Genomic DNA, 114,191 nt, shown 5'->3' on the forward strand with positions numbered 1-114,191 from the left:
ATGTTCAGCCGGTTCCAGACATTGATGTTGGCGATGGCGATGACGAGTGCCGCAAGGCTCCTGCCGTCATAATGCCGGGTCGCTTCGTCCCAGATATCATCCGGCACAGGGTCGGCGCGGTCGCTGACGCGGGTCACCGCCTCGGTCAGCGCAAGGGCTGCCCGCTCGGCATCGCTGAAATAGGGCGAGTCGCGCCAGGCGCCGATGGCGAAGAGCCGTTCGTCGGTTTCACCGAGCTTCTTTGCGATGCGCGGATGCCCGTCGACACAGACGCTGCAGCCGTTGATCTGGCTGGCGCGCAGGTTGACGAGTTCGAGCAGCTTGGGCGAAAGGCCGGTTTCGGCCGGCACCTTGCTGAGAGCCGCCAGCGCCTGCATGGCTGCGGGAAGGACGAGGGCGGGATTTCCCATTCTCTCCTGCATGATAAGTCTCCTCTATAGGTTTACTGTTTGACGATCCGCCGGCGCTGTCACATCGGCCGGGGTTCATTCGTCATGGCCTTGACGGGATGCAGCGGAGGAATGTGACAAATGGACGAGAAAAAATGGCTGACTGAAGAATTCGAGGCGAACAGAGCGCATCTGAGGGCCGCAGCCTATCGCATGCTCGGCTCGCGCAGCGAAGCGGAGGATGCCGTTCAGGAGGCCTGGCTGCGGCTCAGCCGCACCGATACGACAGGGGTCGGCAATCTTGGCGGCTGGCTGACGACGGTGGTGGCCCGCATCTGCCTCGACATGCTGCGCGCCCGCAAGACCCGGCGCGAGGAGCCGCTGGAGGCGCCTGTCCATGCCGGGATCGCCGATCCCGCGAACGATCCCGAGCGCGAAGCCGCATTTGCCGATTCGGTTGGGCTGGCGCTGCTCGTCGTGCTGCAGACGCTGGCGCCCGCCGAACGTGTCGCCTTCGTGCTGCACGACATGTTCGACCTGCCCTTCGACGAGATCGCGCCGATCATCGGCCGTTCGTCCGCCGCCACCCGCCAGCTCGCAAGCCGCGCCCGCCGGCGGGTGCAGGGGGTGGACGAAGCGCCTGATGTCGATTTCGGCCGCAAGCGGACGATCGCCGAGGCCTTTCTGACGGCGTCGCGCAATGGCGATCTGGAGGGATTGATCGCGGTGCTTGCCCCTGATGTCGTCTTCCGGCCGGATGCGACGGCCGCCCGCTTCGGCACCATTGGCGAAATGCGCGGCGCGGCTCACGTGGCCGAAGCCTTCAAGGGTCGGGCGCAGGCGGCAGAAATCGCCAACGTCGGCGGTGAGCTTGGATTCGTCGTGGAGATCCAGGGCCAGCTCCGCGTCGTCGTGGCGCTGACGATCGTCGATGGCAGGATCGCCTCGATCGACGCCATCGCCGATCCGGATCACTTGGAACGGCTTGACTATTCTATTCTTCGAGATTGAAAAGAAACGCGAATTCGCCCGCTCTTCGAAACTAGGCGCGCCTCGGATGGAGCGCGCCGCTCACGTTTCTTCAGCGATGACGACCGCGTCATTTTTCTTGACAGCGGCGTCCTCGGCTTTATTCTATTATAAAGACTTATATAACATAACTATGGAATTGTGGCGATCCAGATGCCCTTGTGCATCTTTCGCTACCCATTGCTCTTCCATAATGACCCGCAGACGGATGACCGAGGAGCGATCCCGGTCCGAGACTTCGAAAGGAATGCATGTCATGTCCGGCGACCAGGCGAAGAAGCCGCTTCTCCTCACCAATGTCAAACCGATGGCTTTCGGTTCTGGCCCATCAGAGGGGGCAACCGACATTCTCGTCAATGCCGACGGCAGGATCGCCGAGATCGGTCCGTCGCTTTCCGTCTCGCAGGATGTGACGCGCATCGACGGCAAGGGCGCCTTCATCTCGCCGGGCTGGGTCGATCTGCACGTGCATATCTGGCACGGTGGCACCGATATTTCCATCCGTCCGTCCGAATGCGGCGTCGAGCGCGGCGTCACCACGCTGGTCGATGCCGGCTCGGCCGGTGAGGCGAATTTCCATGGCTTCCGGGAATATATCATCGAGCCCTCGCGCGAGCGCATCAAGGCCTTCCTCAATCTCGGCTCGATCGGCCTCGTCGCCTGCAACCGCGTCGCGGAATTACGGGATATCCGCGATATCGATCTCGACCGCATTCTCGAGGTCTATGCAGAAAACAGTGAGCACATCGTCGGCATCAAGGTGCGCGCCAGCCATGTCATCACCGGATCCTGGGGCGTTACGCCGGTCAAGCTCGGCAAGAAGATCGCCAAGATCTTGAAAGTGCCGATGATGGTGCATGTCGGCGAGCCGCCGGCGCTCTATGACGAGGTGCTTGAGATTCTCGGCCCCGGCGACGTCGTCACGCATTGCTTCAACGGCAAGGCCGGGTCGAGCATCATGGAAGACGAGGATCTCTTCAATCTCGCCGAGCGCTGCGCCTCCGAGGGCATCCGCCTAGACATCGGCCATGGCGGCGCCTCCTTCTCCTTCAAGGTCGCCGAGGCGGCGATCGCGCGCGGGCTTCTGCCGTTCTCGATCTCGACCGATCTGCACGGCCATTCGATGAACTTTCCGGTCTGGGATCTGGCGACGACGATGTCGAAACTGCTCAGCGTCGGCATGCCTTTCGACAAGGTGGTGGAAGCCGTTACCCATGCGCCGGCATCGGTCATCAAGCTGTCGATGGAGAACCGGCTTTCGGTCGGCTCGCAAGCGGAATTCACCATTTTCGATCTGGTCGATTCCGATCTCGAGGCGACGGATTCCAACGGCGACGTTTCGGTCCTGAGCAAGCTGTTCGAACCGCGCTACGCGGTGATGGGCACCGATGCCTTCACCGCCAGCCGCTATGTGCCGCGGGCGCGCAAGCTGGTGCGCCACAGCCACGGCTATTCCTACAGGTAGGATCCGCTGAGGCGCTATCCTCAGCGGTTGCGCCAGCCCATCAGCTTTTCGATCCGTTCCGCTGAACTGCGCACATGGGCCGTATAGTGGTTCTCGTCGGAAAACGCCTTCTGTTCCGGCAGCACGATGGAAATGGTAGCGACGCACTGGCCGTCGCGATCGCAGATCGGCGAGGCGATGCAGGCAACCGCATAATCCGATTCCCCAGCCTGGATCGACAGCCGCGACTCGAAGGCCTTGCCGGCGGCTTCCGACAGCGTGCCCGGATCGATCTCGGCGCGGCCGGTCGGTGATGAGCGGGCGCAGCGCTTGAACAGTTCGATGCGCTCCTCCTCGGCCAGGTGGCCGACGAGCAGGCGGCCGGAGGCCGTCCAGTTCAGCGGCACCCTTGTGCCGACGCGGGACGCCACCTGAAAATGGCTCGGGCCGTCGGCCATGGCCAGCACCAGCATATAGTCGCCGTCACGGCCGCAGACCTGCACGGTTTCGCCGGCCTGCCGGCAGAGATCGTGCATTTCGTGGGTAGCGATGCTCATGAAATCCAGCGACCTGGCATAGGCAAGGCCGTAATGGTAAAGCCTCGCGCCGAGCCAGATCGAGCCGTCGGTCTGGCGCGTCAGCATGTTCTTCTCGACGAGGTCGTCGACGATGACGTAAACGGTCGACAGCGGCGCCTTCACCGCCTTGGCGATGGCATAGACGCCGGCGGGCGATCCGGTCTCGTAAAGATGATCGATCACCTGAAGCGCCCGGTCGATGCCGCTGACGCGCGCGCGTCGCGCGCCCTTGCCACCGGTCTCGCCGGCAACACCCTCATCTTCGGAGTAAACTGCGGATGATGTCTTTCCGTCCAATTCCACGCACCTCATAAAACTGCGATCATGTTACATTACTATGGCATAGCTGTCGTAGAGGCAAATCGCAACAGAAGATAACCCTACGGCATCGTGTCGACGGCTGCGATGGTGGATTGATCTGCCGGTGGCATCATAATAGCTGGTGCTTTGCTCCGACGATGGTGCAAGCCTTCGCCAGCCCCTTGTCCAGTGTGACGAGCGCGGCATCGCTGCCGAGCGCGACAGCGAGATGGAGTGCATCGCCAGCGCGAAGACCGATGTCGAATTGATCGGTCATGCGTGCCGCTTCGATGAAATGCGCTCGCGATATCGGCAGGATCTCGAACGTCGTCGAACATAATTCTCTGAACATCGCCAATGCCTTGCCGCGATCGGCCGGGTCGATCTGTCCGGCTCTTGCCTTGAGCGCGACGGCGCTCGAAAATTCGGTGATCGTCCAACCGCTGACCGCGATCTCTTCGGATCGAAGCGTCGCCAGCCATTGCTGCACGTCGTCCGTGCGGGTTTCGATCGTCCAGGCGGCGATGAGGACTGACGTGTCGATATAAAGCATCAGTAACGGTCGGTGTCGCGCATGTCGCGGATGAAGGTCGCGGAATCGACCGGCTTGGCCGGCGGCTTCATCGAGGCGGTCAATGCCTTCAGCCGCTCGACATCGATCGGTTTTTTGCGCGTCTTGACGGGCACGAGCTGCGCCACCGGCTTGCCATGCCGCAAAATCTCGACGGTTTCGCCGGCTTCGACGCGATTGAGCAATTCGCTGAGATGGGCCTTGGCTTCCGCTAAATTGACACTCGCCATGACGCCCTCTTGATGACCAATTTTCTAGTCATTTTAGTCCGAAAACTAGACTGCCGCAAGACCGCGGCACGACAACCGGCGGCAAGCCGATCCTCTAAAGCGCGTCGCGATCTTTCAGATTCACTCCTTGCGCTTTAGTCTTTGTTTTTACGCATGCCGTTGCCGCAAAACCGCTGCACACTTTTGCGCGACATGCTTTAAAGCGACAAGGGCCGCCGTCTGGTCGAGACGGCAGCCCTTGACGGGGGCAGGGAGAGATCCCCAAGCTGTTTAGGTGGCTTGTTCAGCCGAAGCAGGGCATTGCCGGCAGATTGGCGCGGCTTGCGAGCGCTCCGATTATATTGCCCACCGAAGTCGAGCGCGGTTCGCGTTTGCGGGCGGCTGTCTCCAGGAGTTGCTTGAAGTCTTCAAGCTTTACGCCGTCGGCGCGCAACACCATGGCGATCAGGGGGTCGCGAAGGGCTTCGGATATCGTCAGGTCATCTCTGGTCTTTGTCATGGTTGTCCTCCTTTCGTGGGCAGTCGCCCGTGTTCCACTTTCCGCTGCCATGCCCTCGGCATTGACTTTCGCGTTTCGTGGTGTTACCGGTAAGTAACAATGCATTTGTTACCGATCGGTCACATTGATGTCAAGGACTACGTCCGCAAAAAAATCAGAAACTTCGAATGAAATCTCCGCAGCCGTTCCAGAAGATCGCATCCCGCCGCGGGAGCGTATCGTCTCGACCGCCTCGGAGCTTTTCCGCGAGCGCGGCATTCGCGGCATCGGCGTCGATGCCATTGCCGACGCGGCTCTGACCAACAAGATGACGCTCTACCGGCATTTCGGCTCGAAGGACGAGCTCGTCTGCGAAACGCTTCGCCGCGCCTCCGAAAAGGCGGGTGCCATCTGGCGCGATCTGGAAACGGCCTATCCCGGCAATCCGCGCGCCCAGCTGGACGCCTGGGTGGAGCTGCGGGCGCAATGTCTGAACGGCGAGCCCGCCGGCTGCGATCTCGCCAATGCCGCCATCGAGCTGAAGGGCGAGGGCCATCCAGCCCACGAAATGATCGAGCGGCACAAGGCCGAACAGCGTGATCGCCTGGCCGGGCTCTGTTCGGCGGCCGGCGCGCGCGAACCCCAGCTTCTTGCCGATACATTGACGCTGCTGCTCGAGGGCGCACGCGTCAGCCGTCAGGCCATGGGCGCTGCCGGCTGCTGCGGTCATTTCGCCAAGGCGTGCCACGCGGCGATCGCTTCTTTCGCCTGAGCACCGCAAGTGTGTGGGAGGGGAACCTTACCGCTTCCATGCCGTTTTCACACTAACCCGAGGGCGATGTGGAGGCAGGGAGATGAACTACGTCTATCTCAAACGCCTATATGCCAAGCGCGCCGAGCTCGAAGCCAAGCTGGAGCTCCATGATGCGCGCTATTGTTTCGGCGAGGAAGAGGTCGATGACGGCACCGACAGCGATCTGCGTCAGCGGTTGAGCGAAATTTCCGAGGAAATTGCTACGCTGGAGAGCAGGCCGGGCCGATAACTATTTAATTTTCAACAGCATTCAGATTTTAAGCCGACCGGCATAAAGTCAGTCTGTGCTGGCGCTAAGGATTTCCATCGTCCGTTCGTCGAATTTTCCCTGATAGAAATGCTCGATCACCTGGTGGAAGGGCGAACCGTGATCGCTGATCGCGGCAAACAAGGTCATCGACGAGCGCAGCTTGAAGTCGTCGGGTGAGCCCAGGATTTCGTGCGCCGATCGGCCGTTCACGGATAGGATCGCCTCGACGCAACGCAGCAGCCGGCTTGAGAGAATGGGATCGGCGAGATAGGCGGCGGCTTCCTCCGCCGAGCGGATCGCATATTTTTCGGCCATCGCCGACGTGCCGAGACCGGCGATCTGCGGGAAGATGAACCACATCCAGTGGGACGTTTTGCGCCCGGCCTTCAGCTCCAAGAGCGCCCGCTCATAGATCCCGTTCTGGGCGTCGATGAAGCGGTGAAGCTTGTAGTCGATGTCGCCGGCCATGGTCCTTTTCCCTTTTCCTGCTGTCGATGCAGCCTGGGCAAAGGTTTCCACGCCCGGCAATATGTTTTGCTATCAGCAAACCCTCTCAGCGTAGGGGCTGCTGTCGCGGCAATGGCCGTAGGCCGGATGCTGCGGCACGTTATCGCCGGCCGGGGCGGCAATGGCCGATGTCGTCATCGGGTCCGTATTGCCGGAAGAATATGCGGCAAAACCCGCAAAGCTCAAGAGAACCAGCGCTCCGACCACGACAATGCGCTCGAAGGCCGAAAGTTTCTGGGCGCTGACATGATCTACATAATCGCGCTCGCCTAAACCGGCGGTTTCGTCCTCTTTTACATGGAGGGTCACCATATCCTGGCGACGGCTTAAAGTTTCACAATCTGTCATTTTAATTACTCCTGCAACACATGCGGCGCCGGTCTCTTAAGAGCAAACTCTCACCCTCGTGCCGAACCGCTTCCGCATGCGAGCAGCATGTGTGTCTTCGATCGTGGCAATTGAAGGGGCGATCTTCAAACGCAGTGTTCAAAAAATCGTACCAATAAATGCAAAATATCGTGAAGCTCTGGTTCATCGGAATGATCCGCGGTAGTCCAGAGAGGAACATCTTTCTTCTGGATAGTCCCATGAGCAAATCCTTCGGCGCGATGTCGGTCGTGCAGCTTTCCGTCCTCATTCAAGGTGGCGCGGCCGATCCGGTCGAGGTCGCCGAGGCAGTTTTCGATTCCATCGCGAATTATGCCGACAAGGCGGTCTTCACCACATTGCTCGAAAGCCGGGGGATGGAGGAGGCGCGCGCCTCTTCGCGACGTCTGCGGGAAGGGCGCTCGCTTGGATTGCTGGACGCCATTCCGATTGCCTGGAAGGATCTTTTCGACATCGAAGGCCTACCGACGACGGCGGGCTCCGTTGTTCTGGCAAAGGACATGCCGGCCAAGCAAGATGCGGCCGTCGTCGCTTTGCTCAGGCAGGCGGGCATGGTCGCCGTCGGACGCACCAATATGAGCGAGTTCGCCTTTTCCGGCCTCGGCATCAATCCGCATTACGGCACGCCGGTAAATCCGCACGGCACCGATCTCCGGCGCATTCCGGGCGGCTCATCCTCCGGCGCCGGTGTCGCTGTCGCGGCCGGACTGGTGCCGGTCGCCATGGGCACCGATACCGGCGGCTCGGTGCGCATTCCCGCCGCCTTCAACGGCATCGTCGGCTACAAGGCGACACGCGGCCGCCACGCGATGGCAGGGGTCTATCCGCTGGCAAAGAGCCTGGATTCGCTGGGACCGCTCTGCCGCAGCGTCAGGGACGCGGTCTGGATCGACGCGGCGATGCGCGGCCTGACGGCGCCCGATGTCGTTGGGCTTCCCCTGCAAGGGCTGGAACTCATCGTGCCTGAAAACATCGTCTTCGATGGCGCTGAAGCCGGCGTCGTCGCCGCGTTCGAGGCAGCTCTGGGACGTCTTCAAAAGGCCGGCGCCAAGGTTGCCCGCACCGTCATCCCCGCCTTCAACGAGATATTCGATCTGATGACGAGATATGGTCCGCTGGTGACGGCGGAGGCTTTCGCACTTCACCGCGAACGCTTGGCAGGACCGGACGCGGACAGCATGGATCACCGTGTCGTCATGCGCACCCGTCTCGGAAGCAAGACGACGCTGCCCGATTACCTGGCGATCCTCGAGGCGCGCAGCCGCCTGATCGCCGATGTCGAGCGCCTCGTCGGCGACCGGCTGCTCGCCTTTCCCACTGTCGCCCATGTCGCGCCGCCGATCGGGCCGTTGGAGCAGGATGACGAGCTGTTCTTCGCGACGAACAACAAGACGTTGCGCAACACCGCGCTCGGCAATTTCCTCGACTGGTGCGGCGTTTCCATTCCCTGCGGTACGGGCGACGCTGGCATGCCTGTTGGACTGCTGCTTTCGGCCACCGCCCATCGCGATGAAGCGCTGCTGGGGATTGCCCTTGCGGCCGAGGCGGTCATCCGCGACGATTTTGCCTGAATTGGCAATTGAACCGCCGGGATTTAGTTGCCATTGATGGCATGAGGAGATCCGGGAGGAAAGCAAGTGCAGGTTTTGCAAAACGGACGTTTCGCGGTTTCGACATGGTCGCTGCATCGGCTGCTCGGCGCCGTTCATGCCTATAGTCCCGATCCCGACAAAAGCGCTGCTGCGAAAGAACCCTATGGCCCGGGTGCCGCGGCCCTGATCGATGTGCCGGCGGCGCTCTCGGCGCGCGGCGTCAACCGGCTGGAGATCTGTTCCTTCCATCTGCAAAGCCTCGACGCCACCTATATAAGCGAATTGCGCGACGCGATGGCGACCTCGAATGTGCTGTTCCAGACGCTGCTGGTCGAGGACGGCGATCCGAGCCATCCGGAGACGGCTGAACGCGACGTAAAATGGATGGCGGAGTGGATCGACATCGCGGCAACCCTTGGGGCTGAGAGGATGCGCGTCATTGCCGGCAAGCAGAAGCCGACGGAGGAAAACCTTGCCCGCGCCGCCCGCCATCTGAATTGGCTGGCCGGAAAGGCGGAAGGCAGCGGCGTGCGTGTCGTCGTCGAGAACTGGTTCGACCTGCTACCATCGCCAGTCGAAATGAACTGGCTGCTGGACCGGCTGGACGGCAAGGTCGGCCTCAATGGCGACCTCGGCAACTGGGCGGCGCCAGCCAAATATGAAGGCCTTGCCGACATCATGGGCCGGGCGGAAATCTGCCATGCCAAGGCCGACTATGGCACTGCCGGCCTCGATGCCGAGGATTACCGCACCTGCCTGGAGATGTGCGAGAGAGCCGGTTACGACGGTCCCTTCACGCTGATCTACGACTCGCCCTTCTTCCCTGATGAATGGGACGGCATCCTTCTGCAGAAGGCGTTCATCGAGGATTTTCTGCGCGAGGCGCCGGCGCGCAGAACGGCTTAAATCAGAAGCGCTTCTTGCTCATTCCTAGAGCATGATGCCGAAAAGTGTGAGCGGTTTTCGGACGACATCATGCTCTCACTATATAATGTAGAACAGGATTTAGATTTTAGGCCGACCCGGCCTAAAATCATCCTGTTCTAGCGCGGGAACCTCTGGTTTTCCTCCAGCACGTTCAGATCCATGTGGTTGCGCATATAGCGCTCCGAAGCTTTCTGCAGCGGCTGATAATCCCATGGATAATAGGCCCCATTGCGCAGCGCCGCATAGACCACCCAGCGGCGCGCCTGGCTTTCGCGCACGGCTTCGTCGAAATCGGAAAGGTTCCAGCGTCGGCCGGCCTGTTCGACAAGCCTTGCCAAGATCTCGGCATGCGCCGGGTCGGCCGCCAGATTGTCGAGCTCCTGCGGATCGACCTCGAGATTAAACAGCATCGGCGGGTCCTTCTCGCAGAGCGAGAGTTTGTATCGTCCGTCTCGGATACAGACGAGCGGCGCCTCGGAACCCTCTGCGGCATATTCCAACGGCACAGGGCCGCGGCTGCCGGCGCCTTCGGCAAGCGCTGCGAGATCCTCGCCCTCGGTCCATGGCTTCAATGAGGCGATATCGATCCCGGCAAGACCGGCGAGCGTCGGTGTCACGTCGAGTGTGGAGACAGGCTGGTCGATCCGTCTGGGCGTCCAGCCGGGTGCCGCGATCATCAGCGGAACGCGGGCCGATCCTTCGAAGAAGTTCATCTTGAACCAGAGGCCGCGATCGCCGAGCATGTCGCCATGGTCGGAGGCAAAGAGGATGATCGTGTTTTCAGCCATGCGGCTCCGTTCCAGGACGCCGAGAATGTCGCCGATCTTCTCGTCGACATAGGAGATATTGGCGAAATAGCCCCGCCTTGCCCGCCTGATCTGCTCATCGCTGATGTCGAAAGCGTCGTGATCGCAGGCTTTCATCAGACGCTGCGAGTGCGGGTCCTGCTGCTCGAAGGCAATCGGCGCAACCGTCGGGTCAAGTGCCGGGCAGTCCTCATAGAGGTCCCAGAATTTGCGGCGCGCGACATAGGGGTCGTGCGGATGGGTGAAGCTGACGGTCAGGCACCAGGGGCGCTCGTCATGGCCACGCGAGAGATCGAACAGCTTGCGGGCGGCGTGGTAGGCGACCTCGTCGTCATACTCCATCTGGTTGGTGATCTCGGCAACGCCGGCGCCGGTGACCGAGCCCAGATTGTGATACCACCAGTCTATGCGCTCGCCGGGCTTGCCATAATCGGGCGTCCAGCCGAAGTCGGCCGGGTAGATATCCGTCGTCAGGCGTTCCTCGAAGCCATGCAACTGGTCGGGGCCGACGAAATGCATCTTGCCGGAAAGTGCGGTCTGGTATCCGGCAGCGCGCAGATGATGCGCATAGGTCGGAATGTCAGAGGCAAATTCCGCCGCATTGTCATAGACGCGGGTTCGGCTCGGCAATTGTCCGGACATGAAGGAGGCTCGCGCCGGTGCGCAGAGCGGGCTTGCCGTATAGGCGTTGGTGAAACGTACGGAGCGCTCCGCCAATGATTTCAGATGCGGCGCACGCAGGAAATCGGCAGGGCCATCGGGAAAGAACGTTCCATTCAACTGATCGACCATCAGGATGAGGATATTCGGACGCGCCATGTGAAATTGTCTCCTGTGGTCTCAAAGGCCGGGACGGTCTTCCTGGAAGGGGACGTCCCTTGCTATTTGCAGATCTTATCAAAACCGCTATCATCATGCTTGTAAAGGCAGCTTTTTTTGATATTTGCCAAAAGGAATTTTTATGTCAGACCGCCTGCCTGAGCTGGGATGGATGCGCATCTTCGCGGAGGTCGCAAGGCTCGGCAGCTTTTCGGCTGCGGCGGCAGTTCTCGGCCTTACGCAGCCTGCCGTCAGTTATCAGATCCGGCGGCTGGAAGAGCAGTTCGGCGTCGCCCTGCTGCGCCGCCAGCACCGCGGCGTCGAGTTGACCGCGGAGGGCGAACGGCTTTTCCAGGTCACGGCCAAGTCGGTTGGTGACATCGATGCCCTGGCGCGCAGTTTCCGCACCGAGGCTCAAAGGCCGGTCGTCAGACTGAGAACCGACTATGCTTTTTCAGCGCTTTGGCTGATCCCGCGCATGCACGGCTTTCGCCTGCTTCACCCGGAAACGGATATACAGATCGTCGCGACCCAGAGGCTTGAGCCCGGCTTTGGTGACGACGCAGATGTGGTGGTGGTTTTCGGCACAAAGGCGGAATTCGGCACTATCGGATCGCTGCTGCTGCAGGAAAAGGTCGTGCCCGTCTGCACGCGAGGCTTTCTCGATCGCAACGGCCCGTTCGACGATCCGCAGCAGCTTGCCAAGGCGATCCTGATCCATCTCGACTCACCGACGCCATCGCCCTGGTTCGACTGGCGAAGTTATTTTGCCGAATTCTCCGTTACTCGCGACCTCCATGCCGGCCGCGGTGATGTCAGTTTCAACACTTACTCGCTGGTCGTCCAGGCCGCTCTCAGCGAGCAAGGCGTGGCGATCGGCTGGATGGGGCTGGTCGATACGCTTCTCTCCACACATATGCTGGTGGAAGCCGGGCCGCCGCTCGAGGCACCCGACCGCGGTTACTGGCTGATACCGCCGCGATCGGCAAATGTTGATAGCGAAAGGCTCAGCACCTGGCTGGTGGATGAAGTCGGCAGGACATGACATCCAGACCGAGGCCGGCGCGTCATTGCATCCGGAATATGTTCGCGCTCAGGAGAGAAGCCTTGTCATGACCGACGCCGATCGACATTGTGGCATCGATTCATAGGGAAGGGCCAAAGCATGTCGCGAACCGTCGGATACGTCGTTGGACTGCTCATGATCCTCCTGGGGCTGATTTGGATCGCCCAGGGAAGCGGTTATTTTCCCTATCCCGCGTCCAGTTTCATGATCAACCAAAGCATCTGGGTTCTCTGGGGAAGCATCATGGCTGCGGCGGGGATTGCCGTGACGGTTATTATTTCACGGCTGCGCCGGAGGGGATGAGGTGGCAATCCGTGCACGGCTTTGAGGGAATTCGACATTCAAGAGTTCCCCGAGGTGAAATATCTGGCCGCTGGCGGCCTGTCGAATTGAGGAGAATGGCATGAGCGCAGCTGAAATCGACGGCTTTGCGGACCGGATCAGGCACCACCGGGGCGGCATGATCTCCGCCTGGATCGGCATTCCCGACGCCACGCTTGCCAATCATCTGGCGCAGGAGGCCTTCGACACCGTCGTGCTGGATATGCAGCACGGCATGTGGGACATGCCCTCGGCAGCCAATGCCGTCGCCCAGGTGCGCCTTGCCGGCAAGCCGGCGCTGGCGCGCATACCGGTCGGCGATTTCGCCTCCGCCTCGCGCCTGCTCGATGCCGGCGCCTCCGGCATCATCGCGCCAATGATCAATTCGGCCGAAGACGCTCAAGCCTTCGTCAAGACCACCAAATACCCGCCCCTCGGCGAACGCAGCTGGGGACCGTCGCTGGCGCTCAACCATACAGGGCTGTCGGCCGATGATTATCTGAAGAACGCCAACGCGCTGACCGTCGCCATCGCCATGATCGAGACCCGGGCGGCACTCGAGGCGATCGACGACATCCTCGGCGTTGCCGGCATCGATGGCATTTTTATCGGTCCTTCCGACCTTTCGATCGCACTCTCGAACGGCGACCAGGTGGCGCCGAACGCCGCCGAGATCGACGGCGCCATGCAGCATGCGGTTTCGCGCTGCCGCGCCCATGGCAAATTCGCCTGCGCCTTCGCCGGTGACGGCGAACGGGCCGGCGAACTGCTGAAATTCGGCTTCGATCTGGTCATTGCCGGGGCCGAGACAGCGCAGCTGCGCTCCGGCGCCCGCCGCGCCATCAACGCCGCCCGCAGGATCGCTTCTGCTTGAGCGTCATTTCACCGGCTTGACGGCCAGCCAGATGACGTGGCGGGCGCCGCCGCGTTTGCCGTTGGCGCGCGTGCTGACTGCATCGACGGCAAAACCGCTGCCCTTAAGACGTCGCGTGAAATCGGGGTCCGGACCGGACGACCAGATGGCGAGCACGCCGCCGGGGCGCAGCGCGTCGCTGGCGGCGCGAAGGCCGGCGAAATCGTAGAGCCGGTCGTTGGATTTGCGGGTCAGGCCATCAGGGCCGTTGTCGACATCGAGCAGAATGGCGTCATAGGCAGCCTTGCCGGCGCGGATCGCTTCGCCGACATCGCCCTGATGGATGCCGACGCGCGGATCGTCGAGGCAGCCCTTGAAGACCTCGGCCATCGGCCCGCGGGCCCAGGTGATGACCGCAGGCACCAGTTCGGCGACGGTGACGCCGGCATCTTCGGGAAGGACGGCGAGAGCGGCGCGCAGGGTAAAACCCATGCCGAGCCCGCCGATCAAAATCCTTGGCTTCGGGTGCGACTTGATCCGATCCCAGGAAAGGGTCGCCAGCGCTTCTTCCGAGCCGCTGAGACGGCTGTTCATCAGCTCGTTGGCGCCAAGCATGATCGAAAATTCGCTGCCGCGCTGCTTCAGCCGCAATTCGCCGTTTTCACCGGGAATGGTCGCGGAATCGAGCTGGATCCAGGGCAGCATGACGGTTTCGCCTCATATGAAAGAGACCGTCCCCTAGCATAGGGCGCTAGATGAGGCCAGCAAGCCGGCCTCAGATCATCCGCATGAAATGATCCGGCTCGAATTCGACGATGTCGTCCTGCGGCACTGCCGAACGGCGGCGGATGTCCTCCACCTCGTCGGGCCTCAGCCGCGCCTTCGGGTCCTCGAACCGGACCTCGGGATCGGGCACGGCCGAGAGCAGCAGCCGGGTGTAGGGATGCAGAGGATTGTCGATCACCTTGGCGACGCTGCCCCATTCGACGATCTGGCCGGCATACATCACGGCGATGTCCTCGGCGACATAACGGGCGGTGGCGATATCATGGGTGATGTAAAGCAGGCCTAGATTCATCTCCTGCTTCATCTCGTTCAGCAGGTTCAGCACGCCGAGGCGCACCGAGACGTCGAGCATCGAGGTCGGCTCGTCGGCGACGATGACCTCCGGCTTGACGGCCAAGGCGCGAGCAATGTTGACGCGTTGGCGCTGGCCGCCGGAGAGCTCGTGCGGATATTTAGGCGCGACGAGATCGGGATCGAGCCTGACGCGCTGCAGCAATTCGCGGATCGCGGCGTCGATCTCGGCCCCCTTGATCTCCGGGCGGTGCAGTTTCAGTGGCCGCCGGAGATGATGGGCGATGGTGTGGGCCGGGTTGAGGGAAGCGAAGGGGTCCTGGAAGATCATCTGCACCGAACGGCGGTAGCGGGCGATCTCGGCGGATTTCGCCGCCTCGACAGGCCGGCCCTTGTAGAGAATCCGGCCGGATGTCGGCAGATATTCGCGCATCGCCATGCGGGCGCAGGTGGTTTTGCCGCTGCCGGATTCGCCGACAAGCGCCAGCGCCCGGCCGGCATGCAGCGAAAACGAGATGGCGCGCGCCGCATGCACCGCCCCGGAGCCATGGCCGAAAGTCTTGGTCACCTGGTCGAGTGCGAGAATGGCGTCTGTCATAACAGCACTCCTCCATGCAGCGAGGGGAAGGAGGCCCAGAGCTTCTTCGTGTAGTCGTGCTTTGGCGTCCTGTAGATCGCCTCGGCGGTGTTCTGCTCCACCAACTGGCCGGCGAGCATGATGCCGATGCGGTCACAAAACTGCACCATCAGCCCGAGATCATGGGTGATGAACAGCACGGAAAAGCCGAAGCTGCGGCGCAATTCGTTGATGCGCTGCAGGATTTCGCGCTGGACGACGACGTCGAGCGCCGTCGTCGGCTCGTCCATGACGACGAGCTTCGGATCGAGCGCCATGCAGATGGCGATGACGATGCGCTGGCGCATGCCGCCGGAAAACTGGTGCGGATAGTCGCGCATGCGATCCGGCGCGATGTCGACGAGCGTCAGCATCTCGGCGGTGCGCTCGCGGGCTGCAACACGGCTCATGCCCTTGTGAGCGCGCAGCATGTCGTAGAATTGCGTCTCGATGCGCAGCACCGGGTTCAGCGAATTCATGGCGCTCTGGAAAACCATGGCAACCTCGCGCCAGCGGAAGGCGCTGAGTGCCTGTTTGTCGAGGCCGAGCACGTCGCGACCGTCGAGCAGGATGCGGCTCTCCTTGCGGATTAGCGCCGGCGGCTTGTGCAGGCGGTTGATGGCAAAAGCGATGGTGCTCTTGCCGCAGCCGGATTCGCCGGCAAGGCCGAAGACCTCGCCGGGCGCGACATCGAAGCTGACATCGTCGACGGCGCGGAAATCCTTCTCCTCGCCGATATAGTCGATGGTGAGGTTCCTCACCGAGAGCAGCGGCTGCGTCACAGGCGGCCCTCCCCGGAGCGGACGAGCAGGGACCAGCGCTTCAGATGATTGCCGGTGCGCAGCCGCGGATTGGCGATCTCGTCGACGGCGAAGTTCAGCAATGACATGCCAATGCCGAGGAAGGCGAGTGCGAAGCAGGGGGTGAGAATATCCCACCAGGCGCCGACCGAAAGGGCCGAGGCTTTCTGCGCATTGTAGAGCATGGTGCCCCAGGAGATCGCTCTCGGGTCGCCGAGGCCGAGGAATTCGAGCGTCGCCTCGGTGATGATCGCGAAGATGACGCTGCCGATGAAATTGATGCCGACGATTGAAATCACGTTGGGAAAGATCTCGAATGTCATGATGCGCCATTGCGGCTCCCCCATCATCTCGGCCGATTTGACGAAATCCTTCTGCTTGACGGAGAGCGTTTCGGCACGAGTGACGCGCGCGCCCCAGGCCCAGGAGGTGGCGCCGAGGATGAGGGCGATGACGAGGGGGCTTGCCTGGCCGATGAAGGCGGCGAGCACGAGCAGCAGCGGCAGGTTCGGAACGACCAGCACCATGTTGGTGAAGAAGCTGATGATCTCGTCGGTCTTGCCGCCGCGATAGCCGGAGATGATGCCGAGTGCGGTGCCGACGAGTGTGATCAGCAGGCCGGCGCCGAAGCCGACGGCAAGCGAAGTACGGGCGCCGTAGATCAGCCGGGCAAAGACATCCTGGCCGATGCGGGTGGTGCCGAGGATATGGTCGAGTGATGGCGCTTGATGCGGCCGCCCGGTGCGGGCGGCGGGATCGTACTGCGTCAGCAACGGCGCTGCGATCGCGACGAGGACGATGAAGGCGATGATGACCAGGCCGATCAGCGCCTTACGGTTTCGAAGCAGGGTCTTCATCTCACGCTCCCTTCAGCCGCGGGTCGAGCAGCACATAGCTGACGTCGACGATAAAATTGGCGATCAGCATGGTCGCGGTCATGATGAGGAGCTGGCCCTGGATGACGGGGTAATCGCGGGCGAGGATCGCCTGGTAGAGAATGTTGCCGAGGCCGGGATAGTTATAGACGACCTCCGTCACCAGCGAACCGCCGAGGATGGTGCCGATGGCGATGGCAAGGCTGGAGACGGTCGGCAACAGGGCGTTGCGCGCTGCGTACCAGAGCATCACATGCCGGTCGGAAAGGCCCTTGGCGCGGGCCATGACGATATAGTCCTCGCCGAGCAGGTTGATCATGTTGTTGCGCATGGTGACGGTGAAGCCGCCGATCAGCACGGTGCAGAGCGTCACCATCGGCAGGATGCCGTGATAGGCGAGGCTGCCGATGTATTGCAGGCTGAAGGCCGGATCGAGCGATGGGTCGGCGGCATAACCGTTCGGAAACCAGCCGAGCGTGAAGCCGAAGATGAAGAGCACGATCAGCGAGGTGACGACGGCCGGCACCGAGGTGGCGAAGATCGCGCCGACGGAGACGATGACATCGAACTTGCTGCCGCGGCGCCAGGCGGCGACGATGCCGAGGAAGGTGCCGAGCGCAAAGCTCACGATCGTCGCCGTGCCCATCAGGCCGACGGTCCAGACGAGGGCATGGCCGAGCACCGAGGTGACCGGCAGCGGAAAATATTTGATCGAGCGGCCGAGATCGCCGGTGAAGATGCTACCGAGATAAGTGAGATACTGCTGCCAGAGCGGACCGTCGACGAAGCCGAAGGTGAGCTTGAGCGCCTGCAGGCTTTCCGGCGGCAATTCGGTGCCGGCACTCGAAAACATGATCTGCACGGGATCGCCCGGCATCAGACGAGGCAGGAAGAAATTGATTGTCGCTGCCGCGATGAAGGCTGCCATGTAGAAGACGAGGCGGCGAAGCAGGAAAGCCATGGGGACTCCGTCATGACAGGAGCGGCGCTTTACGCCGCTCCCGAGGATTGCGATGCTTACTTGACCGGCTCGAGAGCCAGGAGGTTCAGCAGGCGTGCCGGGTTGGTCCGCGAGATCGACGGATTGACGAAGGGGTTTTCCTTGGTCGACCAGCCGGTGAAGCGCTTGGTGTTGTACTGATACCAGTTCGGATTGTTGAACACCGGAATGACAGGCATGTTTTCAGCGACGATGCGCTGCGCCTTGTTCATCGCGTCCTTCTGCTTGGCAAGATCGGCGGTATGGGTGAACTCGGTGACGAGTTTTTCGACCTCCGGGTTGAACCAGCGCTGCGCGGTGAAGCGGGTCTTGCCCTTGTCCGAAGCGCTGAAGGCGCGCTTGTAGGGGTAATAGGGCGAAGCCGATGCCGGCAGGCTGTTGATCGCCGCATCGAAGGAGCCGTTGATGAGATTGCCGGTCCAGACGGCTTCCTCCGGCGTTTCGATCTTGGCGTCGATGCCGACCGCCTGCATGCCTTCGACGGCGAGGTTGACGGTGTCGATCCAGTCTGTCCAGGCGCTCGGGACGATGATCGAGAAGGAGATCTTGCTGCCGTCCGGATTGTCGCGGAAGCCGTCGCCATCCTTGTCCTTGTAGCCCGCTTCGTCGAGCAGGGCCTTGGCGGCATCGGCGTCATAGGTTGCGAACTTGCCGAAGTCGGCCTTGACGGACGGGTCCGCCCAGCTCTTGTAAAGTTCGCCCATCAGGCCGGGATCTTCGTTCAGCGTCGGATAGCCGTAGCCGGCGACGTCGATCATCGTCTTGCGGTCGAGCGCCATCGAGACAGCACGGCGGAATTTCAGGTCGTTGAAGGCCTTCTTGTTATTCTCGTTTGCGGTTTCCAGGTTAAACAGGAAGGCGACCATGCTGCTCGGCGAATACCAATAGTGAAAATGCGCCGGATCCTTGGAAACATAGACATTGTCGATATCGGGAATGAAGGAGACGCCCCAGTCGAGCGTGCCGTCGGCCGTTGCGGTCAGCATCTGGTTGTTGTCGGCAAGCTGCGGGAAGCGCATGCAATCGACCTTCAGGTGCGCGTTGTCCCAGTAGTTCGGGTTGCGGCACTGGTCGTAGGTCTGGCCGGTGAAGCGCGGCACCTCCGTCAGCGGGCCGCTGCCAACAGGGGTCTCGTTGGCGAAGGTGACGGGATCGGCGACATCCTTCCAGACATGTTCCGGAACGATCGGCAACTGCGAGATCTGCTCGGCGGCGAGCGAGCTCGGATTGGCGAGCGTGAAGCGCACCGTCTGGCCGTCAACGGCCTGCACGTCGGTGATGAAGGTCCAGATGCTGACGAAATCGAGCGCCGGAAACTTCTTCAGGTAATCATAGGTGAACTTGACGTCGGCTGCGGTCAGCGGCTTGCCGTCCGACCATTTCAGGTTCGGGCGCAGCTTGAAATCGATGCTCTTCAGGTCGTCGGAGAGTTTGAAGCTTTCGGCCAGGCGATAGACCGGCTTGTTGCTGTCGAAGCGGTTGAAGACGACCAGCGGCTCGTAGATGAAGTCGAGTGTCGACTGGCGCGACGAGGTCTGGTTGAACGGGTTGAAGTTGCGAACCCAAGTCGTCGCCGGTTCGATATTCACTGTGAGGACCGTCTGCGCCACGGCGGATCCCGAAAAAAGCGTTATTGCTGCGGCTGCAAGAAGATATTTTTTCATGGTTTATTCCCCTTTTCTTATGCGGTGAGAGATGAGGTGCCGGTCAGGAGACCAGCGCGCTTGCAAACATGTCTTCGACTTCAGCATGGGCGGCGCGGACATCGATCTTGAGATTGCCGAGGCGGGCCTTGCCGGCGGCGATCCGCTGCAGGGCGGCCTCAGTCAGCGGGCGGGCAGCCTTGGCGGCGGCTTCGCTTTCCGGGATGTCGCCGTGGCTGTGGAGCGCGATGTCGAAGCCTGCGTCGAGCACCTGCTTGACGCGCTCCGGCAGGGTGCCGGAGAGCGATTCCATGAAGATGCAGTCTGATATCAGTACGCCGTCATAACCCATGTCCTTGCGGATCACGTCGTGCATGATCGGCGAGACCGACGCCGGCAGCTCGGCGTCATAGGCCGAGTAGACGACATGGGCGACCATGGCCCAAGGCGTATCCTTCAGCGCGACGAAGGGTTTGAAATCGGTGGCTGTGAGCGTCTCGCGGCTGGCATTGACGACCGGACGCTCCTTGTGGGAGTCGAGCGTCGCGCGGCCATGGCCGGGAATATGTTTGATGACGGGCATGTTGCCGGTCTCGAGAAGGCCATCGACCACCTCGCGGCCGAGGGCAGCGATGAAATCGGGATCAGGGCCGAAGGAGCGGGCGCCGATGACCGCGCTCGTCGTCTCGAAGACGAGGTCGAGAACGGGCGAGCAGCCGCTCGAAAGGCCGAGTTCCGTCATCATCGCACCCATGGCCTGGGAGGAAAGGCGCAGTGCTTTTTTGCCGAGATCGAAATCGCGGCGTGCAAGTTCGGCAAACTGGCCGAAGCTGCGGAAGAGCGGCCAGGGGCCGGCATCGAGATGCTGCACGCGGCCGCCTTCCTGGTCGGTGAAGACAGGCGCGTCGTCGCGGCCGACGGCTTCGCGGAAGCGCTCGATCAGGCGCCTCGTCTGCTCCGGCTCGCGCTGATTGCGCCGGCCGACGAACAGGCCGAGCGGATTGGTTTCGCGAAAGAGGGCGAATTCATCATCCGAAATAGTGGGATTCGGAAGGCCGACGAAAAGGGCGAGCGGGGTCGAGGACAATTCTGTAACTCCGGGATCAGATGGTCATTTCGGCGCGCTTCGCAGCATGCCTTCGTAGATGCCCTTATCGGGGGCGGGGATGATGGTTGCGCCTGCGGTCCTGGCGTAGAAATCGACTGGCCCGGCATCGCCGATGAAGGCATAGGCGTGGCCGAGCGTCTTCATGGTCTGAAGGCAGGCGGAAAAGAGAGCGAGCCCAATGCCCTTGCCGCGTGCGTCGGGGTCGACGCCGGTCGGGCCGAAGAAGCCGCGCGCCGTCGTGTCATAGCAGGCAAAGCCCAGGAGCTTGCCGCCTTCAACGGCAATCAGGCAGGCAACCGGCTGGCGGGAGAAGGCGACTGTGACTTCGCTCGCCCAGTTCTCGCTGAACCGTTGGCGAACCCAGCCGACGATAAGATGCAGTTCCGGGGGGAGGGCCGCACGGATGGAGACGCCGACGTCGTCGGCTTTGCGTTTCAGGTCGGCGAGCTCAGTGGAATATAGGCTCACAAGCAGGTCTGGCACCCGTCACTCCTCCAGTTATTCCGTTATTACGGAACATATCCCCTTTTAGTGTCATAGACTTGGCCATCTGACCGGGCTTGTCAACAAGGTTTTTCAAACGGCCAAAGGCGCGAGCCGCCGCTGTCCCCAGGGTTTCAACGCAAAGTAGGTGCCGAACGCAAAAACGGCCCGGAAAGGCCGGGCTGTTTCGATTGGCGGAATATTGGTTGAGCGAGCGCCTATTCGCCCTCTTTCCAAAGCGCATGAAAATGCTGCACCGGGCCGTGGCCGGAGCCGACGGTGAGGTGTCCGGCTGCCGCGACCGCGCCGGCGAGGTAGTCCTTCGCGATAGCGACCGCCTCTTGCGCCGAGGCGCCCTTGGCGAGCTCGGCCGCCAGCGCGCTGGAGAGCGTGCAGCCGGTGCCATGGGTGTTCTTGGTCGGCACACGCCTGGCTTCGAACCAGTGAAGGCCGGCGGCCGTGGCAAGCACGTCAGGGCTCTGGTCGCTGTCGAGATGGCCGCCCTTGACCAGCACCGCGGCCGGGCCAAGCGCGAGCAGGCGCTCGGCCTGTTCCGCCATCTCAGCACGGTTTGTCGCCACCGGCTGGTGCAGCAGGGCTGCGGCTTCGGGCAGGTTCGGGGTCAGAAGCGTGGCCAGCGGCAGCAGCCGGCGGGTCAGCACGTCGACCGCTTCGGGCGCGAGCAGGGCGGCACCACCCTTGGCGATCATGACAGGGTCGATGACGATCGGAATGTCGCGGTGGTCAGTCAGCGCGCCGGCAACAGCGTCGGCGATGCCGGCATTGGCGATCATGCCGATCTTGACGGCATCGACGCGCACATCGGCAAAGACGGCATTGATCTGGTCGGCGACGAATTGCGGCGGCACCAGGTGCACGCCGCTGACACCTTGCGTGTTCTGCGCCGTCAGAGCGGTCAGCACCGCCATGCCGTAGACGCCGCGGGCGGAAAAGGCCTTGAGATCGGCCTGGATGCCGGCGCCGCCGGAGGGATCGGAGCCGGCGATCGAGAGAACGTTGCGGATCATGCGCGGGCCTTTCGAATTTCTGCAGCGATGCGGTGTGTGGCCGCTTCGGGATCGGGCGTGCCGCAGATTGCGGAGACGACGGCAAGCCCCCGGGCGCCCGCGGCAAACACTTGGGCGACATGATCCGCCTTGAGCCCGCCGATCGCGACAGATGGCACCGGTGAGGCCTTTACCAGCCTTGCAAGGCCGTCAAAGCCGATCGGCTGCTTGTGATCGGTCTTGGTCGGCGTCGCAAATACCGGTCCGACGCCGGTATAGTCGACAAAGCCAGGATCGACGGCGTTAGCAAGCGGCTCGCTCTCGACCGATAGGCCGAGGATCATCTCGGGGCCGATCATCGCCCGCGCTTTGCGCGCATCCATGTCCTGCTGGCCGATATGCAGGCCGTCGGCGCCGATGGCGACTGCCGCCTCGACGTCGTCGTTGACGATGAGGAGGGCGCCGGTCCCATCCAGCGCCTGTTTCAAGGCGCGGCCGGTCTCGATCATCCTGATGGTGCCGGCATGTTTGTCGCGCAACTGTACAATGGTCGCGCCGCCGGCAACGGCAAGGCGCGCGGTTTCGACCATGCCGATCCCGGCGCAGAGATCGGGGTCGAGGACGAGATAGAGCGAAAGATCGAAAGCCTTCATGCGGCTGATATCCTTGCCCTGGCGTCAAGCGTTTCGGCGTCGAGCGCGGACAGCGCATCGAGGAAGCGCCAGGAGAAGGACCCAGGCCCGGCCGCCCCAAGGGCGGCCTCCTCGCCGGCGATGGCGAAGGTTGAAAGTGCCGCGACCGTCGCGCCGAAGATATCCTCGGGTGCCGTCGCGGCAAAGGCGCCGACGAGGCAGGTGAGCGAGCAGCCGAGCGCGGTGACTTGAGGCATCAGAGCGGATCCGCCTTCGATGCGCACGGCCCGCTCGCCGTCGGTGACGAAATCCACGGCGCCGGTAACGGCAACCACCGCCCGCTGACGCTCAGCGAGCCATCGCGCCGAACCTTCCGCCTGCTCGACCGGATCGCGGCTGTCGACCCCCTGACCGCGGCTCTCCCCGCCGGCAAGCGCGATGATTTCGGAAGCGTTGCCGCGGATGATCGTGGGCTTGAGGGCCAGCAGTTCGGCGACCGCGTTGCGGCGGAAAGCCGTCGCATAGTGGGCGACCGGATCGAGCACCCAGGGCTTGCCGGCTGATGTCGCCGCCTTCGCAGCCGCCTGCATGCCGTCGATCCATTGCGTCGACAGCGTGCCGATATTAACGGTCACAGCACTGGCGATCGCGGCGAATTCGCCGGCTTCTTCCGCGGCATGCACCATGGCGGGCGAGGCACCAGCGGCGAGCAGAACATTTGCGGCGATATTCATGGCGACGTAATTGGTGATGCACTGAACGAGCGGCGGCTTCTCGCGCATCGCCTTCAGCATCGCTCCTGGTGTGGTTTTGGTCTGCATGTGGCCCCTTTCAGGCGGGGGCGGGCACGGGGCGGTTCGTGCGGGCGATGCCGCGACCCCGAGCGACTCCCTCCGCCGGCATTATCCGGTTCAGGTTCGAAGGGTGCTTCTCAGCCCGTCTGTCGACGAACGCCCCTGTCTCTCATCGCGCTCTTTTTCGCAGAGAACGGGACTGATGTCATCCTGAAAATGACAATTCCACGACTGACAGCGCCGCGCGTTTTTTTACGAAAGGCGATCAGCTGACGATCTTTGCCAACAGCCGTCCGACATCCTCGTTGTCGACATTGTTATGGGCATCCGACGCCGCCGTCTTGATGATGTACGTGTCCGCCAGGAAGGTGTTGACCTTGCCGGCCTGCGGCGCGAACACGGCATCCGTATCGTCCTCGACAGCCTGTCCCGCCTTCAGGTGTTGCGGACCGTTCGCCCCCATCGCCCCGAACTCGTCGTTGGCATCGCCGATGCTCTTGGCGATATCGCGCGACAGGCGCGACGCCAGCGCATAGGCGAGCGTGCAGGCGAGATCGTTGTGGGTGTGGGTGATGCAGATCGGGCCGGTCGGTTTGCCCACGACGTCGGGGAAGGCGCCGGCAAGGCCCGGCTTGATCTCTTTAGCGAAGCCATTGTGCGAGAAGGCGCCCTGCAGCAAAGTGAGCGAGAAGAATTCCAGCTTCGGGATCGGTGCGAGCCCGTTTGCCGCCGCCGCGACCAGCCGGGCGCCAAAACTGTGGCCGACGAGATGCAGGCGGATCGGCTGTTGCAGCACGAGCTTCGATAGCACGCTTTTCGTCAAAGCCTCGCCGACGATGCCGGCGCGTTTCTTCATTTCGTAATAGGTCAGCTGGTTCAAAAACCGCGCCACCGCCGCTCTCGGCCCGGAGATCAGGCCCGAGACGACGTCGCCGAGCCCTTGAGCCTTGCCGACGGAGCTTTCGAGGTTAAATGTCGGCGCCGCGATGAGAGCTTCCATCAGCATTTTGGCGCTGGTGGCATCGTCCGTGGCGAGCGCAATCGGCGCTGAATCCGCCTTGAGTTCGGAATCCGTTCCCGGAGAACCGAGTGCTTCGTTGCCGTTCTTGACGAGGAAAAACGATGTCGTTTCATCGAGCGTCTTCGCTGCAGCCCGCGCCGTTTGGGCCGTTGCGGCGCCATCCTGCCCGAAGAGATCCTTGAAATCCTTCAGCACGTTTTTGAAGGCTTCATCGTCAAGATCCTCAGGGTCCGCCGCCGTCCCGTCTGCCGCCAGCGTTCCGCCGCCGCCTGGCGTCACCAGTGTCTGTTCGTCGAAATCGGTGCGATAGGCCTTGGCGGGCCAGACGACGCCGGCGACGACGGTGTGGCTCGCCTTGTCGGGCGCAAGCTTCTTGCGGGCGTTCGCCCACAGCGTTCCGTAGAGCTTGCGGGCATCGTCCTTGGTATTCTTCCAGCCATGCGACATGACCACCAGATCGGTCGTTCCGGGCTGGTTGAGCAACGCCGCGAGACTTGTCGCCGTCGCGGGATCGATCGCGCCAGTCTTGTCGAATTCGAGCCATAGGAATGGCGAGGGTCCAAGCGTGTCCATATGTCCTCCTTACACAGCCTGTAGCGTTCGCATCAGATCGAGCAGGCCGGCGCCCTGAAACTCCGGCCGCCGCTTGAGATCGGTCGCGGCGCCGATGAAGATCTCTTTGACGCGTTCCGGCTGGCCGAGAAATTCACGCCGAACCGAGAGGAACGCGGCGATCGCGCCGGAGACATGCGGCGTCGCCATGCTCGTTCCGGTATCCTCCCGGAACGGCACTTCGCCTGACTTCGCACCGTTGTAGAGCGCGCATGAGATGATGCGCTCGCCGGGTGCGACGAGATCTGGCTTCATGCGCCCATCCGCGGTCGGTCCCTTGGAGGAAAAATAGGAGACGCCGTAGGTATGCGGCATATCGCGATGCGTCGAGCCGACAGTGATGGCGAGCGCTGCGTTGCCGGGATCCATGATCGTGCCGCTATGGGAGGCGCGCTCCGGCGCGCCTGAGAATTGCGTCACCGTACCGTAGCCGGCATTGCCGGCCGCGACCACGACGCAGACGCCCGAACGCACCAGCCTGTCGACCTCGACGCAGAGCGGGCTTTGCCCTGCCGCGAACCAGACCGGATCGAACGGATAGCCAAGGCTGAGATTGATGCCGTGGATCTTGATGTTGCGCCCGTAGTCGTTCGAGCGCTGGACATAGCCGATCGCAGCCAGCAGATTGCTGAGCTTGCCCTGCTTCTCATTGGCCAGCACTTTCAGGCTCAACAGCTTGCAGTGCGGTGCCATGCCGGTGATGACGCCGTCATGAGTATCCTTGACGGTTGATTTGGTCCCATTTTCGTTGCGCACCTCCGATTTCACGCAGATCTTCTTGACCGCGTCCGTTTTCGGTTCGTCCAGCACGGATGTGCGGCCGGCTATGATGCCGGCAACATGGGTTCCATGGCCGGCACTATCGATCAGCGCCGCAGCCGACGCCACGGTCGGGTCCGGATTGTCGGCCGTGAAATCCCGATGAAAGAGGCCGTCCGGCAGATCGAGCGTTCTCAGTGTTTTGAAATGCGGATGTGTCCCGTCAATGCCGGTATCGGCCACTGCCCAGACAACGCCTTTTCCGCTGGCTGCGAAGGATGCATGCGCCGCATCGCATTTGATTGTCCTGACGGATTCGTAGACGCAGCGTTTGATCTCGTGATCGCACCAGATCTTGTAGACGAGTGGTGTCTTCTTATTCTTGCTGCCGCTTTTGGTTTCACCCTTATTCTTGTCGTCATCCTTTTGGGGCATTGTCCAGCTCGAAAGCCGGTCAATGGCTTCCCGGGTCAGGGTCGCGAAGGCGTAGCTGTCGGTCCAGAGGGATTTGGCGGCGATCCTGCTGCCATTCGAAAACATCTGCGAGAGGTCCAGTTTGCTGTCCTCCGAGACCGCAGGCATGCCGAGCGGCGGGGACATGCCGAAACGCCACAGGTTGTTGCTCTCGTCAGTCGCCCCAATTCTGTTGAGGTACAACAGGAATGCTTCGAACAAGAGTTGCCGCGCCGCCGTGCCGCCGCCCGGAAAGTCGCGGTTGAATTCTATGATGACATCGAAGTGCTTCGCCTTGCCAATCCCCTTGGGGGGATCCGTCTTGCCCTTCATGAACGACGAGAGATCGCCCCCGATCCGCGTCTTGACGAGGTTTTCTTGAATATTGCCCTCGGATTTTCTCCGGGGCCGTGCTGGCTGCGGCCCTCTCGCCATGCGGTTCTCCTCCCATTTTGGAGAATAGCAGTGACAACCATAGGTGCAATATATTTCTGAAATGCAGCTCTATATTTACTAAATGTCCGAATGACTTTAAGATCGCCGATCTACACTCGCTTCGGCAATGCGCTCATACATGAACCCCTTTCACCCGATAGACCTCCGGATCGGGGATCGGAACTGCGGCGATCAGCGCGCGGGTGTAGTCATCCCTCGGGTTCTCGAAGATATCCCGCCGTGTGCCGGTTTCGATGATGTGGCCGGCGCGCATGACGGCGACGTTGTGGGACATGCGCTCGACGACGGCCATGTCATGGGAGATGAAGAGATAGGCGAGCCCCATCGTTTCCTGCAGTTCGAGAAGCAGGTCCAGCACCCGGGCGCGCACCGAGACGTCCAGGGCTGCGACGCTCTCGTCGGCGACGATCAGCTTTGGCTCTAGCGTGAGTGCCCGGGCGATGCAGATGCGCTGGCGCTGGCCGCCTGAAAATTCGTGCGGATAGCGCGTCGCCGCATCAGGCGTCAGGCCGACCCGGCGCAACAGTTCGGCGACGCGGTCCTGCCGTTCGCTATGGTTGCCGATACCGTGGATGATCATCGGTTCGCCGATCGCCTTGCCGACGGCCATGCGCGGGTCGAGCGAGGCATAGGGATCCTGGAAGATCATCTGCGCTGAGCGGCGCACGGGCCGCATCTCACGCTGGCTGAGGCCGGCGATGTTGCGGCCGTCGATCAGGACGTTGCCCTTGAAGGGGATGAGGCCGAGCACGGCCTTGCCCGTCGTCGATTTTCCGGAGCCGCTTTCGCCGACGAGGCCGAGCGTTTCACCCGGCAGGATATCGAAGGAAACGCCATCGACGGCCGCGACCGGCGGCTTGCCCTTGAAAAACCGGCTTGCGGCATTGCCGTAGGTGACGGTGAGGTCGCGCACGTTCAGAACCGGCGTGCGGTCCGGATGCAGCGTCTCGACGGCGCGCTGGGTGATGCGCGGCGGGCGGTCGGTGCCGGCAAGTGCGCCGAGCCTCGGGACGGCGGCAAGCAATTGCTGGGTATAGGCCTCCTTCGGCCGCTGGAAGACGGCGAGCGCTGTTCCCTGCTCGACGATCCGGCCATTCTGCATGATGACGACACGGTCGGCCATTTCGGCGACGACGCCCATGTCGTGGGTGATGAGGATGATCGAGGCGCCGAATTCGCGCTTCAACTCGCGCATCAGCCTGAGGATCTGCGCCTGTACGGTGACGTCGAGTGCCGTCGTCGGCTCGTCGGCAATCAGCACCTTCGGCCGGCAGGAGAGCGCCATGGCGATCATCACCCGCTGGCGCATGCCGCCGGAAAGCTCATGCGGATATTGCTTCAACCGCCGGGCCGGCTCGGTGATCTGCACGGCATCGAGCATCTTCAGCGCCACCGCCTCGGCATTGTCGCTGCCCTGGTGCGCGCGGATTGCTTCCGTCAGCTGGTTGCCGACCGACATGACCGGATTGAGCGAGGTCATCGGCTCCTGGAACACCATGGCGATATCGCCGCCGCGCACGCTGCGCATCGCCCGATCGGAAAGCCTGAGCAGGTCGCGCTCGCCAAGCAGCACGCTGCCGGAGGCGACCCGCAGCGAGGCTTTCGGCAGGAGCCCCATGATCGACAGCGAGGTGACCGACTTGCCGGAGCCGGATTCGCCGGCGATGCAGAGCGTTTCACCGCTTGCAAGCTCGAAGCTGACATCCTGGAGCACCGGCTTGCGGCCTTCGGGCGTGCGGGCATCGACGCTCAGCTTGCGAAGGCTGAGCACCGGTGCTGCGGCGGGCATGGCTTCGTTCACGCGAACACGATCCTCGGGAAGTAGAAGGAAACCACCCAGTTCGGCTGGTCGACGATCTCGCTGATCCGGAGATCGCCGCAGACCGAGCAGAGCAGATAGGCATCGACGGCGCTCATGCCGTGTTCGGCGCCGAGAAGATCGATCATGCGCATGACGCTTTCGCGCGCCCCGGTCATCAGATCGGGGCCGATGCCTGTCGTCACCTCGTAGCCGGCGCCGTCGAGATGGCGGGTCACCGGTTCGGTCGTGGTGAAGCGCGGTGTCTGCAGCTTGGCGTCCTTGACGAGCTCGATCGTCGCTTCGACGTTCATCTGGCTTTCGATCGCCGTGCCGCAGACTTCGCCATCGCCCTGGGCGGCATGGGTATCCCCGATCGAAAACAGCGCGCCGTCGACCTCGACGGGCAGGTAGAGCGTCACGCCGGCCGTTAGGTCGCGGATGTCCATGTTGCCGCCGACGCGGCGTGGGGGAACGACGGAATGGGTGCCGGGCTCGGCGGGTGCGACGCCGATCGTGCCGGCGAAGGGCTTCAGCGGCACGCGCCCGCCCCGGCCGTAAAGGGCAGGCACCATGCTGTTGGCGTCATAGGACCAGACGTGCAGCGCCGGATCCTTGAACTGGTCGGCAAGCAGGCCAAAGCCCGGAATATTGGCCGTCCAGCCGACGCCCGAGGGAATGAACTTGCGCAGCGTCACCTTCAGCGCATCGCCGGGTTTGGCGCCTTCGATATAGACCGGGCCGGAGACCGGGTTGATCTTGCCGAAATCGAGCGCGTTCAGCGTTTCCAGGGTCGCGTCGCGTCCGAGCTGGCCACCCGATGAATCCATGCATTCGAAGTGGATCGTCTCTCCGGGCTTGGCGACGACCGCGGGGGTGAAATCCTTGTTCCAGCCGAAATTGTGCTGGGCGCGGTGGATGGTGTGGGTGCAGGCGATGCACATTTCATGTCTCCCTCGACTTTATGACACCTTCCCGGCGTGGACCGGGAAGGCTTTGTTTCTTCGGGGCTTACTGCTTCACGTAGATCGCGTCGTAATTGATGACGCGGGTCGGATCGATGTAGATGTTGTCAGCACCGCCCATGCGCATCGACTTGGCGACGACGCGGCGTTCGTTGATGACAGGGATCCACGGCGCATCGGCCATGATGTCGGTGAAGATCTTGCCCCAGGCGGCGGTGCGCTCGGCTGCCTTTGCCGGATCGGACATCGAGTCGGCGGCAACGGCGCGCTTGTCGAGATTGGCGTTGCAGTACCATGACCAGTTCCAGCCGCCCGGAACCGCGCCGGCGCAACCGAGGATCGGGCCGTAGAAGTTGGACGGGTCCGGGAAGTCGGCGATCCAGGCCATGCCGCCCGACCAGATCATCGGGGCTTCGCCTTCCGTGCCGCCGGCCGAGATGACGTTTGCCTGGGCCAGTGCTCGGACTTCGGCCTTGACGCCGACAGCGGCCAGATCCTGCTGGATCGCCTGGGCGATGCGCGGCTGCGGGTCGGTGTTCGTCGAGTAGAGCACGGTCTCGAAGCCGTCGGGATAGCCGGCTTCGGCAAGCAGCGCCTTGGCTTTCGCCACGTCATAGGCATAGCCGGTGAAGGCCTTGTCGTAGCCCGGCATCAGCGGCGGCAGCGGCTGGTTGGCAGGCGTTGCGCGGCCGTTGAGGATGCGGGTGATACGCTCCTTGTTGATCGCCATGTTCAGCGCCTGGCGAACCTTGACGTTGTCGAAGGGCTTCACCTTGGTGTTGAGGGTGATGTAGCCGGTGTGCAGCTGTTCGCCGTCGACGATCATCTGCGCGCCATCGGCCGAATTCTTGATTTCGAGGAACTTCGCCGGCGGAATGCCGTCGCCGGCAATATCGACCTCGCCCTTTTGCAGGCGCAAGAGCGCCACCAGCGGTTCCTGGCCGACTTCGACCTTGAAGCTGTCGATATAGGGAACGCCCTTGACGAAATAATCCTTGTTGCGCTCGAAAACGAGCTGCTGGCCGATCGTCCAATCCTTCAGGATGAAGGTGCCGGAGCCGACCGGCTTCTTGCCGAAGTCGCCGGCGGCGGCCTCGACTGCTTCCTTCGGCACGACCGAGGCGAAGTTGATCGCAAGCACGTGCAGGAAGGTGGCGTCGGGGCGCGAGAGGTTGAAGATGACGGTGCTGTCGTCAGGCGTCTCGATGCCGGAGAGCGTCGTCGTCTTGCCGCCGGTTTCATCCTCGAAGCCCTTGATGGCGCCGAAGAAGCCGGCGCCGGGCCCCTGCGTCTTCGGGTCGACGGCGCGTTCGATCGAATATTTCACGTCGGAGGCGACGAGTTCGCGGCCGTTGGAGAACTTCACGCCCTTGTGCAGCTTGAAGGTATAGGTCAAGCCGTCGGGTGAAACGGTGAAGCTCTCGGCAAGCGAGGGAACCGGGTTCGGCGTGCCGGGCGCATAGTCCATCAGGCGGGAATAGAGGCTCTTGATCATCGACCAGTTGACCCAGTCGTAGCCGATCGCCGGGTCGAGCGTGGTGATGTCGTCCTTGTAGGTGACGACGATATCGCCACCCTGCTTGGGGGTTTCCTGCGCCATGACGGATAATGGGGCGAGCGCCACCATCGTTGCCATGGTCGTCTGTTGCAGCCAGCGTTTGAACATCTTGGTTCCCCTTCTTTGGTTGCTGTCAGCGTGTGCGGATGCGCGGATCGATGATCGGCGCGACGAGGTCGGCAAGCAGATTGCCGATGATGATGGCGAGCGCCGAGGTCAGCGTGACGCCCATGATGATCGGGATGTCGACCTGCTGGATCGCCTGCCATGCGAGCTGGCCGATGCCGGGCCAGCCATAGACCGCCTCGACGACGACCACGCCACCCATGAACTGGCCGATATCGATGCCGATCATGGCGATGATCGGCAGCACGGCGTTGGGCAGCGCATGCCGCAGGATGACGCGTTTCGAGGAAAGACCCTTGGCGCGCGCCGTGCGGACATAATCCTGGTTCAGCACGTCGATCATCGACGAGCGCACCATGCGGGCGTACCAGCCGGCGCCGCAGATGCCGAGTGTTACGGCCGGCAGGACGAGATGCGAGAAGCTGCCGTAGCCGCTCATCGGAAACCAGCCGAGCGTTGCCGCCAGCAGGTAGAGCAGCAGCAGGGCGACGAGAAATTGCGGTGCGGAGGTGCCGACAAAGGAGGCCATCATCACCATCCGGTCGACGAAGCCGCCGCGGCGCACGGCAGCGATGGTGCCGAGCGTCAGGCCGAGCACCACCTCGACGAAGATGCCGGCAAGCATCAGTGTCAGCGTCGCCGGCAGCCGCGCGGCAATCAGCGTCCAGACATCGGTTTTCTGCGCATAGGAGCGGCCGAGATTGCCATGCAGCAGATTGCCGAGATAGGTGCCGAACTGGACCAGCAGCGGCTGGTCGAGGCCGAGCTCATGGCGGATGTTGGCGACCGTCTGGGCGGTGGCGCTGCGGCCGGCGATCATGCGGGCCGGATCGGCCGGAAGGGCGTAGAGCAGCACGAAGGTGATCGCCGCGACGCCGAGCAGGATGAGCGCCGCCTGCGCCAGCCGGCGGAGCATGAGTGATGCCATCAGCCCCTCCCGCGCTGGGTCGGGTCGAGAATGTCGCGTAGCGCGTCGCCGACCAGATTGAAGGAAAGCGCCGTCAGAAGGATGATCGCGCCGGGAATGAAGACCAGCCAGGGGGCGGCCTGGAAATAGCTTTGACTCTCGAAGATGATGTTGCCCCAGGAGGGCTGCGGCGGCTGGACGCCGACGCCGAGAAAGGAAAGTGTCGCCTCGAGCAGCACGGTGGTGGCGATGCCGAGAGTTCCCCAGACGATTGCCGTCGGCATGAGGTGCGGCAGGATATGCATGAAGAGCACGCGCATGTGGCCGGCGCCGAGCGAGCGTTCGGCCATGATGAAATCCCGCTCCACCAGGCCGCGAGTTTCGGTATAGACGATGCGGGCGACCTGCACCCAGTTGACCAGCGCAATCACCATGGCGACGATCCAGAGGCTCGGCTTCAGCAATGCGGCGAGCACGATGGCGAGAAGCAATGCCGGAAATGCCATCATCAGATCGGTGAAGCGCATCAGGATGTTGCCCGCCAGCCCGCGGAGATAACCGGCGACGATGCCGACGAAGAGGCCGATCGTCACCGCGATGCCATTGGCGACAAGGCCGATGATCAGCGAGGTGCGGGCGCCGAAGAGCAGGCGCGAGAAGAGGTCGCGGCCGAGCGTGTCGGTGCCCAGCAGATAGGGACCGCCCGGCGGCAGCGGCGCGCCTTCGAGCGACAGGCCGTCAAACATCTGCTCGTCAGGACTGAACGGCGCGATCCACGGCGCTGCGATGGCGAGCCCGATGACGAGCGTGACGACGATGAGGCCGAAAAGGGCCGTCGGCTGGCGGATCATCTGTTTCAGCACATGCATCAGCCGGCCTCCGGCAGAGGTTCGGCACCCGCCAGGATGAAGGCTGATATCTGCTCCATCGGCAGGCGGCGGCGCATGGCGCAATTGCGCAGGATTGCGTAAGCGCTCTCCTCGTCGATGCCATGTGCGGCCTGCAGCTTTTCGACGGCGGCGTGAACGAGCGGCCGCAGCCGAACGCGCTCTTCGAGATATTGCAGTTTTTCCGCAGTCGCCTTGCGCTCCCGATGAATGGAGACGGCCATGACAAGCGCCGGATAAACGGCCGATGTGGCGATCGGCTTGGCGATGATCGCACCGGCACCCTGTCCAAGTGCCCAGGCGATGCGGCCGGGCGCTTCCGAACCAAGCAAGGCAACGACGGGGCAGGCAGGCGTTTCGCCGTGCCAGGGCAGCAGATCGTCCCAGCCCTGGTCGGCATCGACGATGACGAGATCGGGCAGTAGTGCCGCGGCCGAGAGCGGCGCCCATTGTAGCGTTGCGTGGATGCCGAGCAGGCGAAGCTGGCGGATCAGCTTTTCGGTGTTGCCGTCCTCGCGATGCAGGACCATCGCCTGCCAGCCGGTGAAATTGGGTGTCTCTCTCATGACACCACCCTTAGCCGTGGAAAGGCCAGGCGGTTGCGGCCGGTCAGATAGGGGTCGGCGGCGAGCGGCGGCCGCGAGGCGACGACATCGAAGCCGTTGTCGGCGTTGATCCGGCCGAGATGGAAGGGCAGGGCGGCATGATTGGTATCGCGGTCGATCGAAAGCGCGCCGAACAGGGTCGGCCAGGATCGATTGTGGAGCTCGCGCCGGACGGCGTCGGGCTCGTCACCGCCGGCGGCGACGATCGCGTCGACGCAGAGCCGGACGGCCGTATAGGCGCTGGCAAAGACGCTGGAGACACGCCGCTCGGCGCCGTGACGCTCGGTGACACGGGCCTTGAAGGCGGCATTTTCCGGGGTCGCGATACTATCGAAATAGGAAGCGGCGCAAAGCTGGCCGGCGGCAGCTCCGGCGGCGATATCGTCGAGTTCGCATTCCATCAGGTCGCAGCTGACTACCGGGCAATTTTCCGCGCGGAAGGCCGGATCGCGATCACCGAGGGCCTTGATCGCCTTCAGGAAGGCGTAGCTCGAGGGGCCGATCAGATTGTTGAGGATGAAGCTCGGGCGGCGCTGCGCGATCTCGGCGACGATGCGTTCGACGGCTGTCTCCTCGAGCGGAAGATAGCGTTCGCCAAGCACCTCGCCGCCGGCATTGGTAATGAGTTCGCGGGCGAGCCGGTTCATCTCCCAGCCCCAGACGTAGTTGGCGCCGACGAGGTAGGGCCTTGCGCCGTAACGCGGGATCAGGTGCTCGAAAAGCGGCAGCAGATGCTGGTTCGGGCAGCCGCCGACATAGATGACGTTCTCGTTGGCCTCGAAACCTTCATAGGGGCACATGTACCAGAGCAGGCCGTCATGTTTCTCGACGAGCGGGATGACTTCCTTGCGCGCCGCAGAGGTGATCGTACCGACGATATGGCGGCAGCCGGCGCGCAGAAGATGGCGCGCGCCATCGAGATAGGCGGCAAGATCGGCATGCGGATCGAAGAAGATGGGCTCAATCGCCACCCCTTCGACGCCGGTATATTCGGCCATCGCGAAATCGGCGCCGTCGCGCGCGTCGCGTCCCATCGAGCCGTAGGGCCCGGTGGTCGAAAAGAGGATGCCGATTTTCAGCGCGTCGTTCATGAAGTGACCACATCAAAAACCCCACGACGCTGATCCCATCGAGCGATGAGGCGTCATGGGGCGAAACTGCCCGGGGACTATCGAAGTCATGTAATGTGGAAGGCTCTTTGCCTAATCCGCAGGCTTGAGTAAAATACAGGCAGCTTATCTTTGTCAAGTGTGCTGCGCGGCACTCGCAGCGATTTGATCTTGTTCTTTCGGTAGAGCCGCCAAAGGTCGCTCTTCTAGCTCAAATCATGCAGATCGGTGGTAATCGCCGGGCCGATCGAGAATTCGGAAAAGCGGACCGTCAGTCCGCTGCGCTCCGGCGTGCAGGCCGTGGGTCCGACCTCGTAGTGATCGGCAGCCGGGAAGGGGGCGAGCCGCAGCAGCGGCCAGAAGCTGCCATCGCGCGAAGCCTGGATGCGCATCGCGCCGTTGGCGACGGTGACGCGGATGCGGAAATCTTCCAATTCCCTGAAGGGCTGAGCGACGGACCAGTCGGACTTGCCGTCGGTGACGACGGTGCTGAGGTAGGCTTCGCCGTCGGTGAACTCGACGCCTGTTTTCACCCAGCGTCTCTCGTCGATGCGCACCATCAGGCCGGCCTGGTCGTAGAGCGTGCGGAATTCGCCCCGGACGCGGATCTGTGCGGTGAAGCTGTCGGTGGTGGGAAAGGCGAGGAAGTGGCCGCTGTCACGGGTGAAGCCGTAATGGGTCTCCCGCCAGAAATCGGTCTTCTCATCGGTGGTCAGGGTGAGGCCGGTTTCGGTCGCCTGCCAGTGTGACGGCTCGTTCAGCCATTTGCCGTCGTTGAAATCGATGCTCATCCTGTTCTCCCGTTCCGTTGAAGCCTCACCGCAGTGCGATTGACTCACCTTGGCATAATGCGCGGTCTTGTTGCAGGCGGGGCGCAGCCAAAGATTGTGTGTTTTTCGGCGTCCCGGTATCCGCCGAGCGCATAATCCGTCGCTCCTGCTTGACAGGATCGATCCATCTCCTATTCTGTTACAAAAAGATGAATTACATAATTGTGGAACTAAACGGGAGCCTTCACATGAAAACACTGGTCGCATTCCTTCTCGGCACCGCGCTCGTCGCCCTGCCTTCGACGCTCCTTGCCCAGGAAAAGGGCGGCGTCATCAATGTCGCGACGATCGGCGAGCCGCCGACGCTCGATCCGATGTCGTCGACGGCCGATCTCGTCGGCATCGTCACGCAGCACATTTTCGAAACGCTCTACACCTTCGACAAGAGCTGGAACGTCACGCCGCTTCTCGCCGAGAGCCTGCCTGAGATCAGCGCCGACGGCAAAACCTATACGATCAAGCTCAGGACCGGCATCAAGTTCCACGACAATACCGACATGACCTCGGAAGATGTCGTTGCTTCGCTTGGCCGTTGGATGAAGATCGCCTCGCGCGGCAAGCAGGTGGCCGGCTTCATCGATAAGGTCACCGCCGCCGATCCGGCGACCGTGACGATCACGCTTAAGCAGCCCTATGCGCCGCTGACTTCGCTGCTCGCCTTCAACAATTCGGCTGCGATCATCATCCCGTCCGAAAAACAGGACGAGCCGATGAAAGACTTCATCGGCACCGGCCCCTATATGCTGAAGGAGCGCAAGGCCGACCAATACATCCAGCTCGTCCGCTTCGACGGCTACAAGTCACGTGAAGGCGACAGCAATGGCTATGGCGGCGCCCGCCACCAGTATCTCGATGAGATCCGCTTCGTGCCGGTGCCGGATCCGAACACCCGTGTCGAGGCCGCGGTTTCCGGCCAGTACGACTACGTCGACTCGATCCCGGTCGAATCCTACGACAAGCTGAAGGCCTCCACCGCCTCGCAGCCGATCATCCTGAAGCCCTTCGGCTATCCGGTGTTCGTCTTCAACACGAAGGAAGGTATTGCTGGGAATGTCGAGGTTCGCAAGGCGATCCGCCAGGCGCTCAGCATGGAAGACATGCTGGCGGCGGCTTTCGGCAGCAAGGATTTCTACGCGCTCGACGGCGCCATCTATCCCAAGACCTTTGCCTGGTCGACAGATGCTGGCGTCGAGGGCGCCTACAACGTCGCCGATCCGGAAGGGGCGGCGGCTGCCGCCAAGAAGGCCGGCTACAACGGCGAACCGATCCGTATCCTGACCAGCCGCCAGTATGAGTTCCACTACAAGATGGCGCAGGTCGCCGCCGAATATCTGAAGCTTGCCGGCTTCACCGTCGATATGCAGGTTGTGGACTGGGCGACGCTGACGCAGCGCCGCACCGATCCGAAGCTCTGGGATATCTACATCACCCATAGCCCCTTCCTGCCGGAGCCTGCCCTGATCGGCTCGCTCTCAACCAGCTCGCCGGGCTGGTGGGATACGCCGGCCCGCAAGGCCGCCGTCGATGCCTTCACCTCGGAAGTCGATCCGAAGAAGCGCGTGGCGCTCTGGGCCGATGTCCAGAAGGCGATCTATGTCGACGCCCCCTTCATGAAGATCGGTGACTTCAACGCCGTTTCGGCAGAGTCGACCAAGCTTGAAGGTGTCGATCCGGCTCCGTGGCCGTATTTCTGGAATGCTTCCATCAAGAAGTAGGCATCGCCACCGATACCGGCCATTCCTGGTCGGTATCGGTCTTCTTTTTTGCAGCATCTGCAAAGGTTTACCAGGCATTCATGATACGCTACATCCTCCAGCGCCTGTTCGGCATGATCGTCGTGATGTTTCTCGTCGTCACGATCGTCTTCGTCATCGTGCGCGTGACGCCGGGAGATCCCGCCGCAGTGATGCTCGGGCCGGATGCGACGCCGCAGGATATTGCCGATCTCAGATCCCGGCTCGGCCTCGATCAGTCGCTCGGCCTGCAATATGTCTATTATATCGGCCAGATGCTGAGAGGTGATCTAGGCCAGTCGATCTTCCTCAACATGCCTGTCACCTCGGCCTTGCTCGACCGGGCCGAGCCGACCTTCTTCCTGACTTTGTTTTCGCTCGCCATTGCCAGCATCATCGCCCTGCCGATCGGCATCTATGCCGCCTATCGGCGCGGCTCCTTCATTGACCAGGCGGCAACGACGCTCGCCATGTTTGCCGCCAGCATTCCGAGCTTCTGGCTCGGCCTGATCCTGATGCAGTTCTTCGCCGTCAGGCTCAACCTCTTCCCGGTCTCGGGTTATGGCGGTCCGGGCTCGACCTTTCTCGATCGGATGTATCATCTGACGCTGCCTGCCTTTGCGCTCGGCATCGTCTCCTCGGCGCTGATCCTGCGTTTCACCCGCGCGTCGATGCTCGATGTGCTTGGCGACGATTATATTCGCACGGCGCGCGCCAAGGGGCTGATCGAGCGCCGGGTCATTCTCAAGCACGCTCTGAAGAATGCGCTGATCCCGATCCTGACTGTGATCGGCCTGACGGCAGCGGTGCTGATTTCAGGCGCCGTCGTCACCGAGACCGTCTTCGGCCTGCCGGGTGTCGGCAATCTCGTCGTCTCCGCTGTTCTGCGCCGCGACTATCCCGTCATCCAGGGGGCGCTGCTCGTCATCGCCGCCCTCTACGTGCTGATCAATTTTGCGATCGACATGCTCTATCTGCTGATCGATCCGAGGGTGCGCTACTGATGGCCGATATCGCGATCAAATCCGCCGAAGGCGAGGGCAGCAAATTCGCCAGGCGCCTGCTTAAACGCAAGACGGTCGCCTTGGGCCTGCTGATCCTGACGATCTTCGTGCTTCTGGCGGTCTTCGCTCCTGTTGTCGCGCCCTATTCGCCGTCGAAGCTTTCCATCGTCAACCGGCTGAAACCGCCGAGCGGCACCTTTTTCTTTGGCACCGATGAGTTCGGCCGCGATGTTTTCTCACGTACGATCTTCGCCGGCCGCCTGTCGTTGCTCGTCGGTGTTGCGGTCGTGACTTTGTCAGCCGTGATCGGCGTGACGCTCGGCTTGCTTGCCGGCTTCTTCCAGAAGCTCGATACGCCGATCGCCCGATTGATCGATGCGATGATGGCCTTTCCGGATATTCTGCTGGCGATCGCGCTCGTTGCCGCCCTCGGCCCGTCGCTGACAACCGTCATCATCGCGCTGTCGATCGTCTATGCGCCACGCCTTGCCCGGATCGTGCGCGCATCGACGCTGGTCATTCGCGAATTGCCCTATGTCGAGGCGGCGAGGGCGCTTGGCATCTCAACCTTCCATATCATGACGCGGCATGTGCTGCGCAATCTGCTGTCGCCGATCCTGGTGCAGGCGACGTTCCTTTTCGCCAGCGCCATGCTCGCCGAAGCCGGCCTGTCTTTCCTCGGCCTCGGCGTCAGCCCCGAAATCCCGACCTGGGGAACGATGATCGCCGCCGGCCGGCAGTATATCGGCCAGGCCGACTGGATGACGCTGTTTCCGGGTGTCGCCATCATCCTCTCCGTACTGTCGCTACAGATGGTCGGTGATGGCCTCAGGGACATGCTCGATCCAAGACTGCGCAAGGATCTTTAATCCGCCGACCAAGCGTCGGCCCAATCGAAATTCGCCAAATCGAAAATTGCATGACAGGAGTTTGCGTGAATCAGTTTCCCACCGCCGCCGGCAAGGTCGAGAACTCGCCTTACGAACGGCTTGCCGCCCTCGGCATTGCGCTTCCGCCGCCGCCGCCGCCGATTGCCAATTTCGTCACGCACGTGATCGAAGGCAATATGCTCTATCTGTCCGGCCAGGGCCCGCGTGAGGCCGACGGCTTCATGCATGCCGGCAAGGTCGGCGGTGGGGTCAGTGTCGAGGAGGCCTACGGCCATGCGCGGCTGACCGGCATCAACCTGCTTGCCGTGATGCAGGATGCGCTCGGTGATCTCGCCCGCGTCAAGCGGGTGGTCAAGCTGCTCGGCATGGTCAATGCCGTGCCTGAGTTCGAAGATCATCCGAGCGTCATCAACGGTTGCTCGGATCTGCTAATAGAAGTCTTCGGGCCGGCCGGCGAACATGCCCGCTCGGCCGTTGGCTTCGGCTCGCTGCCCGGCAACATCACCGTCGAGATCGAGGCGATCGTCGCCTTGAATGGCTGACGGAAGCTCGACACACTTGATCGATCGCCCCATGTTTCGTTTTTCGACCCAGACTCCTGGAGATCTCCATGTCCACTGATATCCGCCCGTCGCTTGGCCTTCGCCCTGTCATCAACGTATCGGGCACGATGACCAGCCTCGGCGCCTCGATCGTCGTTCCCGAAGCGATCAGCGCGATGGCATCGATCCTGCCGCACTTCGCCGAGATCAACGACCTGCAGCGCAAGGCAAGCGCCGTCATCGCCCGGCTGACCGGTGGCGAGGCGGGCTTCGTCACCGCCTCCTGCTCGGCCGGCATTTCGCTGGCCGTCGCCGGCGCGATCACCGGCAATAACCTGCTGGCGATCGAGAAGCTGCCGGATGTGGTGTCGGAGAAGAACGAAGTGCTGGTGCAGATGGGCCATGTGGTGAGCTACGGTGCCCCGGTCGACCAGGCGATCCGGCTTGCCGGCGGCAAGGTCGTGCTTGTGGGGCAGGCGACCTCGACGCATCGCTTCCACATGGAAAACGCCATCACCGACAAGACCGCCGCTGCCGTCTATGTCGTCTCCCACCATGTCGTCGATTACGGCCTCTTGAACCTCAAAGAATTCGTCGAGATCGCCCATGCCAAGGGCGTGCCCGTCATCGTCGATGCGGCTTCGGAATATGACCTGCGCATCTTCGTGGAGCAGGGAGCCGATATCGCGCTCTACTCCGGCCACAAATTCCTCGGCGGCCCGACCTCGGGCATCGTTGCCGGCAGGAAGGAGCTGGTGCGCCATGCATTCCTGCAGAATATGGGCATCGGCCGCGGCATGAAGGTCGGCAAGGAGAGCATCTTCGGCGTCATGGCGGCACTCGAAGCCTGGGAAAGCCGCGACCACGCCGGCATCCGGGAACGCGAGACCGGCTATCTCAACCTGTGGAAGCGCACGCTCGACGGCCGCCCTGGCCTCACCGCGCTGATCGAGCCCGATCCGACCAACAATCCGCTCGATCGGCTGCGCCTGATCGTCGATCCCGAGCAGGCGCATATCACCGCCTGGGATCTGGCCGATGCGCTTGCCAAGGGCATCCCGCCGATCATCGTGCGCGATCATGAGGTGGAGCACCGCTATTTCTACCTCGACCCATGCAACCTGCACCCGGGTGAGGAGACGATCGTCGCGGAGCGCCTGGCGCAGGAACTCGACAAGGCGCGTGCCTCCAACGAGATCATCGCCACACCCCTGGAAAACCGCAGCAAGCACCGCTTCGACGGCGTGCTGCGCTGGCCGGATTGATATCTGCCGCGAGAGGAACCGCCATGGCCAGCGCCCAAACCCAACCGATCCAGACGACGACCGACGTTCTTTCCGTCGAAAGGCTGACGACCTCCTTCCTGGTGGACGGCGTCTGGAAACCGGTCGTGCGCGATGTTTCCTTTACGGTGGCGCCAGCGGAGACGGTGGCGATCGTCGGCGAATCCGGCTCGGGCAAGAGCGTCACCTCGCTCTCGATCATGCGGCTGCTGCAGGCGGATACGAGCCGTGTCGAGGGCCGGGTCATGCTCGGCGGACGCGACCTCCTGGCCTTGCCGGAAAATGCCATGCGGCAGGTGCGCGGCAACAAGGTGGCGATGATCTTCCAGGAGCCGATGACATCGCTCAATCCGCTTTTCACCATCGGCGACCAGATTTCCGAGGCGCTGCTCTGCCATTCCGATATGAGCAGGGCCGATGCCAAAGCCGAGACGATAAGGCTGCTGGAAAAGGTCCGCATCCCCTCGGCCGCCTCGCGCTTCGGCGAATATCCGCATCGCTTCTCCGGCGGCATGCGCCAGCGGGTGATGATCGCCATGGCGCTCGCCAGCCGGCCGAAACTGTTGATCGCCGACGAGCCGACGACGGCGCTCGACGTCACCATCCAGGGTCAGATCCTCGATCTCATCAAGATGCTGCAGGACGAAGAGGGAACCTCCGTCCTTTTCATCACCCATGACATGGGTGTCGTTGCCGAAATCGCCGACCGGACGGTGGTGATGTATCGCGGCGAACAGGTGGAAAGCGGCGCCACCGCCGATATTTTTCACCGCGGCAAACATCCCTATACGAGAGCACTACTATCAGCCGTGCCGGTGCTCGGCTCGATGCAGGGCAGGCAAAGGCCGCTGCGCTTCCCCGTGGTCAATACCGCAACGGGTGAATCGGACATTCCCGCTGAGGTCGCCGACACGGTGGCAGCGACGCCGGTGCTGCAGGTGAAGAACCTCACCAAGCGCTTCGACATTCATTCCGGCCTGTTCGGTCGGCTGACCAGCCGGGTGCATGCCGTCGAAAACGTCTCCTTCGATCTTCATGCCGGCGAGACGCTGTCGCTCGTCGGCGAATCCGGCTGCGGCAAATCGACGACCGGCCGCGCCATCATGCGGCTGATCGAGCCGCAGGCCGGTTCCGTTCTCGTCGAGGGCAGGGAGGTGCTCGGCCTCGACAGGAAGGATCTGCGCGAGATGCGCAAATCCGTGCAGATGATCTTCCAGGATCCCTTTGCTAGCCTCAATCCGCGCATGACGGTTGGTGCTGCGATCGCCGAACCCTATCTCGAACACAAGATGGGCAATTCAAAGCAGGCAAAAGACGTCGTCGCCGATCTGCTGGTGAAGGTCGGTCTGTCGGCGGATATGGCCGCGCGTTACCCGCATGAGTTTTCCGGCGGCCAGCGCCAGCGCATCTGCATCGCCCGCGCGCTCGCCTTGCAGCCGAAGGTCATCGTCGCCGATGAAAGCGTCTCGGCGCTCGACGTCTCGATCAAGGCGCAAGTCATCAACCTGATGCTCGACCTGCAACAGAGCCTCAACCTTGCCTTCCTGTTCATCTCGCACGACATGGCGGTGGTCGAGCGTGTCAGCCACCGTGTGGCGGTGATGTATCTCGGCGAGATCGTCGAGATCGGCCCGCGATCCGCAGTCTTCGAAAATCCGCAGCATCCCTATACGAAGAAACTCATCGCGGCAGTGCCCGTGCCCGATCCGGACCGTCGCCATGAAAAGCGGATGGTGGCGAATGACGAGATCAAGAGCCCGATGCGCCCGGTCGACTATCAAACGCCGAGCGCCTCTTACCGGGAGGTCGGGCCGGGGCATCTGGTGATGGCCGAGCGGTAGTCGAAGGCCGGATAGCCGGATCGGCCTAACGAGCAGAAGTTTCAAGGGTGAGGATTTGGGAATCCATGCCTTTCCGACAGGGCGGCCAGGATATTGTCCTTTTCGGAGATAAAGGCCCGCCCGCGGTACACGCCGGTTTGGTGGACGGACGTTGCTCCGTCTGCAAGCAAAAGTAGGGGCAGTGACTGATTTTCCTCTCCAACCAGTTCGATGACCGGCAATCTTGGGCGAGGCCATGCAATTCGCTCGATATCAAGTCCTTGCGCGAGGTCCGGAAAGGATGCCAGCACGCCTTCCATGAGCGCGCAATGCCAGCAGTAAAAACGTTGTCCTGGGTAGGCGGGATCTTCGAAGCCCGGGCGAAGTATAAAGAGCCTATCCCTGTTCATCGCACATTTCCCTTTCACATTGACGTGGCACGCCGATCGCTTCCGGATCTGACGGGCACTATTCCATCGCCAGGATCATGTTGCGCACGACGGGGTAGATTTCCCCCTCCCAGCGGCGGCCGCTGAAGACGCCGTAATGCCCGACATTGGCCTGAAGATGATGGCGCTTCAGATGCGGGCGCAACGCACGACAGAGATCGTGCGCGGCCGAGGTCTGGCCGAGCGCGCAGATGTCGTCGCGCCCGCCCTCGACGGTCAAAAGCGCCGTGTTGCGGATCTGGCCCGGGTCGACCTTGCGGCCATGGTGGGTGAGGTCGCCGGTCGCGAGTTCCGCCTTCTGGAAGACGCGTTCGATGGTTTCGATGTAGAATTCTTCGGTGAGGTCGAGCACGGCGAAATATTCGTCGTAGAACTTCTTGATCTTGCCGGCTTCGGCCGTCTCGCCCTTCGCCAAATGGTCGTAGAGCCTGCGATGGGCGTCCTGGTGGCGCTGCATGTTCATCGACATGAAAGCGACGAGCTGGAGGAAGCCGGGATAGACCCGCCGTCCCGCACCCCGATAACGCCAGGGAACGCCTGTGATCAGCGAATTCTCAAACCAGGCGAGCGATTTCGACACGGCAAGCTCGTTGACCTTCGTCGGGCTCTCGCGCGGATCGATCGGCCCGGCCATCAGCGTCATGGTGCGTGGGGTGGCGGGATGCCGCTCTTCCGACATCACGGCAACGGCGGCCAGCGCCTGCACGCAGGGTTGGCAGACGGCGAGGATATGAGCGCCCGGACCGATCTCCTCCAGGAAATGCATGATATAATCGACATAGTCGTCCATGCCGAAGCGTCCGGCCGACAGCGGCACGTCGCGGGCATTGGCCCAGTCGGTGATATAGACGTCATGATCGCGCAGCAGGGTCTGCACGGTGCCGCGCAGGAGTGTGGCGAAATGGCCGGACAGCGGTGCGACGACCAGCACCCGCGGCCGCTTTGCATCGGTGTCCGTTGCAAAACGAAGGAGCGTGCCGAAGGGCATGCCGAGCACGGTCTCGACGGTGACGGGCACCACGCGATTGCCGATCATGACTGAGTCTATGGCGAAATCCGGACGTTGGTGGGTGATCTCGAAGCGTGAGATCATCTCCAGCGCGGCGGCGAAGTGCCGTCCCATTTCGCTGCCGGATCCCCAGAGCGCTGTCGCGGAGAAGATCTGCAAGCGCCGCGCCAGATCGCGGAGCGGCGCGATAAGATCATCCTGGAACTGATAGGCCTGGTAGAGCATGGCCGAAATCTCCCGCACTGCCGCATCGATGCGGCGGTGCAAAAAATGCTAGTGGAATATGTCCTACCATGCGAGAAGATTATCGAGGAAGAAGCAACATTGTCCGACAAGGATACGAGCCCGATGTCGCAAGCTGCACTGACGATTTCCTCGAAGAACTACTCCTCATGGTCTCTGCGCGGCTGGCTGCTGTGCCGGATGGCGGGGCTGAACTTCGCCGAAGTCCTTGTGGAACTGGATGACGAGGCGCGCCAGGAACTGCTTCTGCTTTCACCGTCGGTTCTGGTGCCGAGGCTGACCCATAACGACGTGACGGTGTGGGACACGCTGGCGATTGCCGAATATCTCCATGAGGTCGTGCCGGATGCCGGGCTTTGGCCCACTGAGCGCGCAGCGCGCGCCCGCTGCCGGTCGGTCTCGGGCGAGATGCATTCGGGTTTCCATAACCTGCGCTCGGCATTGCCGATGAACCTCAAGGCGCGGCATGCGAGCTTCAAGATATTTTCGGGCGCGCGGCCCGATGTCGAGCGTGTCAGGGCGATCTGGACCGAATGCCTCGACGCGAGCGGCGGGCCGTGGCTGTTCGGGACCGCGCCGACCGTGGCCGATGCGATGTATGCGCCGGTCTGCACCCGCTTCCGCACCTATGCGGTGGAGCTCGAACCGCAGCTCGAAGCCTATGTGGAAACGGTGCTGTCCTGGCCGCTGATGGGCGAATGGACCGAAGGGGCGATGGCCGAGCCCGACGAGATCGTCGAGTTGGAAGTCGAGTTCTGAAGGGAACGCGGCCGGGCGGCTCCGCATCGACTTTCAGGAGCCGAATTAAGAGTTGCCTGGAGGATGAGCGGCGCATAAATCAGATGCAGTGCCACATGCCGCGAAATCTGGACCGATGAACAACAACGACTATTATTCCAAACTCGGCGGACTGCCGCCGCAGACCGAGCTGCTTTCCAGCAAGGCCGTCTTCACCACGGCCTACGCGGTCATCCCGCGCAGCGTCATGACCGACATCGTCACCAGCGTGCTTCCGCATTGGACGGGGACACGGGCATGGGTTCTCTCCCGGCCACTCTCCGGCTTCTCCGAGACGTTCTCGCAATATGTGATGGAGGTCCAGCCGGGTGGTGGAAGCGACCGGCCGGAGCCCGACAAGCGGGCCGAAGCGGTCCTGTTCGTCGTCGACGGCGAGGTGACGGTGGAACTCGATGGCGTCAGCCACGCGCTTCGCACCGGCTCCTTCGCTTATCTTCCGGCGGGTTCGGTCTGGCGCCTGAAAAACGGCGGCTCGACTGCGGCAAAATTCCACTGGATTCGAAAGGCCTTTCAGGAGGTCGAGGGGCTGGAACCGCCGCCGGCGATCTTCACGCATGAGGACCAGCACCCCATCTCGGCAATGCCCGATACCGATGGGCGCTGGGGGACGACCCGGTTCATCGATCCCGCCGATGTCCGCTACGACATGCACGTGAATATCGTGACGCTGGAGCCGGGTGCGACGATCCCCTTCATGGAAACCCATGTCATGGAGCATGGTCTCTACGTGTTGGAGGGCAAGGCGGTCTATCGGCTGAACCAGGATTGGGTCGAGGTCGAGGCCGGCGACTTCATGTGGTTGCGCTCCTTCTGCCCGCAGGCATGTTACGCCGGCGGCCCGGGCCGGTTCCGCTACCTGCTCTACAAGGACGTCAACCGTCACATGACGCTCTGGTAGGATCTATCGCAGAGGCACGATGAAGCTCGAAAGCGAACGGCTGATTTTGAGACCCTGGCGACCGCAAGATCGCAAGCCCTTCGCTGCGATCAATGCCGAGCCCGACGTTGTCAGATATCTCAATCCTCTGACTGACGAACAGTCGAATGCGATGCTCGACCGTATCGACCGGCACTTCGAGGATCATGGCTGGGGGTTCTGGGCGCTGGAAGCGAAGGCAAGCGGCGCGTTGATCGGCATGTGCGGCCTCAACAACGTTTCGCCGGCTTTGCCGTTTGCGCCGGCAGTCGAAATCGGTTGGCGGCTTTCAGCGTCTCGGCACGGCGCCGGCTATGCGCGCGAGGCCGCGGAACGGTCTCTCGACTTTGCATTCGACGAGCTGAAGCTTGACCGCATCGTCAGCTTCACGGTACCCGCAAACAGCAATTCCTGGGGTTTGATGAGACGACTGGGGATGAACCGGATCGGTGAGTTCGATCATCCCAATCTGGCCGAAGGCCATCCGTTGCGCCATCACGTGCTCTATGAACTGCGATCATCAAACGGTATTTGAAAGGCGGATCTCAGGGAGGTCCCAGCCGATTTCCTCAAACAACCAAGAGTGTGCGCATTCGTTTTGCCAATCTGTGATTGTGAAAGTGGCGTAATCTATCTTATGGAACTGAAATATATTTAGCCGCGTTTCACGCTGCTCGCAATCTCGTTTCATTGGGAACCCCTGGTGGCGTCCGACAGCCAAGATCGCGATAAAAGTTCGAGGCGCTTGCCTCGTTGAAGACATTCATCGCGGAGAAGTCGGAACTGTTTTGCTGGGCGCTCGTTAAATCCGCGCCGGGGGAACCAGAGATGACCAGGTCGAAATTTGAATGGCTTGCGCGGGCCGGATATAGCGCTCGAGGTATTGTGTTTTTGCTCGTTGCTGCGCTGGCAGTATTTTCGAGCTTCGGCGGCGGAAAGGCCGATACCAAGTCAGCGCTCGACGCTGTCTTGGAACAGCCGTTGGGCCGGGTGTGGTTGGGCTTGATAGGGCTCGGGCTACTCGGCTTTGTAGCATGGCGGCTTGCCCAGTCCATCGCAAACGCAGACAACCATGACCACAGTGTGAAAAGCTACCTGATCCGTGCCGCCCTCCTCGGCAGCGCCGTGACGTACATGGGGTTGGCGATATACGCCTTTCAGGACGCCCTTGGTTTTGGATCCGGTGGCGACGGCGGAGAAAAGGGCTTGGCAGCCTGGGCCATGTCGCAACCGTTTGGTCGATTCCTAGCTGGTGCGATTGGTCTCGGCTTTGTCGTTGGTGGTGCTGTTACCGCGCTGAAAGGTATCACACGGCGATTTGAGCGATATCTGACGCTCGGTCAAAGTCGACCTCTGTTATTGGTTTGCGTCTATGGGCTGGTTTCCCGTGGGGTCGTTTTCGTGATCGTCGGCATCTTCTTTTGCTATGCGGCCTTTACCGTCGATCCGGGCCAGGCAGGGAGCATAAGTGATGCCTTGACCTTCGTGAGGCAGCTTCCTTTCGGAGCTGTTCTCTACCTCGTCGTGGCTATCGGCTTAGCTGCGTTCGGAATCTATAATTTGGTCGAGGCACGATATCGAACCGTGTCGACACCAAAACTCTCACAGGTACGGTCGGAACTGCCACTATCTCACAACTGAGAAGCATTCGAGAAAAGTCATGTCAACCTTGATGTCCATGACGGCTTTGACTTCGGCGGCGCTGGTGCTCATGCGTCCAACCCGCACTTCTGCAGCGAGCGCGTGCGCTTTGAATGCCGCCGCCTCGGTTTACGGGTGGTGGGAGTTTTTCATTTAGGGGGAGATCAAACTTGAGTGTAGCGATCACGCGTGAGGATTTCGATAGAAGCAAATTTTTTGCAGGGATCGCACGCGGTATTGCGGGAGCATTGCTTTTCGCGCTGCCCATGTTCATGACCATGGAAATGTGGGAGCTCGGCTTCTACATGGACCGCAGCCGCCTGTTTCTCTTGCTGATCGTCAATATTCCCCTTCTCGTCATTCTCTCGGACCGGATCGGATTTGAGCGGACGTCGACCTGGCGACAAGCGATCCGTGACGCAAGCATTGCCTACGGCCTTGGGGTTCTGGGCAGCGCACTGATCCTCTTCGCCATGGGGGTTCTGAAATACGACCAATCTCTGCACGAGATTATCGGAATGATCGCCATCCAAGCCATACCTGCGAGCATTGGCGCGATGCTAGGTCGGAGCCAGCTCGGCGGACAATCGGACGATGGTGACGATGCCAAGGAAGGCGATAGTGATGACCCAGTCCACGAACGGGAAACGAGCTATGCCGGTGAACTATTCCTGATGGCGGTCGGCGCCCTGTTCCTCAACCTCAACGTCGCGCCCACCGAGGAAATGATCTTGCTCTCGTACAAGATGACGCCGTGGCATGCCCTGCTCATGATCGCCGCGTCGCTGGCGGTCATGCATGGGTTCGTTTACGCCCTTTCTTTCAAGGGGAGCCACGATCTCGCCGAGGGTATGCCAAGCTGGCACGCTTTCGTTCGCTTCACCCTGCCGGGCTACGTAATTGCCGGTCTGATCAGTGCCTATTGCCTCTGGACGTTCCATAGAACCGATGACATCGGGTTTACCCAAATCCTAATGGCCGTTGTCGTTCTGAGCTTTCCCGGTGCCATTGGCGCGGCAGCAGCTCGCCTGATCCTGTGAGGCACCATGACAAAAATCTCCAAGGGCAAAAATCTGGAAGCAGGCGAACCGCATTGGATTGAATGGGTCACGGGCGTCGTCTCGGCCGTAATTGTCTTTGGCGTGATTGCTTGGATTGGCAAGGATGCATTGGTGGACCGTGATTCTTCGCCGAATCTGGTCGGGGTCGTGCTGCAAACCGAAAAGCGCGGCGGTGGCTTTCAGGTCCTCTTCGAAATCCGAAACGATTCAAGCGCGACCGCGTCGCAGGTAACCGTCCAGGGCGAGATACGAGAACAAGGTTCGGTGCTTGAAAACGTCGAGACCGTCTTGGACTATGTCCCAGGACACTCGAAAGCCAAAGGTGGGCTGATATTCCAGCAAGACCCCGCCGGGAAGACTTTGACGGTCAGAGCGTCCTCATTTGATGAGCCATAGTCGAGATGCTACGTTTCGACGTCCGTCTCGCCGCCGGTGATGCCTCCGCTGCTCCTAGATAGCGCTGTTGACGGCAGGTAGCGCAGCTGCACTTCGTTCTCTTGAGCCAACCCATTCAGCGTTGTCGATTTGCTGCAAGACTAGTCAGTTGGTGATTGCATTTCGCAATGCAGCACACAATTTCGGCACCATAAAAGCGATTCATACTTTACAAAGACATCATAATCTGTGAAGTAGTGCGCAACTTCACAGATGGGACTGATGCCTTGAATCCGACACGCTTTGCCACCCGCCTCAATTCATTCGCTTCCGCTGCTCATCGGGAATGGCCGGGCCAGTCCACAAAGCCGTCGGTCATGCAAATGGCCGAACGCGCCGCCCGGGTGAAAGGTTTGACCGACCTCGACTTGAACTATCCAGACCATGTCAATGAAAATCCGGCGGAACTCGCACAGAAACTCGGTAATCTCGGGCTTTTAATCAATGGCTTCGCTATGCGCTACTACACAAATCCTGCCTTCAAGCTCGGCGCTTTCACACATCCGGATGAACACGTCCGGCGCGAGGCGATCGATCTGACGAAGAAGGGGATCGATGCCGCCCGTGAAGCCGGGTCGAAGCTGATGACGATATGGCTTGGTCAGGACGGCTTCGACTATTCCTTCCAGGCCGACTATGCGAAGATGTGGCAACACGAACTAGACGGAATCCGTGAAGTATGCGCGCACGATCCCGATTGCCTGATCTCGATTGAGTACAAGCCGAACGAGCCTCGCTCTTATAGTCTGATGCCGGATGCGGCCACGACGTTGCTCGCCATCAAGGACGTTGGCGCGAAGAACCTGGGTGTCACGCTGGACTTTGCGCATGTCCTCTATGCAGACGAGCAGCCTGCACATGCGGCCGCCTTGATCGCCCGCCACAGCCGCGTGCTCGGCGTCCATCTCAATGACGGCTATGCAAAGCGCGACGACGGCCTGATGGTTGGTGCCGTCCACACGCTTCAGACCATCGAGTTGCTCCGCCAGATTCGCCGCGATGGTTATGACGGCGCGATTTATTTCGACACGTTCCCCGATATGACCGGGCTCGATCCGGTTCATGAATGCGAGGTCAACATCAAGACCGTTCAGCGGATGTTGAAGGTCGTCGACCGCCTCGAGCAGGACAATCGCCTCGCAAACGCGATTGACCGACAGGACGCCGTTTCCACGCAGGCCATCGTACAGGAGCTGATGTTCGGCGCGGAGCACTAAACCACCAAACCCTCCGGGAGGAATACATGAAGAGATTTTTCGCTGTGGCTTTCGCCGCAACCCTTTGTGCTGGCATCACGACGGCACAGGAACTCAAGCCGCTGAACTCGGATTCCGAGCCGGACCGCATGGACTGGTCGGCACTGGAAGCCAAACTCGGCGCAATGCCAAAGCTGCCCGACGGCCTCAAAGTCGGCGGTGTTTCCAAGACGCTGACTAATGAATATTGGCGTTCGCTCGGCGAAGGGTACCAGAAGCTCGCCGACAAGCTCGGCGTAACAGTGGCCTATCAGGCGGCCCAGAGCGAAGGCGACCAGCTCGGTCAGTTGACGATCGCCGAGGGCATGGTCACCCAAGGCTACAATGTCTTGCTGGTCTCTCCGCAGACCGACGCCAATCTCCAGCCGGTGATTGAGCAGGCCAAGGCCGCCAACGTCCCTGTCGTCAACGTCAATGACGCAGTGATCCCGCAGGCCGAACATTATGTCGGCAACGTTCAGCGTGACAACGGTGTTCGCGTCGCAAAGTGGTTCATCGACAACCGTACCGATGGTGGAAAAGTCGCCATCATCGAAGGCCAGGCGGGCGTCTACGCCGCCGTCCAGCGCACCGGCGGCTTCAAGAGCACGATCGAGGACGGTGGCAAGTTCACCGTCGTCGCGAGCGTGCCGGGCAATTGGGATCGCCAGACGTCTTATGACGCAGCGACCAATATTCTCCAGCAGCATCCCGACCTCGTCGGCTTCTACTGCAACAATGACGGCATGGCGCTAGGCGTTGTCGAGGCTGTGAAGGCTGCGGGCCTGCAGGACAAGGTCGTCGTCTTTGGCACGGACGGTATCTCCGATGCCTACAAGTCGATCGCAGCGGGCGAACTGACGGGTACGGTCGACAGCTTCCCGGTTTTGACCGGTGAGGTAGCGATGGAGGTCGCACTCCGCCTCGTCGCAGGTCAGAAGCTGCCGCGCGTGGTCGCAACACCACAGGCTCTCATTACCAAAGACAACATCAACGACTTCCAAGGCGAAGGTGTCGATGTGCGCTCGGTGCTGATGAAAGCGGCTGGAAACTAAACGTCTCCCACGCGGGACGGCCGGCATGGCCGGCCGTCCAAATTCTCAAAGGTTGGATTTCCATGGCTACTCCCCGATTGGCGTTCGAGAATATCTCCAAGGTCTTTCCCGGCGTCAAAGCGCTCTCCGACGTCTCCTTCGAGGTCGCGCCCGGTGAGATCCATGCACTGCTCGGCGAGAACGGCGCCGGCAAGTCCACGCTGCTTCGCATCCTGTCGGGCGTCTTTCGCCCAACGGAAGGGGAAGTGAGGGTTGACGGTGCCGCCCATCACTTCGGGCGCCCCGAAAGTGCTCGCCAGGCCGGGATCGCCATGATTCACCAGGAGCTTCAACAGGTGCCGCATCTCACTGTGGCGCAGAACATGTTCCTCGGTCACTCGCTGACCCGTTTCGGCGGCATCGTGGTCAATCGCCGGGAGCAAGAACGGCGCGCAGCCGAGGCGCTCGCGATGATTGATCCCTCCATCAATCCCGCCGCTCCCATTTCCTCGCTGAAGGTCGCGCAGCGGCAGGTCGTCGAGATCGCCCGCGCGCTCTTGGACAAGGCGAAGATCATCGCCATGGACGAACCGACGTCCAGCCTGACACCCAGCGAATTCGACCGACTGGCCGAGATCATCCAGCGGCTGGCGGCGACCGGCGTCTCCATTATCTACGTGTCCCACAAGATGGACGAGGTGTTCCGGATCTGCCAGCGCGCCACGGTCATGCGCGACGGCAAGGTCGTCGGGATGGTCGATCTGAGGAAGACCGCAACGGCCGAGGTCATCGCGATGATGGTTGGCCGCGAGCTACTGGCCGAGGACCATCACTCGTATGCGACGAACACCGTAAGCGTCGAGGTGCGGAACCTCAATTCGGCGCGTGTCCGAGATATATCCTTCGATCTTCACAGCGGTGAAGTTCTGGGCGTGGCAGGACTTGTCGGTTCCGGCCGGACTGAACTCTTGCGCGCGCTCTCAGGTGCCGACAGGGTGACGTCGGGAACCGTGAAGGTTGACGGGAAGCTGCTGACGCTCTCCAATCCGCGGGCGGCCATTGCCGCGGGCATCGGTCTCCTTCCCGAGGAGCGCAAGCGCGAAGGCATCATCCCAGGCCGGTCCGTCACCATCAACATGGCACTGCCCTCCATGAGCCGCTTCTCGAAAGGCGGGATCATCAATCACCGGAGGCTCAAGCGGACTGCAGAAGACCTACTGAGGCGCGTCAACCTCCGGCCATTCCAGCTCGATCGGCAGATCAGGTTATTCAGCGGCGGCAATCAGCAGAAGGCGATCATCGCACGGTGGCTGGCGGCGGGTTCGCGCATTCTGCTGTTCGACGAGCCGACGCGAGGTATCGACGTCGGTGCGAAATCCGAAATCTACCACCTCATCGAGGCCCTCGCTGCAGAAGGTCATTCGGTGATCGTCGTCTCCTCCGAGCTTCCGGAAGTGATGCGTGTCTCGGACCGAGTGCTTGTCATGCGCGACGGCACGATCGTCGCCGAGCTTAGTCGCGACCAGCTCTCCGAGGAAACCATCGTCTCCCATGCCGTTGGGAAGGCCGACAGTCGCCTTGGCGCGGCATGACCAACAGGAACAATTCCATGTCTGACACAACCCAGAATGCCGCGGTGCCCTCCTCCAAACTCTTCGGATCGTTCTCGGTGCGAGACGCCGGCACCTTGATCGGACTGATCGCCATCGTGGTCATTTTTGGATTGCTGGCTCCTGACTTTCTCTCCCAGCGGAATTTGCTCAACATTCTGCAGCAGTCGAGCATCAATGCCTGCCTGGCCCTCGGGATGACGCTGGTGATCATTTCCGGCGGCATCGATCTCTCGGTCGGACCGACCGCGGCAATAGCGGCGGTGATCACGGCGACGCTGCTCGTTGCCGGAATTCCCGTTCCGCTCGCGATCCTGGCCGGTCTCGGGATTGGCGTCATTTGCGGGCTCGTCAATGGCGTCCTCGTAGCCTATGCGGGCCTGCAACCTTTCATCGTCACCCTCGGTACGCTGAGCACCTACCGGGCCATTGCGCTGATCTATACCGGCGGAAATCCGGTGCTTGGCGTTCCCCAGGGTTTTCGCGCGCTATTCAATGGCTCCCTGATGGGCATTCCCAATCCGGTTATCATGGTCGCGGTCGTAGCCTTTCTCGCCTGGGTGCTGCTCAAGAAGACGCCCCTCGGTGAATATCTGCTTGCCGTCGGCGGGAACGAAGAGGCCGCCTATGTTGCAGGCGTGCCGATCGCCGTCACCAAAATCACTGCCTATGTGATCTCAGGTGTCCTCGCCGCCCTGGCCTCCATGATCCTGATCGGTCGCCTTGGCGCAGCAGAGCCCATCCTTGGCAATCTCTGGGAACTCGACGCGATCGCGGCGGCCGCGATCGGTGGCGCCTCACTCATGGGCGGTAAAGGAAGCATCGTCGGCACGATCCTCGGTGCGATCATCCTCGGCGCGATGCGTAACGGACTGACGTTGATGAACGTTCAGGCCTTCTATCAACTTCTGGCCACTGGTCTTATCATCCTTGTCGCGATGATGATTGATCGCGTCACAAGGGGTAGAGGATGAATTCTGCAAATGATCTCAAGGCGGTGGGTCCGCGCATCCGGATGATGATGCCGCAGCTCACCCCTTTGGAAGCCCGGGTCGTGGAAACGGTGTTTGGATTGCGCGATTTCTCGGAGGACACCTCGCTCAAGGACATCGCCGCTGAGGCCGGGGTCTCCGAAGCCATGGTGGTGAAGATCACCAAGAAGCTCGGTTTCAATGGCTACCGGGATTTTCGTTCGGCGGTGTCGAGCTACAACAAGCTTCCGACGGCGGAGATGCATCAGGAGCTTTCCGTCGAAGATAGCTCGCGGGAGATCATTCTGAAGGTATTCCGAACCTCGATCCATGCGCTTGAGGAAACGCTGGCAATTTTGGACGTCGATGCTTTCGACCGGGCGGCGGACCTTCTTACGAAGGCTGGCCAGAGGGATTTCTACGGCGTCGGCGGGTCTGCCCAAATCGCGCGCGATGTCGCCCATAAGTTCCTGCGGATCGGGGTGAGAGCGAATGTGCAGGACGATTCTCACATGATGCTGATGTCGGCGTCGTTGCTCGGAGCGGATGACGTGGCGGTTGCCTTCTCTCATTCCGGCAATACCACGGCGGTGATCGACGCATTGCAGCTGGCCAGAAAGAGCGGCGCGCGGACAGTCGCCATCACCAATTACGGTGGTTCGCCGCTCGCCCAGATCGCCGATATCGTTCTTTGCTCGACGGCCCAGGGTTCGCCTCTGATGGGCGAAAACGCCGCTGCCCGGATCGCCCAGCTCAACATTCTCGACGCGCTCTTCGTCGCGGTCGCTCAACGCAACTACGACGCGGCGGAGAAGAACCTCGAAAAAACGATGTCCGCGGTAGCATCGAAACGCAAGGACAAGATCATATGACGACCGCCTCCCCCTCCGTTATCGTCTTTGGAAGCCTGCACTACGACATCATGGTGCATGGCCCGGCGCGACCGCGAAAGGGCGAAACAGTGACGGGGGAGAGTTGGCATCCGAAGTGCGGCGGCAAGGGCGGCAACCAGGCGGTTTCGTCTGCAAAGACCGGCATCCGGACCGCGATGATCGGCGCGGTCGCCGATGACGCCTTCGGCCGAGCGCTGGTGGAAAATCTCGATCGGCGAGGTGTCGATAACCAATTTGTCAAGGTAGCGGACAGTGGCGGGAGCGGCATGAGCGTGGCGATCTTCGACCGCGAGGGCGACTATGGGGCCGTAATTGTGTCCGGAAGCAATCTCACCCTCGGACAATCGGATGTGGATCGAGCATCGGAACTCTTCGGCGAGCAAAGTGTCCTTGTTCTGCAGAACGAAGTCCCCGACGCCGCCAATGTCGCCGCCGCCAAAGCGATGAAGTCGGCCGGAGGGCGGGTCATCCTCAACGCGGCACCGGCGCGCGATCTGCCTCCCGCACTCTCCGAACTGGTCGACGTCATCGTCGTCAACGCGATCGAAGCTGAACAGCTGACCGACGTCGCCGTATTTGACTCACTCGCGGGCGCTCTCGACGCTGCGCGTCTGCTTGCCAAGACGTATCCCGCCGCAGTCGTCACAGCGGGCGGCGAAGGCCTTGCCTGCGCGACGAAGCCAGGCCAGGAATTCTTGATCGAAGCGATCAAGGTAAAGCTTGTCAGCACCCATGGCGCCGGTGACGAATTCACCGGCGTGCTGGCCGCTGAAATTGCAGGTGGGACTGGACTGGAGGGCGCGCTCCACGCCGCTAATCATGCAGCCGCCGTGCTAGTCAGCACGCCGCGTAAGACCGTTCGGTAACTGATAGTCGGCATTCCGACAGGAGACGTCGATTGTTCTCGGAGTCTTATTGGTCAGGCCGTTCGTCCAAGGGTGGAAAGTGCATCCTGCAGTCTAAGCGCCGCCAGCGCCTCGGTTGCCTCGTCTGAAGACCATCCCGCTTCCAGCGCCGCAGACAGGACCAGCGATTCCGTTTGAAGCTCAAGCTTCTCATAAAGTGGCTCGATGGCTTCGCGGGCTGTTACGACGTGCTGGTCTGGTGGGGTGATGGGTGTGGCGGCAACCGTAGGCATGAAATGCTCCTCCTATTGAACGCTAAGGTTCGAAACCCGTTAAGGGCATCCTTGTTCCATTCATATTGCCCTTTTGGCCTTCGAGCGGCGATGCGAAAGATGACGACGCCACATATCGCGCAATTTCCTCCACCTCAGAAACGCGCGAACGATGATTGCTGGCGGAATCTTCTCGTGGTCGCCAACAGTCCCCTGCCTGGTGATTGGTGCGTTCGGGTCGAGCAGAAACGCCACCAACGTGCTTGCACTCTGCGCCTCTACTTCGAGCTTGTCATCCGATAAATGCAGCCCCTGCTCGCCTTCGGCGAACGTCTGCTTATTGACGACTACGGAACCGCTGAAGACATAGAAATAGAGGTCTCGGCCTTGTTTCTGCGGGAATTCCACCCGTACGCCCGCGTCTAGCCGCATGTCGAAGACGTCGATCGCGCTGCGGACATAGAAGGGCGCGCCCTCCCCTTCCGGCCCGACCAGGTGTCGCCAGACGTTTGCCGCGGCAGCCGGCATCGGCCCGTGCTGGATCTTCGGCTCGAGATCAACCGCATAAGGGCGAACGAGGATCTGCAGCATTCGCAGAGGCGGATCGGATGCCAGCGTCTCTTCGGAATGCCAAAAGCTGACCCCGGCATTCATCACCATCAGATGATCACGGTCGATCACCAACCGGCCGGCGGCCTTGTCGTCGTGACGCATGACGCCGTCGGGCACCCAGGAAATGATCTCGTCGTTCCGGTGCTCATGCATCGCAACCAGGCGGCCAGGGTCGAGGATGGATTCAACGACCATGGCGAGAGGCCCCCGGCCGTGATCGGTCGGCTTCGGCTTCAACCAGCCCGGCATGTTGACATGTGCGACGAAGCCTCCGGCATCCCGCACCACGAATGTTCGTTCGCCCTTGAGCAGCATTGCATCCTCCATGCTTGCAAGGCAGTGACGACACCAGGCCATTAGCCATCTGCCGGAAGGGCCCGTCAATGCAAAGGATGTTTGTCGGACCACGATTGACGCCAGGCAGGAAATCCGCTGAGACGTACCGTCCTAATTAGGAACCATGGTCGACGCATTCGTCCAGGCGAGTGCTGCAGCGTCCTTTGCGCGTCTAAAAGACGCGGCGCTGCAGTGGCAATTTGAAAAATATCGGGCGTAATCGATTCTTTGACAGGATCTGCAATGACTACCGAAGCACGTAATTCGCATCCCATCTACTTCATCGGAGCCTTTGCCACGGGCGGCCTCCTGACTTTCATGGTGCACCTCAACGGCGAGTTGGCCCGTTATGGCAATCCCCTGTTCTCATCTTGGACCGCGCACGGCACGGGCATCATCGCAGCCGTCATTCTTCTCCTGGTGGTCCACCGCCGGCGCACGCCGTTGGTGGAAAAAGCCCCCATCGCACCTTGGTGGGCTTATCTCGGTGGGATATCCGGCGCGGCAACGGTCATTCTGACCTCGACTGCGGTCAACTCACCGCTCGGGCTCTCCGGCACCTTGGCTTTGGGTTTGGCAGGCCAGGTCGCCTTCAGCGTCGCGGCCGACAGCTGGGGACTGTTCGGTCTGCCAAAGCGGCGCCCAGATACACGAGACATCGTAGCACTCGGCTTGGTCGTCACTGGGGCTGCACTCATCATCCTGTTTGGGCGAGGTGCGGCGTGACGGTGTTCATTCTCCTGGCCTGCCTGGGCGGTGTGCTCGTCGGCCTCAGTCGTCAGCTCAATGGGCGGTTGAGCATATCCACCACGCCGCTGATCGCATCCTTCTGGAACCATGCCATTGGCTTTGCTGCCCTCACCTGCCTTGGCCTTTTTGTCGGAGGTCTGCTTCCTGCGGGCGCTGCCGAGGCGCCTTGGTATGCCTATCTGGGTGGTCCCATCGGCGTCATCTTCGTGGCGGCGGGCAGTTGGGCGATTGCTCGAATAGGCGCGGTGAATTCGGCTCTGCTGATCATCGGTGGCCAGATGGTGACAGGAGTGGCGTTTGATTATATCAGCGCTGTCCCAGCGTCATTTTGGGCGAACGCGGCGGGAATTGTTCTCATCGTCGGCGGAATGATGGTCAGCCGCGGACGACGCAAAGCCGACGGCTCGTAATAACCAAGCGTTGCGCTGCAGGTGCCATTGCTGACCGGGCAATTTCATCGACCGATCGCCAGCCAAGGGACGGATGGACGGCGGGGAACGCCCCCCGCCCCGCAGCATCTTTTTAGGCGCGGCGTTCTCAGGGCAGGGTTACCGGCTGTGAACCGATGCAGCCATCACATCGTCGGGTATCGGGCACACATAGGCTTTGCCGCTGGTCTTTTCCCGCCACTCGGCCGTCGCGGCTGCCAGGAGGTCGGATGACGACATCAATGCGAGCCCCGTTGTCGCAAGCGTCTTGGCCGCATGCGCCATGGCTTTGTGCGCGGCCGGGCTTTTTCCTTGCGCGACGACTTGCCATGTATGGGGATTGGTGCCGATCGCCCAGGCTGGCGCCCAGCATTGCGCGGTTGGCGTCACCCAGCTGACATCTCCGACATCGGTCGATCCGGCCCGGAAATGCGATTGTCCCTCGAAATCGCGCAGACCGGTATGCAGGGGCGTCGATCCATCGACCTTGGCGTTGGAGAACACATCGCCCTTGATCTGATAGAGGCGGATGCTGCTCCTGATCGCTTCCTCAGTGAAGGTATCCTGGATTTTCCTGGCAAAGGCGATGTCGGTCTCGTCGAAGGCTATCGGCCCGAGCGCGACCATGTTCTCGTGCATCGCCGTTTCAAGCGTGATGTTGGGAAGAAGGTTCGTCGAGGCGGTGTCGAACACGATCTCGACCGCGGTTTCGGTCATCATCGCAGCACCTCGTGCGACTTTCTCGACGCGCCCGGCAAGCGCAAGCGCCTGCGGCATGTCAGGCGCCCTGATCAGATAGAGAACTTCGGCGCTCGCCTGCACGACATTGGCGGCCCTGCCGCCGGTGTCGGTGATCGCATAGTGAACGCGACAATCCTGCGGCATGTGTTCGCGCAGGAAATTGACGCCGACATTCATCAGTTCGACCGCATCGAGCGCCGAACGGCCGAGATGGGCGCTGTTGGCCGCATGTGCCGCGACACCCCTGAAACGATAGTAATATTCGAGAACGGCAAGATTGTTCGTCGAACGAACACCGTTGAACGGAGCCGGATGCCAGGTCAGGGCGGCATCGACGTCATCGAATGCGCCGGCGCGAACCATGAAGGTCTTGCCGGAACCGCCCTCCTCTCCGGGGCAGCCGTAATAGCGCACCGTCCCGGGCAGGTTGTTCTCCTTGAGGTGGCGGGCAAGCGCAACCGCCGCCATTAGCGATCCGACACCAAGCAGATTGTGCCCGCAGCCGTGACCGGTTGCGCCCGCCGCCTCGGGAAGAGGCTCGGCGACGTCGGCGGTCTGGCTCATTCCGGCCAGGGCATCGAATTCGCCGAGAAAAGCAATCACCGGCTTGCCGCTGCCGGATTCGCCGATGAAGGCCGTTTCCATGTCTGCGACGCCGCGGCGCACGGCAAAACCGTTTTCCTCGAGTGTCCTTGCCAGCAATTGCGACGAGCGCCGCTCCTCGAATTTCAGCTCCGCGAAATCCCAGATACTGTCGCTGAGGGCGATATAATCCGGTTTCATCTTTTCGACCGTCGCGGCAATGGAGCTGATCGCGTCAAGATTCATGGCATTTCCTCGCTGTCTGTCCTGCCGCCACAGGGACGTGTTGCACCGGACCCGGCAGGACTGCCTGCCGGATCTCCTGTTGACTGTCGAAACGGGATGGCGGCGCCCGAACCATCCGGGCGCGGCAGTTCAGGCTCAATTGTCGAGCGAAACTTCCCAAAGACGGGCATTCGATTGCCAGACGGGCTGGCCCTTCAGCTTCTTGGTCGCGCCCCAGACATCGACCATGTCATAGAGGAAGATGCCCGGCATTTCCTTGAGCATCAGCGTGTGAAACTCGTCGAAGAGCGCCTGACGCTTCGTCTGGTCGGCCTCCGCATAGGCGGCCTTCATCAACTCGACAGCCTTCGGGTCATCCCACATCAATGACGCATTCTTGTCCTTGTTGCCGACATAGAAGCCGTACATCAGCGCCGGATCGAGCCGCGGCGCGACCGATTGCGAGATGATCTGGTAGTTGCCGGACCGGCGGCGATCGACCTGCGTCGCATAGTCGAGCACCTCGATCTGCACATTGAGACCTGCCTGCTGCATCATGGCCTGCGCCATCACCGCGGCCGGGAAGCTTGGCACGTTGCTGCGCTTGTTGGCGATGATGGTAATCGGCTCGCCCTTATAGCCGGCCGTCGCAAGCTCTTTCTTTGCGGCCTCGATGTCGTAGGGCAGACGCTCCTTCTGGACATCGTCGAAATAGAGCGAGTCTTGCGAAACCATCGAACCGTTGGCTGCGCCGGTGCCATTGGAGGCGGCCTCGACGAGTTGGTCGAGATCGAGTGCCATCGCCATGGCGCGGCGCACGCCGGGATTGCTCAGAACCTTGTCGCGCGTCTGGATGTAAAAGAGGTTTTTGCCGTTGTTGCGAGCCACGATCAGCTGCATCGTGTCGCTCGTCTTGAATTCGGGAATGAGATCCGGCGAAATCTCCGCGGTATCGAGCACGCCGGACTGAAGGCCGGCCTTTACGGTCGAAGCATCGGGAATGACCATGAACTTGATGCCGTCGACGAGAGGGCGTTTGGAGCCGACCATGCCGTCGGGCTTGCCGTCGTTCTGGGGCGAGACATAATCGTCGAACTTGGCGAGATGGATATACTCGCCCTTCTTCCATTCATCCCATTTGAAGGGACCGGTGCCGATCGGCTTGACGAAGCTTCCGTCCGCGCCGACCGATTCCGGGGAGATCATCCCGGTGTAACCGCATTCGGGGCGAGACATCAGGCCAAGGAAAACTGCCGATGGCTTTTCCAGCGTGATGGTGACGGTCGAAGTATCGACTGCCTTGACCCCCGTAACATGCACGGTGCCGCTGCCGTCGAAGTCAGGAAGGCAGGTCCATTTCGTTTCGGGCTTGAGATAGCGGTTCCAGTTCCACACGACGTCATCGGCGGTCAATTTCTTGCCGTTGTGGAATTTGACGTCATCACGCAGTTTGAAGCTGTAGCTCAGCCCATCCGCCGAGACTTCGAAGCTCTTTGCCAGCAGTGGCTTAACCTCGCCGTTGTTGGCATAGCCGACGAGCCCCTCGACGATATGCAGGATGACTCCATCGGTATTGCCGTCGCGATTGACGCCCGGATTGTTGCTGCGCAGATCGGAACTTTGAGCCACGACGATGTCGCGGGCGTCGACCACGCCGGTCATCGCCATCAACATGGTGCCTGCAAGAAGAAGCTTGTGCATTGTTCTACCCTCTTTTTATGATCTTTAGGATTGGAATTCATCCCAGCAGGCGCGTGAAAGCCTGCCGATGGTTTCAAGCGCGACCGTGTAGCCGGGGGTGCCGTCCTGCATTTCCTGCGGCACGTCGTCGGTATAGACGGCGATGATGTAGAAGGGGGAACCGTCGCGATAGACGATACCGGCATTCATGCGGCCGCGCTTTCCCGTGCCGCCCTTGTGGGCGACGAGCACCCCGAATGGCAGCCGGGAAGGAATGGCATAACGCAGGATCTGGTTCTTCAGGGTTTGAAGCGCATAGGCGCTGAGCGCCTGTGAGCAGCCGAGCCGGTCCGCGGCTTCCCGCGAATCCTGGGCATCCAGTATGGTCTGCAGCAGATAGACCTGATCCCGCGCCGTCGTCGTGGTGACGGCCTTCAATGAATGATCGGGCGACAGCGCCAAGGGAGGGATGAGGAAGCGATGGTTGGTGCCCGTCATGCCGATCGACTTGCAATAGCTGTCGACCTCTTCGAGCGTCAGCCTTTCGAACACCATCTTGGTGCAGACATTGTCGCTCAGCACCATCATGCCGGTGATGGCATCACGCAGCGATATGACGATACCGGGCGTCAGATAGCGGAACATCCCGCTCGCCACTTCCTCGGCGAAACGCTTTTCGTAGGTGATCCGTTCGTCCAGGTCCAGGCGGCCTTCATGGGCGGCCTTCAAGGCAGCCATCATGATCGAGGTCTTTCGGGTGCTGGCGGAAGGGGTTTCCTCGTCCGCGCCCCTGCCGATCGTTTCGCCGCTGCCAAGCGCACGCACCATGAAGCGGGTCACGAAAGGCTGGGCATCGCAGATCGCGTTCAATCGCTCCGCAAGCTTTCCGGATTCAATCATCGTCATGTCAGTTCTCCAGGCGCCATTTGAGGATCACGCCGCCCTGAGCATTGTGGTCCAGAGCGGGGATGGCCGAGAGAAGCCTTTGCGTATAGGCCTCCTTCGGGCTGTCGAAAACCGTATCGCGGTCGCCCTCCTCGATGATCCGGCCGTCCTGCATGACGACGACGCGATCGGCCACCTGTTCGACCACGCCGAGATCATGGCTGATGAACAGGCAGGAAAAGCCGTAGCGTTTTTGCAGATCGGACAGGAGTTCGAGCACCTGCGCCCGGACCGTCACGTCGAGGGCCGATACCGGTTCGTCGGCGATCAGGAATTTCGGCCGGCGCGCAATGGCGCGGGCGATCGCCACGCGCTGCCGCTGACCGCCCGAAAGCTCATGCGGGTAGCGCCCGGCATAGTCGGACCCAAGGCCGACTTCCTCCAGCGTCTCCAGGGCGCGCTTGCGCTTTGCCGCAGCGTCGAGATCGGGAACGAGCCGCAGCGCTTCTTCCACGAGCGCGAGGATGGTCATGCGCGGATCGAGCGAGGAATAAGGATCTTGAAACACCATCTGGCAATTCAGCCGATAATCCATCCAGTCGTCGTCGCGGCTGCGTCCCTTGAACCGGATATCGCCTTCGCTCTCGCGGACCAGTCCGGCAATGGTGCGGCCGAGCGTGGTCTTGCCGGAACCCGAACCGCCGACCAGCGCCACGACTTCGCCCTCGTGGATATCGATGCTGACGCCATGCAGCGCCCGTTTCGGCTTTGCCGTCTTCATCAGCGACCGCCGGCCTGGATAGTCGACGACGATATCCCGCGCTGAGACCATCGGTGCCCTGGTCTTGTCGATCATCCGCGTCTCTCCGCGGAACGGCAGGGAGGAAAGCAGCTTCTTCGTATAGGCACGCTGCGGTGCGTCGAGCAGATCGGCGGTGCGCCCTTCTTCGACGATCGCGCCCTTTTCCATGACGACGATACGGTTCGTGTAGCGGGCAACCATCGGCAGATCGTGGCTGATCAGCAGCACGGCGGTGCCTTCCGCCTGTGTCAGTTCCACCATCAATTCCATGACATCGCGCTGGATCACGGCATCGAGCGCGGTCGTCGGCTCGTCGGCGATCAAGAGCGCCGGTTTCAGCAGCATGACCGATGCCAGCATGATGCGCTGGCGCATGCCACCCGAGAATTCATGCGGATAGGAAGAGAGCGCCCCGGCAGGGTCGCGGATCCCGACCCGGTTCAGCATGTCGAGGATCCGGCTGCGCCGTTCTTCCTGCGAAAGTTTCGTATGCAGCTGCAAGCCTTCTTCGAGTTGGCGGCCGACGGTCATCGAGGGATTGAGCGAGGTCATCGGCTCCTGGAAGACGACACCGATTTCCGCACCACGCAATTGGCGCAATTGCGCACCGTTCATGGAAAGCACGTCACGTCCCTTGTAGGCAACGGAGCCACCGATCACCTTGATGGGCGCCGGCAGCAGCGAGATCAGGGCGCGTGTTGCCAGCGTCTTGCCCGATCCGCTTTCTCCGACGATGCCGAAGATCTCGCCCGGCGCGATGTCGAAGCTGACGTCCTTGACGACCTCCACACCGGTCCCAGTGACCTGAAGCGACAGGTTGCGGACATTCAAAAGCGTTCTATTGGTCATTTCAGCCCCCTCATCCGCGGATCAAGCTTGTCCCGAAGAGCGTCGCCCAGAAGATTGATGCCGAGGAGCGTCAGGGCAATCGCCATGCCCGGGAAGAGACCCAGCCAGACAGCCTGCTCGATGAATGGCCGGCCGGCAGCCAGCATGTTGCCCCAGGTCGGCGCCGGTGGCGGAACGCCGAGACCGAGAAAGCTGAGTGCGCTTTCCGAAAGGATCGCCCAGCCGAACATCGAGGTCGCCAGCACGGTGATCGGGGCGATGCAATTGGGGAGGATATGGCGGAACATGGTGTAGAGCTCGCCATTGCCCATCACCTTGGAGGCCTCGATGAACTCCCGCTCGCGCAGCGATAGGACGGCACCCCGGACAACGCGGGCCATGGAGGGAGAATAGGCAATGCCCAGCGCGAAGATGATGCCATATTGGTTGGCGCCGAAGACGGCGAGCAATCCCAGCGCCAGAAGAATGCCCGGAAAAGCGAGAAGCGCATTGTTGACGGCCATGATGACGGCATCGACCCAACCGCGGGCATAACCGCTGACGAGACCGATCAGCGTGCCGCAGACCGTCGCGAATGTGACCGTCAAGGTGCCGATCCAGACGCTCGCCCGGGCGCCGACGATCAGGCGGCTGAGCACGTCGCGGCCGAATTCGTCGGTTCCGAGCCAGTGGGCGCCGCTTGGTGCCGCCAGCCGTGCCGTGAAGCCGAGCTTCATCGGATCATAAGGGGTCCAGAAAAGGCCGATCGCAGCGGAGATGAGCAATGCGGCAATGAGAATGCTGCCGATGAAGCCGTTGAACGTGACGTTTTTCATTCGGCGACTACCCGCGGATCGAACAAGGGATAGAGCAGGTCGACGACCAAATTGACCAGCACATAGGAAAGCGAGACGAACAGCAGGCAACCCTGGATCACGGGGTAATCGCGGGCAAAAATACTGTCGACCATCAGTCGCCCGAGCCCCGGAATGGTGAAGACCGTCTCGATGACGGCAATGCCGCCGAGCAGATTGCCGAGGATCAGACCGATGACTGTCCAGGTCGGGCCGAAAGCATTCTTGAAGGCGTGCCGCCAGAGGACGGCGCTCTCGGAAAGCCCCTTGGCCCGGGCGTGGGTGATATAGTCGAGACGCAGCACTTCCAGCGTCGAGGCGCGCGCCATGCGGATCAACACACCCATCTCGTGAATGACCAGGGTCATGATCGGCAGCACGAGGTAAAGCAGGCCGCCGGTGACGTTGCTGCCGATCGAGACATAGCCGAGGACCGGTAGCCAGCTGAGTTTCAAGCCGAAGAAAAGCAGAAGCAGGAGGCCGAGCCAGAATGTCGGGATCGACAGCAGGATCGTGGCCGTGCCGACCAGTGCCAGGTCCGTCAGACTGTTCTGCCGCCAGGCGGCGATGACACCGGCCGGCACGGCGATGAGGCTCGCCAGAAGCACGGCGACGACGACGATTTGGGCACTGACCAGAAAGCGTGATGCGACGAGCGGCAGAACCGGCTCGTCATTGACAATCGAGCGGCCGAAATCACCCTGGACGACATTGGCGGTCCAGATCAGGAACTGTTCCGGCAGCGATTTGTCGAGGCCGAGTTCCGAGCGCATTGCCGCGATCTGAGCCGGCTCAGCCATATCACCCAGCATCAGGGCCGCCGGATCGCCGGGTATGAAGCGGATCAGCGTGAAAACGGTCACCGAAACGAGGACGATCGTCGGCAATGCCATCAACAGGCGGTTTAGAACGAATTTCAGCATTTTTGTTCCCCGCGATGGGCGACGGACAGTGCCCGGCGCCATCGGTTTCGTTGCCGCAGACTATGATCGAATGAGGAAATATCCGCAATATTATGCGATTCTGTCATAAGTCTATGCGGAATACGACCGCAACCAAAACGGCTTCGTTGGCGTAAGGGGTAACGCTAAAGATTTGATTTTAAATGTCTTTTTGCGAAAGTTGGATCTGCCGCTTCAAGGCATCGCTCAGAGCGTGGGCGGCAATCGAGAGTGGCGTCCCGACCGCCCTCGCCAATCCGAATTCCTGGGTCGCGCGTGGCACGAAAGGACGGTGAACCACCGGCAGGTGGCGATAGAGATTCGCATAAAAGCTGCTGATGATCGTGACCCCAAGGCCATGCGCGACGTAGGAACAGGCGGAACTATTGGTATGCGTCTCGATCTTGACGATCTGCTTGACGCCGGCCCGCCGGAAGGTCTGGTCGAGCGCCATGCGGTTCGGCCGTTGGCGGCCAATCAGAATGAGGGGCACGTCGCGCAGATTCCTGACTGTGATTTCCTCCAGTTTCGCAAGAGGATGGTCCTTCGGAACGACGCAGACACTTTCGCCGGTGGCGACGCGCTCGACCTCAATGCCCGGTCCGCTCTCGCCCTCCATGCGCAGAAAGCCAAAATCGATCACTCTCTGCTCGACGAGCTTGTTGATCGCGGTCGTCGTCTCGAAGAAGGTTTCGATCCGCACACCGGGGAAATCGCTCATGTAATCGGCCAGCATTGCCGGCGCGAAGTGCTCCCACATGCTGCTCGGCAGGCCGATGCGGACGATCTCCGGGCCGGCGGCGCCGCTTCTTAAGTCCTCCGCATGACCCGACATCCGATCGACCGCGAGCAAGATGTTCTCGGCATCGCGGGCAAGAAGTAGGGCCTCGGGGGTGGGGATGAGACGGCCTTTGTCGCGCACGAAAAGCGACATCGAAAGGTCCGCCTCGAGCTGCTGGAGAAGGCGGCTGACGCCGGACTGGCTGAGCCCCATCGTCTTTGCCGTGGCAATCGTCGACCCTGTCGCCAGAAGCGTGCGCAGGACTTCCAGTTGCTTGATATTCATGCGTTTGCGATCTCCCGGGACGGTTCAAGCACCGTCATCATGCCCAGTCCGAAATGCTTTGAAGGAAGAGGTTGGCGGCCTTGGGCATCGGAAATTTCTCTCCGCTGATCAGCGCGTAGGCAACCGGCAGTTCCGGTTCGAGCGGAATGAACTGCAGCGGCAGCGTCGCATATTCGCGGGCGATGATCTCGCCGACCAGCGCAATGCCGAGCCCCTGCGCGGCCAGCGCGCAGGCACTCGCCACCGAATGCGCTTCGAGCAAGGGGCGTTGGCGGATGCCGGCCTTGTAGAACAACGCCTCAAGCTCATGACGAACCGGTCGCTCCCTGTTCAGCATGATCAGATCCTGCCCCTTCAGGTCGGCGACCGACAATTGGCGGCTGCCGGCCTTGGGATGATCCTTGTGCAGGGCGCAAATGACCCGCGACGACAGGATCTTCTCCTGTTTCAATCCCGGGCTCATCAGCGGCAGACGCGCGAAGCCGAGATCGGCCTCGCCGTCGGCCACCATCCGTTCAATTGCCAGATAGCTGCCGGATGCGACTTCGACGCGCATTGGACCATTCGCCGCGAGAAAGTTCTTCAGCAGCTTCGGAATGCGCGTCGAGGAAAGACTGGAGGGAAAGGCGAGCCGCAGCATGATCTCGCGCGACCGACCGCTCTCGAGCTCCATCGCCGCGGTTTTCAAGGCGCGTAGCCGGTCGGAAATGGCACGGATTTCCGGGCCGAGCTGCAGCCCCTCGCGGGTCGGTTGCAGCCGGTTCTTTTCCCGGTCGAAAAGCCGGACGCCGAGATAGTCTTCCAGTTGCTGCAACAAACGGCTGGCGTTCGATTGCGAGATCCCAAGCTCGACGGAAGCGGCAATCGTCGAGCCCGTCGCGGCGATGGCGTCATAGGCCTCGATATGCTTCAGGCTGATCGCCGCACTCGTGTCTCGCGCCATTCTATCTCCAACATCGATAGCCCTACCCGCAAACCGCATAAGATTGCGGACCTGCGGAAAGTTGAACATTTTCCGCTGAGAACCAAACTCACGGAAAGACTTTCGTCAATGGCCACCATTCTCCGGAAGATCGCGGAACAGCTCCTGTCGCGAACGACGTTCTCAGACCTCGCCATGGACCGGGCAAGAGATGCTGCGGTGGACACCATCGGCTGTATGATTGCAGGCAGCGGCGATGAAAGCGTTGCCGCGCTCACCCGCGCCTTCGAGGGGGAAATCGCCGGAGGCGGCGAAGCGCGGCTCGTCACCGGCGGCTCCGCCTCGCCCTCTTTCGCCGCACTCATCAACGCAACGGCGGCTCATGCGCTCGATTTCGATGACAATTTCCATCCGGCAAGGGCGCATGCTTCCGCGGTGCTGGTGCCTGCGCTGCTGGCGGTTCTGACGCGCGGCAAGGCAACAAGCGGAAGACGGTTTCTCGAGGCCTACCTGGCCGGGCTGGAGGCGCAAGCGGCGGTCGGCTTCGGCGTCAATCCCTCTCACTACAACAGAGGCTGGCACGCAACGGCGACGGTCGGCAGCATCGGGGCCGCGGCTGGCGTGGCACGGCTTCTCGGCGCCGACGAAAACGGCTTAGTCGCGGCGATGAGCCTCGCGGCGAGCTTCGCCTGCGGCCCGAAAGGGCAATTCGGCACGACCGCCAAACCGCTTCACGCCGGCATTGCCGCGCGCAATGCCGTGGACGCGGTGCGCATGGCGCTTGCGGGCATGAGCGGGCGGCCGGATATCCTCGAGCGGCCGCAAGGCTTCCTCGATCTTTTCGGCGGCGATAATGCCAAGGGCTGGGAAGACCTGACATTCGACGAGGAACATATCATCGAAAGCCGGGGCGTGGTGACCAAGCGCCATCCCTGCTGCGCTTCGACCCATCGCGCCATCGATGCGCTTCTGGATCTGAAGCAGGAGCATGGGCTTTTGGCGGGCGACATTGCCGGGATGGAGACGAAAGTCGGCATATCCGCTGTCCGCAACCTCGCTTATCCCAACCCCGCCGACGAGATGCAGGCCCGCTTCTCGATGCAATATTGCCTGGCAACAGCTTTCCTCAAAGGCTCCCTCAGCCTGTCAGACTTTACGCGGCAGGAGATCGAGCGGCCGGAAATCCGGGAATTCATGCCGCGCATAGAAATGCAGTCCTATTCGGCGGAAGAGGAAAAAGGCGTGGAGCGCCTCCCGCATGTCGTCACGGTTACGATGCGCGACGGGCGCATTTTGAACAAGTCTCGCTTGCATGCGAAGGGATCGCTTGAAGCGCCGATGAGCGTGCATGAACGTGAAGTCAAATTCATGGACTGCTTGCGCTGGGGAAATCGGAATGTGTCCGGCGCCGCTTTCCTGCAGCTTCGCGGGCTTGCCGATTCTGAAAACCTGTCCGGTGACGGGCCCTTCTGGAGCCTGATCACAGGCCATCAGTCGCCTTGACAGGCCGCGGGAACGGATAGGCGGCGGGGAATGGCTCCCCGCCGCAGCTCGTTCAAGACCGGCCTTCTCAGGCGAGGTATTTCGTAAACCAGTCGACCGTCCGCTGCCAGGCGAGCTTGGCTGCCGCTTCGTCGTAGCGGGGCGTGGAATCATTGTGAAAGCCGTGGTTGACGTCAGGGTAGACGTAGGCCTCGAATGTTTTTCCTGATGACTTCAGCGCAGCTTCATAGGCCGGCCAGCCCTCGTTGATCCCCTTGTCCAGTCCGGCATAATGGAGAAGCAGTGGCGCCTTGATCTTCGGCACGTCTTCGGCGCGCGGTTGCCGGCCGTAGAAGGGCACGGCTGCAGCAAGCTCCGGATAGGCGACCGCCGCGGCGTTGGAGACGCCGCCGCCATAGCAGAAGCCGGTGATGCCGACCTTGCCGGTGGTGAGATCGCTTTGCATCAAAAATTCGACCGCCGCGAAGAAGTCGTTCATCAGCTTTTCCGGGTCGACCTTCTGCTGCAGTTCCCGTCCCTTTTCGTCGTTGCCAGGATAGCCTCCGACTGACGTGAGGCCATCCGGCGCAAGTGCGATGAAACCCGCCTTTGCCACGCGCCGCGCCACATCTTCGATATAGGGGTTCAGGCCCCTATTCTCGTGAACGACCACCACGCCCGCGACTTTGCCGGTCGCGTTTTTGGGGCGGACGAGATAGCCGCGGACATCGCCATTTCCCTTTGGCGAGGGATAGGTGATGTATTCGGCTGATATATCGGGATCAGTGAACTCGACCTGGGTCGCCAGCGCATAGTCAGGGCTCAGCGATGAAAGAATGGCGGCTGCCGTAAGCCCGCCGACGGCGAATTTGCCGGCCCGGTCGAGAAACTCGCGCTTGGTAATTTTCCCGTGCGCGTAATAATCGTAGAGTTCGAGAAGTTCCTGAGGGAAATCCTTGGCTGTCATACGGGTCATGATGGCTCCTCCGTGCCTTCGGGTCTCGCATCATCCTACACACGTAAACTCACGAGTCTTTTCAACATTTCGCGAGTCCCGCGTGTGCTTGCCATGGCAATCGCTGCCTGCCGCGACGGGCGCTGAAATCGCCGCCCCTGCTTCAAGCGGCGCGCCCTCTTCCCTTTGGCAATCCGCGTCCGGCCGGTTGCAGCCAGCAATCGACCACCGGCTATCGATCTATGAAAATTAATTTCATGCTCGCGCTTCGATGCCCGTTTTCTATTGACGCCTCCCGATTTTTGTCCCAACTTAAAGAAAATAAATTACTAAATGGGAACTTGATCGGCATGAAAGTGGGAATCATCGGGCTAGGATTCCGGCTCGGCTATCTCGGCTATGTTTTCAAGGCAATCGATGGCAGCTTCGACATTGTCGGCTATGTGGATCCGGAACCCGCCGGACTTCCGGGATTGACGGAAAAGGGAATTTCAGTCGGCAAGGCCTATGGTTCGCCGGAAGAGCTTCTTGCCTCCGAAAAACTCGATCTGCTGATGATCGGCTCCCCCAATCACCTGCATCTCGACCATATCAGGCTCGGGCTTCAAGCCGGTCTCAAGGTCTTTTGCGAAAAACCGATCGTCACGACGATCGCCGAAAGCATCGAACTTGCCCATCTGATGGCAAAATTCGGCCATGAGCGACTGATGGTCGGTCTCGTGTTGCGCTATTCTCCTCTTTATAAGGATCTCCGCGCCATCCAGGCCGAGGGCAAGCTTGGTCAGATCGTGTCGATCGAGGCCTCCGAACATATCGAGCCTTATCACGGCGCCTTCTTCATGCGCGACTGGCGCCGCTATGAGCGCTATTCCGGCAGCTTCATGCTGGAGAAATGCTGCCACGACCTCGATCTCTATAATGGCGTCGCCGGCGCACGGCCGGAGCGCGTCGCCAGTTTCGGCGGCCGCAAGAGCTTCATTCCGGCCAACGACCCGGCGCGCGAGGGCATCAACGACCTCGAGCTTTTCCACCGCAAGCCGAGCGGATGGATGGGATCGGACAAGGTCTTCGACAGCGATGCCGATATCATCGACTATCAGGTCGCGATCGTCGAATATGCCAATGGCGTCGGCATGAACTTCCACACCAACCTCAACGTGCCCGATCAATTCCGCCGTTTTGCCATCATGGGTTCGCGCGGCATGGCCGAAGGCGATTTCGTCCGCGGTTATCTCGACGTTCACGAACAGCTGACCGGCAACAAGATTGTCGAAAACAAATATGCCGCTACCGAGCTCTCCCAGCATTACGGCGCCGATGAACAGATGGCGAGCGACCTGCTTGAAAGCGTGCGCACCGGGCTCGAACTTCCTGTTTCCACCCTGAATGCGCTCGAAGCCGGCATCCTCGCCTTGGCGATGGATGAAGCGAGGATGAAGAAAGCGGTCGTCGATCTCAGACCCGTCTGGGACCGCTTCGACGAAGCCCTTCACGCGAGAGCGGCTTGAGGAGGGCGGCAAGATGAGTGTTCAAAGAAGCACCTTCATCTTCGCTTGCATCCTTCTTCTTCCGGCTGTGCTCTATGTTCTAGCGATCGTCGCCTATCCGCTGGTCGATACCTTCATCCTCTCCTTCACCGACGCGTCCCTCAGGAAGACCACCAATTGGGTCGGCTGGGCCAATTACGAGAAGATCTTCAACGAGCGGTTTGCGGAAGTGATCATCCGCACCTTCATCTGGACGTTCTTCTCGGTCGCCCTGAAAATGGTGATCGGCACCTTCGGCGCATGCATGCTGAATGCCGCGGTCCCCGGCCGCTCCTTGTTCCGGCTTTTGACCATGCCGCCATGGATCGTGCCGATGGCGATCGGCATCTTCATGTGGGGCTGGATGTATAATGGCCAGTTCGGGATGATATCGGGCATGCTGCAGCGCTTCGGACTCGTCGACGGCCCTGTCGCCTTCCTCGCCTATGGAAACACCGCCTTCTGGGCAACGATCATCACCGACGTGTGGATCGGCGTGCCGCTGGTGACGATCTACTTCCTGGCGGCGATCCAATCCATTCCGAAGGATCTCTACGAGGCCGCCTGGACCGACGGCGCCGGCCGCTGGTACCGCTTCCGCCGCATCACGCTGCCGCTCATGGTGCCGGCGATCATCACCATGTCGATGCTCTCGCTGATCGCCACTTTCAACTCGTTCGACATCATCTGGATCCTGACGCAGGGCGGACCGAGCGGCGAGACGACGACGATGATCATCGATACCTATCAGACGGCGATCGGCTCGAAGAAATACGGTGAAGGTGCAGCGCGCGCCGTTTTGATCTGCATCTTCCTGTCGCTCTTCTGCTTCGCCTATTTCCGCGTCACCCGCCGCCTCAATCCGGAGAAACGCGCATGAGCAATGCAGCCATGATCGACCGTTACCGCTGGTGGGAAATCATCCTGATCTATTGCGGCATTGCGCTGTTTCTTTTCTTCGTGCTGTCGCCCTTCGTCGAAGGTTTCCTGGTTTCGCTGAAGCCGCTCAGCCAGCTTTTCTCCTCGCCCTATCGTTTCTGGCCGGAGAACGGCTCCTTCGAAGCCTATCGGACGATGTGGATCAGTGTGCCGGGCTTCGGGCGCTATATCTTCAACTCGTTCTTCATCTCGATCATCGTCACGCTGATCGTGCTCTGCCTCGTCATTCCGGCGGCCTATGCCTTTGCGAAGTTCGAATTCAGGGGCATGGGCATCCTGCTCGGCGCCTTCCTGACGGTGAACATGTTCTCCGGCGCCGTGCTGTTGATCCCGCTCTTCCGGCTGATGCGCAGCATCGGCGTGCTCAACACCTATCTCGCCATGATCGTGCCGGGCGTCGCCTTCCTGATCCCCTCGGCGATCTGGCTGCTGCGCACCTACATGATCCGTATTCCGCAGGAACTCAACGAAGCGGCCTACATGGATGGCGCCAGCCATTTCTACACGCTGCGCCGGGTCATCCTTCCCATTGCGATGCCGGGGATCATCGTCGTCGCCATCACCACCTTCATCGGCGCTTACGCCCAGCAATTCATCTTCGCGCTGACGTTCAACTCGAAGACCGAATACATGCCCTTGCCGGTGGGGCTCTTTGCTTACTTCGGCAAGCAGGAGGTCATCTGGAACGAACTGATGGCGGCTTCCTTCGTCGGTATCGCGCCGGCGATGGTCGTCATCTTCTTCCTTCAGCGCTACCTTGTCGGCGGGCTGACCGCCGGTGCGGTGAAACAATAAGACCAAAAAACGAGTGAACAGCTAACACAAGAATGGGAGTCACGACGTGAGCATTACCATCAAGACAGGCCTTATGGCGCTCGCCCTGCTCGGTTCGACGGCACTGACCGCCGTCACTGCCCAGGCGGCCGACAAGGAAATCAGCTGGATCTATTGCGGCGACACGATCGACCCGGTCCACACCAAATACATCAAGCAATGGGAAGAAAAGAACACAGGCTGGAAGGTCGCTCCCGAGGTCGTCGGATGGGCACAGTGCCAGGACAAGGCAACGACGCTCGCTGCCGCCGGCACGCCGGTGGCGATGGCCTATGTCGGCTCGCGCACGCTGAAGGAATTCGCGCAGAACGACCTTATCGTTCCTGTGCCGATGACGGACGACGAGAAGAAGACCTACTATCCGAACATCGTCAACACCGTGACCTTCGAGGGCACGCAGTGGGGCGTTCCGATCGCCTTCTCCACCAAGGCGCTCTATTGGAACAAGGATCTCTTCAAGCAGGCTGGCCTCGATCCCGAGACGCCGCCGAAGACCTGGGCTGAAGAAATCGAGATGGCAAAGACCATCAAGGAAAAGACCGGCATTCCGGGCTTCGGTCTCTCCGCCAAGACCTTCGACAATACGATGCACCAGTTCATGCATTGGGTTTACACCAACAACGGCACGGTGATCGATGCCGACGGCAAGGTTACGCTCGACAGCCCGCAGATTCTCGCCGCGCTGAAGGCCTACAAGGACATCGTCCCCTACTCCGAAGAAGGCCCGACCGCCTACGAGCAGAACGAAGTCCGCGCCATCTTCCTCGACGGCAAAGTGGCTATGATCCAGGCAGGCTCGGGTGCAGCCGACCGCCTGAAGGCAACGAAGATCAGCTGGGGCATCACGACGCTGCCGCTCGGCCCCGACGCCAAAGGCCCCGGCACGCTGCTGATCACCGACAGCCTGGCGATCTTCAAGGGTTCGGGGGTCGAGGACAAGGCGACGGAATTCGCCAAGTTCATCACCTCGCCGGATGTGCAGTCGGAATACGAACTGCAGGGCGGCGCCGGCCTCACCCCGCTGCGGCCGTCTGCAAAGGTCGATGAATTCGTCGCCAAGGATCCCCACTGGAAGCCCTTGATCGACGGCATCAGCTACGGTGGTCCCGAGCCGCTCTTCACCGACTACAAGGGCTTCCAGAACTCGATGATCGAGATGGTACAGTCCGTGGTGACGGGCAAGGCCGAGCCGGAGGCAGCACTCAAGAAGGCTGCCGGCGAAGTCGAGGCGTTCAAGTAAGCCTCTTTGGGGTCGCGGGATCGCGGACGGCAACAGCCCGCGATCCCCCTCCTGCAGCGCCGCATGTCTTTTCGCAGTGCGGCGCTGTAACACCTTGAATTGCTGCATAATTCCTTAAATCGAATCCAATGTAAGGAATCATGCAGTCACGATGATCGAATGTGCGACGAAGGCCGCCAGCGGAGACAGATTTTTGGGACAGCTCCTTCTCAACAAAGTTCAGAAGTTCTATGGCGACTACGAAGTTCTGAAGGGCGTGCAGCTCGATGTGAAGAACGGCGAGTTCGTCGTCTTCGTCGGGCCCTCAGGCTGCGGCAAATCCACCCTGCTGCGCATGATTGCCGGTCTCGACGCGACGACGGCGGGCGACATCGTCATTGATGGTATCAGGGTCAATGATCTGCCGCCGGTCAAGCGCGGCATCGCCATGGTGTTCCAGTCCTACGCGCTTTATCCGCACATGACTGTTTTCGAGAACATCGCCTTCCCGCTTCGGGTCGAAAGGATGGAAGAGGAAAAGCTCAAGGCCAAGGTGGAAAACGCGGCGCGCATCCTTCACCTCGAACAGCGGCTGCAGCAGAAACCCGGCATGCTGTCCGGCGGCCAGCGCCAGCGCGTCGCGATCGGTCGCGCCATCGTGCGCGAACCGAAGATATTCCTGTTCGACGAGCCGCTTTCCAACCTCGACGCAGCACTTCGCGCCGACATGCGCATCGAGCTTGCCAAGCTGCACAGGCAGTTGAAGGCAACGATGATCTATGTGACGCACGACCAGGTCGAGGCGATGACCATGGCCGACCGCATCGTCGTGCTGGATTCCGGCGATATCTCCCAGACGGGCGCGCCGCTGGAGCTTTATCACAAGCCCGCAAATCAGTTTGTCGCCGGCTTCATCGGCAATCCGAAAATGAATTTTCTTCCCGTGACCTGCAAGGGCGTCAGCGCCAATGGCGTCGAGGTGGATTATCAGGGCCAGACAGCCGTGCTGCCGGTGACGCCGCGTGACGGCATGGCCGGCAAGGCTTTGACGCTCGGCATCCGGCCGGAGCATATCCAGCTCGGCGGCGGCGATATCGTCTTTAAGGTGACGCCGACGGTCATCGAGCGCCTCGGAGCAAATACGGTCGCTTACGCCTCGCTGAATGGAGAGTCCGAGAATTTCTGCGCCATGCTGCCGGGCAGCGTCGGCATCCGTGCGGACGCGCCTGTCGCAACCGGCATCAATGCCGCAGATTGCCATCTCTTCGACGAGGCGGGCATTGCTTTCGAGCGGCGCGTCGAGCTGACCGAAATCGATATGAATGTGATCAATCCGACGGCGGCTTGAACCGGCGGCCAGGGCGGCGTTTTTCCTACCGGGGGTCGGCTCCGGATACGGGCCAAACGACGCCCTAAGCAATTTTGGCTGCTCGCCGGTAGGGTTCGGGTGATTTTCACCCCACGAACGTCGTTGGACAATCTCCTGCAGATGGCAGAGTCGGGCCCATTTGCGTCATAACAACCTTCGGCCCAAAGCGGACATTTTTCCGTTGTCGACCTTCGGCGGCTTTGCGCTGTCATTTCGGCCGTTGAAGCATACCTTGCACCTGCCGGAAAGCGGACATCGTCTAGTTTCAAGGTAACGGCATCTTTGCGCCGCCGATAGCGGAAGTAAGCGTCGTCGCCTTCATGTCTCGGCGAAGCTGCTTAAATGTTTCGCAAAGCATCCTGTCTTCATTCTGGGCTACGGGCTCATCGCCACCATGATGCAAGGCGGTCCAGCGGAAAAGTCATGCGAGACTCGGGCTGGTTGACGCGTTTTGTGGAGCGTCTGAATAAGCTTGGCACTGCGATCCAGACCGCCGTTCTCGCACAGCGCATATCCCGTTGATCAAGTCCTCGAACGCGTCGGGATTGTCCCCACCCGCTGTCACATCTCCGGCAGGCCGGCCTTTCGGAAGCCGTCAACAAAGTGGTCTCGTACAGATGCATCGCGCAGCGGCTGGGAGCTGAGCCAATGGCCGATCGTGAAATGAGGGTGGGCGATCAGGAACAATTCTGCTTCTCGCCGCGCCTCCTCATGGTGGCCCAACTGCGCAAGCGTAGCAGCCAGGAATTTGCGTGAGTTGGTACGATACGTGTCTTTCCTGCGGAGCGTAGCGGCTGCCGCCTCATAGTCACGCGCGGCGTATTGCGCCTGCCCAAGATGACAAAGATACCAGCAGGCTGGGTAGGGATTGAGCCGCAGAGCTTTTTCGATCTGCGCCAGTCCGTCGGCAACCCTGCCGTCCAGCACGGACATGTCCGACATGGCGGCCCAGGTGTCGGCGTGGTTGGGGTCCAGCTCCAGGGCCTTGGCGAAGGCGGCCTCCGATTCCTCCCATCGCCGCTCATAAGCCAAAATGGTCCCCAGAACATAACGGCAGCCGGCATCGTTGGGATCCAGGTCGACCGCCTTCTGCGCGAACGTCGCCGCCATCCGACGGTTAGGATCTTCGGGCTCGCCGAAATGAGTCCAGGCAAGCCAACGGTTATAGGCGAGCAGACCGAGCGCCTCGGCATATGATGGCTCGAGCTCAACCGCGCGTTGGAGCAGCATATAGGCCTCACGCTCAGTTTGCGGCGACTCTTCCGTCAGGAGGCGGGCGCGCACACACAGATCGTACGCCTCAAAGTTCTTCGGCCGATTGCGCGGCGTCGGGATGGTCAGCCGGCCAACGAGGGCTTCAACAATCTTGGCGTTAACTTCATCCTGTAGTTCGAAAACATCTTCCACCGTCCTGTCAAACCGGTCGGCCCACAAGTGCTGGCCGGCAAGCGTGTCGACCAATTGGGCATTGATGCGGACACGGCCCATTGCGCGTCTGGCGCTCCCCTCGAGGACATAGCGGACGCCGAGTTCCTGGGCGACCAGCCGGACGTCGACCGGCTTGCCCTTGTAGACGTACACGGAATTGCGCGCGATGACGAACAGACCAGCCGTACGGGAAAGGTCGGTGATCAGGTCTTCGGTCAAGCCGTCGACGAAAGGCGCGTCCGCTTCATCCCCACTCATATTCGTGAACGGCAATACAGCGATCGAGGGACATTCGGGCAGCGGCAATATGCTCTGCAGCGCATCCGGCCAATGCCACACGTGGACCGGGCGAGTCAGGTTCTTCAGGTAGCGTTCGCCTGCATCAATGAACCGGTCGCTAATCTTGCCGACGATCTCGCCGTGAACATTGGCTGAAATGCAGATGCCTCCCGGTGCGGCCTGCGTCTGGAGGCGCGCCGCGACATTGACGTCGTCGCCGAGGACGTCTGAACCGTCGTCAATGACATCTCCCAGATTGACGCCTACACGCAAAAGCAGGCGCCGGTCTCCGGAAGCCTCAACAGCGGTGGTGGCCCGTTGCATTTCCAACGCTGCTGCGACCGCGTCCACCGCGCTACCGAATTCGATTAGGAAGCCGTCGCCCATGACCTTGAAGATGCGACCGTGGTAGCGCATCACAGCCGGCTCGATAACGCCGGAACGGAGTTCCCTGAGGTTCGCCAGCGTTGCGGCTTCATTAGCTTCCATCAGGCGTGAATATCCCACCACATCGGCAACGACGATGGCGGCAAGGCGACGCTGAATAGATTGATCCGTCATGTGAGGACAAGCCTAACGACCGAGTTCGCAAGTTATTGTTCAACCGCGGGTGAGTCAACAAGTGGTAAAGAGGTAATGTCCCGGCGATCTCCACCTCCATCGAGCCGTCATCCTTCTTTGTGACCGACGGCGTCGAGGTGGACGACACGGAAATGAGTATCCACGGAAAGCGGACGGTTCTTGAACGTCTGGTGATGGGCGGCGAGCGAGGGCCTCGGCGGAAGTGCCCAGTTCTGTCCCGGGGGAGACCCGAGCTGCAACTGCGCTATGTCTGCATTTCTGGCTAACTTTCCAGATGCGGCCAGTCTCCTTCCGGCCCCAAATCGGTCACTCACTCAATCTCGCCAAATGTCAGCCCTTGGCGCAACCAGGTCATCCCTTGCGCGCACGTCTCGCAACATCAGCTACTGTATTTTGCTGATACGGAGATCGCGAGCGATCCACCGATAACCGCAGCCTTCGGCAATCGGCATCATTTTGCTCCAGCCGGAACCGCCCCCTACCAGACGAGACCGCGGGCGGCGACCTGCTCGACGCGGGTGACGATGCCGCCCCGATGGAAGACCATCGTATCGAACAGATTGGACACCACGCAGGTGTGGTTCGGGATGATGAAGAGCTTCTCGCCGATCTGCGGCCGGGGGCCGGTGCAATTCGACAGGTCGATCACGCCGTGTTCTTCCGAGAGGCTGCTGATCCGCGCCTCGGGATAACCGACGATCAGCCCGTAGTCGCTAAAACCCTGAAGATCCGATGTCAGCGCCTTCGACCCGGCATCGATGACGGCGCGGTCGGCGTTTGGCCGCGACACGACGGTCGCCAGCACATGCATGGCGCAATCGTCCTCGGTGCAATGGCCCATGCGCACCATCTGGCGATCGTTGTAAATATAGGTGCCGGCGCGGTGTTCCGTGGCCGAGGTGACGAGATGCGCCTCGAAGAGGCTCGGCGTTCCGCCGTTGCTGACGATCGGGCAGGTTATGCCTTCCGTTTTCAGCTGCTTGAGCGCCTCTGTGATGAAGGCTTCCACGGCGGCGGCCGATTGCGGCTTCGGATAGGTCACGATGCCGCCGAAGGTGAGGCCGTCGGCAGCGGCGATGCGCTTGGCGAGCGAGGCCGCCTCACCCGGCGTCTGCACGCCGCAGCGGCTGCCGCCGGTATCGCATTCGACCAGAACCGTGAGCGGCTTGTGGCCGGAGAAATGTGCTGCCAGCCCGTCGACCGTCACTTCGCTGTCGGCGACGACCTTGAGGGCCGAAATTCTCTCGTTCAACTTGGCCAGCCGCTCGAGCTTCTGCGGTCCGAGGATGTTGAAGGTGATGAGGATGTCCTCGAAGCCTGCTTCGGCAAAAACTTCGGCTTCCGTCACCTTCTGGCAATTGATGCCCTTGGCGCCCACGGCAACCTGCGCGACGGCGAGAGCCGGGATCTTGTGCGTCTTGATATGCGGGCGGAAGTTCAGTCCGTGCTGATCCATATAGGATTGAACGCGGTCTATGTTTGCCGCCAGCCGGTCTTCATCGATCACAGGACGCGGCGTCGAGAGATCGGCGATCCTGTCGCCTGCCTTGGCGATGACGGCAAACCGGTTGTCATGCATCTAGGCGGCTCCGCGTTCTGGTCCATGTGGATCGGCGATGATCGGCCATATGGTCTTCGGTGCCCGCCGGTATGGCGTCGTCGCCGGATTATTGGGATAGGGCGTTCCTGCAGAGCAGTAAAGGATCTCGGCCGCGATCTTCGAGAAGGACGCGAAGAAGTGGTTGGTGGATTTGATCACCAGGATCTTCTGCCTGGCGGGGTCGATGCCCATCGCCGAAAAAAGGCTCGGATCGAAGCTTTGAGCGCGTGTGGAATTGAGGATGATGTCGAGGCCGTCAAGCACGATATGTGCGGCATCGCCGAAAGGTGCGAGGCTCTCGCCGAACTGCATCTCGGCATTCTTCAGCAGCTTGACGATCTTGACGGTGCCATCGATGGGATTGCCGGTGCCGGGCGCCGACTTGGCGCCGAAGCGCAGCGGAATTTCTGCCCCCTCGCCCGCCGCAAAACAAATCTGGACGGCCACCGGATCCCAGATGGTACCGATCGCGGCATTCGTGACGCCGCGGGCGATCAGCTCTTCGAGGATAACCGTCGCATCCCCTGCCGTGCCGCCGCCCGGATTGTCCCAGACATCGGCAATGACGACAGGCCATGCGGTGGCGGCCATCGCACGCGCGACGGCTTCCTTCTCGTCGATCTGCGGGACCATGAAGGTGCCGCGCTTCGAAAACAGCTCGAGGCCGAGTTCGCGCGCCAAAGCCGCGCCCTTTTCCGGCCTATTGTCCGTCACGACAAGCAGCTTCGTTCCCATTTCGGGAACGTCGCCTACCATGAAGCCGTGGATCACCGAGATCGACAAGACGTCCGGATCATCTTTCTCGATCTGCATGATCTTGTCGACGAAGGAACGCATGGGCTCGCGCGATGTCGGGAAGACGTCGATCATCTTGCAGTCGAACACCGACATAACAGGCTTGATCCTGCCTTCGAGCGTTTCGACCGCAATGCGCCAGAGATCCTCAGCACGGTCGACGAAGTCCGTATGCGGAAACTCTTTGAAGTAGACGGCGAAATTAAGCGCAGCGACGCGTTTTGCAGTGAGATGGCTGTGCGGATCGAGTTCGGCGCAGATGAGGACATCAGGCCCGACGATCTCGCGGATGCGCGACAGAAGATCGCCTTCGGTATCCTCGTATCCGGCAGCCACCATGGCGCCATGCAGGCCCATGACGACGGCGTCGACCGGCATTGCTGCGCTGAGTTGGCCGAGGATCTCGTCACGCAATTCCTCGTAGGTCGCCCGGTTGACGAGGCCTGCGGGGTCGGCCCAGGTGGCCGTTCCTTCGATCAGTTCCCAACCCTTTTCTCGGGTGACGCGCCTTCCGACGGTGATCGGCGCGGTGCAAAGCGTTGGTGTTTCGGGATGCTGGCCGGGCGGGGCATAGAGAGAGGCTTCGAATGCGCGACGATCCACGCAGATCGGGGAAAAGGTGTTGGTCTCGGTTGCCAATGCTGCCGTGAAAATGCGCAAGAAAGTCGCCTTCGCGTTGTCGGCCCCGCGTCAACCCATCGGGTTCGGCAGGTAGCCGGTGAAACCTGAGATTTTCCAGCGTCCTTGGTGAAGCCTGCAATAATAGAGCGTCTGCCATTGCATGACGTCTCGGGTCCCGTCAGGCTTGGAAATGCCGCCGTCGAATTTCTTGCGGACAAGCGCCATGTCGCCTTCGATCTCGATATCTTCCAGCGTCGTCGTGGTGAAGATCGCCGTACGCGTATCTTCTGCGAAACTCTGTTTGGCGAAATCCTCCGCCTGCCTCAGCCATTCCTGGCGATAGGCAGACAGTGTCGGAAATGCGAGGCGCCACTTGTCGGGGCTGACTTCCTTTCGGCCATCAATGCCGATGAAGCCCTCTTCCACGAAGTCATGTTCGACCATCGACCAGTCTGCTGCCAGAAAGGCATCGATATCGCGCGGAACGAGCATTTCCCAGATAGCGTGCCGGGCGCTGTCGGACGGGAAAGGATTCTTGAAAGGATCGCGCATATCTGCCCCAGATTGAAATTCTTTTCATAAAACGTGTTTTTCACTGGTCAAATTCTGCTTTCTATGGTCACTTGTCAACTTATCAAGAAAATAATTTGCAAGGACTTCAGCATGCCCATCAAGCGCTATGGCACTGTTCAAACGGGCGCCGGAGGCAAGGCGCTGCCTTTCGCACGTGCGGTCGAAGCCGACGGATGGCTGTATGTTTCCGGGCAGGTTGCGATGGAAGATGGCGAAATCATCGACGGCAACATCATCGCCCAGACCCACAAGACGATTGCCAATGTCCTTTCGATCCTCGATGAAGCCGGATACGGTGTCGAGGACGTCGTGCGCGTCGGCGTCTGGCTCGATGATCCGCGTGATTTCTGGACCTTCAATAAAATCTATCAGGAGTATTTCGGCGAACATCCGCCGGCACGCGCCTGTGTGCAATCGTCGATGATGGTTGATTGCAAGGTTGAGATCGACTGCGTGGCCTATAAGAAGAAGGATAGATAGAGAACTATCGGGGGGACGGGCTTGGATATCTTTTCAACGCTGCAGGAAGACAAGAGTCGGCTCTCTCCCTCCGAGAGCCGCATCGCGGAGATCATCGTCAACGACTTCGAGTTTGCCGTGAATGCCTCGATCATCGAGCTCGCGGAACGGGCCGAGGTATCGCCGCCAACCGTTACCCGCTTTTGCCGGCGGCTCGGTTGCGAGAGCTTTTCCGACTTCAAGGTGCAGCTTGCCCGCACCGCCCATATCGGCGTTCGTTATCTGAAACCGGAATCGAAAAGCACCGATCCGGCTGATGTCGCCCAGGATATCATCACCAAGGCCCAGAACGCGCTCTTTCTCCTGCATCGGTCGCTCGATCTTGCCGCGATCGAAGCCGCCGTTTCGCATATTGCCAAGGCCGATATGATCTATGCGTTCGGGTCGGGCGGCAATTCGTCGATGATCGCCGACGAGCTCCAGAACCGCCTGTTCCGTCTCGGGCTTCGCATCACCGCAAGTTCCGACCACAGCATGCAGCTGATGATGGCTGCCGCGGCAAGGCCCGGCGATGTGCTGATCGGCTCGTCCTTCTCCGGGCGCAATATGGAGCTGGTGCGCGCCTTCGAGCTTGCCCGCCAGACCAAGGTGAAGACGATCGCGCTCACGCAGACGGAAAGTCCGGTTGCCAAGGCCGCCGAAATCGTCGTGCCGATCGACCTTCCCGAGGGCCACAATATCTATCGCCCGACCTCGACGCGCATAGCCTACATCGCGACGATCGATATCCTGTCGAGCCTGGTTGCCTATGCCGTTCAGCCGAAGGCGACGACCACGCTTCGGCGCATCAAGCAGCAGCTGGTCATTCACCGCGATGGCGACGACCGGCAATTGCTTGGAGATTGAGGTTCATGAACGGGAGCGACAGAAAATGACGCAGTCGATAGCCATCGTTACCGGCGCTGCAGGCGATATCGGCGCGGCGATCGCCGCACGGCTTGCCGATGACCACGACGTCGTGTTGCTCGCCGATATCGATGCTGCGGCTGCGGCTGCCGTGGCATTGAAGCTCGGGCCGGATAATCGCTTCGTCGCCATCGAATGCGATGTAACCAGCGAGACGAGCATAGCGGAATTGGCAAGACGCGCCGCCGACGTCGGCGTGGTTAAAACCCTGGTCAACAATGCGGGTGCCGCCCGCGCGACCAGCCTGCACGACACGACGCCCGAGATCTGGCGGGCGGACAATGCGCTCAATCTCGAAGCGGCATTCTTATGTTTCCGCGCATTCGAGCCCATGCTGACGGTTTCGAAGGGGTCAGTCGTCAATATCGCCTCGGTCAACGGCATGCATGTCTTCGGACACCCGGCCTATAGCGCCGCCAAGGCCGGCCTTTTGCATTTCACCCGGCTGGTCGCCGTGGAATACGGCAAGTTCGGCATCCGGTCCAACGCCGTCGCACCCGGCACGGTGAAGACGCAGGCCTGGGAAGCACGCGCGGCCGCCAATCCAAATGTTTTCGAGGAAGCGCGCCGCTGGTATCCGTTGCAGCGCGTCGTCGATCCGAAGGATGTTGCCAATGCCGTGGCCTTCCTCGCCGGCCCCCAGGCCGCCTCTATCACCGGTGTCTGCCTGCCTGTCGACTGCGGCCTCACGGCAGGCCAGGCAGAACTCGCGCGGACCTTCTCCCAATCGGAACATTACTGACATTCAGATGCCCGCATGAGCCGCCTTTTCCCCGACGTCTTCCGCAATCCGGCGATCCGCGCCAGCATGATCGCCATTTTCACCTTCGGAATGGCGGGGGCGATGACCGCACCTTACCGTTCGGTCGTGGGTATCCGCGAATTGGGCTTGAGCGACGGCCTCTATTCCTTCCTGAGTTTCGTCTCGGCGGCGGTGAACGTCGTCATCAGCATTCTGCTCGGCAATCTCGCCGACCGGCTGGGCGAGTACCGCTCGACGATGATCGGCGCCTGCCTCTTCGGCATCGTCGGCTACGGCATGGTCTACGCCTTTCCCACTGCGGCCATATTCGTCATCAGCGGGTTGCTGCCCCTGCCGATCTACGGGGCGCTGAACTCGCTGCTGTTTGCCAATGCGCGCGCGGCCATGCACGGCATGAACCGAAGCGACATGGTGACGGCCAACTCCGGCGTACGCGCCATGATCTCGCTGTCCTGGGTGCTGATCCCAGGGATAACTGGCCTGCTGCTGTCTGGCGCATCGAGCATGCTGCCGGCCTACCTCTTTGCCAGCATCTCATGTCTGCTCTGCCAGGGGATCATCGTCTTCGCCCTGCCGAAGCGGGCGGGAACGGAGATGGCAGCAGTTCATCATCTCAGCTATCTCGGCGCGCTTCGCCAGGTGGTTTCGCCGCGCATCTCGGCGCATATTTGCGGGGTGGCGCTCATCACCAGCACGCTGCATCTCAATGACGCCCTTCTGCCATTGATCGCCACCGGTGCCGCGCATGGCAGGCTGAGCGACGTCGGCATTCTCGTTGGCATAGTCGCATTGCTGGAAGTCGTCTTCATCATCGTCTGGTCGCGGATCGCGCGGAAGACCGGCCAGATGACGGCGCTGGCCGCCGGTACCATCATCTATGCCGTGTTCCTCAGCCTGCTCGGCTTTGCCTCCGAGCCGTGGCACCTCTATGCGCTCACCTTACTTGCAGGCATCGGAGCGTCGGCGATCATCACCATTCCGATCACCTATCTGCAAGATCTGATCGCCGACCGGCCGGGCCTCGGCAGCGCCCTGATCTCCGTCAATATCTTTGCCAGCGCCGGGATCGGCGCGCTGGTCTTTGCCGCAGGCACCTTTGTGACAGGCTATTCGGGAACCGCGATCCTGAGCGCCGTCACCGGATTGTCCGGAATAGCGATCATCGGCCTCTTGCACAGACGCGGTGTCCGTTGAGCAAATAAGTCGTTCCGAAGAATGGAGCTTTCATCGGTGTTCGTCTTGTGACAAGGGTGACGCACCATTTCCTTTGAAGGCGACATGAAGGCGATCTCCGGCACGAATCTCGAGCAGGCCAAGTCTCACAACCGGCGTGTGGTGATCGAGGCTGTCCGCACGAATGGTCCCTTGTCGCGGGCGGCGATCGCCCGGATGACGGCGCTGACCGCCCAGACTGTGTCCAATATCGTCGAGGAACTGGAGAGATCCCACCTTCTCGTCCCGTCCGAGGCGCAGAAGCTGGCGCGCGGCCAGCCGATCATCCCCTACACCATCAATCCGCGCGGCGCCTATTCGATCGGCCTCGAACTTGGCCGCCAGCGCGCAAGTGGGATCCTGACGGATCTCTCCGGCGCCGTTTGCGCGCGCATCGAGCGCCACGTCGAACATCCGGATCCGCAACGGGCCATGCCGGCTCTCCAGTCCATCGTCGAGGATCTCCAGCAAGCCTTCGCATTCGACCGGAATAGGCTGCTCGGCGTCGGGATGGCCCTGCCCGGCCGCTATGCCGATGGCGGCACCACCTCTCTCAGCCCGCTGAACCTGCCCGGCTGGCAGGATTTTCCCGTTGGGCACGAGCTGGAACAGCGGGTAAAAGTGCCGGTGCTGGTCGAGAACGATGCGACGGCAGCAGCGATCGGCGAGCGTCTTCATGGTGTCGCCCGCGGTTTGGGCAGCTTCGTCTATCTGTTTCTCGCCGGCGGCGGGGGCATCGGTGCCGGAATGTTCCTCGACGGCCACCTCTACAAGGGTAGCCGCAACAATGCCGGCGAGATCGGGCATATTATCGTCGAACCGCATGGCAAGCTCTGCAGCTGTGGCAAGCGCGGCTGTCTGGATCGCTACGTCTCGCCGGCCGTTGCCTATGAATACATGGGCATTGCCAACGCCGAGGAGCTGTCGCCCGACGATCTCGACGCGCTGATCGCCAAGGGCAGCGAAGGTCTCGACGCCTGGCTGGATCAGGCCGTCCAGCCGCTACGGCAGACCGTCGATTTTCTGGAGCTGGCCTTCGATCCGCAGACCATCGTACTCGGAGGCAGCATCTCGACGTCGCTGATGCTTCGGCTTGCAGAGCGGCTGGAGCCGTTGCACACCCCGATCGACCCCAATCAAAAACGGGCGGTACCCCGCGTCATGATCGGCACGACCGGCAAGGATACGGCAATCCTCGGCGCCGCCGCCCTGCCGATCTTTTCCGAAACCAATCCGCGCTTCGACGTCCTGCAAAAGCCGCTCGGCTAGCTACCTTCGCCCGGGAGATTGCCGAGGCCAGCCTCTCATCCACCTGCGGGCAGCCTCGCATCTGACTGCGGCGGGCGACGGGCTAGAGGTCGCGCAAAGATGACCACGTTGCCGAGAAGCGTCAGCGCCAGGCCGATCAGGCCTAGGCCGGTCCAGTGGTAGCCCTCGAATACCGTCGACAATGACAGGGCGACGATCGGGAACAGGACGGTGGCATAGGCGGCGCGTGAGGAGCCGATGCGCGACACCAGCATGAGGTAGGTGGTGAAGCCGATCACCGATCCGATTGCCGCGAGATAGAGCAGGGCGGCAAGATAGGTGATGTTAGGCGGCGCGACGATCGGCGTTTGCGTCACGGCAATTAGGAAGAGGAGGACGATCGCGCCATAGGTCATGCCCCAGGCATTGGCGGTCAGCGGTGAGATTCCGACCGCGCTGTTTCGACGCGATGCCATATTGCCCAGCGAGAAGAACAGCGTGCCAAGCGCTGCGAGCCCGATCCCTTTCAACGTACCCATATCGAAATCGACGACAACGTCCTGTCCGAAAAGGAGGAGAAGGCCGGTTGCTCCGAGCGCCGCTGCGAGAAGCGTGCGGCCTGTAATGCGGTCGCCGAAGAAGAGGCGCGCATTGACGGCATTGTAGATCGTTGCGAGCGAGAAGATCACGGAGATCAGCCCGGACGGGATAGAGGCGGCGGCGTTGTAGAAACAGATGAAATTGAGGCTGAACAGGCAGAGCGCTTGCGCAAGGATGAAAGGTTGATCGCGCAAGGCAGGCAGCTTGAGCCGCCGCATGACAGCCAGGATGGCGACGAGGATCACGGCTGCGACCGCAAATCTGTAAAAGACCGAGACCAAGACCGGCACGGGACCGACCTGCATCGCAATGGCGATCCAAGTCGTCCCCCATATGAGGACGGTTGCGATGAAGAGAGCGGCATTTGCCATGGAGTGATCCTCGTTTTCCCGACCAATAGGCGAACCGTGCGCAGGCCTCTTGCAGATTCTTGCTATCAAATCGATTTGCCCGGACTTCCGGCTCGCCATGCGGGTCGTCCGCCGTTATTGTTCGCGCGGCATGGTCAGGTGTGGGAAAGAATTGGTGAAATATAGTCACCCCTCGGTTTTCAGGTTTTTGTCCGCATCTCCCACTGCGCGGATGTCACAATCCATCGATTTGGGGTTCGGACGATCAGCTGCCATCTGGAGCAATGCACACGACAGGATGAGCTATCAGCGGCCGAACGGTCATACGTTCAGTCTTTATCTTAAGGGCGGCGTCGGAACGCGTCGTCTGGATGGCAGCCCCGCCGCGCGCGGCCGTCCGGGAGTGCTGTGCATCATGCCACAGGAGCACTCGTCCGAATGGGAAATCACCGACTTCTCTCAATTCGTCCATCTGTATGTTCCCGACGACCAGATGCGCCGGATGTTTGCTGAGACGTTTGACCGCGATGCTCGGCTCATGGCTCTTCCCGAAGTAACCTTCGCAGATGCACCCGCCTTGGCGCACACGCTTCGGCAGATGACGAAAGCGATGTTGGCGGGCGGCCATCTGCTGGCTGAGGAAGCGATGACGCAGGCGATCAACGATTTCTTCGTTGATCCGCGTTATGGAGGGATGCGTCCCTGTGCGATCAGCGGCGGGCTTGCTCCTCATGTGCGGCGCCGGAGTCTGGAGTATATCGAGGCCCATCTCGGTGAGACAATCCGCTTGCAGGATCTGGCGGCGATCGGGCAGCTCAGCGCGTTTCATTTTCAGCGGATGTTCCGGGCAAGCTACGGTGTGTCTCCGCATGGCTGGGTGGCCCACCGGCGTGTCGAGCGCGCCAAATCGATGTTATCAGACATGGACCCAATAGCGCAGATCGCTTCGGCCTGCGGCTTCAGCAGCCAGAGCCACATGACACGGGCATTTAAGTTGGGCACAGGCATCACACCCTCTGCCTACCGGCAACGACAGTGAAGCCCCTTCGCTCGACCGCACTTCTCTTTTCCGAAACCAATCCGCGCTTCGACATCCTGCAAAAGCCGCTTGGCTAAACCTGGGCTCTTCGGCCTTCCCAGGCCTCACTTCACCGCGATGACGACCTTGCCCTTCGCGCGTCCCGTTTCCACATAGTCCAGCGCTTCGTTGGTCTTCTCGAACGGGAAGGCCCGGTCGATGACGGGGCGGATGGCACCCGCCTCGATCAACGAAGCGATCTTGCCGAGCTGCGCGCCGTTTGCCGTCATGAAGAGGAAGGAATAGCCGATCCCCCGGCGTTTCGATTTCCGCCGGATGCCGAAGCTCAAGAAGCGCATGACCTGCTGCAGCAGCCAGCCGAAGCCGCTTTCCCTGGCGAAATCGGGATCGGGCGGACCTGATATCGAGATCAGCTTGCCGCCGGGCTTCAGGACGGCGAGCGATTTCTCCAGCGTATCCTTGCCGAGGCTGTTCAGCACGACGTCATAGCCCTTCAGCACCTTTTCGAAGTCGTCCGTCTTGTAGTCGACCACCACGTCAGCGCCGAGGCTTTTCACCAGATCGATATTTGCCGTGCTCGCCGTTGTCGCCACATGAGCGCCGAGATGCTTGGCAAGCTGGATCGCGATGGTGCCGACGCCGCCGGAACCCGCATGGATCAGCACCCTCTGGCCTTTCTGCAGCTTGGCGCGCTCGACCAGCGCCTGCCATGCGGTCAGCGCCACAAGCGGAACGGATGCGGCCTCTTCCATGCTGAGATTGGCGGGCTTCAGCGCAACATCGGCAGCGTCGATGGCGATATACTCGGCGAACGTGCCAATGCGATCCTGATCAGGACGCGCATAGACCTCGTCACCGGGTTTGAATTGCCGGACATTGGCGCCCACCCGGACCACGACGCCGGCGACATCGTTGCCGAGCACCAGCGGAAGCCGGTAGGGCAGGATGAGTTTGAACTCTCCGTCCCGGATCTTGGCATCCAGCGGGTTCACGCTGGCGGCATGGATCTCGACCATGACGTCGTTCTTGCGCAGCTGCGGTTCAGGGCTCTGGCCGAGCCTGAGGGCGCCACCTTTCTTGTAGCGATCGATCAGGAATGCTTTCATGAGGGCGAACTTTCGTTTCTGGGATGAGCCGGCAATGCGGCAAGGCAGGCTCAAGCGGGAAGTTTGTTGAATTTCCGGAGGCTCTTGTCGACGAAGGACTCGGGCAGGAAGCGGCGGATGAAGCGCACCTGGCCTGCTGCTTTCCCGGCCGTGTAGCGTCTCTTCGGCGAGGCCGCATTGGCGGCCCGGATGACGGTTGCGGCGACCACCTCGGGCGCATCGCCTTTTGAGACGATCTCGCGCATCAGCTTCTCCGCGTCGGCGCGCACTGCGTCATAGACGGCAAGCGGCCGGTCGGGGCGCGTGATGTTCTCCTCGAAGGAGGTGCGGGTGACACCCGGTTCGACGAGCACGACGCGGATGCCCTGTGTGCGCACTTCATGATCGAGGGATTCCGAATAACCTTCGACCGCGTGCTTGGTCGCTGCGTAGAGCGCGTTGAAGGGTGCCGGGATCAGCCCAAGGATCGAGCTCAGGTTGATGATCCGACCGCTGCGCTGCCGCCGCATCACCGGCAGCACCGCATTGGTCATGCGCATCGTGCCGAAGACGTTGACGTCGAATACGGCTTTGGCCTGCGCCGTCGTCGATTCCTCGGCGCCGCCGAGCAGGCCGATTCCGGCATTGTTGACCAGAAGATCGATCCGTCCCGTGCGTTTTAGAACCTCGTCGACGACGCTCTGCACGGACTGATCGTCGATGACGTCGCAGACCAGCATGGTGATCCCATCGGCGGTGTCGGCCATCGGCTTTCGGCTGGTGCCGAACACCCGGTAGCCGTCGCGCCGCAGCGCCTTCGCCGTCACCAGCCCGATGCCGGAGGAAGCCCCGGTGACCAGGGCAATGCCGCGTTCTCTTTTGCTCATTGACGTCTGCCTTCGTTTTTGTCGTGGAACATCCATGCGCATTCTGTTACTATCAAATCGATAGCAAGTCACTACTAAAAAGATACCGACATGAAGAATCTTTCCGAACAACCCTGCCTGATCGCCCGCAGCCTGGCGCTCGTCGGCGATGCGTGGAGCATGCTGATCATGCGCGACGCCCATGCGGGGCTGACCCGCTTCGATGAATTTCGCAAAAGCCTCGGCATCGTCCCGACAATGCTGACGGGGCGGCTGTCATCGCTGACCGAGGAAGGATTGCTGGAAAAGCGTCGCTATTCCGAGCGTCCGCCGCGCGACGAATATGTGCTGACGGAAGCCGGCCGCGACTTTCTGCCGGTGCTGTTTGCGATCGGCGCCTGGGGCCGCAAGCACCGCGGCGGCGGTGCAGTCACCCGCTTCTTCGACGCCGAGACCGGAACGGAGATCGATCCCGTCACCATCGACCGCGCGACCGGCGCGGAGATTGGAACACGTCCTATTCGTATCGCCGCACCCGAATGTCAGCTGCCAGCGGCAGATGAAGCGGCACCTGACAACACCCGTTGAAAGCGATGTCGGTATCCTTGCCATCGCCGCCTCCGGTGATGGCAAGGGTGATCCTTAAATCAAAATCCAGCCCGATCCGGGCGCTAAGACTGCTGCAGCCCGTAGAGCAGCGGCATCAGTCCTGCGAGCGCCCTGAAACGCTCCCACGACTTGGATGACGGCTTCGTCCAACCCGTTTCGGCAAGCGCGGAAAGGCGCGGGAAGACGAGGCGGTCGAAAACGGCCCGATCCGTCATCGGCTCGGACCAGATGCAGGCCTGGATGCCGAGGAGTTTCTGTTTCTGGCTCGCCGTCCAGCCGCCGATGGGGTCGAAATTGTAGAGCTTCTCGGCATCCGAAGTCCCCGCCCAGCTGGCGCCGGGCTCGTCCCAGTCGGGCCTGAGCGCCATGTCGAGGTAATAGACCTGTCCGGGGCAGACGACGATTTCGTAGCCGCGCTCGGCAAGTTCGGCCGAGACCTCGACATTGCGCCAGCTGCAGAGATAGCTCTTGGATTTGTCGATGACATCGCCGTGGGCCGCCTCTTCCCAGCCGCCGGTGATGCAGCCCTTGCTCGCAAGGAAGCGCTGGACGCGGTTCAGGAATTCCGCCTGCAGGATGGCGGCACCCGAGCCGTGGATGTCGTCGGCGCCATGGGTATTGGTCACGACGTTCAGCCGCTTGGCATGTGCATCGGCAACCTCGTCGCCCGCCACGCTACGCAGGCGTTCGAGCGCTTCCGGCGAACCGGACCATGCACCAAGCGGAACCTCGTCGGCGCCGAGATGGATGATCTTGAACGGAAAGAGCTCGATGAGTTCGGAGAGGATCGTCTCGATGATCTCATAGGTCTTCTCGCGGGCCGGATTGATGCAATTGTCGGGAAAGCCCTGAACCGAATAATAGCTGCCGACCTCGGCTGGATCGCGCAGTTCCGGTATTGCCTGCAGCATGGCGTAGCAATGGCCGGGGACATCAATCTCCGGCACGATCTCCACGCCGAAGCTCTTGGCATGGGCGACGATCTCGCGGATGGCAGCCTTGGTGTAGTAACCGCCGGTGCGGGCCGGGCTCGAACCGAGCAGCGGCGGAACGGCAAGGCCGTGGCCACGCCAGGCGCCGACCGCGGTCAAATCAGGATAGGCGTCGATCTCGACGCGCCAGGCTTCGTCGTCGGAAAGGTGCCAGTGGAAGCGGTTGAGCTTATTCCAGGCAAGCACCGCCAGCAGCTTCTTGACTTCAGCCGCGCCATAGAACTGGCGGGCGACGTCGAGATGCAGGCCGCGCCAACCCATCGACGGCTCATCGACGATCTCGCCGGAGGCCGGAAACTGGAAGACCTCGGGATGCAGCCTTGCACCGCGCCAGATCTGGCCGAGTGTGACGAGGCCGTAGAGGAAGCCGGTCTGGCTGCTTGCCTCGATCGTGATCGTCTCACCCTCGAAGCTCAGCCGATAGGCCTCTGGCCCGAAGCCGGCGGCATCCTTCAGGGCAACCGGAACCGCGCCTTCCGCCTCGCTCCGCACGATGCCTTCGACGGCGAAGAGATGCTCGACCAATGCTGCGAAACTGCGGGCTGCCGCCTCCCCTTCAGCGCTCTGCGCCTGCGGCGCAAAACCGGCCGGCAAGGGCCGACGGGAAGTGACCGCCACATGGTTCGGCCAGGGGATGATCGACACCTGAACGGGCGCATTGAGGGGAACCGGATAGATCTCGGCGCCACGCTTCAACGGCGCATTGCTGACCGAAGATCGCGTCGGCTCTATGGTGAGCAGGATCGTGCTGCCGTCGGAAAGCGCGAGATAGCCGCTCGTCGCGCCGTCCGTCCAGTGACGGAACTGCCAGCTCAGCGCGTAGACCGAGATCGTCCACGTCTCGCCGGCGCCGAGAACGAAATTGGCCGGCGGCTGGAATTCGGTGAAATTCGAGAGCCGCTGCGAGACAGTGGCGCCTTCGACGCGCCCGGCCGGATCGACACGACCTGGGCCGCTCACGCACAGCGAAAAATTCGAAAGCGGCTCGGTGCCGAGGTTCTTGAGGCGCAGGACGTAGGAAAATTCCTTGCCGTCCGCAGGCGGATTCCAAAGGGTTTCAAGCCGCAGGGTTTTCGGTCGCGATGTGGGCATGGTCACTTCTTCCTTTTGAAGATCGGGCTTTTACAAATCAGGTCTTGAGCATTCCGGCGTAAATGCCGGGAGCGGAATTGGGGATCGGCACGGCTCCGACCGCCTTTTCGTAAAAGGCCGAGGGGCCGACGTCGCCGATGATCGCATAGGCATAGCCCATCGCTTTCAGGTCGTTCAGGCTGGCAAAAAGCAATGCCCGGCCGATGCCGAGCCCGCGAAGGCCTTCGTCGACGCCGGTCGGTCCGAAGAAGCCGCGCGCCGTCGCTTCATGGCAGGAAAAACCGACGAGCTTCTGCTCGCGCGTGGCGATGAAGCAGGTCGGCGGTTGGCGGGTCATCGCGACGGACGCCTCGCTCGCCCATCCCTCACCGAATTGTTCTGTGATCCAGCCAGTGATCAGCCGGAATTCCGGCGGCAGAGCCCGGCGGATCGTCACACCCTCGCGTGCCATTCGTTCGGGCGACTGCGTGTCTGGCGGCAGGGTGGAGAGGTTAACGAGATAGTCCACTTTGCCATCCTTCAGCTGGAAACGCCGAGTGCGCGTATGAAATGGTTGGAGCCGACCTGCTCGATGACAGCCGATTCCGGACGGCTGAGCGAGCGTACCTTTTCCGCCTGTTCGAGGAAACGCGCGCTTCCGCCGGTCACGAACGGCCGGCTGCCATCCGGAACGGCCGAAAGCAGCAATTTTGTATAGGGATGGCGCGGATCGGACAGAACCGTATCGGTGTCGCCCCATTCGACCATCTGGCCGGCGAACATGACGACGATCTCCTCGGCCACATGTGCGGCCGTCGCAATGTCGTGGGTGATATAGAGCATGGCCAGGTCATTTTCCCGTTTCACCGTCGCGAGCAGATCGAGAATGTCCTTGCGGATGGAGACATCGAGCATCGAGGTCGGCTCATCGGCCACCAGCACGCTCGGCGCAACGGCAAGCGCGCGCGCGATATTCACCCGCTGCCGCTGGCCGCCCGAGAGTTCATGCGGGAATTTCTGCCTGGTCAAATCAGGTTCCAGCCCGACGCTTGTCAGCAGGCGGGCAATCTCTTCGGCAAGATCCGCCCTGGAGCCGCTCTGCCGGTGCAATTGCAGCGGCCGCGCCAGATGATGGCTGACCGTAAAGGCCGGGTTGAGCGATGAGAACGGATCCTGGAAGACCATCTGCACCTCCCTGCGATACTGATGCTCATCTTTTGCCTCGCCGCGGACGGTCAGATCCTGCCCGCGGAAAAACAGCCTGCCGCCCGTCGGTTTGTCCAAGCGCGCGATGATGCGGGCGCAGGTCGTCTTGCCGCAGCCGGATTCGCCGACCAGCGCCAATGCCCGACCGGGAAAGAGCGAGAAGGACACACCTTTCAGCGCGTGTAGCGGGCCGAAGTTACGCTTGATATCTTCGAGCCGGATCACGGCTTCCGCGACCACAGGATTTGCCTCCGCCTTCATGCCAAGACTCCCGATAGATGCGGATTGCCTGGAAGCTGCGGAATGGCATTCCAAAGCTTGCGGGTATAATCGTGCAGCGGCGCCTGGGCGACCTGGCGCACGTCGCCCACTTCGACGAGTTCGCCCTTCAGCATGACACCGATGCGCTGGCAGAGCTGCGCCATCAGATGCAGGTCATGGGTGATGAAGAGCACCGAGAAACCATAGGTCCGCTGCAGATCGACGACCTGCTCGAGGATCTCCCGCTGCACGACCACGTCGAGGGCCGTCGTCGGCTCGTCCATGATAATAAGCTCGGGTCTCAGCGCCAGGCAGATGGCGATGACGATGCGCTGACGCATGCCGCCGGAGAACTGGTGCGGGTAGTCGCCGATGCGATGCGTGGGAATGCCGACGAGGCGGAACATCTCCTCGCCGCGAAGCCGGGATTGCTCGCGCGAGCAACCGGTGTGGCGGTAGAGAACGTCATGGAACTGCGCCTCGACGCGCATCAGCGGATTGAGCGAATTCATCGCGCTCTGGAAGACCATGCCGATGCGCTTCCAGCGGATTTTCTGCAGCTCGCGTTCGGGCAGCCTCAGGAGATCCTGTCCGGCGAGCCGGATGCTGCCGCCGCTGATCCAGGCAGGCGCCTTGGAAAGACGCGTGATGGCATAGGCGATCGTGCTCTTGCCGCAGCCGGATTCACCGGCCAGCCCGAAGATCTCGCCACGGCCGATATTGAAGGAGACATCCTTGACGGCGCGGAACTCTCCCTTGTCGACGAGGTAGTCGACATTGAGCTTGTCGATTTCCAGAAGATTGTCGCTCATCGGCCAAGCTCCAATTCTCTGTTGCGGGCGCGGGTGAGGCGGAACCAGCGTGTCAGCGCCGGGCCGGAGCGAAGCTGCGGATTGGCGATCTCGTCGAAGGTGAAATTCAAAAGCGCAAGGCCAAGGCCGGTGAGCGCGATGCCTGCCGCGGGCACCCCAATATCCCACCAGGCGCCGACCATGATCGCCGAGGAATTCTGGGCGTTGTAAAGCATGGTGCCCCAGGAGACCTTCAAGGGATCCCCGAAGCCGAGATATTCGAGCGTCGTCTGGGCAACGATGGCGTAGATGATGCTGCCGACGAGATTGATGCCGATCAGCGTCGTCAGGTTCGGCAGGATCTCCACGAAGATGATGCGCCAGGCGGGCTCGCCGATCATCTTGGAAGCCGTGACGAAATCACGATTGCGAAGCGCCATCGTCTGTGACCGCGTCATGCGGGCGCCCCAAGGCCAGGAGGTCAGCGCGATGATCGACATGATCGCCATCGGCCCGACCGTGCCGGCGAAGGAGGCGAGCAGGATCAGCAACGGCATGTTCGGGATGACCAGGACGGCATTCGTCGCAAGATCGAGCACCGCATCGGTCTTGCCGCCAGCATAACCGGCGACGAGGCCGATGGCCGTGCCGACAATGGTGATGGCAATGCCCGTGGCAAAGCCGACGGAGAGAGAGCTGCGGGCGCCCCAGACGAACTGGCGATAGACATCCCGCCCCATCTTCGTGGTGCCCATGACATGTTCGATCGACGGCGGTTGGTGCGAGCGTCCGACACGCGCTCCGGGCTCGCCGGGCGCAATGATCGGCGCAAACAACGCCATCAGCCACAGGGCAACAATGATGACGAGGCCGGCCAGGGCTTTCTTCTGGCGGAGGATAGACCGTAGCCCGAAGCCCATTATACGGCCTCCCGCAATCTGGGATCGACGAGCCCGTAAATGATGTCGACGAGGAAATTGGCGCCGAGCGTCGCGAGTGTCATCAGCAGCAGCTGTCCCTGGATGACCGGGTAATCGCGGGCGATGCTCGCGGTATAGAGCGTCAGTCCCAGGCCGGGATAGTTGAAGACGATCTCGGTGACGATCGAGCCGCCAAAGACGGCGCCGAGCATCAGCGCCAGGTTGGTCAGCACCGGAAGCATGGCATTGCGGGCGCCGTAGCCGAACATGACAGTGAGATGGCTGAGCCCCTTGGCGCGCCCCATGGTCACATAGTCTTCGCCGAGCACCGAGATCATCGACGAGCGCATCGTCGTCTGGAATTCGCCGATCAGGAACGGCGAGAGCGTCAGCACCGGCAGGATCGCATGGGCGAAGACGCTGCCGATGAAGGTGAAATTGAAGGCGGGATCGAGGTTCGGATCGTAGGCATAGCCCACGGGAAACCAGCGCAGCGAGACCGCGAAGACGAAAAGCGTCGTCAGCGCCACGATGACAGGCGGCACCGAAATCATGATCACGGAGAGCGGCGAGACGATCGTGTCGAAGCGCCCGCCGCGACGCCAGGCCGAGACCGCGCCAAGCACGACACCGACGCAGAGCGAAAAGATGATCGCGGTCGTCACGAGAAAGACCGTCCAGAGCGTCGACCGGCCAAGAACCTGGACGACGGTCTGGGGATAATATTTGACCGAGACGCCGAGATCCAAGGTCGCAAGCCCCTTGAGGTAATCGACGAATTGCCAGAGCATCGACTGGTCGACCGCGCCGAAGCGCGCCTTGATCGCCTCGACGGCGGCAGGTGTCGCCCGCGGACCTAGCTGGGCGACCATAGCGTCGACCGGACTCCCCGGCATGAGCCGGGGAAGAATGAAGTTCACGACGATGGCGAACACCAGGGCGACCGCATAGACGCCGAGGCGCCGGCTCGAAATGCGCATTTCCGCTCCCTCGCGAGGCTCAACTGACCGGCTTGAGGCGCAGCAGATGCATCAGGCGCATGCGGTTGTTGTCATGATCCTCGGGGTTCATGACGGGATCCTTGTCGGTGACCCAGCCGGTGAAGCGCTTGCTGGAGAACTGATACCAGGTCGGCCCGTTGAACACCGGCACGACGGGGAAGTCGTCGGCGATCAGCAGCTGGATGTCGTTGAAGATCTTCTTGTGATCGTCCTCCGATGTTGCCTTCAGATACTGATCGAAAAGGGCGTCCAGCTTCGGGTTCGAATAGCGCGAGGGCGCGCCGGTGATGCGCCCGCCATAAGCGGTCGACAGGTTCTGGTAATAGCCGCGGAACGGCGTTGCGCCATCGGCGCGGGAGTTCATGACGACCTCGAAGCTGCCGTCGATGAGCTGCTTGCGCCACTGTTCATATTCCGGGGTCGCGACCGACGCGTTGATGCCGGCGGCGCGCAATCCTTCGACGGCGATCTGTACCGCATCGATCCAGTCGGTCCAGCCGTTCGGAACGATAATCGGGAAGGCGATCGGCTTGCCGCTCGGCGTCGTGCGGAAGCCGTCTGCACCCTTCTTGTAGCCGGCATCGTCGAGGATCTTGTTGGCTTTCTCGGTATCGAAACCCATGAAGGCGTCCTTGTCGCCTTCGGCGCCCTTGTTGCGCCAGGTCTCGAAGCGTGGCGGCAGGCCGGTCGCATGTTCGTTGACGACGGGATAGCCGAAGCCCGCAATATCGACCATCGACGTGCGATCCATGGCGAGGCTGAAGGCATGGCGGAAGTTCAGGTCCTTATAGGCCTCGAGATTGCCTTCATTGCCGCTCTTGAAATTCATCTGGAAAGCGACGGTCTCGGCCGGCGGCTGCCAATAGCCGTTATGGTCGGGATCGAGCGCCACGAAGGTCTTGTCGATCTGGGGAATGAAGGAGCCGATCCAGTCCATGTTGCCTTCCGGCAGGATCGCAAGCATCTGGTCGTTGCCCGAGATCTGCGGCAGCCTGAGGCAATCGACATGCAGCGAGGCGGCATCCCAGTAGTTCGGGTTGCGGCATTGCTCGTAGACCTGCGGCGTGAAACGGCGCAGCTCCGTCATCGGGCCGGACCCCACAGGCTTCTCGTTCTTGAAGGCGACCGGATCGGAAACATCCTTCCAGATATGCTCGGGAACGACGGCGAGGTCGGCGAGCGTTTCCGGAAAATCGGAATTCACCGCCTTGAGATCGATCTTGACTTGGGTTGCCGACGGCGCCTCGACGGAGGCAACGGTCTCGCCGACGCCGACGGTGTCGAGTGCGGCGTTCTTGAGCATGAGATCGATCGTGTATTTCACATCGGCCGACGTCAGCGGCTGACCGTCCGACCATTTCAGGCCTGATCGCAGCGTATAGGTGACGGATTTCATATCCTCGGAAAATTTATAGTCGGTCGCCAGACGAAACACCGGCTTGCCGCCATCCTCCGCATTGAAGATGACCAAGGGTTCGTAGATGAAATCCATGGTGCTCTGCCGGCGGCCGGCAAGGTCGAACGGATTGAAGTTCTGCACCCAGCTGGACTGCTCCTCGATATGTATCGTCAGCACCGACTCTGCGGCTGCACTGCCCGCCGCGAAAGCGACAAGCACTGCCCAGCCGGCACGCATGGAAATGTCACGGAATACGCGCTTGCTCGATCTCATCCCAACGTTCCCTTGTTCTTTATTTTTGAAGTCAATCAAATTGATTTAATATTGATAGTCAGTTTCCCGCCGACACGTCAATTGCCGATTGGAAATTTCTGCAGCACCTCAGGATCGGCTCTCTACAGACATTAACCGGGCATGACCTTCACCCAAAAGATGGCCGCCCAACCGAGCAGCCGAGCCATCGCATCACATTTCTGCAAAAAGATATCGCCGCGCCCCCTTGGCGTTAACGATTAAGGTACTTTTAAGTACCATAATTGATCCAACGATGGCGAATTGACCTTCCCGAACACGGGTCGATAAGCATGAGGCTGCTCGCCACGGCCCGGATTCACCCGGGATGCAAAACATCCAACTTCATGAACGGGTCGAATTTCCAATGACGAGCATCAATACGAACAATTCCGCGATGGCTGCCCTTCAGACGCTGCGCAGCATCAATTCCAATCTCGAAACGACACAGAACAGTGTCTCTACCGGCTACCGGGTCGACACCGCATCCGACAATGCCGCCTACTGGTCGATCGCAACCACGATGCGGTCCGACAACAAGGCACTTTCCGCCGTGTCCGACGCCCTTGGCCTCGGCGCAGCAAAGGTCGATACTGCCTATACGGCAATGGAAAATGCGATCGACGTCGTCGACGAGATCAAATCCAAGCTTGTGGCAGCGACTGAAGACGGTGTCGACAAATCCAAGGTTCAGGAAGAAATCACGCAGCTTCAGAATCAGCTGCTGAGCATTGCCCAGTCAGCGTCATTCTCTGGTGAGAACTGGGTCGCGGGCGAAAGCGGCACGAAAAGCGTCGTGTCGTCCTTTGTTCGCGATGGCTCCGGCGCCGTTTCCGTTAAAGTGACGGATTATGCCCTGGATACCAGCTCCACGGGCAATGTGTTGTTCGGCATGAGCAGCGGGACGATCGATACCGCGTCCGGCATCCTCGGAACGGTGGACGCAAATGGCGATTCCGTCTATTCGCTCGACATTACCGACTTCACCACCGGTCAGATCCAGTCGGCGCTGTCGACCATCGAATCCGCGCTGTCGGCAATGACCTCTGCCGGTGCGCAGCTGGGTTCGATCTCGACGCGCATCGAACTGCAGGAAGACTTCGTCGGCGCGCTGTCGGATTCCATCGAGTCGGGCGTCGGACGACTGGTCGACGCCGACATGGAGGAGGAGTCGAGCAGGCTGTCTGCCTTGCAGACACAACAGCAGCTGGCGATCCAGTCGCTATCGATCGCGAATTCGTCGTCGCAGAATATCCTGTCGCTCTTCCGCAGCTAAGCCCCGGACAAATAGGACGCTTGGACCAAATCCGTTGAACAGAGGATCGAGCCTGACCCACCCGGTCAGGCTCGATTGCAATTGGGGATGGAAATGCCTACAGCGCCGCCGTCTTTCAGACGCGGCGCTGCATCACTTTGAATTGCTGCATATTTTACTCTCAATCGATTCCGATTTAAGGAATTCTGCAGTAGTCTTCGCACCCTGGGCGGAGAATGCAGCGCGCGGGATCATCGCATGTCGGAACGACTTGAATCTGCCCGCCCTGATGAAACACCCGCCATCGTCTGGCTCGGCTTCATGGCGATGTGCGTCGGCATGTTCATGGCGATCCTCGACGTCCAGGTGGTGGCGACATCGCTGCCGACCATCCAGTCGGCGCTGGATATCGATCCGGATCAGATGAGCTGGATACAGACGGCCTATCTCATTGCCGAAGTGGTGGCGATCCCGCTCACCGGCTTCTTGACGCGGCTTCTGACGATGCGATGGCTGTTCGTTACCGCCATCTGCCTGTTCGTCGCAGCCTCCGCCGGCTGTGCAATGAGCGGCAGCTTCGGTGAGCTGGTCGCCTGGCGGGTGCTTCAGGGTTTTTCCGGCGGAACCCTGATCCCCTCGGTGTTTTCGGCCGTGTTCATTCTCTTTCGGAACGAGCGCCAGGCGCTTGCGACGACGATCGCCGGCGTTCTCGCGGTTTTGGCCCCGACCGTCGGACCGATCGTCGGCGGATGGCTGACTGAGACCTATTCCTGGCACTGGCTGTTCCTGATCAACATCCTTCCAGGCATTGCCTCGGCAATCCTGGCGGCACGGTCCCTGCCGAGGCAGGCGACCGATCCGTCCGAACTCAGGCATCTCGACGGTCTGTCGCTTCTGCTGATGGCAACCGCGCTGACGAGCCTGGAACTCAGCCTGAAAGAGGCGCCGACGAGCGGCTGGATCTCGGCCTATGTTTTAAGCCTGCTGGCGGTCTGCCTTGCATCGGGAGGTGTCTTCATCTGGCGAACGCTGAGCAGAAACCGGCCGATCGTCGATCTCGGCAATTTCGGCGATCGAAACTTTCTCGTCGGTTCGGTTCTGAGCTTCGTGCTCGGCATCGGCCTCTTCGGCTCGGTCTATCTCATGCCGGTCTTTCTCGCTTTCATCAGGGGACACGACGCCCTCCAAATCGGCATGACGATGCTGGTCACCGGCGTCGCGCAACTGATCACGGCGCCGATCGCGGTCGCGCTGGAGAAGCGGATGGACGCGCGCGTGCTGTCGGCCGCCGGTTTCGCGCTCTTTGCGATCGGTGTCGGGATGAGCGCTTTTCAGGACCCTCGTTCGGATTATGACGCGATGTTCTGGCCGCAGGTGGTGCGCGGCGTCGCCATCATGTTCTGCCTGCTGCCGCCGACGCGACTGGCGCTCGGCACTCTGCCGCCAGACCGCATTCCCGATGCGAGCGGACTTTTCAACCTGATGCGCAATCTCGGCGGGGCCATCGGCATCGCGCTGATCGACACCATCATCTACACGCGCTCGGAGCCGCTGGGACAGGGTCTCTGGACCCGCCTTCAAGCCGGCGACGTCGAGGCCGCGACATTCGTCGGCGCGCCTCTTCAGACGATATCCGGGCATAGCGGCAGCTTCGACGCGGATACCACGGCGCTGCTTGATCCGCTGATCCAGACCGCGGCAAGCGTCCAGGCGATCAACGAAGCCTGGATGGTGATTGCCGTCCTGACCGGCTGCGCCCTGCTCTCGGTGCCTTTTGCCAGGCGGCCAACGTCGACGTGAAAACCAGGTTGACGAAACCGCTTTAAGAGAATTAACTAAGTTGTTGAAAAAAATGGAGACGAGGCTGCAATGGCGCCACCAGCTGTCAGTCTTCGCCACAAAAAATCTATTCTGCGACAAGGTCGGAACCCTACCCTCCGCCATCCTGAGATGGAGGCCAACGCATCGGTCAAACCGCTTCTAGGCCAGCGTAGCACTGCGCGTCTCTGCATCGATGAAATAGGCTGCGGCACCTGCCAACAGCAGCAAAGCAGCGAAAATCCCGATGACCAGGCCGAAATCTTTAGTCACAAAAAGACCGATCAACGATGGCGCAAGCAGCCCTCCAAGCCGAGCCATGGCACCGGCGGCACCCATTCCGGTTGCCCTGGACGCAGTAGGATAAAGCTCTGGTGTATAGGCGTAGAGTGCACCCCACGTACCAAGTAGCGCGAAACTCATGATTAGCAGTGACGACGCTACTAAGAGTGCGGATGAGCCGACGACGAACAAAATGGATCCCATCGCGGAAAGGATGCAAAATGCCACAAGCGTTGGACGCCGCCCCCACTTTTCGACGCCGTAGGCAGCGAGCGCATATCCAGGAAGCTGGGCAAGCGCGATCAGCACAAGAAAACCGTAGCCTCGAACGAAGCCAAAGCCGTCCCCGGCAAGTTTCGGAGGCATCCAAGTGAAGACACCATAGTAAGAAATGGACACCAGAAACCAAACCGCCAGGATCAAAAGGGTTCGACGCCGCAGAGCGTGGGAGAATATTCCGATACCACGCGTCGGTGTCGCGGGCGCGATGTCAAACTCTTGCCCCAGAGCACTGCGGCCATTCACCACGGCCATCCGGTCGATGATCGCCTTTGCTTCTCCACCCCTTCCCTTGCGCAGAAGATAGAGCGGCGATTCCGGCACGAAAAACCGCAGACCGAAACCGATAATCGCCGGGAGCGCTGTTACGGCAAAGATCAATCGCCAGGCTTCGGCCACGTTCCAGAGACTGAGCAGCCAGGCTGCAAGTGCGACAACCAGGGTTCCGACGGCCCAGAAACCCTCCAGCAGCACCAGCCACCTGCCTCGGTTCTTCGCCGGTAGGAATTCGGCCATCATCGCATAGTCCACCGGCAAGGTCCCGCCGACTGCCGCACCGGTTAGGAAGCGCATGAACAGGAGGAACGTGAAGTCTGGCGCGAAAATTGACAGCGTGCCAAAGACGGCATCACCGGAGACAGTCGCGATCAGAACGCCGCGACGGCCGATCCTATCGGCAAGCCTACCAAATCCCATTGCGCCCAGAAACATGCCAAGGAAAAACACCGTGCCCGTCTGAAGCGCCTGCGGCACCGTTAGTTCGAAGCTCGTGGCGATCGAAGCCGCTGTGAAGCCCACCGCGATGACCTGCATGGCGTCAGCTGCCCAGACCAAGCCGAAAATGGCCATCAGCCGTCCCTGATATCGTCCTGCCCCCGTGTGGTTGAGTGCATCGTCGATTGTGATTGTGGTCATTTGTTTTCCATACCTGGCTGCCGTGGTCCGCTCATAGCGCATTCAGCCCAAAAGATCACAGCCGCAAGCCGCGATGGCCATTTGCCAGCTTCACCTGGGCGTTTTATGACCTTCTGCAAGGTGATCCGTTCGTACATCTGATCTGAAGCTTAGGGCCGGAGCCTGAGAGGCGGCTGTTAAGGTTGGGAGGAAAGTGTTTGAGAGGTTTTGGACTGCTTCTTGCGGCAATCGCGGCCGTTCCTGCGATGCCAGTAAATCTGGCTCATGCAAAACGACCGCTTCGGTCTGTCACAATTGCGAGCCTGAAAAGCCCGATGTTGAGATCGGGCTTTTAACTTCCTCGCCGTGAATTAGTCTCGATGCTCAGGCATTACTTTCAGCTGATCTTTTGTCCAGGACGTAACTGCGTGAACGTCGCCATCTTCATCCCGCATGAAGTCCAGATCGCTGATCGGCACGGAAACAGGTTTCGCGCCAATGCCGAGAAACCCACCGACGTCGATGACGACATTTGCGCTGGTGCCTGAACCGTGCACGTGGTCCACGCTGCCAACCTTGTCGTCATCTGCGCCGTAGACAGTAGCGCCTTCAAGGACTGCGGGCGTTAGTTCGTTGGTGCCCAGTCTTACGTGCTTGCTGTGGTCCATTTTCAAACTCCTCCGTTCGAGCTCATGTGAAAGCCGCCGGGGTGCAGTTTGTTCCTGCGTGAATGGTTGACGCTCAAAGAGCTATCGGCCTTTGGGAACCGTTGTCCCTCCTCGTTGTTGAAGCTCCCGTGGATGAACGGTTAACCTGGCGAATGGCTTCGTCGGCCGTGCCGAGCCTCCTGGCCCTACCGCGCATTCGTAGCGCAATCCAACCTACGATTTCGGCTTGAAGAACCTATCGGCTTCCTTCATCGCATTCCGCGCCGAGCCGTACAGCGCGCTGACGGCATCGCGCATTTCGGCAAACGCCTGCATGGTTCGTGGCGAAATGTAATCGCCTCCTGCTTCAGCATTGAGCCGCAAAGCTCTCTCGCAATCGGCGGCAATACTATCCAGCTCCGGGGAAACCCGATAGAGCCGTTCCAAAATGGCGTCGATGTCACCCTTGGCGCGTTCAGACATTCGTTCTGCCATCAGAGCCTCACCGCTGTGTCCCTTCCCCTGCAGGAGCTGAAGAACTCCTAAAGCAGTGTTCCTTGTTCGGCTTCGTCAGCCACTTGTACGTCCGCGTCGCCACGGCGGCGAAGTTCCGTCTCCGCGCTGAAGCGGACGTCAGCATCCCGATCGCGAGCGAACGCCTGCAATACCGCAATATCCAGCCGATCCCAGCTTTTGCCACGCTCGTGGCCTGAAGTTACTCGTGGCAAGAGGCCCGGCTCGCTGCTCCATTTCACCAATTGCTCGAAGTTGGATTCATTCAACATGTCCCGCAAATGGTGTGCGGTTACGTACGCATCGGGCATTGCGCGGTGGGCGGGAAGGCCAATCGCGTGCACCAGTCCCTCCGGTAAACGCAGATATCGAAGCAGCTGGTTGGAGAACCTCGGCAGTTGAGGCCACAGCCGAAGCGCGCATTTCCACGTACATATCCAGGCCGCTCCGCCCGTAAATCTGGGGGTGCAGTAGCGTTGCTCGAAACTTGCCCTATGTGCAGCCAGTGCGATCACTCCACCTTCCGGCCGTAAGACGCTGGAGGCGATTTCTTTCCAAAAAGGTGCCGTCGCGACCTCCGCGTCCAAGATGTGATGTATTGCCATCGTCTCAGGAGAGATCGGTCGCCCGGGATTTACAAGCAATGATCCGCGCTCATCATCAACCCGCCATCCCCCATCATGGCCAAGCACGACGTCCTGCCATCCGATCTCGCAAACATCATTCACGCCATTCCCGGCTGTTTCGAGGTCAACGACCCGGATGCGAGATTTATGATCTACAGGGTTTGATAGGATCCCACTGCTCTCAATCAACATATTTAGTTATTTCGACCCGATGCCGTAAAAGTCCAGATATCACTCGGACATGATGCGACAGGCTGCTAACGATTGTCGACATGGTCGACGTGCTTAACCTGAGCGACATGGCTAAAAGAGGCCTGCTCCGCCACTAGCACCGATCATTTTGGAGAATTTTCCCAATGTTCCGTAAAATAACCGGGGCCACTTACCAGGCCCAGGAGATCGGACTTTACGCGACGGCGTCTCGCCTGTATTGCAGCACCACTTCAAATCGCCTGCCGACTTGTTGGTTTTCGCGCTTTGAGCAACAAAAAGGGCGCTCCCCGGAAACGGGTTGAGCGCCCTATAACTTTCCTCCATTGCAATCGTGTCTCGACGTAGCTCGCATATCGCCCGGGTCTCACACAAACTCTATCAATGACTGAATTGCGGTTTAGGACCGAGGCCAGCGCCTGGGACTTGGATGCCCGTCAATCAAACCCGGCGGCAACGCGTGATTTTCGCGGACAAAAAAAGAGGGCCGACGGAGAACCGCGGCCCATTAATTGTGAAGGTATAAACCTCCAGAGGGGAACAGCTGAAACGACGGAACTGGGAGGAAAGCCGTCGTGTTGCATCAGCTGTGATCACCATGCTCCTTTTTTGACCGGTTGGAAAACATTTTTTGTGCAATGCAGCTATGCAACAGCGGATCATCCAGCCGAAGTGGTCCGTGGAGGATGGCATCTTGAAGGCTCTCGCCGCGACCTCTTGAACTCTTTAGAAGGCGTCGATCCGGAGCCGGACTAGGCCACAGAGAAACGAGCCATCCAATGATGAAGAGGCCATGCGTGAGGAGGCGATGCCTTTGATCGGGTTCGGCGATTTCGCTTGATTTTACTCGGCGTCGTCGTTCGCCTTTGGGAACAGTTGCAGCACATTTGACCCACTCGGGTGCGCGAGAGCGCGCGCCTTTGGGCGCCGCGAGTTGTTTTCTCCAGCCTTTTGGATAGCTGAAACCAGACCTTCCCGCTGGCGATAATAATCTGGCTTGGCAGGCAGGGTGAGGTCAAACTCTTCGAGCATACGCTCAATAATGTCCATCGCTTCAGCCGCCAGACCAGCATAACCTTCTTGGCGTCGCTCGAAGAAGCCATCGTATCCGGGCTTGGAAAGGTCGAGACTATCCAACGCATAAGAAAGGGTCTTCACTCGGTTCGACAACCACAAAATTTCTTCTGAAAGCTCGGTACTAAAAAGTCCCCAGTTCGCGTCGTGCGGAAGTGCAAGGGTTGGATCGCGAACGTGAAACGCGAATTCGCCTTCATCCATAGGATTGAACTCGGGCATGTCGTGAACGGCCGCGTAGCTGGCTCCGACAAAATCGTCTAGGGCCAGCACCGTCAGCATCGCTAGGTTTCTAACCTCGGCTTTCGGGCGTCGGTTGATCCTAGACTTCGCAAGTCGAATGACGATGGGAAGCAAGGAGCCAGCGGCTAAACCGCCAGCGCCGATGAACGCTCCTATTACCATGATGCCTTGAGTGGTTTCGAAGAACTGCGTCAATAGTCACCTCGTTGAATGGGAGCTGCGAGTTGCGTCAAGAAGCACGCACAGACGGAATCAGCGCTTTCCGTCCCAGTTTGCCTTGAACTTAATTGATAGGGAACTCCGTTCCCGCCGTATGGCGCCATTGAGCAACCTGACGGCATCATCGTCTCCGGCGACCTCAGTTCCTTTGACGCCTTGGCAATGACCTCTCGGTGCAACTTTCGAATTGAAACATCAAGTGATATCGGCTGGCCTGTCTTTCAAGGACCTAATCGAGAACCGGCGATAGTGGTAAGATTTCTCTCAACCATTTTGCGTCATCCTCCAGTTCCCTTCTGAAGCTAATCGACGAGATCTCAATGGCCACGGACCTTGACCGCAGTTTTCAAATGCCCCGACGCGACGAGCTTGGCCTCTTCACGATTAGCAACGGTTCCGGCCTGTCGATATCGGCCTTGCCGAACGGCACCCTGTTTGCCATCGAATACGCCGACGACAAGGGATCGGTGCAGATCAACCAGATCCAGGGCTCGCCGCTCGCCGGCGGCGTCGGTCGCCTTTATCTGCGCATCGGCGGGGCCGCGCCCGAGGTGGTGGAGCTTGTCGGGCCTCGCGCTAACGGCAGCTTCGGGCACGATGCGACGAGCCTCTCCTGGAGCGGCAAAACAGGTGATATCGGCTACAATGTCCGCCTCGCGCTTCATCCCTCCGAAACGGCCTGGTTCTGGCGTGCCTCCATCCGGCATCTGAAGGATGGGACGCTGCCGGTCGATCTGGTGCTGATCCAGGACGTCGGTCTCGGCGATCGCGGCTTCCTGATGAACAGCGAAGCCTATGCATCGCAATATGTCGATCATCATATCGCCGATCACGAGACATTCGGCCCTGTCGTGATGAACCGGCAAAATCTCAAGCAGTCGGGCGCCCGCAACCCCTGGCTCGCGCAGGGCTGTGTCGATGGGGCGGCTGCCTATGCCACGGATGCGATCCAGATGGTGCAGGCGAGCGACCGCGTCGACGACTTGCTGGTCGGCCCTTTCGGCACCAGCCTGCCGAGCAAACGGCGGCAGCAGGAGACGGCATGCCCCGCCATTCAGTCGAAATCGCTTCCTGTGCCGGCGACCGGCGCGACCACGACCTTCTTTGCCGTGTTCGCCGCTGATCATCCCGAGGCGTCGAGCGATGCCGACCTTTCACGGCTTGACGAGCTCGCGGCCACAGACAGTGCGGTCTCCGATATCGAGGAGGCCACGCCGGTCCGCAGCCTGCTGCAGGATGCGGCCCTGCTGAAGGCCGAGGCGCTGGATAAAAAGGCGATCGGCAAGCTCTATCCGGAGCGGAGCCTGGAAGAGCGCGTCGACGGAAAGCTTCTTTCGTTTTTCGTGCCGGACGGCGTTCTGAACCGTCATGTGGTCCTGCGCGACAAGGAGTTGATGGTGGCGCGCCGTCACGGCGCCATCGTCCGCAGCGGCCAGAATATGCTGCTCGATGATGCGACGCTTGCCGCGACCTGCTGGATGCAAGGCATTTTCGCCGCCCAGTTGACGATCGGCAATACGTCTTTCCACAAGCTCTTTTCCGTCTCCCGAGACCCCTACAATCTGACCCGCGCCAGCGGGCTGCGCATCATGGCGGATGTCGGCGCCGGCTGGCAGCTTCTGGCAGTGCCGTCGGCTTTCGAAATGGGGCTCAGCGATTGCCGCTGGATCTATCGTTGCACGGAACGCACGATCATCGTGTCGGCGGTCGCCTCCGGCGAAGATGCGGCTATGCAGTGGACCGTGTGCGTCGAGGGCAAGCCGTGCCGCTTCCTGGTGTTCGGCCACGTCGTGCTTGGCGAGCGCGAATATGACGCGGGCGGGCAGATCGAATTCGACACGTCAGGCAAACGCATTCTTTTCCGGCCGGACCCCACCTGGCTCTGGGGCGAGCGTTATCCCGATGCCGGCTATTGGCTGGTGAGTTCGACGCCCGATGCGATCGAGGAGATCGGCGGCGACGAGCTGCTCTATAGCGACGGGGTAACACGCAACGGCGCCTTCGTCGCGCTCCGATCCCGGCCGACACAGGCGCTCTCTTTCGCCGTCGTCGGCTCGATGACCGACGCGGCGGAAGCCGAGCGGCTGGCGCAACGTTATGAGGCCGGCGTCACCGATGAAGCCATGCTTGCACCGGCATCAACATTCTGGCGGAACACCGTGCGCGGCCTGACGATCGCCGGCACGTCGCCTGATCTTGCCGCGCAGACAGCCCTGCTGCCCTGGCTGGCGCATGATGCGATCGTGCATCTGAGCGTACCGCACGGCCTCGAGCAATATACCGGTGCGGCCTGGGGCACACGCGACGCCTGCCAGGGGCCGATCGAATTTCTGCTCGCCTACGAGCATGACCGGGAAGCCAAGGAAGTGCTGAAAACCGTCTTCAGCGAACAATACCTGGAAAAGGGAGACTGGCCGCAATGGTTCATGCTGGAGCCCTATGCCAACATCCGGGCGGGCGATAGTCACGGCGACATCGTCGTCTGGCCGCTAAAGGCGCTCTGCGATTACATCGAAGCGACCGGCGATCTCGCCATCCTCCACGAGAAAGTCTCCTGGCGCGACGAAAAGACGATGGCCCGGGCGCCGGAGCTCGACACCATCGCGATCCATGTCGAGAAGCTGCTTGATACCGTTCGCGAAGCGTTCATCCCCGGAACGCATCTGATCCGCTATGGCGAGGGAGACTGGAACGACTCGCTGCAGCCGGCCGATCCGCATCTGCGCGACTGGATGGTCAGCAGTTGGACCGTTTCCCTGCTCTATGAGCAGATCGTCCGGTATTCCGCGATCCTCCGCCGCCTCGGCCATGGCGGCAAGGCCAAGGGCTTGAGGAAGATCGCAACCGCGATGCGCCGGGATTTCAACCGCCATCTCGTGCGCGACGGCGTCGTTGCCGGCTATGGCATCTTCGATCCCAGCCATGACGGCGTTGAATTGCTGCTGCATCCGAGCGACCGGCGCACCGGCCTGCATTTTTCGCTGATCTCGATGACGCAGGCGATGCTCGGCGGCCTCTTCACGCCGGTTCAAAGACGCGATCATATGAAGCTGATCGAAGAGCATCTGCTCTTCCCCGACGGGGTGCGGCTGATGGAAAAGCCCGCGACCTATGCCGGCGGGCCCGAGACGCTGTTTCGCCGGGCCGAATCCTCCTCCTTCTTCGGCCGCGAGATCGGGCTGATGTATGTCCATGCGCATCTGCGCTACTGCGAGACGTTGGCGCTCGATGCCGAGGCGGAGGACCTCTGGAAGGCGATCGCCGTCGTCAATCCGATTTCTGTCACATCAGCGCTGCCGCATGCATCGCTGCGCCAGCGCAACACCTATTTCAGCAGCAGCGACGCGGCTTTCCATGACCGTTATCAGGCAGCGGCCGAATGGGAACGCGTCAAGGCGGGAGAGATCGCCGTCGACGGCGGATGGCGGATCTATTCAAGCGGCCCCGGGCTCTACACCAGGAGCTTCGTCGAAAATATCCTCGGCTTCAAACGGCGCTTTGGCCGGCGCAAACGCAAACCGCTTCTTCCCGCGGTCCACGCCTCTGTCGATCTGCAAACCGACCAAGCCGCTTGGCGGCGGCTGATGAAGCCGAAGCCCGAGGCGTAACAGTCCAGGACGAGGCGCTGTCTATGCGGTAGCGTCGCGCAGCTCCTCGAAGCGCGCGGCGCTCTTCGATAGGTGGCTTCGGATGGCGCGGCGCGCAGCAAGCTCGTCACGGTCGCGGATCGCCGCGAATATGGCATGGTGTTCCCTGCGCATGCGCGCCGCATGGCGCTTGCGCTCGGCTGATGTCATCTTGTCCAAGCGCGCCCATTGCCGCGGCACCATGATGTTGCCGAACGTGTCGAAGAGGCGACCGTAATAGGAGTTTTGCGTCGCGACCAGAATGGATCTGTGGAAGGCATAATCCTCTTGCGCGCCGTATCCACCCTCCTCGAGCGCCTTGTCGAGGGCGTCGAGACGATCCTGCATGCGCTCGATATCTTCCTGCGTGCGCCGCATCGCGGCAAGACCGGCGGCTTCGTATTCGACCCCCATGCGCAGCTCCAGCACGCGCAAAACCTCGTCGATCGACTGCAGGTCGTTGGGAATGATGGAGAAGGATCTGGGCGTCGGATCGTTCGAGACGAAAGCCCCAAGGCCTTGCCGCGTGGTGATCAGCCCCTTCGCGCGCAGCGCGGCGAGCGCTTCGCGGACGATCGTCCGGCTGACGCCGGTTGCCGTCATGATCGCCTGTTCGGTCGGCAGGCGTTGGCCGGGCTTCAGGTCGCCGGACTCGATTTGTGCCGTCAACATATCGGCAAGGTTGCTGCGCAGGTTGGGCGCCTGCTGAATGGTGGTAAAAACCGCGTTGTCCTTATCTGCCATCCTGTTTCGAAATCCCGGTGTCGAGACGGCTGCGCCGACCCGTTTCCTGTTCGCATTCCGCATCCACACCAATGCGGTGGGCAGCGGTGCTAAAGCGCGTCGCGATCTTTCAGATTAGCTCCCCCACTTTAGGTCTTTGTTTTTACACATGTCGTTACCGCAAAACCGCATCACACTTTTGCGCGACATGTTTCAGGCCTGATCGGTTGGTGAGACCGATCAGCGCGCCAGCCAACCGCCATCGACGGGCAGCACCGTTCCATGCACGTAGTCGGATGCCGACGATGCCAGGAATACGGCCGCACCGCCGAGTTCGGACGGCGTTCCCCAGCGCCCGGCCGGGATGCGGGCAAGGATGGCGGCATTGCGGTCGGCATCCTCGCGCAGCGCCGTGGTGTTGTTGGTCACGAAATAGCCTGGGGCGATGGCGTTGACGTTGACGCCCTTGCCGGCCCATTCGCAGGCCAGCAGCTTGGTCAGTCCGGCGAGGCCGCTTTTCGAGGCGGTATAAGACGGAATCCGGATGCCGCCCTGGAAGGAGAGCAGCGAGGCGATGTTGATGATCTTGCCCCTGCCCTTGTCGACCATGTGGCGGCCGGCGGCCTGCGACAGGAAGAAGGCGGTCTTCAGGTTGACGTCGATCACCGCGTCCCAGTCTTCCTCGGTGAAGTCGAGCGCATCGGCGCGGCGGATGATGCCGGCATTGTTGACGAGGATGTCGAGACCGCCGAAGGTCTGGATGGTCTCTGTGACGATCCCCTTGACCGGCTCGATGCTGGCAAGATCGGCCTTGACGACATGGAAGCGGCTTCCCGCTTCCTTCACCAGCGCTTCGGTTTCGTCCATCGAGGAGCGTCCGACGGCGACGATCGACGCACCGGCCTCTGCCAACGCTGCCGCGATGGCTTGGCCGAGCCCTGTATTGGCGCCGGTGACGACGGCAACCCGGCCGGAAAGGTCGAAGGGATTTGCCACGATGTTCACCTCAGATCCGCAATGGCGATATGGTCCATGTCGGTGAAGCTCTTATTGTCGCCGGCCATCGCCCAGATGAAGCTGTAGTTCTTGGTGCCGGCGCCCGAATGGATCGACCAGGGCGGCGAGATGACTGCCTGTTCGTTGGCGACAAGCATATGCCGGGTCTGCTGCGGCTCGCCCATGAAGTGGAAGACACGCTGCTCCGCTTCCAGATCGAAATAGAGATAGGCTTCCATGCGGCGGTCATGCGTATGGGCAGGCATGGTGTTCCAGACGCTGCCCGGCTCGATCATGGTGAAGCCCAGCGTGAGTTGGCACGACTGGCAGACATCAGGATGGATGAACTGATAGATCGACCGCTTGTTGGCCGTCGCGGCTTCGCCCGGCGTCAGGTGACGGGCCTTTTCGCGGGTGAGCAACACGGTCGGGTGCGTTTGATGCGCTGGCGTCGAGACCAGATAGAACTTTGCCGGATTGGCCGCATCCGCGCTCTCGAACCTGATGTCCTTGGCACCCTTGCCGACATAGAGGCAATCATATTTGGCAAGATCGTAGTTCGTGCCGTCGACGATGATGCGGCCGGCACCACCGATGTTCAGGGCGCCGAGTTCACGCTCGGCAAGGAAGGTTTCCTGTCCGATCGCCGTCGGCGCCGTCAGCGTCAGCCCGGGGGCGAGCGGCGTCGCGCCGCCGATGACCATTCGGTCGTAATGCGAATAGGTGAGCCGGATCTCGCCGCTCGCGAAGACGGTTTCCACCAGAAAGTGACGCCGCAGCGTCTCCGTGTCGAAATCACGCACGGCCTCGGGATGGGAGGCGTGCCTCACGTCGATCTGCATGTCAATTTTCCTTCCGCTTCATTGTCGCTACGGGTCGTCGCTGTTGCGGGAGCCGGTCTTGTCGGCCTCTTCCGCTGCGGCGGTATCCATCCGGTTACATAGTTGTACGACAAGTTTGGTGTCAACAGGTTTGTCGGTGCTCGCTTGAGGAGACGCAAGGCCCGCAAGAGCACGAAAGAAAATCTGGGAATAGACAGGAATTTCTGGAGATGATGACGCCATCATCCAAGCCATGGGTCGCAAGCGGCCGTTCTTGGCGCGATCCGGCAGGGCTATCGGCCAAAACGAAAAAGCCTGCCGCGGGAGGAGGTGCGGCAGGCTTTCGTAAAAAACCGAACGACAGCTGGGAGGAGGAGTGCTGTCATTCCACAGACGACCCTGGGAGGAGGATGGGGCGCCTGTATATCAAAGGGATGCGGGAGGAGGTGCATCGCTTCGATAGAAATAATCATACTTATTTTTTGCTCAGTTGATAGGCACTTCTTTGCAGGGCAGCTATGCGTTATGCGAAAAGCGGGAGGCTCGATCACATGGTCCATCTGCCGGAAGCACAAAAGCAAAGCGCCCGCTCGGGAGGAAGCAGGCGCTGGCATAGTCTTTGAAGATGCTTGGTCTAAGCTGCCGTTAGCGGGCGATGGCTGCGCGGGCGACGTTGCGGATTTCGCTGCGGCCGATGCCGAGGTCGTCCAGTTCGCGTGCGGACATACGACCCAGTTCAGCGACCGTCTGACGGTACTTGCGCCAGTTATTAAAAGAGCGTGCTACGTTCATGATGATCCCCTTTCGTGGGCTTTC

At 61.1% G+C, this 114,191-nt stretch carries 110 protein-coding genes and 1 riboswitch; of the genes, 45 read left to right on the top strand and 65 right to left on the bottom strand.

Annotated features, from left to right (window positions below; translation table 11 throughout):
• Positions 1–422, bottom strand: a 422-nt coding sequence (locus HX899_RS18550) for a carboxymuconolactone decarboxylase family protein (protein WP_181293047.1), incomplete at its 3' end; no start/stop codon positions are given.
• Between the two features lie 108 nt (positions 423–530).
• Between HX899_RS18550 and HX899_RS18555 the strand changes: the two genes are divergently transcribed.
• Both HX899_RS18555 and HX899_RS18560 read left to right on the top strand, forming a co-directional pair.
• Positions 531–1,400: a sigma-70 family RNA polymerase sigma factor gene (locus HX899_RS18555; RefSeq protein WP_181293048.1), complete on the top strand. Its 870-nt coding sequence runs from the start codon at positions 531–533 to the stop codon at positions 1,398–1,400.
• Between the two features lie 274 nt (positions 1,401–1,674).
• The gene (locus tag HX899_RS18560; RefSeq protein ID WP_138389670.1) at positions 1,675–2,883 is read left to right on the top strand and encodes an amidohydrolase/deacetylase family metallohydrolase; all 1,209 of its coding nucleotides are present in this window, start codon (positions 1,675–1,677) and stop codon (positions 2,881–2,883) included.
• Positions 2,884–2,903: 20 nt separating this feature from the next.
• On the opposite strand, the gene HX899_RS18565 is transcribed toward HX899_RS18560, so the two are convergent.
• From HX899_RS18565 to HX899_RS18580, 4 genes are all read right to left on the bottom strand, one after another.
• Entirely contained in the window at positions 2,904–3,752 is an 849-nt protein-coding gene (locus HX899_RS18565; protein ID WP_131139660.1) for an IclR family transcriptional regulator, read from the bottom strand.
• Positions 3,753–3,870: 118 nt separating this feature from the next.
• The gene (locus tag HX899_RS18570; RefSeq protein WP_180195340.1) at positions 3,871–4,293 is read right to left on the bottom strand and encodes a type II toxin-antitoxin system VapC family toxin; all 423 of its coding nucleotides are present in this window, start codon (positions 4,291–4,293) and stop codon (positions 3,871–3,873) included.
• Positions 4,293–4,541 carry a type II toxin-antitoxin system Phd/YefM family antitoxin gene (locus HX899_RS18575; protein ID WP_138389668.1) on the bottom strand — a complete coding sequence of 83 codons (249 nt, stop codon included), beginning with the start codon at positions 4,539–4,541 and terminating at the stop codon, positions 4,293–4,295. Before HX899_RS18575 ends, HX899_RS18570 begins: the two co-directional genes overlap by 1 nt.
• Before the next feature lie 283 nt (positions 4,542–4,824).
• Complete coding sequence (locus tag HX899_RS18580) at positions 4,825–5,040, bottom strand: hypothetical protein (protein ID WP_138389667.1); 216 nt, start codon at positions 5,038–5,040, stop codon at positions 4,825–4,827.
• Positions 5,041–5,167: 127 nt separating this feature from the next.
• On the opposite strand from HX899_RS18580, the gene HX899_RS18585 reads away from it, so the two are divergent.
• Together HX899_RS18585 and HX899_RS18590 are read left to right on the top strand one after the other, a co-directional pair.
• Entirely contained in the window at positions 5,168–5,791 is a 624-nt protein-coding gene (locus HX899_RS18585; protein ID WP_181293049.1) for a TetR/AcrR family transcriptional regulator, read from the top strand.
• Positions 5,792–5,873: 82 nt separating this feature from the next.
• Positions 5,874–6,062, top strand: a complete 189-nt coding sequence (locus HX899_RS18590; protein ID WP_003547852.1) for a hypothetical protein — start codon at positions 5,874–5,876, stop codon at positions 6,060–6,062.
• Positions 6,063–6,110: 48 nt separating this feature from the next.
• Here the strand turns inward: HX899_RS18590 and HX899_RS18595 are convergent, their stop codons facing one another.
• Positions 6,111–6,551, bottom strand: a complete 441-nt coding sequence (locus tag HX899_RS18595) for a DUF1810 domain-containing protein (protein ID WP_138331370.1) — start codon at positions 6,549–6,551, stop codon at positions 6,111–6,113.
• Between the two features lie 72 nt (positions 6,552–6,623).
• A complete protein-coding gene (locus tag HX899_RS18600) occupies positions 6,624–6,902 on the bottom strand; it encodes a hypothetical protein (protein ID WP_027665604.1) in 279 nt (92 codons plus the stop codon).
• A gap of 275 nt (positions 6,903–7,177) precedes the next feature.
• Here HX899_RS18600 and HX899_RS18605 point away from each other — a divergent pair, with 275 nt between their 5' ends.
• On the top strand, positions 7,178–8,548 hold the full coding sequence (locus HX899_RS18605) for an amidase (protein ID WP_181293050.1): 1,371 nt from the start codon (positions 7,178–7,180) through the stop codon (positions 8,546–8,548).
• Between the two features lie 66 nt (positions 8,549–8,614).
• Positions 8,615–9,475, top strand: a complete 861-nt coding sequence (locus tag HX899_RS18610; RefSeq protein WP_138389664.1) for a sugar phosphate isomerase/epimerase — start codon at positions 8,615–8,617, stop codon at positions 9,473–9,475.
• Between the two features lie 137 nt (positions 9,476–9,612).
• Here the strand turns inward: HX899_RS18610 and betC are convergent, their stop codons facing one another.
• On the bottom strand, positions 9,613–11,121 hold the full coding sequence (gene betC, locus HX899_RS18615; RefSeq protein ID WP_181293051.1) for a choline-sulfatase: 1,509 nt from the start codon (positions 11,119–11,121) through the stop codon (positions 9,613–9,615).
• A 142-nt stretch (positions 11,122–11,263) separates the two neighbouring features.
• Between betC and HX899_RS18620 the strand changes: the two genes are divergently transcribed.
• From HX899_RS18620 to HX899_RS18630, 3 genes are all read left to right on the top strand, one after another.
• On the top strand, positions 11,264–12,166 hold the full coding sequence (locus HX899_RS18620) for a choline sulfate utilization transcriptional regulator (protein WP_180195343.1): 903 nt from the start codon (positions 11,264–11,266) through the stop codon (positions 12,164–12,166).
• Positions 12,167–12,286: 120 nt separating this feature from the next.
• Complete coding sequence (locus HX899_RS18625; protein ID WP_138331375.1) at positions 12,287–12,490, top strand: hypothetical protein; 204 nt, start codon at positions 12,287–12,289, stop codon at positions 12,488–12,490.
• Between the two features lie 100 nt (positions 12,491–12,590).
• Positions 12,591–13,382, top strand: a complete 792-nt coding sequence (locus HX899_RS18630; protein WP_181293052.1) for an HpcH/HpaI aldolase/citrate lyase family protein — start codon at positions 12,591–12,593, stop codon at positions 13,380–13,382.
• A gap of 3 nt (positions 13,383–13,385) precedes the next feature.
• Here the strand turns inward: HX899_RS18630 and HX899_RS18635 are convergent, their stop codons facing one another.
• From HX899_RS18635 to HX899_RS18735, 21 genes are all read right to left on the bottom strand, one after another.
• Positions 13,386–14,066 carry a spermidine synthase gene (locus HX899_RS18635; RefSeq protein WP_181293053.1) on the bottom strand — a complete coding sequence of 227 codons (681 nt, stop codon included), beginning with the start codon at positions 14,064–14,066 and terminating at the stop codon, positions 13,386–13,388.
• A gap of 70 nt (positions 14,067–14,136) precedes the next feature.
• A complete protein-coding gene (locus tag HX899_RS18640; RefSeq protein WP_138331378.1) occupies positions 14,137–15,036 on the bottom strand; it encodes an ABC transporter ATP-binding protein in 900 nt (299 codons plus the stop codon).
• Positions 15,033–15,836, bottom strand: a complete 804-nt coding sequence (locus HX899_RS18645) for an ABC transporter ATP-binding protein (RefSeq protein ID WP_181293054.1) — start codon at positions 15,834–15,836, stop codon at positions 15,033–15,035. The genes HX899_RS18640 and HX899_RS18645 overlap by 4 nt, the downstream gene beginning before the upstream one ends.
• Positions 15,833–16,711, bottom strand: a complete 879-nt coding sequence (locus tag HX899_RS18650; RefSeq protein WP_018495205.1) for an ABC transporter permease — start codon at positions 16,709–16,711, stop codon at positions 15,833–15,835. Before HX899_RS18650 ends, HX899_RS18645 begins: the two co-directional genes overlap by 4 nt.
• 1 nt (position 16,712) lies before the next feature.
• Positions 16,713–17,690 (bottom strand): ABC transporter permease, encoded by a 978-nt coding sequence (locus HX899_RS18655; protein ID WP_130704444.1) that lies wholly within the window; start codon positions 17,688–17,690, stop codon positions 16,713–16,715.
• Positions 17,691–17,746: 56 nt separating this feature from the next.
• Positions 17,747–19,393, bottom strand: coding sequence for an ABC transporter substrate-binding protein (locus tag HX899_RS18660; protein ID WP_181293055.1), 1,647 nt, complete (start codon positions 19,391–19,393; stop codon positions 17,747–17,749).
• A 43-nt stretch (positions 19,394–19,436) separates the two neighbouring features.
• Entirely contained in the window at positions 19,437–20,459 is a 1,023-nt protein-coding gene (locus HX899_RS18665) for a glycoside hydrolase family 3 N-terminal domain-containing protein (protein WP_138331382.1), read from the bottom strand.
• 24 nt (positions 20,460–20,483) lie between these two features.
• Complete coding sequence (locus tag HX899_RS18670) at positions 20,484–20,963, bottom strand: GNAT family N-acetyltransferase (protein WP_138331383.1); 480 nt, start codon at positions 20,961–20,963, stop codon at positions 20,484–20,486.
• A 218-nt stretch (positions 20,964–21,181) separates the two neighbouring features.
• Positions 21,182–21,991 carry a bifunctional hydroxymethylpyrimidine kinase/phosphomethylpyrimidine kinase gene (gene thiD / locus HX899_RS18675; protein ID WP_138331384.1) on the bottom strand — a complete coding sequence of 270 codons (810 nt, stop codon included), beginning with the start codon at positions 21,989–21,991 and terminating at the stop codon, positions 21,182–21,184.
• The gene (thiE, locus tag HX899_RS18680; protein WP_138331385.1) at positions 21,988–22,623 is read right to left on the bottom strand and encodes a thiamine phosphate synthase; all 636 of its coding nucleotides are present in this window, start codon (positions 22,621–22,623) and stop codon (positions 21,988–21,990) included. The genes thiD and thiE overlap by 4 nt, the downstream gene beginning before the upstream one ends.
• Complete coding sequence (gene thiM, locus HX899_RS18685; RefSeq protein WP_138331386.1) at positions 22,620–23,423, bottom strand: hydroxyethylthiazole kinase; 804 nt, start codon at positions 23,421–23,423, stop codon at positions 22,620–22,622. The genes thiE and thiM overlap by 4 nt, the downstream gene beginning before the upstream one ends.
• Positions 23,424–23,473: 50 nt before the next feature.
• A riboswitch (TPP riboswitch) is annotated at positions 23,474–23,570 on the bottom strand.
• Positions 23,571–23,661: 91 nt separating this feature from the next.
• On the bottom strand, positions 23,662–24,990 hold the full coding sequence (locus tag HX899_RS18690) for a hypothetical protein (protein WP_171598020.1): 1,329 nt from the start codon (positions 24,988–24,990) through the stop codon (positions 23,662–23,664).
• A 9-nt stretch (positions 24,991–24,999) separates the two neighbouring features.
• Positions 25,000–26,676: a S8 family peptidase gene (locus HX899_RS18695; RefSeq protein ID WP_138331388.1), complete on the bottom strand. Its 1,677-nt coding sequence runs from the start codon at positions 26,674–26,676 to the stop codon at positions 25,000–25,002.
• A 133-nt stretch (positions 26,677–26,809) separates the two neighbouring features.
• Positions 26,810–28,498, bottom strand: coding sequence for an ABC transporter ATP-binding protein (locus tag HX899_RS18700; protein ID WP_171598019.1), 1,689 nt, complete (start codon positions 28,496–28,498; stop codon positions 26,810–26,812).
• Positions 28,495–29,439, bottom strand: coding sequence for an acetamidase/formamidase family protein (locus tag HX899_RS18705; RefSeq protein ID WP_171598018.1), 945 nt, complete (start codon positions 29,437–29,439; stop codon positions 28,495–28,497). Before HX899_RS18705 ends, HX899_RS18700 begins: the two co-directional genes overlap by 4 nt.
• A gap of 67 nt (positions 29,440–29,506) precedes the next feature.
• Positions 29,507–31,126, bottom strand: coding sequence for an ABC transporter substrate-binding protein (locus HX899_RS18710; protein ID WP_171598017.1), 1,620 nt, complete (start codon positions 31,124–31,126; stop codon positions 29,507–29,509).
• A 25-nt stretch (positions 31,127–31,151) separates the two neighbouring features.
• The gene (locus HX899_RS18715; RefSeq protein ID WP_138331392.1) at positions 31,152–32,072 is read right to left on the bottom strand and encodes an ABC transporter permease; all 921 of its coding nucleotides are present in this window, start codon (positions 32,070–32,072) and stop codon (positions 31,152–31,154) included.
• A complete protein-coding gene (locus HX899_RS18720; protein ID WP_003547924.1) occupies positions 32,072–32,920 on the bottom strand; it encodes an ABC transporter permease in 849 nt (282 codons plus the stop codon). Before HX899_RS18720 ends, HX899_RS18715 begins: the two co-directional genes overlap by 1 nt.
• The gene (locus tag HX899_RS18725; RefSeq protein WP_138331393.1) at positions 32,920–33,504 is read right to left on the bottom strand and encodes an ANTAR domain-containing response regulator; all 585 of its coding nucleotides are present in this window, start codon (positions 33,502–33,504) and stop codon (positions 32,920–32,922) included. Before HX899_RS18725 ends, HX899_RS18720 begins: the two co-directional genes overlap by 1 nt.
• Positions 33,501–34,634: a transporter substrate-binding protein gene (locus tag HX899_RS18730; protein ID WP_171598016.1), complete on the bottom strand. Its 1,134-nt coding sequence runs from the start codon at positions 34,632–34,634 to the stop codon at positions 33,501–33,503. Before HX899_RS18730 ends, HX899_RS18725 begins: the two co-directional genes overlap by 4 nt.
• A 224-nt stretch (positions 34,635–34,858) precedes the next feature.
• Positions 34,859–35,443 (bottom strand): DUF1349 domain-containing protein, encoded by a 585-nt coding sequence (locus HX899_RS18735; protein ID WP_138331395.1) that lies wholly within the window; start codon positions 35,441–35,443, stop codon positions 34,859–34,861.
• Between the two features lie 227 nt (positions 35,444–35,670).
• Here HX899_RS18735 and HX899_RS18740 point away from each other — a divergent pair, with 227 nt between their 5' ends.
• The 6 genes from HX899_RS18740 to HX899_RS18765 all read left to right on the top strand — a co-directional run bounded on the left by HX899_RS18740 (position 35,671) and on the right by HX899_RS18765 (position 42,775).
• Complete coding sequence (locus tag HX899_RS18740; RefSeq protein ID WP_138331396.1) at positions 35,671–37,197, top strand: ABC transporter substrate-binding protein; 1,527 nt, start codon at positions 35,671–35,673, stop codon at positions 37,195–37,197.
• Between the two features lie 80 nt (positions 37,198–37,277).
• Complete coding sequence (locus tag HX899_RS18745) at positions 37,278–38,219, top strand: ABC transporter permease (protein ID WP_011655191.1); 942 nt, start codon at positions 37,278–37,280, stop codon at positions 38,217–38,219.
• Positions 38,219–39,088, top strand: a complete 870-nt coding sequence (locus HX899_RS18750) for an ABC transporter permease (protein ID WP_138331397.1) — start codon at positions 38,219–38,221, stop codon at positions 39,086–39,088. Before HX899_RS18745 ends, HX899_RS18750 begins: the two co-directional genes overlap by 1 nt.
• 50 nt (positions 39,089–39,138) lie before the next feature.
• Entirely contained in the window at positions 39,139–39,651 is a 513-nt protein-coding gene (locus tag HX899_RS18755) for a RidA family protein (protein WP_171598015.1), read from the top strand.
• Between the two features lie 68 nt (positions 39,652–39,719).
• Positions 39,720–40,916 (top strand): aminotransferase class V-fold PLP-dependent enzyme, encoded by a 1,197-nt coding sequence (locus tag HX899_RS18760; RefSeq protein ID WP_171598014.1) that lies wholly within the window; start codon positions 39,720–39,722, stop codon positions 40,914–40,916.
• A 23-nt stretch (positions 40,917–40,939) separates the two neighbouring features.
• The gene (locus HX899_RS18765) at positions 40,940–42,775 is read left to right on the top strand and encodes an ABC transporter ATP-binding protein (protein WP_171598013.1); all 1,836 of its coding nucleotides are present in this window, start codon (positions 40,940–40,942) and stop codon (positions 42,773–42,775) included.
• 41 nt (positions 42,776–42,816) lie between these two features.
• On the opposite strand, the gene HX899_RS18770 is transcribed toward HX899_RS18765, so the two are convergent.
• Both HX899_RS18770 and HX899_RS18775 read right to left on the bottom strand, forming a co-directional pair.
• The gene (locus tag HX899_RS18770; RefSeq protein WP_062940297.1) at positions 42,817–43,164 is read right to left on the bottom strand and encodes a DUF3088 domain-containing protein; all 348 of its coding nucleotides are present in this window, start codon (positions 43,162–43,164) and stop codon (positions 42,817–42,819) included.
• A gap of 58 nt (positions 43,165–43,222) precedes the next feature.
• Entirely contained in the window at positions 43,223–44,437 is a 1,215-nt protein-coding gene (locus tag HX899_RS18775; RefSeq protein WP_138389877.1) for a polyhydroxyalkanoate depolymerase, read from the bottom strand.
• Positions 44,438–44,560: 123 nt separating this feature from the next.
• Here HX899_RS18775 and HX899_RS18780 point away from each other — a divergent pair, with 123 nt between their 5' ends.
• The 12 genes from HX899_RS18780 to HX899_RS18835 all read left to right on the top strand — a co-directional run bounded on the left by HX899_RS18780 (position 44,561) and on the right by HX899_RS18835 (position 55,915).
• A complete protein-coding gene (locus HX899_RS18780; RefSeq protein ID WP_138331401.1) occupies positions 44,561–45,214 on the top strand; it encodes a glutathione S-transferase in 654 nt (217 codons plus the stop codon).
• Between the two features lie 115 nt (positions 45,215–45,329).
• Positions 45,330–46,151: a bifunctional allantoicase/(S)-ureidoglycine aminohydrolase gene (locus tag HX899_RS18785; protein ID WP_138331402.1), complete on the top strand. Its 822-nt coding sequence runs from the start codon at positions 45,330–45,332 to the stop codon at positions 46,149–46,151.
• A 19-nt stretch (positions 46,152–46,170) separates the two neighbouring features.
• Complete coding sequence (locus HX899_RS18790; protein WP_181293056.1) at positions 46,171–46,704, top strand: GNAT family N-acetyltransferase; 534 nt, start codon at positions 46,171–46,173, stop codon at positions 46,702–46,704.
• Positions 46,705–46,922: 218 nt separating this feature from the next.
• Entirely contained in the window at positions 46,923–47,810 is an 888-nt protein-coding gene (locus HX899_RS18795) for a DUF1206 domain-containing protein (RefSeq protein ID WP_171598011.1), read from the top strand.
• Between the two features lie 170 nt (positions 47,811–47,980).
• A complete protein-coding gene (locus HX899_RS18800) occupies positions 47,981–48,850 on the top strand; it encodes a TIGR02587 family membrane protein (protein WP_407073932.1) in 870 nt (289 codons plus the stop codon).
• A gap of 6 nt (positions 48,851–48,856) precedes the next feature.
• A complete protein-coding gene (locus HX899_RS18805; RefSeq protein ID WP_171598009.1) occupies positions 48,857–49,267 on the top strand; it encodes a TIGR02588 family protein in 411 nt (136 codons plus the stop codon).
• A 266-nt stretch (positions 49,268–49,533) separates the two neighbouring features.
• Positions 49,534–50,523: a sugar phosphate isomerase/epimerase gene (locus HX899_RS18810; protein ID WP_171598008.1), complete on the top strand. Its 990-nt coding sequence runs from the start codon at positions 49,534–49,536 to the stop codon at positions 50,521–50,523.
• 26 nt (positions 50,524–50,549) lie between these two features.
• Positions 50,550–51,596, top strand: a complete 1,047-nt coding sequence (locus HX899_RS18815; RefSeq protein WP_171598007.1) for a substrate-binding domain-containing protein — start codon at positions 50,550–50,552, stop codon at positions 51,594–51,596.
• A gap of 62 nt (positions 51,597–51,658) precedes the next feature.
• The gene (locus HX899_RS18820; protein WP_181293057.1) at positions 51,659–53,167 is read left to right on the top strand and encodes a sugar ABC transporter ATP-binding protein; all 1,509 of its coding nucleotides are present in this window, start codon (positions 51,659–51,661) and stop codon (positions 53,165–53,167) included.
• A 17-nt stretch (positions 53,168–53,184) separates the two neighbouring features.
• Positions 53,185–54,159, top strand: coding sequence for an ABC transporter permease (locus HX899_RS18825; protein WP_171598005.1), 975 nt, complete (start codon positions 53,185–53,187; stop codon positions 54,157–54,159).
• Positions 54,156–55,028: a MurR/RpiR family transcriptional regulator gene (locus HX899_RS18830; RefSeq protein WP_138331411.1), complete on the top strand. Its 873-nt coding sequence runs from the start codon at positions 54,156–54,158 to the stop codon at positions 55,026–55,028. The genes HX899_RS18825 and HX899_RS18830 overlap by 4 nt, the downstream gene beginning before the upstream one ends.
• A complete protein-coding gene (locus HX899_RS18835) occupies positions 55,025–55,915 on the top strand; it encodes a ribokinase (protein WP_181293058.1) in 891 nt (296 codons plus the stop codon). Before HX899_RS18830 ends, HX899_RS18835 begins: the two co-directional genes overlap by 4 nt.
• Positions 55,916–55,968: 53 nt before the next feature.
• On the opposite strand, the gene HX899_RS18840 is transcribed toward HX899_RS18835, so the two are convergent.
• Together HX899_RS18840 and HX899_RS18845 are read right to left on the bottom strand one after the other, a co-directional pair.
• Positions 55,969–56,187, bottom strand: coding sequence for a hypothetical protein (locus HX899_RS18840; RefSeq protein ID WP_003547964.1), 219 nt, complete (start codon positions 56,185–56,187; stop codon positions 55,969–55,971).
• 60 nt (positions 56,188–56,247) lie between these two features.
• On the bottom strand, positions 56,248–57,093 hold the full coding sequence (locus tag HX899_RS18845) for a pirin family protein (RefSeq protein WP_181293059.1): 846 nt from the start codon (positions 57,091–57,093) through the stop codon (positions 56,248–56,250).
• Positions 57,094–57,357: 264 nt separating this feature from the next.
• On the opposite strand from HX899_RS18845, the gene HX899_RS18850 reads away from it, so the two are divergent.
• Together HX899_RS18850 and HX899_RS18855 are read left to right on the top strand one after the other, a co-directional pair.
• Positions 57,358–57,840, top strand: coding sequence for a DMT family transporter (locus HX899_RS18850; RefSeq protein WP_171598003.1), 483 nt, complete (start codon positions 57,358–57,360; stop codon positions 57,838–57,840).
• The gene (locus tag HX899_RS18855) at positions 57,837–58,274 is read left to right on the top strand and encodes a DMT family transporter (RefSeq protein ID WP_138331415.1); all 438 of its coding nucleotides are present in this window, start codon (positions 57,837–57,839) and stop codon (positions 58,272–58,274) included. The genes HX899_RS18850 and HX899_RS18855 overlap by 4 nt, the downstream gene beginning before the upstream one ends.
• A 138-nt stretch (positions 58,275–58,412) precedes the next feature.
• On the opposite strand, the gene HX899_RS18860 is transcribed toward HX899_RS18855, so the two are convergent.
• The 8 genes from HX899_RS18860 to HX899_RS18895 all read right to left on the bottom strand — a co-directional run bounded on the left by HX899_RS18860 (position 58,413) and on the right by HX899_RS18895 (position 67,908).
• Positions 58,413–59,861 (bottom strand): M20 family metallopeptidase, encoded by a 1,449-nt coding sequence (locus HX899_RS18860; protein WP_138331416.1) that lies wholly within the window; start codon positions 59,859–59,861, stop codon positions 58,413–58,415.
• A gap of 135 nt (positions 59,862–59,996) precedes the next feature.
• On the bottom strand, positions 59,997–61,541 hold the full coding sequence (locus tag HX899_RS18865) for an ABC transporter substrate-binding protein (protein WP_138331417.1): 1,545 nt from the start codon (positions 61,539–61,541) through the stop codon (positions 59,997–59,999).
• A gap of 24 nt (positions 61,542–61,565) precedes the next feature.
• Positions 61,566–62,426, bottom strand: a complete 861-nt coding sequence (locus HX899_RS18870) for a serine hydrolase (RefSeq protein ID WP_138331418.1) — start codon at positions 62,424–62,426, stop codon at positions 61,566–61,568.
• A 1-nt stretch (position 62,427) separates the two neighbouring features.
• Positions 62,428–64,056: an ABC transporter ATP-binding protein gene (locus tag HX899_RS18875; protein ID WP_180195355.1), complete on the bottom strand. Its 1,629-nt coding sequence runs from the start codon at positions 64,054–64,056 to the stop codon at positions 62,428–62,430.
• A complete protein-coding gene (locus HX899_RS18880; protein ID WP_138331420.1) occupies positions 64,053–64,871 on the bottom strand; it encodes an ABC transporter permease in 819 nt (272 codons plus the stop codon). Before HX899_RS18880 ends, HX899_RS18875 begins: the two co-directional genes overlap by 4 nt.
• Complete coding sequence (locus HX899_RS18885) at positions 64,868–65,812, bottom strand: ABC transporter permease (RefSeq protein ID WP_138331421.1); 945 nt, start codon at positions 65,810–65,812, stop codon at positions 64,868–64,870. The genes HX899_RS18880 and HX899_RS18885 overlap by 4 nt, the downstream gene beginning before the upstream one ends.
• A 178-nt stretch (positions 65,813–65,990) precedes the next feature.
• Positions 65,991–66,896: a LysR family transcriptional regulator gene (locus HX899_RS18890; protein ID WP_138331422.1), complete on the bottom strand. Its 906-nt coding sequence runs from the start codon at positions 66,894–66,896 to the stop codon at positions 65,991–65,993.
• Positions 66,897–66,933: 37 nt separating this feature from the next.
• Entirely contained in the window at positions 66,934–67,908 is a 975-nt protein-coding gene (locus HX899_RS18895) for a LysR family transcriptional regulator (protein WP_171598000.1), read from the bottom strand.
• Positions 67,909–67,947: 39 nt separating this feature from the next.
• Between HX899_RS18895 and HX899_RS18900 the strand changes: the two genes are divergently transcribed.
• Positions 67,948–69,321: an MmgE/PrpD family protein gene (locus HX899_RS18900; protein ID WP_181293060.1), complete on the top strand. Its 1,374-nt coding sequence runs from the start codon at positions 67,948–67,950 to the stop codon at positions 69,319–69,321.
• Between the two features lie 67 nt (positions 69,322–69,388).
• Here the strand turns inward: HX899_RS18900 and yghX are convergent, their stop codons facing one another.
• Positions 69,389–70,276 carry a YghX family hydrolase gene (gene yghX, locus HX899_RS18905; protein WP_138331425.1) on the bottom strand — a complete coding sequence of 296 codons (888 nt, stop codon included), beginning with the start codon at positions 70,274–70,276 and terminating at the stop codon, positions 69,389–69,391.
• Positions 70,277–70,605: 329 nt separating this feature from the next.
• On the opposite strand from yghX, the gene HX899_RS18910 reads away from it, so the two are divergent.
• The 5 genes from HX899_RS18910 to HX899_RS18930 all read left to right on the top strand — a co-directional run bounded on the left by HX899_RS18910 (position 70,606) and on the right by HX899_RS18930 (position 76,121).
• Positions 70,606–71,763, top strand: coding sequence for a Gfo/Idh/MocA family protein (locus tag HX899_RS18910; RefSeq protein ID WP_138331654.1), 1,158 nt, complete (start codon positions 70,606–70,608; stop codon positions 71,761–71,763).
• A gap of 13 nt (positions 71,764–71,776) precedes the next feature.
• A complete protein-coding gene (locus HX899_RS18915; RefSeq protein WP_011655221.1) occupies positions 71,777–72,661 on the top strand; it encodes a carbohydrate ABC transporter permease in 885 nt (294 codons plus the stop codon).
• Positions 72,658–73,515 carry a carbohydrate ABC transporter permease gene (locus tag HX899_RS18920; protein WP_003553169.1) on the top strand — a complete coding sequence of 286 codons (858 nt, stop codon included), beginning with the start codon at positions 72,658–72,660 and terminating at the stop codon, positions 73,513–73,515. Before HX899_RS18915 ends, HX899_RS18920 begins: the two co-directional genes overlap by 4 nt.
• A gap of 73 nt (positions 73,516–73,588) precedes the next feature.
• A complete protein-coding gene (locus HX899_RS18925; protein ID WP_138331655.1) occupies positions 73,589–74,794 on the top strand; it encodes an ABC transporter substrate-binding protein in 1,206 nt (401 codons plus the stop codon).
• 193 nt (positions 74,795–74,987) lie between these two features.
• Positions 74,988–76,121, top strand: coding sequence for an ABC transporter ATP-binding protein (locus HX899_RS18930; RefSeq protein WP_164047142.1), 1,134 nt, complete (start codon positions 74,988–74,990; stop codon positions 76,119–76,121).
• 582 nt (positions 76,122–76,703) lie between these two features.
• Here HX899_RS18930 and HX899_RS18935 read toward each other — a convergent pair.
• The 4 genes from HX899_RS18935 to HX899_RS18950 all read right to left on the bottom strand — a co-directional run bounded on the left by HX899_RS18935 (position 76,704) and on the right by HX899_RS18950 (position 81,999).
• Positions 76,704–78,410, bottom strand: a complete 1,707-nt coding sequence (locus HX899_RS18935; RefSeq protein WP_138331427.1) for an adenylate/guanylate cyclase domain-containing protein — start codon at positions 78,408–78,410, stop codon at positions 76,704–76,706.
• 499 nt (positions 78,411–78,909) lie between these two features.
• A complete protein-coding gene (locus HX899_RS18940; RefSeq protein ID WP_181293061.1) occupies positions 78,910–80,010 on the bottom strand; it encodes a D-TA family PLP-dependent enzyme in 1,101 nt (366 codons plus the stop codon).
• Positions 80,011–81,486 carry a M81 family metallopeptidase gene (locus tag HX899_RS18945; RefSeq protein ID WP_181293062.1) on the bottom strand — a complete coding sequence of 492 codons (1,476 nt, stop codon included), beginning with the start codon at positions 81,484–81,486 and terminating at the stop codon, positions 80,011–80,013.
• Between the two features lie 30 nt (positions 81,487–81,516).
• Positions 81,517–81,999: a hypothetical protein gene (locus HX899_RS18950; RefSeq protein ID WP_181293063.1), complete on the bottom strand. Its 483-nt coding sequence runs from the start codon at positions 81,997–81,999 to the stop codon at positions 81,517–81,519.
• A gap of 111 nt (positions 82,000–82,110) precedes the next feature.
• On the opposite strand from HX899_RS18950, the gene HX899_RS18955 reads away from it, so the two are divergent.
• The 5 genes from HX899_RS18955 (at position 82,111) to HX899_RS18975 (ending at position 86,689) form a co-directional block, all read left to right on the top strand.
• A complete protein-coding gene (locus HX899_RS18955) occupies positions 82,111–82,500 on the top strand; it encodes a RidA family protein (RefSeq protein WP_003553181.1) in 390 nt (129 codons plus the stop codon).
• 21 nt (positions 82,501–82,521) lie between these two features.
• Positions 82,522–83,385 (top strand): MurR/RpiR family transcriptional regulator, encoded by an 864-nt coding sequence (locus tag HX899_RS18960; protein WP_181293064.1) that lies wholly within the window; start codon positions 82,522–82,524, stop codon positions 83,383–83,385.
• Positions 83,386–83,410: 25 nt separating this feature from the next.
• The gene (locus HX899_RS18965) at positions 83,411–84,187 is read left to right on the top strand and encodes an SDR family oxidoreductase (RefSeq protein ID WP_171597992.1); all 777 of its coding nucleotides are present in this window, start codon (positions 83,411–83,413) and stop codon (positions 84,185–84,187) included.
• Between the two features lie 15 nt (positions 84,188–84,202).
• Complete coding sequence (locus tag HX899_RS18970) at positions 84,203–85,402, top strand: MFS transporter (protein WP_171597991.1); 1,200 nt, start codon at positions 84,203–84,205, stop codon at positions 85,400–85,402.
• 84 nt (positions 85,403–85,486) lie between these two features.
• Positions 85,487–86,689 carry an ROK family transcriptional regulator gene (locus tag HX899_RS18975; RefSeq protein ID WP_171597990.1) on the top strand — a complete coding sequence of 401 codons (1,203 nt, stop codon included), beginning with the start codon at positions 85,487–85,489 and terminating at the stop codon, positions 86,687–86,689.
• A 35-nt stretch (positions 86,690–86,724) separates the two neighbouring features.
• Here HX899_RS18975 and HX899_RS18980 read toward each other — a convergent pair whose 3' ends face one another.
• On the bottom strand, positions 86,725–87,639 hold the full coding sequence (locus HX899_RS18980) for a DMT family transporter (RefSeq protein ID WP_181293065.1): 915 nt from the start codon (positions 87,637–87,639) through the stop codon (positions 86,725–86,727).
• A gap of 277 nt (positions 87,640–87,916) precedes the next feature.
• Between HX899_RS18980 and HX899_RS18985 the strand changes: the two genes are divergently transcribed.
• Positions 87,917–88,657 (top strand): helix-turn-helix domain-containing protein, encoded by a 741-nt coding sequence (locus tag HX899_RS18985; RefSeq protein ID WP_171598244.1) that lies wholly within the window; start codon positions 87,917–87,919, stop codon positions 88,655–88,657.
• A 104-nt stretch (positions 88,658–88,761) separates the two neighbouring features.
• Here the strand turns inward: HX899_RS18985 and HX899_RS18990 are convergent, their stop codons facing one another.
• Entirely contained in the window at positions 88,762–89,763 is a 1,002-nt protein-coding gene (locus HX899_RS18990; RefSeq protein ID WP_171597988.1) for an NADP-dependent oxidoreductase, read from the bottom strand.
• 50 nt (positions 89,764–89,813) lie between these two features.
• The gene (locus HX899_RS18995) at positions 89,814–90,629 is read right to left on the bottom strand and encodes an oxidoreductase (RefSeq protein WP_138331437.1); all 816 of its coding nucleotides are present in this window, start codon (positions 90,627–90,629) and stop codon (positions 89,814–89,816) included.
• Positions 90,630–90,719: 90 nt separating this feature from the next.
• Here HX899_RS18995 and HX899_RS19000 point away from each other — a divergent pair, with 90 nt between their 5' ends.
• A complete protein-coding gene (locus HX899_RS19000; RefSeq protein ID WP_138331438.1) occupies positions 90,720–91,196 on the top strand; it encodes a helix-turn-helix domain-containing protein in 477 nt (158 codons plus the stop codon).
• 83 nt (positions 91,197–91,279) lie between these two features.
• On the opposite strand, the gene HX899_RS19005 is transcribed toward HX899_RS19000, so the two are convergent.
• From HX899_RS19005 to HX899_RS19035, 7 genes are read right to left on the bottom strand one after another with little or no spacing between them, the layout of a single operon-like run.
• Positions 91,280–93,301 carry a beta-N-acetylhexosaminidase gene (locus tag HX899_RS19005; protein ID WP_181293066.1) on the bottom strand — a complete coding sequence of 674 codons (2,022 nt, stop codon included), beginning with the start codon at positions 93,299–93,301 and terminating at the stop codon, positions 91,280–91,282.
• A gap of 37 nt (positions 93,302–93,338) precedes the next feature.
• Positions 93,339–93,809, bottom strand: a complete 471-nt coding sequence (locus HX899_RS19010; RefSeq protein ID WP_180195370.1) for a GNAT family N-acetyltransferase — start codon at positions 93,807–93,809, stop codon at positions 93,339–93,341.
• An 11-nt stretch (positions 93,810–93,820) separates the two neighbouring features.
• Positions 93,821–94,747, bottom strand: a complete 927-nt coding sequence (locus HX899_RS19015) for an ABC transporter ATP-binding protein (protein WP_171597985.1) — start codon at positions 94,745–94,747, stop codon at positions 93,821–93,823.
• On the bottom strand, positions 94,744–95,559 hold the full coding sequence (locus HX899_RS19020) for an ABC transporter ATP-binding protein (RefSeq protein WP_138331442.1): 816 nt from the start codon (positions 95,557–95,559) through the stop codon (positions 94,744–94,746). The genes HX899_RS19015 and HX899_RS19020 overlap by 4 nt, the downstream gene beginning before the upstream one ends.
• The gene (locus HX899_RS19025) at positions 95,556–96,458 is read right to left on the bottom strand and encodes an ABC transporter permease (RefSeq protein ID WP_138331443.1); all 903 of its coding nucleotides are present in this window, start codon (positions 96,456–96,458) and stop codon (positions 95,556–95,558) included. Before HX899_RS19025 ends, HX899_RS19020 begins: the two co-directional genes overlap by 4 nt.
• Positions 96,458–97,438 (bottom strand): ABC transporter permease, encoded by a 981-nt coding sequence (locus HX899_RS19030; protein ID WP_181293067.1) that lies wholly within the window; start codon positions 97,436–97,438, stop codon positions 96,458–96,460. Before HX899_RS19030 ends, HX899_RS19025 begins: the two co-directional genes overlap by 1 nt.
• Positions 97,439–97,457: 19 nt before the next feature.
• Positions 97,458–99,131: an ABC transporter substrate-binding protein gene (locus tag HX899_RS19035; protein WP_181293068.1), complete on the bottom strand. Its 1,674-nt coding sequence runs from the start codon at positions 99,129–99,131 to the stop codon at positions 97,458–97,460.
• Positions 99,132–99,516: 385 nt separating this feature from the next.
• On the opposite strand from HX899_RS19035, the gene HX899_RS19040 reads away from it, so the two are divergent.
• Entirely contained in the window at positions 99,517–100,425 is a 909-nt protein-coding gene (locus HX899_RS19040) for a flagellin (protein WP_029874829.1), read from the top strand.
• Between the two features lie 237 nt (positions 100,426–100,662).
• Positions 100,663–102,204 carry a DHA2 family efflux MFS transporter permease subunit gene (locus HX899_RS19045; RefSeq protein WP_181293069.1) on the top strand — a complete coding sequence of 514 codons (1,542 nt, stop codon included), beginning with the start codon at positions 100,663–100,665 and terminating at the stop codon, positions 102,202–102,204.
• Positions 102,205–102,384: 180 nt separating this feature from the next.
• Here HX899_RS19045 and HX899_RS19050 read toward each other — a convergent pair whose 3' ends face one another.
• The 5 genes from HX899_RS19050 to HX899_RS19070 all read right to left on the bottom strand — a co-directional run bounded on the left by HX899_RS19050 (position 102,385) and on the right by HX899_RS19070 (position 107,185).
• Positions 102,385–103,698, bottom strand: coding sequence for an MFS transporter (locus tag HX899_RS19050; protein WP_181293070.1), 1,314 nt, complete (start codon positions 103,696–103,698; stop codon positions 102,385–102,387).
• Between the two features lie 350 nt (positions 103,699–104,048).
• Positions 104,049–104,345 (bottom strand): PRC-barrel domain-containing protein, encoded by a 297-nt coding sequence (locus tag HX899_RS19055; protein ID WP_181293071.1) that lies wholly within the window; start codon positions 104,343–104,345, stop codon positions 104,049–104,051.
• A 213-nt stretch (positions 104,346–104,558) separates the two neighbouring features.
• Positions 104,559–104,819, bottom strand: coding sequence for a hypothetical protein (locus HX899_RS19060; protein WP_181293072.1), 261 nt, complete (start codon positions 104,817–104,819; stop codon positions 104,559–104,561).
• A gap of 47 nt (positions 104,820–104,866) precedes the next feature.
• The gene (locus HX899_RS19065) at positions 104,867–105,655 is read right to left on the bottom strand and encodes a DNA polymerase III subunit epsilon (protein ID WP_181293073.1); all 789 of its coding nucleotides are present in this window, start codon (positions 105,653–105,655) and stop codon (positions 104,867–104,869) included.
• Positions 105,656–106,516: 861 nt separating this feature from the next.
• Positions 106,517–107,185 (bottom strand): hypothetical protein, encoded by a 669-nt coding sequence (locus HX899_RS19070; protein ID WP_181293074.1) that lies wholly within the window; start codon positions 107,183–107,185, stop codon positions 106,517–106,519.
• A 344-nt stretch (positions 107,186–107,529) separates the two neighbouring features.
• Here HX899_RS19070 and HX899_RS19075 point away from each other — a divergent pair, with 344 nt between their 5' ends.
• Entirely contained in the window at positions 107,530–110,817 is a 3,288-nt protein-coding gene (locus tag HX899_RS19075; RefSeq protein ID WP_181293075.1) for a cellobiose phosphorylase, read from the top strand.
• Positions 110,818–110,838: 21 nt separating this feature from the next.
• On the opposite strand, the gene HX899_RS19080 is transcribed toward HX899_RS19075, so the two are convergent.
• The 4 genes from HX899_RS19080 to HX899_RS19095 form a co-directional block, all read right to left on the bottom strand.
• Positions 110,839–111,579 carry a FadR/GntR family transcriptional regulator gene (locus tag HX899_RS19080; RefSeq protein WP_181293076.1) on the bottom strand — a complete coding sequence of 247 codons (741 nt, stop codon included), beginning with the start codon at positions 111,577–111,579 and terminating at the stop codon, positions 110,839–110,841.
• 219 nt (positions 111,580–111,798) lie between these two features.
• Positions 111,799–112,563, bottom strand: a complete 765-nt coding sequence (kduD, locus tag HX899_RS19085) for a 2-dehydro-3-deoxy-D-gluconate 5-dehydrogenase KduD (protein ID WP_281426076.1) — start codon at positions 112,561–112,563, stop codon at positions 111,799–111,801.
• Positions 112,560–113,396, bottom strand: a complete 837-nt coding sequence (kduI, locus tag HX899_RS19090) for a 5-dehydro-4-deoxy-D-glucuronate isomerase (RefSeq protein ID WP_138331454.1) — start codon at positions 113,394–113,396, stop codon at positions 112,560–112,562. The genes kduD and kduI overlap by 4 nt, the downstream gene beginning before the upstream one ends.
• A 624-nt stretch (positions 113,397–114,020) precedes the next feature.
• On the bottom strand, positions 114,021–114,167 hold the full coding sequence (locus tag HX899_RS19095; RefSeq protein ID WP_003548073.1) for a DUF1127 domain-containing protein: 147 nt from the start codon (positions 114,165–114,167) through the stop codon (positions 114,021–114,023).
• Positions 114,168–114,191: the final 24 nt, after the last annotated feature.

It is taken from the genome of Rhizobium sp. WYCCWR 11146, assembly GCF_013591995.1.
GTDB classification, from domain to species: domain Bacteria; phylum Pseudomonadota; class Alphaproteobacteria; order Rhizobiales; family Rhizobiaceae; genus Rhizobium; species Rhizobium indicum.

Excerpts from the sequence above, each read along its gene's own strand:
- HX899_RS18555 (WP_181293048.1), top strand. The coding sequence starts at position 531 with ATGGACGAGAAAAAATGGCTGACTGAAGAATTCGAGGCGAACAGAGCG.
- HX899_RS18560 (WP_138389670.1), top strand. The coding sequence starts at position 1,675 with ATGTCCGGCGACCAGGCGAAGAAGCCGCTTCTCCTCACCAATGTCAAA.
- HX899_RS18565 (WP_131139660.1), bottom strand. The coding sequence starts at position 3,752 with ATGAGGTGCGTGGAATTGGACGGAAAGACATCATCCGCAGTTTACTCC.
- HX899_RS18570 (WP_180195340.1), bottom strand. The coding sequence starts at position 4,293 with ATGCTTTATATCGACACGTCAGTCCTCATCGCCGCCTGGACGATCGAA.
- HX899_RS18575 (WP_138389668.1), bottom strand. The coding sequence starts at position 4,541 with ATGGCGAGTGTCAATTTAGCGGAAGCCAAGGCCCATCTCAGCGAATTG.
- HX899_RS18580 (WP_138389667.1), bottom strand. The coding sequence starts at position 5,040 with ATGACAAAGACCAGAGATGACCTGACGATATCCGAAGCCCTTCGCGAC.
- HX899_RS18585 (WP_181293049.1), top strand. The coding sequence starts at position 5,168 with ATGTCAAGGACTACGTCCGCAAAAAAATCAGAAACTTCGAATGAAATC.
- HX899_RS18590 (WP_003547852.1), top strand. The coding sequence starts at position 5,874 with ATGAACTACGTCTATCTCAAACGCCTATATGCCAAGCGCGCCGAGCTC.
- HX899_RS18595 (WP_138331370.1), bottom strand. The coding sequence starts at position 6,551 with ATGGCCGGCGACATCGACTACAAGCTTCACCGCTTCATCGACGCCCAG.
- HX899_RS18600 (WP_027665604.1), bottom strand. The coding sequence starts at position 6,902 with ATGGTGACCCTCCATGTAAAAGAGGACGAAACCGCCGGTTTAGGCGAG.
- HX899_RS18605 (WP_181293050.1), top strand. The coding sequence starts at position 7,178 with ATGAGCAAATCCTTCGGCGCGATGTCGGTCGTGCAGCTTTCCGTCCTC.
- betC (WP_181293051.1), bottom strand. The coding sequence starts at position 11,121 with ATGGCGCGTCCGAATATCCTCATCCTGATGGTCGATCAGTTGAATGGA.
- HX899_RS18620 (WP_180195343.1), top strand. The coding sequence starts at position 11,264 with ATGTCAGACCGCCTGCCTGAGCTGGGATGGATGCGCATCTTCGCGGAG.
- HX899_RS18625 (WP_138331375.1), top strand. The coding sequence starts at position 12,287 with ATGTCGCGAACCGTCGGATACGTCGTTGGACTGCTCATGATCCTCCTG.
- HX899_RS18630 (WP_181293052.1), top strand. The coding sequence starts at position 12,591 with ATGAGCGCAGCTGAAATCGACGGCTTTGCGGACCGGATCAGGCACCAC.
- HX899_RS18635 (WP_181293053.1), bottom strand. The coding sequence starts at position 14,066 with ATGCTGCCCTGGATCCAGCTCGATTCCGCGACCATTCCCGGTGAAAAC.
- HX899_RS18640 (WP_138331378.1), bottom strand. The coding sequence starts at position 15,036 with ATGACAGACGCCATTCTCGCACTCGACCAGGTGACCAAGACTTTCGGC.
- HX899_RS18650 (WP_018495205.1), bottom strand. The coding sequence starts at position 16,711 with ATGAAGACCCTGCTTCGAAACCGTAAGGCGCTGATCGGCCTGGTCATC.
- HX899_RS18655 (WP_130704444.1), bottom strand. The coding sequence starts at position 17,690 with ATGGCTTTCCTGCTTCGCCGCCTCGTCTTCTACATGGCAGCCTTCATC.
- HX899_RS18660 (WP_181293055.1), bottom strand. The coding sequence starts at position 19,393 with ATGAAAAAATATCTTCTTGCAGCCGCAGCAATAACGCTTTTTTCGGGA.
- thiD (WP_138331384.1), bottom strand. The coding sequence starts at position 21,991 with ATGATCCGCAACGTTCTCTCGATCGCCGGCTCCGATCCCTCCGGCGGC.
- thiE (WP_138331385.1), bottom strand. The coding sequence starts at position 22,623 with ATGAAGGCTTTCGATCTTTCGCTCTATCTCGTCCTCGACCCCGATCTC.
- thiM (WP_138331386.1), bottom strand. The coding sequence starts at position 23,423 with ATGCAGACCAAAACCACACCAGGAGCGATGCTGAAGGCGATGCGCGAG.
- HX899_RS18690 (WP_171598020.1), bottom strand. The coding sequence starts at position 24,990 with ATGGACACGCTTGGACCCTCGCCATTCCTATGGCTCGAATTCGACAAG.
- HX899_RS18695 (WP_138331388.1), bottom strand. The coding sequence starts at position 26,676 with ATGGCGAGAGGGCCGCAGCCAGCACGGCCCCGGAGAAAATCCGAGGGC.
- HX899_RS18705 (WP_171598018.1), bottom strand. The coding sequence starts at position 29,439 with ATGTGCATCGCCTGCACCCACACCATCCACCGCGCCCAGCACAATTTC.
- HX899_RS18710 (WP_171598017.1), bottom strand. The coding sequence starts at position 31,126 with ATGTTCAAACGCTGGCTGCAACAGACGACCATGGCAACGATGGTGGCG.
- HX899_RS18715 (WP_138331392.1), bottom strand. The coding sequence starts at position 32,072 with ATGGCATCACTCATGCTCCGCCGGCTGGCGCAGGCGGCGCTCATCCTG.
- HX899_RS18720 (WP_003547924.1), bottom strand. The coding sequence starts at position 32,920 with ATGCATGTGCTGAAACAGATGATCCGCCAGCCGACGGCCCTTTTCGGC.
- HX899_RS18725 (WP_138331393.1), bottom strand. The coding sequence starts at position 33,504 with ATGAGAGAGACACCCAATTTCACCGGCTGGCAGGCGATGGTCCTGCAT.
- HX899_RS18730 (WP_171598016.1), bottom strand. The coding sequence starts at position 34,634 with ATGAACGACGCGCTGAAAATCGGCATCCTCTTTTCGACCACCGGGCCC.
- HX899_RS18735 (WP_138331395.1), bottom strand. The coding sequence starts at position 35,443 with ATGAGCATCGATTTCAACGACGGCAAATGGCTGAACGAGCCGTCACAC.
- HX899_RS18740 (WP_138331396.1), top strand. The coding sequence starts at position 35,671 with ATGAAAACACTGGTCGCATTCCTTCTCGGCACCGCGCTCGTCGCCCTG.
- HX899_RS18745 (WP_011655191.1), top strand. The coding sequence starts at position 37,278 with ATGATACGCTACATCCTCCAGCGCCTGTTCGGCATGATCGTCGTGATG.
- HX899_RS18750 (WP_138331397.1), top strand. The coding sequence starts at position 38,219 with ATGGCCGATATCGCGATCAAATCCGCCGAAGGCGAGGGCAGCAAATTC.
- HX899_RS18755 (WP_171598015.1), top strand. The coding sequence starts at position 39,139 with ATGACAGGAGTTTGCGTGAATCAGTTTCCCACCGCCGCCGGCAAGGTC.
- HX899_RS18760 (WP_171598014.1), top strand. The coding sequence starts at position 39,720 with ATGTCCACTGATATCCGCCCGTCGCTTGGCCTTCGCCCTGTCATCAAC.
- HX899_RS18765 (WP_171598013.1), top strand. The coding sequence starts at position 40,940 with ATGGCCAGCGCCCAAACCCAACCGATCCAGACGACGACCGACGTTCTT.
- HX899_RS18770 (WP_062940297.1), bottom strand. The coding sequence starts at position 43,164 with ATGAACAGGGATAGGCTCTTTATACTTCGCCCGGGCTTCGAAGATCCC.
- HX899_RS18775 (WP_138389877.1), bottom strand. The coding sequence starts at position 44,437 with ATGCTCTACCAGGCCTATCAGTTCCAGGATGATCTTATCGCGCCGCTC.
- HX899_RS18780 (WP_138331401.1), top strand. The coding sequence starts at position 44,561 with ATGTCGCAAGCTGCACTGACGATTTCCTCGAAGAACTACTCCTCATGG.
- HX899_RS18785 (WP_138331402.1), top strand. The coding sequence starts at position 45,330 with ATGAACAACAACGACTATTATTCCAAACTCGGCGGACTGCCGCCGCAG.
- HX899_RS18790 (WP_181293056.1), top strand. The coding sequence starts at position 46,171 with ATGAAGCTCGAAAGCGAACGGCTGATTTTGAGACCCTGGCGACCGCAA.
- HX899_RS18805 (WP_171598009.1), top strand. The coding sequence starts at position 48,857 with ATGACAAAAATCTCCAAGGGCAAAAATCTGGAAGCAGGCGAACCGCAT.
- HX899_RS18815 (WP_171598007.1), top strand. The coding sequence starts at position 50,550 with ATGAAGAGATTTTTCGCTGTGGCTTTCGCCGCAACCCTTTGTGCTGGC.
- HX899_RS18820 (WP_181293057.1), top strand. The coding sequence starts at position 51,659 with ATGGCTACTCCCCGATTGGCGTTCGAGAATATCTCCAAGGTCTTTCCC.
- HX899_RS18825 (WP_171598005.1), top strand. The coding sequence starts at position 53,185 with ATGTCTGACACAACCCAGAATGCCGCGGTGCCCTCCTCCAAACTCTTC.
- HX899_RS18830 (WP_138331411.1), top strand. The coding sequence starts at position 54,156 with ATGAATTCTGCAAATGATCTCAAGGCGGTGGGTCCGCGCATCCGGATG.
- HX899_RS18835 (WP_181293058.1), top strand. The coding sequence starts at position 55,025 with ATGACGACCGCCTCCCCCTCCGTTATCGTCTTTGGAAGCCTGCACTAC.
- HX899_RS18840 (WP_003547964.1), bottom strand. The coding sequence starts at position 56,187 with ATGCCTACGGTTGCCGCCACACCCATCACCCCACCAGACCAGCACGTC.
- HX899_RS18845 (WP_181293059.1), bottom strand. The coding sequence starts at position 57,093 with ATGCTGCTCAAGGGCGAACGAACATTCGTGGTGCGGGATGCCGGAGGC.
- HX899_RS18850 (WP_171598003.1), top strand. The coding sequence starts at position 57,358 with ATGACTACCGAAGCACGTAATTCGCATCCCATCTACTTCATCGGAGCC.
- HX899_RS18860 (WP_138331416.1), bottom strand. The coding sequence starts at position 59,861 with ATGAATCTTGACGCGATCAGCTCCATTGCCGCGACGGTCGAAAAGATG.
- HX899_RS18865 (WP_138331417.1), bottom strand. The coding sequence starts at position 61,541 with ATGCACAAGCTTCTTCTTGCAGGCACCATGTTGATGGCGATGACCGGC.
- HX899_RS18870 (WP_138331418.1), bottom strand. The coding sequence starts at position 62,426 with ATGACGATGATTGAATCCGGAAAGCTTGCGGAGCGATTGAACGCGATC.
- HX899_RS18875 (WP_180195355.1), bottom strand. The coding sequence starts at position 64,056 with ATGACCAATAGAACGCTTTTGAATGTCCGCAACCTGTCGCTTCAGGTC.
- HX899_RS18880 (WP_138331420.1), bottom strand. The coding sequence starts at position 64,871 with ATGAAAAACGTCACGTTCAACGGCTTCATCGGCAGCATTCTCATTGCC.
- HX899_RS18885 (WP_138331421.1), bottom strand. The coding sequence starts at position 65,812 with ATGCTGAAATTCGTTCTAAACCGCCTGTTGATGGCATTGCCGACGATC.
- HX899_RS18890 (WP_138331422.1), bottom strand. The coding sequence starts at position 66,896 with ATGAATATCAAGCAACTGGAAGTCCTGCGCACGCTTCTGGCGACAGGG.
- HX899_RS18895 (WP_171598000.1), bottom strand. The coding sequence starts at position 67,908 with ATGTTCAACTTTCCGCAGGTCCGCAATCTTATGCGGTTTGCGGGTAGG.
- HX899_RS18900 (WP_181293060.1), top strand. The coding sequence starts at position 67,948 with ATGGCCACCATTCTCCGGAAGATCGCGGAACAGCTCCTGTCGCGAACG.
- yghX (WP_138331425.1), bottom strand. The coding sequence starts at position 70,276 with ATGACCCGTATGACAGCCAAGGATTTCCCTCAGGAACTTCTCGAACTC.
- HX899_RS18910 (WP_138331654.1), top strand. The coding sequence starts at position 70,606 with ATGAAAGTGGGAATCATCGGGCTAGGATTCCGGCTCGGCTATCTCGGC.
- HX899_RS18915 (WP_011655221.1), top strand. The coding sequence starts at position 71,777 with ATGAGTGTTCAAAGAAGCACCTTCATCTTCGCTTGCATCCTTCTTCTT.
- HX899_RS18920 (WP_003553169.1), top strand. The coding sequence starts at position 72,658 with ATGAGCAATGCAGCCATGATCGACCGTTACCGCTGGTGGGAAATCATC.
- HX899_RS18925 (WP_138331655.1), top strand. The coding sequence starts at position 73,589 with ATGGCGCTCGCCCTGCTCGGTTCGACGGCACTGACCGCCGTCACTGCC.
- HX899_RS18935 (WP_138331427.1), bottom strand. The coding sequence starts at position 78,410 with ATGACGGATCAATCTATTCAGCGTCGCCTTGCCGCCATCGTCGTTGCC.
- HX899_RS18940 (WP_181293061.1), bottom strand. The coding sequence starts at position 80,010 with ATGCATGACAACCGGTTTGCCGTCATCGCCAAGGCAGGCGACAGGATC.
- HX899_RS18950 (WP_181293063.1), bottom strand. The coding sequence starts at position 81,999 with ATGCGCGATCCTTTCAAGAATCCTTTCCCGTCCGACAGCGCCCGGCAC.
- HX899_RS18955 (WP_003553181.1), top strand. The coding sequence starts at position 82,111 with ATGCCCATCAAGCGCTATGGCACTGTTCAAACGGGCGCCGGAGGCAAG.
- HX899_RS18965 (WP_171597992.1), top strand. The coding sequence starts at position 83,411 with ATGACGCAGTCGATAGCCATCGTTACCGGCGCTGCAGGCGATATCGGC.
- HX899_RS18970 (WP_171597991.1), top strand. The coding sequence starts at position 84,203 with ATGAGCCGCCTTTTCCCCGACGTCTTCCGCAATCCGGCGATCCGCGCC.
- HX899_RS18975 (WP_171597990.1), top strand. The coding sequence starts at position 85,487 with ATGAAGGCGATCTCCGGCACGAATCTCGAGCAGGCCAAGTCTCACAAC.
- HX899_RS18980 (WP_181293065.1), bottom strand. The coding sequence starts at position 87,639 with ATGGCAAATGCCGCTCTCTTCATCGCAACCGTCCTCATATGGGGGACG.
- HX899_RS18985 (WP_171598244.1), top strand. The coding sequence starts at position 87,917 with ATGAGCTATCAGCGGCCGAACGGTCATACGTTCAGTCTTTATCTTAAG.
- HX899_RS18990 (WP_171597988.1), bottom strand. The coding sequence starts at position 89,763 with ATGAAAGCATTCCTGATCGATCGCTACAAGAAAGGTGGCGCCCTCAGG.
- HX899_RS18995 (WP_138331437.1), bottom strand. The coding sequence starts at position 90,629 with ATGAGCAAAAGAGAACGCGGCATTGCCCTGGTCACCGGGGCTTCCTCC.
- HX899_RS19000 (WP_138331438.1), top strand. The coding sequence starts at position 90,720 with ATGAAGAATCTTTCCGAACAACCCTGCCTGATCGCCCGCAGCCTGGCG.
- HX899_RS19005 (WP_181293066.1), bottom strand. The coding sequence starts at position 93,301 with ATGCCCACATCGCGACCGAAAACCCTGCGGCTTGAAACCCTTTGGAAT.
- HX899_RS19015 (WP_171597985.1), bottom strand. The coding sequence starts at position 94,747 with ATGAAGGCGGAGGCAAATCCTGTGGTCGCGGAAGCCGTGATCCGGCTC.
- HX899_RS19020 (WP_138331442.1), bottom strand. The coding sequence starts at position 95,559 with ATGAGCGACAATCTTCTGGAAATCGACAAGCTCAATGTCGACTACCTC.
- HX899_RS19025 (WP_138331443.1), bottom strand. The coding sequence starts at position 96,458 with ATGGGCTTCGGGCTACGGTCTATCCTCCGCCAGAAGAAAGCCCTGGCC.
- HX899_RS19030 (WP_181293067.1), bottom strand. The coding sequence starts at position 97,438 with ATGCGCATTTCGAGCCGGCGCCTCGGCGTCTATGCGGTCGCCCTGGTG.
- HX899_RS19035 (WP_181293068.1), bottom strand. The coding sequence starts at position 99,131 with ATGAGATCGAGCAAGCGCGTATTCCGTGACATTTCCATGCGTGCCGGC.
- HX899_RS19040 (WP_029874829.1), top strand. The coding sequence starts at position 99,517 with ATGACGAGCATCAATACGAACAATTCCGCGATGGCTGCCCTTCAGACG.
- HX899_RS19045 (WP_181293069.1), top strand. The coding sequence starts at position 100,663 with ATGTCGGAACGACTTGAATCTGCCCGCCCTGATGAAACACCCGCCATC.
- HX899_RS19050 (WP_181293070.1), bottom strand. The coding sequence starts at position 103,698 with ATGACCACAATCACAATCGACGATGCACTCAACCACACGGGGGCAGGA.
- HX899_RS19055 (WP_181293071.1), bottom strand. The coding sequence starts at position 104,345 with ATGGACCACAGCAAGCACGTAAGACTGGGCACCAACGAACTAACGCCC.
- HX899_RS19060 (WP_181293072.1), bottom strand. The coding sequence starts at position 104,819 with ATGGCAGAACGAATGTCTGAACGCGCCAAGGGTGACATCGACGCCATT.
- HX899_RS19065 (WP_181293073.1), bottom strand. The coding sequence starts at position 105,655 with ATGTTGATTGAGAGCAGTGGGATCCTATCAAACCCTGTAGATCATAAA.
- HX899_RS19075 (WP_181293075.1), top strand. The coding sequence starts at position 107,530 with ATGGCCACGGACCTTGACCGCAGTTTTCAAATGCCCCGACGCGACGAG.
- HX899_RS19080 (WP_181293076.1), bottom strand. The coding sequence starts at position 111,579 with ATGGCAGATAAGGACAACGCGGTTTTTACCACCATTCAGCAGGCGCCC.
- kduI (WP_138331454.1), bottom strand. The coding sequence starts at position 113,396 with ATGCAGATCGACGTGAGGCACGCCTCCCATCCCGAGGCCGTGCGTGAT.
- HX899_RS19095 (WP_003548073.1), bottom strand. The coding sequence starts at position 114,167 with ATGAACGTAGCACGCTCTTTTAATAACTGGCGCAAGTACCGTCAGACG.